Annotated in this window: 99 protein-coding genes and 1 riboswitch (1 of these 100 running past the window's edge); of the genes, 31 read left to right on the top strand and 68 right to left on the bottom strand. The window is 72.0% G+C overall.

Going from position 1 to position 115343, the window contains the following annotated elements:
• Positions 1–227: the 3' portion of a leucine efflux protein LeuE gene (gene leuE / locus KBX71_RS00495; RefSeq protein ID WP_210815872.1), read on the top strand. The gene continues 445 nt to the left of window position 1, outside the view; only the last 227 of its 672 coding nucleotides appear in the window; its start codon lies off the left edge, out of view; its stop codon occupies positions 225–227.
• A 137-nt stretch (positions 228–364) separates the two neighbouring features.
• Here leuE and KBX71_RS00490 read toward each other — a convergent pair whose 3' ends face one another.
• The 10 genes from KBX71_RS00490 to KBX71_RS00445 all read right to left on the bottom strand — a co-directional run bounded on the left by KBX71_RS00490 (position 365) and on the right by KBX71_RS00445 (position 10725).
• Complete coding sequence (locus KBX71_RS00490) at positions 365–1294, bottom strand: sporulation protein (protein WP_210815870.1); 930 nt, start codon at positions 1292–1294, stop codon at positions 365–367.
• Positions 1295–1502: 208 nt separating this feature from the next.
• Positions 1503–2567: a hemolysin family protein gene (locus tag KBX71_RS00485; RefSeq protein WP_210815868.1), complete on the bottom strand. Its 1065-nt coding sequence runs from the start codon at positions 2565–2567 to the stop codon at positions 1503–1505.
• A 52-nt stretch (positions 2568–2619) separates the two neighbouring features.
• Positions 2620–3975: a hemolysin family protein gene (locus tag KBX71_RS00480; protein WP_210815866.1), complete on the bottom strand. Its 1356-nt coding sequence runs from the start codon at positions 3973–3975 to the stop codon at positions 2620–2622.
• Positions 3976–4156: 181 nt separating this feature from the next.
• Complete coding sequence (mnhG, locus tag KBX71_RS00475; RefSeq protein ID WP_210816239.1) at positions 4157–4516, bottom strand: monovalent cation/H(+) antiporter subunit G; 360 nt, start codon at positions 4514–4516, stop codon at positions 4157–4159.
• Entirely contained in the window at positions 4516–4779 is a 264-nt protein-coding gene (locus KBX71_RS00470) for a monovalent cation/H+ antiporter complex subunit F (RefSeq protein ID WP_030489433.1), read from the bottom strand. Before KBX71_RS00470 ends, mnhG begins: the two co-directional genes overlap by 1 nt.
• Positions 4776–5387, bottom strand: coding sequence for a Na+/H+ antiporter subunit E (locus tag KBX71_RS00465; protein WP_307846898.1), 612 nt, complete (start codon positions 5385–5387; stop codon positions 4776–4778). The genes KBX71_RS00470 and KBX71_RS00465 overlap by 4 nt, the downstream gene beginning before the upstream one ends.
• The gene (locus KBX71_RS00460) at positions 5384–6889 is read right to left on the bottom strand and encodes a Na+/H+ antiporter subunit D (RefSeq protein ID WP_210815864.1); all 1506 of its coding nucleotides are present in this window, start codon (positions 6887–6889) and stop codon (positions 5384–5386) included. Before KBX71_RS00460 ends, KBX71_RS00465 begins: the two co-directional genes overlap by 4 nt.
• Positions 6889–7368 carry a Na(+)/H(+) antiporter subunit C gene (locus tag KBX71_RS00455; protein ID WP_210815862.1) on the bottom strand — a complete coding sequence of 160 codons (480 nt, stop codon included), beginning with the start codon at positions 7366–7368 and terminating at the stop codon, positions 6889–6891. The genes KBX71_RS00460 and KBX71_RS00455 overlap by 1 nt, the downstream gene beginning before the upstream one ends.
• Positions 7365–10199: a Na+/H+ antiporter subunit A gene (locus KBX71_RS00450; RefSeq protein WP_210815860.1), complete on the bottom strand. Its 2835-nt coding sequence runs from the start codon at positions 10197–10199 to the stop codon at positions 7365–7367. The genes KBX71_RS00455 and KBX71_RS00450 overlap by 4 nt, the downstream gene beginning before the upstream one ends.
• 139 nt (positions 10200–10338) lie before the next feature.
• On the bottom strand, positions 10339–10725 hold the full coding sequence (locus KBX71_RS00445) for a hypothetical protein (protein WP_210815856.1): 387 nt from the start codon (positions 10723–10725) through the stop codon (positions 10339–10341).
• Between the two features lie 178 nt (positions 10726–10903).
• Here KBX71_RS00445 and KBX71_RS00440 point away from each other — a divergent pair, with 178 nt between their 5' ends.
• Positions 10904–15553, top strand: coding sequence for an ATP-dependent helicase (locus KBX71_RS00440; protein ID WP_210815854.1), 4650 nt, complete (start codon positions 10904–10906; stop codon positions 15551–15553).
• A gap of 113 nt (positions 15554–15666) precedes the next feature.
• Here the strand turns inward: KBX71_RS00440 and KBX71_RS00435 are convergent, their stop codons facing one another.
• Positions 15667–16230: a hypothetical protein gene (locus KBX71_RS00435; protein ID WP_210815852.1), complete on the bottom strand. Its 564-nt coding sequence runs from the start codon at positions 16228–16230 to the stop codon at positions 15667–15669.
• Positions 16231–16415: 185 nt separating this feature from the next.
• Between KBX71_RS00435 and KBX71_RS34460 the strand changes: the two genes are divergently transcribed.
• Positions 16416–16658, top strand: a complete 243-nt coding sequence (locus tag KBX71_RS34460) for a CPCC family cysteine-rich protein (protein ID WP_030489441.1) — start codon at positions 16416–16418, stop codon at positions 16656–16658.
• A gap of 33 nt (positions 16659–16691) precedes the next feature.
• On the opposite strand, the gene KBX71_RS00425 is transcribed toward KBX71_RS34460, so the two are convergent.
• Positions 16692–17951, bottom strand: coding sequence for a hypothetical protein (locus KBX71_RS00425; protein ID WP_210815850.1), 1260 nt, complete (start codon positions 17949–17951; stop codon positions 16692–16694).
• 109 nt (positions 17952–18060) lie between these two features.
• Here KBX71_RS00425 and KBX71_RS00420 point away from each other — a divergent pair, with 109 nt between their 5' ends.
• Entirely contained in the window at positions 18061–18870 is an 810-nt protein-coding gene (locus KBX71_RS00420; protein WP_210815849.1) for an Fpg/Nei family DNA glycosylase, read from the top strand.
• A 164-nt stretch (positions 18871–19034) separates the two neighbouring features.
• Positions 19035–22652 carry a hypothetical protein gene (locus KBX71_RS00415; protein WP_210815846.1) on the top strand — a complete coding sequence of 1206 codons (3618 nt, stop codon included), beginning with the start codon at positions 19035–19037 and terminating at the stop codon, positions 22650–22652.
• Positions 22653–22713: 61 nt separating this feature from the next.
• On the opposite strand, the gene KBX71_RS00410 is transcribed toward KBX71_RS00415, so the two are convergent.
• The 7 genes from KBX71_RS00410 to KBX71_RS00380 all read right to left on the bottom strand — a co-directional run bounded on the left by KBX71_RS00410 (position 22714) and on the right by KBX71_RS00380 (position 29290).
• Positions 22714–23499 (bottom strand): hypothetical protein, encoded by a 786-nt coding sequence (locus KBX71_RS00410; RefSeq protein WP_210815845.1) that lies wholly within the window; start codon positions 23497–23499, stop codon positions 22714–22716.
• 22 nt (positions 23500–23521) lie between these two features.
• Positions 23522–24397: a PspA/IM30 family protein gene (locus KBX71_RS00405; protein WP_210815844.1), complete on the bottom strand. Its 876-nt coding sequence runs from the start codon at positions 24395–24397 to the stop codon at positions 23522–23524.
• Positions 24398–24595: 198 nt separating this feature from the next.
• Positions 24596–25030, bottom strand: coding sequence for a helix-turn-helix domain-containing protein (locus KBX71_RS00400; RefSeq protein ID WP_210815840.1), 435 nt, complete (start codon positions 25028–25030; stop codon positions 24596–24598).
• 296 nt (positions 25031–25326) lie between these two features.
• Entirely contained in the window at positions 25327–25836 is a 510-nt protein-coding gene (locus KBX71_RS00395; RefSeq protein WP_210815838.1) for a CinA family protein, read from the bottom strand.
• A 273-nt stretch (positions 25837–26109) separates the two neighbouring features.
• Positions 26110–26700, bottom strand: a complete 591-nt coding sequence (gene pgsA, locus KBX71_RS00390; RefSeq protein ID WP_124816781.1) for a CDP-diacylglycerol--glycerol-3-phosphate 3-phosphatidyltransferase — start codon at positions 26698–26700, stop codon at positions 26110–26112.
• Between the two features lie 77 nt (positions 26701–26777).
• The gene (gene rimO / locus KBX71_RS00385) at positions 26778–28286 is read right to left on the bottom strand and encodes a 30S ribosomal protein S12 methylthiotransferase RimO (RefSeq protein WP_210815836.1); all 1509 of its coding nucleotides are present in this window, start codon (positions 28284–28286) and stop codon (positions 26778–26780) included.
• Between the two features lie 80 nt (positions 28287–28366).
• Complete coding sequence (locus tag KBX71_RS00380; RefSeq protein ID WP_210815834.1) at positions 28367–29290, bottom strand: ornithine cyclodeaminase family protein; 924 nt, start codon at positions 29288–29290, stop codon at positions 28367–28369.
• A gap of 92 nt (positions 29291–29382) precedes the next feature.
• Positions 29383–29453: riboswitch (guanidine-III (ykkC-III) riboswitch) on the top strand.
• 61 nt (positions 29454–29514) lie between these two features.
• On the opposite strand from KBX71_RS00380, the gene KBX71_RS00375 reads away from it, so the two are divergent.
• Positions 29515–29829, top strand: a complete 315-nt coding sequence (locus KBX71_RS00375; RefSeq protein WP_210815833.1) for a multidrug efflux SMR transporter — start codon at positions 29515–29517, stop codon at positions 29827–29829.
• Between the two features lie 82 nt (positions 29830–29911).
• Entirely contained in the window at positions 29912–30157 is a 246-nt protein-coding gene (locus tag KBX71_RS00370; RefSeq protein ID WP_124816788.1) for a hypothetical protein, read from the top strand.
• A 66-nt stretch (positions 30158–30223) separates the two neighbouring features.
• Here KBX71_RS00370 and KBX71_RS00365 read toward each other — a convergent pair whose 3' ends face one another.
• The gene (locus KBX71_RS00365; protein WP_210815831.1) at positions 30224–32683 is read right to left on the bottom strand and encodes a DNA translocase FtsK; all 2460 of its coding nucleotides are present in this window, start codon (positions 32681–32683) and stop codon (positions 30224–30226) included.
• Positions 32684–32796: 113 nt separating this feature from the next.
• Between KBX71_RS00365 and KBX71_RS00360 the strand changes: the two genes are divergently transcribed.
• From KBX71_RS00360 to KBX71_RS00350, 3 genes are all read left to right on the top strand, one after another.
• Positions 32797–33276, top strand: a complete 480-nt coding sequence (locus KBX71_RS00360) for a YbjN domain-containing protein (protein WP_210815829.1) — start codon at positions 32797–32799, stop codon at positions 33274–33276.
• Positions 33277–33356: 80 nt separating this feature from the next.
• A complete protein-coding gene (locus tag KBX71_RS00355) occupies positions 33357–34916 on the top strand; it encodes a YbjN domain-containing protein (protein WP_247682744.1) in 1560 nt (519 codons plus the stop codon).
• Positions 34917–35039: 123 nt separating this feature from the next.
• Entirely contained in the window at positions 35040–36104 is a 1065-nt protein-coding gene (locus tag KBX71_RS00350) for an LPXTG cell wall anchor domain-containing protein (RefSeq protein WP_210815825.1), read from the top strand.
• A gap of 71 nt (positions 36105–36175) precedes the next feature.
• Here KBX71_RS00350 and KBX71_RS00345 read toward each other — a convergent pair whose 3' ends face one another.
• The 5 genes from KBX71_RS00345 to KBX71_RS00325 form a co-directional block, all read right to left on the bottom strand.
• Positions 36176–37864: a ribonuclease J gene (locus KBX71_RS00345; protein WP_124816796.1), complete on the bottom strand. Its 1689-nt coding sequence runs from the start codon at positions 37862–37864 to the stop codon at positions 36176–36178.
• Between the two features lie 52 nt (positions 37865–37916).
• Positions 37917–38843, bottom strand: coding sequence for a 4-hydroxy-tetrahydrodipicolinate synthase (dapA, locus tag KBX71_RS00340; protein WP_196927906.1), 927 nt, complete (start codon positions 38841–38843; stop codon positions 37917–37919).
• Positions 38844–38890: 47 nt separating this feature from the next.
• Positions 38891–39631 (bottom strand): FAD-dependent thymidylate synthase, encoded by a 741-nt coding sequence (thyX, locus tag KBX71_RS00335; RefSeq protein WP_210816237.1) that lies wholly within the window; start codon positions 39629–39631, stop codon positions 38891–38893.
• Positions 39632–40652: 1021 nt separating this feature from the next.
• A complete protein-coding gene (locus KBX71_RS00330) occupies positions 40653–41273 on the bottom strand; it encodes a DUF2752 domain-containing protein (RefSeq protein WP_307846897.1) in 621 nt (206 codons plus the stop codon).
• A 4-nt stretch (positions 41274–41277) separates the two neighbouring features.
• Positions 41278–42507, bottom strand: coding sequence for a winged helix-turn-helix domain-containing protein (locus tag KBX71_RS00325; RefSeq protein ID WP_210815822.1), 1230 nt, complete (start codon positions 42505–42507; stop codon positions 41278–41280).
• A gap of 79 nt (positions 42508–42586) precedes the next feature.
• Between KBX71_RS00325 and KBX71_RS00320 the strand changes: the two genes are divergently transcribed.
• Complete coding sequence (locus KBX71_RS00320; RefSeq protein WP_210815820.1) at positions 42587–43138, top strand: GNAT family N-acetyltransferase; 552 nt, start codon at positions 42587–42589, stop codon at positions 43136–43138.
• Here the strand turns inward: KBX71_RS00320 and KBX71_RS00315 are convergent.
• On the bottom strand, positions 43037–44311 hold the full coding sequence (locus tag KBX71_RS00315) for a glycosyltransferase 87 family protein (RefSeq protein ID WP_210815819.1): 1275 nt from the start codon (positions 44309–44311) through the stop codon (positions 43037–43039). The two genes, KBX71_RS00320 and KBX71_RS00315, sit on opposite strands and share 102 nt — an antisense overlap.
• Before the next feature lie 35 nt (positions 44312–44346).
• Between KBX71_RS00315 and KBX71_RS00310 the strand changes: the two genes are divergently transcribed.
• Positions 44347–44928, top strand: a complete 582-nt coding sequence (locus KBX71_RS00310) for a GNAT family N-acetyltransferase (RefSeq protein WP_210815818.1) — start codon at positions 44347–44349, stop codon at positions 44926–44928.
• A 25-nt stretch (positions 44929–44953) separates the two neighbouring features.
• Here the strand turns inward: KBX71_RS00310 and KBX71_RS00305 are convergent, their stop codons facing one another.
• From KBX71_RS00305 to truB, 7 genes are all read right to left on the bottom strand, one after another.
• Positions 44954–45217 (bottom strand): hypothetical protein, encoded by a 264-nt coding sequence (locus tag KBX71_RS00305; RefSeq protein ID WP_247682699.1) that lies wholly within the window; start codon positions 45215–45217, stop codon positions 44954–44956.
• A gap of 67 nt (positions 45218–45284) precedes the next feature.
• Positions 45285–46052, bottom strand: a complete 768-nt coding sequence (gene dapB, locus KBX71_RS00300) for a 4-hydroxy-tetrahydrodipicolinate reductase (protein ID WP_210815817.1) — start codon at positions 46050–46052, stop codon at positions 45285–45287.
• Between the two features lie 106 nt (positions 46053–46158).
• Entirely contained in the window at positions 46159–47556 is a 1398-nt protein-coding gene (locus KBX71_RS00295) for a pitrilysin family protein (RefSeq protein WP_210815816.1), read from the bottom strand.
• Between the two features lie 47 nt (positions 47557–47603).
• A complete protein-coding gene (locus KBX71_RS00290; protein WP_210815815.1) occupies positions 47604–50000 on the bottom strand; it encodes a polyribonucleotide nucleotidyltransferase in 2397 nt (798 codons plus the stop codon).
• A 227-nt stretch (positions 50001–50227) separates the two neighbouring features.
• Positions 50228–50497 (bottom strand): 30S ribosomal protein S15, encoded by a 270-nt coding sequence (rpsO, locus tag KBX71_RS00285; protein ID WP_030337594.1) that lies wholly within the window; start codon positions 50495–50497, stop codon positions 50228–50230.
• Positions 50498–50696: 199 nt separating this feature from the next.
• Positions 50697–51626, bottom strand: coding sequence for a bifunctional riboflavin kinase/FAD synthetase (locus KBX71_RS00280; protein WP_124816820.1), 930 nt, complete (start codon positions 51624–51626; stop codon positions 50697–50699).
• Positions 51627–51699: 73 nt separating this feature from the next.
• Positions 51700–52584, bottom strand: coding sequence for a tRNA pseudouridine(55) synthase TruB (gene truB, locus KBX71_RS00275; protein ID WP_210815812.1), 885 nt, complete (start codon positions 52582–52584; stop codon positions 51700–51702).
• 200 nt (positions 52585–52784) lie between these two features.
• Between truB and KBX71_RS00270 the strand changes: the two genes are divergently transcribed.
• Positions 52785–53087, top strand: coding sequence for a hypothetical protein (locus tag KBX71_RS00270; RefSeq protein WP_210815810.1), 303 nt, complete (start codon positions 52785–52787; stop codon positions 53085–53087).
• 10 nt (positions 53088–53097) lie between these two features.
• The gene (locus KBX71_RS00265; protein WP_210815807.1) at positions 53098–54090 is read left to right on the top strand and encodes a hypothetical protein; all 993 of its coding nucleotides are present in this window, start codon (positions 53098–53100) and stop codon (positions 54088–54090) included.
• A 20-nt stretch (positions 54091–54110) separates the two neighbouring features.
• Here KBX71_RS00265 and KBX71_RS00260 read toward each other — a convergent pair whose 3' ends face one another.
• The 10 genes from KBX71_RS00260 to rimP form a co-directional block, all read right to left on the bottom strand.
• On the bottom strand, positions 54111–55430 hold the full coding sequence (locus KBX71_RS00260; protein ID WP_210815805.1) for an MATE family efflux transporter: 1320 nt from the start codon (positions 55428–55430) through the stop codon (positions 54111–54113).
• A 485-nt stretch (positions 55431–55915) separates the two neighbouring features.
• Positions 55916–56125, bottom strand: a complete 210-nt coding sequence (locus KBX71_RS00255; RefSeq protein WP_205779927.1) for a DUF6186 family protein — start codon at positions 56123–56125, stop codon at positions 55916–55918.
• Positions 56125–56532, bottom strand: coding sequence for a hypothetical protein (locus KBX71_RS00250; protein WP_196927920.1), 408 nt, complete (start codon positions 56530–56532; stop codon positions 56125–56127). The genes KBX71_RS00255 and KBX71_RS00250 overlap by 1 nt, the downstream gene beginning before the upstream one ends.
• A 103-nt stretch (positions 56533–56635) precedes the next feature.
• Positions 56636–57685: a bifunctional oligoribonuclease/PAP phosphatase NrnA gene (locus tag KBX71_RS00245; protein WP_210815803.1), complete on the bottom strand. Its 1050-nt coding sequence runs from the start codon at positions 57683–57685 to the stop codon at positions 56636–56638.
• Positions 57682–58173 carry a 30S ribosome-binding factor RbfA gene (rbfA, locus tag KBX71_RS00240; protein ID WP_196927922.1) on the bottom strand — a complete coding sequence of 164 codons (492 nt, stop codon included), beginning with the start codon at positions 58171–58173 and terminating at the stop codon, positions 57682–57684. The genes KBX71_RS00245 and rbfA overlap by 4 nt, the downstream gene beginning before the upstream one ends.
• Positions 58174–58299: 126 nt before the next feature.
• Positions 58300–58596: a DUF503 domain-containing protein gene (locus KBX71_RS00235; RefSeq protein WP_030489481.1), complete on the bottom strand. Its 297-nt coding sequence runs from the start codon at positions 58594–58596 to the stop codon at positions 58300–58302.
• A 90-nt stretch (positions 58597–58686) separates the two neighbouring features.
• A complete protein-coding gene (infB, locus tag KBX71_RS00230) occupies positions 58687–61707 on the bottom strand; it encodes a translation initiation factor IF-2 (RefSeq protein WP_210815801.1) in 3021 nt (1006 codons plus the stop codon).
• A gap of 93 nt (positions 61708–61800) precedes the next feature.
• Positions 61801–62133, bottom strand: coding sequence for a YlxR family protein (locus KBX71_RS00225; RefSeq protein WP_210815799.1), 333 nt, complete (start codon positions 62131–62133; stop codon positions 61801–61803).
• A gap of 16 nt (positions 62134–62149) precedes the next feature.
• Positions 62150–63193, bottom strand: a complete 1044-nt coding sequence (nusA, locus tag KBX71_RS00220) for a transcription termination factor NusA (RefSeq protein ID WP_196927925.1) — start codon at positions 63191–63193, stop codon at positions 62150–62152.
• Positions 63190–63879, bottom strand: a complete 690-nt coding sequence (gene rimP, locus KBX71_RS00215) for a ribosome maturation factor RimP (protein WP_196927926.1) — start codon at positions 63877–63879, stop codon at positions 63190–63192. Before rimP ends, nusA begins: the two co-directional genes overlap by 4 nt.
• 154 nt (positions 63880–64033) lie before the next feature.
• On the opposite strand from rimP, the gene KBX71_RS00210 reads away from it, so the two are divergent.
• From KBX71_RS00210 to KBX71_RS00180, 7 genes are all read left to right on the top strand, one after another.
• Positions 64034–64561 carry a hypothetical protein gene (locus tag KBX71_RS00210; RefSeq protein WP_240639001.1) on the top strand — a complete coding sequence of 176 codons (528 nt, stop codon included), beginning with the start codon at positions 64034–64036 and terminating at the stop codon, positions 64559–64561.
• Positions 64558–64995, top strand: a complete 438-nt coding sequence (locus tag KBX71_RS00205) for a ferritin-like domain-containing protein (protein WP_210815797.1) — start codon at positions 64558–64560, stop codon at positions 64993–64995. The genes KBX71_RS00210 and KBX71_RS00205 overlap by 4 nt, the downstream gene beginning before the upstream one ends.
• Positions 64996–65047: 52 nt before the next feature.
• On the top strand, positions 65048–65653 hold the full coding sequence (locus KBX71_RS00200; RefSeq protein WP_210815796.1) for a PadR family transcriptional regulator: 606 nt from the start codon (positions 65048–65050) through the stop codon (positions 65651–65653).
• Positions 65650–66384: an ABC transporter ATP-binding protein gene (locus tag KBX71_RS00195; protein ID WP_374102561.1), complete on the top strand. Its 735-nt coding sequence runs from the start codon at positions 65650–65652 to the stop codon at positions 66382–66384. Before KBX71_RS00200 ends, KBX71_RS00195 begins: the two co-directional genes overlap by 4 nt.
• A 41-nt stretch (positions 66385–66425) precedes the next feature.
• Positions 66426–69149, top strand: coding sequence for an FtsX-like permease family protein (locus tag KBX71_RS00190; protein ID WP_210815791.1), 2724 nt, complete (start codon positions 66426–66428; stop codon positions 69147–69149).
• A gap of 74 nt (positions 69150–69223) precedes the next feature.
• Positions 69224–69724 carry a nitroreductase/quinone reductase family protein gene (locus KBX71_RS00185; RefSeq protein WP_210815788.1) on the top strand — a complete coding sequence of 167 codons (501 nt, stop codon included), beginning with the start codon at positions 69224–69226 and terminating at the stop codon, positions 69722–69724.
• A 49-nt stretch (positions 69725–69773) separates the two neighbouring features.
• Positions 69774–70502, top strand: a complete 729-nt coding sequence (locus tag KBX71_RS00180; protein ID WP_210815787.1) for a nucleotidyltransferase domain-containing protein — start codon at positions 69774–69776, stop codon at positions 70500–70502.
• A gap of 6 nt (positions 70503–70508) precedes the next feature.
• Here KBX71_RS00180 and KBX71_RS00175 read toward each other — a convergent pair whose 3' ends face one another.
• The gene (locus tag KBX71_RS00175; RefSeq protein WP_196927932.1) at positions 70509–71222 is read right to left on the bottom strand and encodes a VIT1/CCC1 transporter family protein; all 714 of its coding nucleotides are present in this window, start codon (positions 71220–71222) and stop codon (positions 70509–70511) included.
• A 114-nt stretch (positions 71223–71336) separates the two neighbouring features.
• Positions 71337–72194, bottom strand: coding sequence for a type I methionyl aminopeptidase (gene map / locus KBX71_RS00170; RefSeq protein WP_210815786.1), 858 nt, complete (start codon positions 72192–72194; stop codon positions 71337–71339).
• 95 nt (positions 72195–72289) lie between these two features.
• Between map and KBX71_RS00165 the strand changes: the two genes are divergently transcribed.
• Positions 72290–72604, top strand: coding sequence for an STAS domain-containing protein (locus KBX71_RS00165; protein WP_196927933.1), 315 nt, complete (start codon positions 72290–72292; stop codon positions 72602–72604).
• Between the two features lie 82 nt (positions 72605–72686).
• Here KBX71_RS00165 and KBX71_RS00160 read toward each other — a convergent pair whose 3' ends face one another.
• From KBX71_RS00160 to pcaF, 11 genes are all read right to left on the bottom strand, one after another.
• A complete protein-coding gene (locus KBX71_RS00160) occupies positions 72687–76346 on the bottom strand; it encodes a SpoIIE family protein phosphatase (protein WP_210815785.1) in 3660 nt (1219 codons plus the stop codon).
• A 193-nt stretch (positions 76347–76539) separates the two neighbouring features.
• Entirely contained in the window at positions 76540–77091 is a 552-nt protein-coding gene (locus tag KBX71_RS00155) for a pyridoxamine 5'-phosphate oxidase family protein (RefSeq protein ID WP_210815784.1), read from the bottom strand.
• A 47-nt stretch (positions 77092–77138) separates the two neighbouring features.
• Positions 77139–77834 carry a gamma-glutamyl-gamma-aminobutyrate hydrolase family protein gene (locus KBX71_RS00150; protein ID WP_210815783.1) on the bottom strand — a complete coding sequence of 232 codons (696 nt, stop codon included), beginning with the start codon at positions 77832–77834 and terminating at the stop codon, positions 77139–77141.
• 171 nt (positions 77835–78005) lie between these two features.
• Positions 78006–78773 (bottom strand): 3-oxoacyl-ACP reductase, encoded by a 768-nt coding sequence (locus tag KBX71_RS00145; RefSeq protein WP_124816863.1) that lies wholly within the window; start codon positions 78771–78773, stop codon positions 78006–78008.
• 5 nt (positions 78774–78778) lie between these two features.
• Positions 78779–80122: an aldehyde dehydrogenase family protein gene (locus KBX71_RS00140; protein WP_307846894.1), complete on the bottom strand. Its 1344-nt coding sequence runs from the start codon at positions 80120–80122 to the stop codon at positions 78779–78781.
• A gap of 36 nt (positions 80123–80158) precedes the next feature.
• A complete protein-coding gene (locus KBX71_RS00135; protein WP_210815778.1) occupies positions 80159–81523 on the bottom strand; it encodes a glutamine synthetase family protein in 1365 nt (454 codons plus the stop codon).
• 126 nt (positions 81524–81649) lie between these two features.
• Entirely contained in the window at positions 81650–83236 is a 1587-nt protein-coding gene (locus KBX71_RS00130; protein WP_210815777.1) for an amino acid permease, read from the bottom strand.
• A 281-nt stretch (positions 83237–83517) separates the two neighbouring features.
• Positions 83518–84018: a DUF456 domain-containing protein gene (locus KBX71_RS00125; RefSeq protein ID WP_210815776.1), complete on the bottom strand. Its 501-nt coding sequence runs from the start codon at positions 84016–84018 to the stop codon at positions 83518–83520.
• Between the two features lie 45 nt (positions 84019–84063).
• Entirely contained in the window at positions 84064–86256 is a 2193-nt protein-coding gene (locus tag KBX71_RS00120) for a bifunctional diguanylate cyclase/phosphodiesterase (protein WP_210815775.1), read from the bottom strand.
• Between the two features lie 4 nt (positions 86257–86260).
• Positions 86261–87073 carry an SAM-dependent methyltransferase gene (locus tag KBX71_RS00115; protein ID WP_210815774.1) on the bottom strand — a complete coding sequence of 271 codons (813 nt, stop codon included), beginning with the start codon at positions 87071–87073 and terminating at the stop codon, positions 86261–86263.
• 110 nt (positions 87074–87183) lie between these two features.
• Entirely contained in the window at positions 87184–88389 is a 1206-nt protein-coding gene (pcaF, locus tag KBX71_RS00110; protein WP_210815769.1) for a 3-oxoadipyl-CoA thiolase, read from the bottom strand.
• A gap of 105 nt (positions 88390–88494) precedes the next feature.
• On the opposite strand from pcaF, the gene KBX71_RS00105 reads away from it, so the two are divergent.
• The 4 genes from KBX71_RS00105 (at position 88495) to KBX71_RS00090 (ending at position 92782) form a co-directional block, all read left to right on the top strand.
• The gene (locus tag KBX71_RS00105) at positions 88495–89460 is read left to right on the top strand and encodes a glutathione S-transferase family protein (protein WP_210815768.1); all 966 of its coding nucleotides are present in this window, start codon (positions 88495–88497) and stop codon (positions 89458–89460) included.
• Positions 89453–90136, top strand: a complete 684-nt coding sequence (locus KBX71_RS00100; RefSeq protein WP_210815767.1) for a DUF998 domain-containing protein — start codon at positions 89453–89455, stop codon at positions 90134–90136. Before KBX71_RS00105 ends, KBX71_RS00100 begins: the two co-directional genes overlap by 8 nt.
• A 168-nt stretch (positions 90137–90304) precedes the next feature.
• The gene (locus KBX71_RS00095) at positions 90305–91597 is read left to right on the top strand and encodes a dicarboxylate/amino acid:cation symporter (RefSeq protein WP_210816236.1); all 1293 of its coding nucleotides are present in this window, start codon (positions 90305–90307) and stop codon (positions 91595–91597) included.
• Between the two features lie 69 nt (positions 91598–91666).
• Entirely contained in the window at positions 91667–92782 is a 1116-nt protein-coding gene (locus tag KBX71_RS00090) for an NADH:flavin oxidoreductase/NADH oxidase (protein ID WP_210815766.1), read from the top strand.
• Here KBX71_RS00090 and KBX71_RS00085 read toward each other — a convergent pair.
• Entirely contained in the window at positions 92731–96261 is a 3531-nt protein-coding gene (locus tag KBX71_RS00085) for an ABC transporter ATP-binding protein (RefSeq protein ID WP_210815764.1), read from the bottom strand. The genes KBX71_RS00090 and KBX71_RS00085 overlap by 52 nt on opposite strands.
• Positions 96262–97093: 832 nt before the next feature.
• Here KBX71_RS00085 and KBX71_RS00080 point away from each other — a divergent pair.
• Positions 97094–97648 carry a hypothetical protein gene (locus tag KBX71_RS00080; protein WP_210815762.1) on the top strand — a complete coding sequence of 185 codons (555 nt, stop codon included), beginning with the start codon at positions 97094–97096 and terminating at the stop codon, positions 97646–97648.
• A 417-nt stretch (positions 97649–98065) separates the two neighbouring features.
• On the opposite strand, the gene KBX71_RS00075 is transcribed toward KBX71_RS00080, so the two are convergent.
• Together KBX71_RS00075 and KBX71_RS00070 are read right to left on the bottom strand one after the other, a co-directional pair.
• Positions 98066–98905 carry a DUF4081 domain-containing GNAT family N-acetyltransferase gene (locus KBX71_RS00075; protein ID WP_210815761.1) on the bottom strand — a complete coding sequence of 280 codons (840 nt, stop codon included), beginning with the start codon at positions 98903–98905 and terminating at the stop codon, positions 98066–98068.
• Positions 98835–100175, bottom strand: a complete 1341-nt coding sequence (locus KBX71_RS00070) for an MFS transporter (RefSeq protein WP_210815760.1) — start codon at positions 100173–100175, stop codon at positions 98835–98837. Before KBX71_RS00070 ends, KBX71_RS00075 begins: the two co-directional genes overlap by 71 nt.
• Positions 100176–100287: 112 nt before the next feature.
• On the opposite strand from KBX71_RS00070, the gene KBX71_RS00065 reads away from it, so the two are divergent.
• Positions 100288–100881 carry a PadR family transcriptional regulator gene (locus KBX71_RS00065; RefSeq protein ID WP_124821820.1) on the top strand — a complete coding sequence of 198 codons (594 nt, stop codon included), beginning with the start codon at positions 100288–100290 and terminating at the stop codon, positions 100879–100881.
• A gap of 116 nt (positions 100882–100997) precedes the next feature.
• Here KBX71_RS00065 and ispG read toward each other — a convergent pair whose 3' ends face one another.
• From ispG to KBX71_RS00030, 7 genes are all read right to left on the bottom strand, one after another.
• Positions 100998–102170, bottom strand: coding sequence for a flavodoxin-dependent (E)-4-hydroxy-3-methylbut-2-enyl-diphosphate synthase (ispG, locus tag KBX71_RS00060; RefSeq protein ID WP_210815759.1), 1173 nt, complete (start codon positions 102168–102170; stop codon positions 100998–101000).
• 9 nt (positions 102171–102179) lie between these two features.
• Positions 102180–103430 (bottom strand): RIP metalloprotease, encoded by a 1251-nt coding sequence (locus KBX71_RS00055; RefSeq protein WP_210815758.1) that lies wholly within the window; start codon positions 103428–103430, stop codon positions 102180–102182.
• Entirely contained in the window at positions 103430–104641 is a 1212-nt protein-coding gene (gene dxr, locus KBX71_RS00050; RefSeq protein WP_210815757.1) for a 1-deoxy-D-xylulose-5-phosphate reductoisomerase, read from the bottom strand. The genes KBX71_RS00055 and dxr overlap by 1 nt, the downstream gene beginning before the upstream one ends.
• 43 nt (positions 104642–104684) lie before the next feature.
• A complete protein-coding gene (locus tag KBX71_RS00045; protein ID WP_210815754.1) occupies positions 104685–105332 on the bottom strand; it encodes a Uma2 family endonuclease in 648 nt (215 codons plus the stop codon).
• A gap of 228 nt (positions 105333–105560) precedes the next feature.
• On the bottom strand, positions 105561–107537 hold the full coding sequence (locus tag KBX71_RS00040) for a hypothetical protein (protein WP_210815752.1): 1977 nt from the start codon (positions 107535–107537) through the stop codon (positions 105561–105563).
• A gap of 123 nt (positions 107538–107660) precedes the next feature.
• Positions 107661–107858: a DUF397 domain-containing protein gene (locus KBX71_RS00035; RefSeq protein ID WP_210815750.1), complete on the bottom strand. Its 198-nt coding sequence runs from the start codon at positions 107856–107858 to the stop codon at positions 107661–107663.
• Positions 107848–108729, bottom strand: a complete 882-nt coding sequence (locus KBX71_RS00030; RefSeq protein ID WP_210815748.1) for a helix-turn-helix transcriptional regulator — start codon at positions 108727–108729, stop codon at positions 107848–107850. Before KBX71_RS00030 ends, KBX71_RS00035 begins: the two co-directional genes overlap by 11 nt.
• Positions 108730–108942: 213 nt before the next feature.
• Here KBX71_RS00030 and KBX71_RS00025 point away from each other — a divergent pair, with 213 nt between their 5' ends.
• Positions 108943–109182: a hypothetical protein gene (locus KBX71_RS00025; protein ID WP_210815746.1), complete on the top strand. Its 240-nt coding sequence runs from the start codon at positions 108943–108945 to the stop codon at positions 109180–109182.
• Entirely contained in the window at positions 109179–109496 is a 318-nt protein-coding gene (locus KBX71_RS00020) for a hypothetical protein (RefSeq protein ID WP_247682695.1), read from the top strand. The genes KBX71_RS00025 and KBX71_RS00020 overlap by 4 nt, the downstream gene beginning before the upstream one ends.
• Here the strand turns inward: KBX71_RS00020 and KBX71_RS00015 are convergent.
• Together KBX71_RS00015 and KBX71_RS00010 are read right to left on the bottom strand one after the other, a co-directional pair.
• Positions 109486–113451: a CARDB domain-containing protein gene (locus tag KBX71_RS00015; RefSeq protein WP_210815744.1), complete on the bottom strand. Its 3966-nt coding sequence runs from the start codon at positions 113449–113451 to the stop codon at positions 109486–109488. The two genes, KBX71_RS00020 and KBX71_RS00015, sit on opposite strands and share 11 nt — an antisense overlap.
• A gap of 448 nt (positions 113452–113899) precedes the next feature.
• On the bottom strand, positions 113900–114451 hold the full coding sequence (locus tag KBX71_RS00010; RefSeq protein ID WP_210815739.1) for a GNAT family N-acetyltransferase: 552 nt from the start codon (positions 114449–114451) through the stop codon (positions 113900–113902).
• Between the two features lie 51 nt (positions 114452–114502).
• On the opposite strand from KBX71_RS00010, the gene KBX71_RS00005 reads away from it, so the two are divergent.
• Positions 114503–115343: YhjD/YihY/BrkB family envelope integrity protein (locus KBX71_RS00005; protein ID WP_210815738.1), on the top strand; the 841-nt coding region annotated here is incomplete at its 3' end.

The following is a 115343-nucleotide window of genomic DNA, read 5'->3' as shown; positions in this document are numbered from 1 at the left end:
TCCAGTTCGTCGACCCCGGCTACGCCTGGCCGGCACTGTCGTTCCTGCTGCTCGGGCTGATCGCGCAGGTGACCAGCGCGCTCTACCTGACCGCGTTGATCTTCGCGGGCACCTTCCTGGCCGCCCAGTTCCGCCAACGCCGTCGCCTGGCGGCCGGCGGCACCACCGTGATAGCCGCCCTCTTCCTGGCCTTCAGCCTGAAGCTGGCCACCGCCAGCGCCGGCTAACCCCCGGCCCGGCCGCGGGCCTGGCGTCGCCGCGATCTTGCACTTTCGGTGGCCGGGACGCGTGCTTTGACCATATTTGTCTCCGCAGAAAGTGCAAGATCGCTGGGCTGGGCCCCGGGTAGGGCAGGCGGGGCTGGTCAGGTGCCGTCGCCGCCGGAGCCGCCGCCTCCCACGCCCGCGCCGCCGGCGGTGCCGCCGAGGCCGTAGCCAGGTCGGATCGGCTCATCGGGGTGGCGGCTGGTGTGGGCGGACCCCGCGATCTGCGCGGACCAGTCGGCGTGCGCGGCCGCAGCGGCGTGCCGGTTGATCGCCTGGCGGATCCAGCCGTCCACTGTGGCGACCCAGTCCCGCCGGTCGGCGTCCTCGTGCCAGATCCGGAACCGGCTGATGCTCTGGTGCGTGATGCCGGCCAGCGCCAGCCGGCGATCCATCCAGAGGATCACCTCAAGGCCCGCCGAGTTGGTCACGAAGATCACCTCCAGTTCGGTGATCGGGCCGGCGTAGAGCGGCCCCACCCAGTAGCCCCAACGCTGGTGCAACGGCAGGGTGTGCTCCACCCCCGGCAACCCGCCCTCCTGCAACCCGGACTGGCGGATCATGAAGCCCAGAGTGTCCAGCGCCGCCAGCACGTGCTGCTGGGTGGGGATCGGGTGCACGAAGACCGGCACCATGGCCCCCTGGTCAAGGTCGGGGTCGAGCGACACCTCGGTCCGCAGGCCCATCCGCAGACTCAGCAGTGGCACCCCGCCGAAAGTGGTCACCGGGGTCTCCCACGGCAGCGGGAACGCGAAGTCGACAGCCCGCCGCCGACCGGCCGGTACGACGAACCGGCCGGCGATCGGGAGCTGGTGGAACTGCATGAGACGGCGGGCCGCGGCCGGGTCATCCGGCTCGACAGTGGTGACGAGGCCGAGCCGGATGTGTCGCACCAGCACGTCGTCCGGGCCGGCCGCGAGGGTCACCCGCCCGGGTAGGCGCAGGCCCGGCCGGGTACTCGGGTTGGGGAGCGTGGTCTGCACGGAGAGCCCGGTCCGACCGGACTCCGGGGACACTCCCGTCAGCCGCACCGCGCCCTCCCGCCAGGCTGGGTGGCCTCGCCGTCGCGAGGCCACCTCAACTGTCGCGGATCCGGCGCAAGATCACCCCAGCTCTCGCGGATCCGGCGCGAGGTCACCGCAGCTCTCGCGGACCCAGCGCGAGGTCACCCCAACTCTCGCGGACCCAGCGCGAGGTCACCCCGACGTCCGCGAAGAGTGACCACCCCTCCGGTCAATTTCATCGCAAACGCCGCCCGCGCGGGACCGTGTCGGTCTCGTCGTCGAACTCCCCGATGACCTCCTCCAGGAGGTCCTCCAGGGCCACGAAGCCGATCGGACGGGCCGGGCCGCCGCCGTTGCGCACCAACGCGAGCTGTGACTGCCGGGCCCGCATCGCCGCCACCGCCTCGGTGACCGAGGACGTCGCGGGCAGGGTGAACGCGGGCGTCATCAGCTCCCCGGCGGTGGCGACCCGGCCGGTGGTGACCACCCGTACCGCCTCCCGGACGTGCACGAGGCCGCACACGTCGCCCGCCTCGTCGAGCACCGCGAGCCGGGAGCGGCCACTGTCCCGGCTGACGTCCTCGATCCGCCCGGCCGAGTCGTCCCGGCGGACGGTGACCATGGTGGCGAACGGTTCCATCACCTGCGCCACCGACGTGCCCTGCAACTCCAGCATGCTGGTCAGCAGCTGGTGCTGCTCGGCGCCGAGCAGGCCGTGCTCACGGGACTGCTCCAGCAGGATCCGCAGCTCGTCCGGCCCGTGCACCTGGGCGAGTTGGTCCTGCTGGTTGACGCCGAACAGCCGCAGGATCGCGTTGGCCAGGGCGTTCAGCGCGGAGAGCACCGGCCGGGAAACCCGGGCGAAGGCGCGGAACGGCAACGCGAGCAGCGTCGCCGAGCGCTCCGCGTCGGTGATCGCCCACGACTTCGGCGCCATCTCCCCCACCACCAGGTGCAGGAAGGTCACCACCCCGAGGGCGAAGACCAGGGCGATCAGGTGACTGGCCGCGTCCGGTAGGCCCACCGCGTGCAGCAGGGGGCTGAGCAGGTGCTCGATCGCCGGCTCGGCCAGCGCGCCGAGACCCAGGGTGCACAGCGTGATGCCGAGCTGCGCGCCGGCCAGCATCAGCGACAGCTCGCGGACGCCATCCAGCGCGGCGCGTGCCGCCCGACCACCGTTCGCCGCCGCCTGCTCCAGGCGGTAGCGCTTGCTGGCCACCAGGGCGAATTCGGCGGCCACGAAGAACCCGTTCAGCGCCAGCAGGATCACCGAACTGAACAGCGCGATCCCGGGGCTCATCGGTGCTTTCCTTCATTCGCGACTGCGGGGCTCGCGGGCTCACTTCTCGCGCTCATGCGGTCACCTCGGGTTTGGTCAGCTGCAACCGCACCGAGTCGGCCACGTGCCGGTCCACGGCCAGCACCTCGACAAGCGCCCGGGGTTCCATCTCGTTGTCCTCGCCGTCCGCTCCCTCGGGTTGCAGGCTGATCTCCAGCCGGTCACCGACCTCCGGCACCCGGCCCAGCTCCCGCATCACCAAACCGGACAGGGTGTCGTACTCGGGGGCCTCGGGCAGGGCGATACCGGTGCTGTCGGCGACCTCGTCGATCCGCCAGCGGGCCGGCACCACCCAGGACCCGTCGTCCTGCCGGGCCGGTGCCCGCTCCGGTGGGTCGTCCTCGTCGCGGATCGGGCCGACCAGCTCCTCGGCGATGTCCTCCAGCGTGATGACGCCGGCGAAGCCTCCGTACTCGTCGACCACGCACGCCATCTGCCGGTGCCCCGACCGCAGGCGGTCGAGCACCGTGGGCAGGGGCAACGTCTCCGGCACGAGCAGCGGCGGCCCGGCCACCGCGCTCACCGGGGTGGTGGCCCGCTCCCCCGGGGGTACGCCGAGCACGTCGGCGATGCCGACGATGCCGAGCAGGTCGTCGACGCCCTCCGCACCGCGGACGGGGAAGCGGGAGTGGCCGGTGTCCAGCAGTTCGACCACCCGGCTGACCGGTTCGTGCGCCCGTACGGTGTGCACGTCGACGCGGGGCACCATGGCCTCGCCGGCGGTCAGCTCGCGGAAGTCCAGACCTCGGTCGAGCAGCGTGGACATCTCGGCGTCGAGGCTGCCCTCCTCGCGGGACTCGGCGATGATCTGTTCCAGGTCCGCCGGGGTGGCGCCGCTGGGCAACTCCTCGATCGGTTCGATACCGATTCGGCGCAGCAGACGGACCGATGCCCGGTCGAAGAGCCGGATCAGGGGCCCGGCGACGGCCAGGTAGATCAGGGTGGATCGGCTCAGCGCCCGGGCCAGTTGCACGGCCCGTGCGATGGCCAGGTTCTTCGGGGCCAGCTCACCGAGGACCATCTGCACGATGGTGGCGATGACCAGGGCCAACGCCACCGACAGGGGCAGGCTGACCGCCTCGCTGACGCCGGCGACGCCGAGCAGGTCGGCGAGGCCGCCGCCCAGGTACGGCTCGGCGACGTAGCCGACCAGCAGCGCGGTGACGGTGATGCCGAGTTGGGCGCCGGAGAGCATGAAGGAGAGCCGGCTGGTGACGGTCAGGGCCCGGGCGGCGGCCTGATCGCCGTCATCGGCGAGCTGGCGCAGCTTGCCCCGGTCCACGGCGACGTAGCCGAACTCCTGTGCCACGAAGTAACCGGTGGCGGCAGTGAGAAGAATTATCAGAAGGAGACCAACGACGATCAACACGGGTCGCTCAGGGCTCCCGGGGTCGTCGGTACGGGGATATGCCGGGCACGACCCGGCTGGCTACTGCTGCCCTCCTGGGCAGAAGAGTCGATCATCCCCCTATTTTATCGGCGCTGGCTGGGACTCCGCTGGGGGTGGGCCGAAGGAGCGGATCGTCCGGTTCAGCGGGTGCCGTTGGGCGTCACGCCGGGCCCGCCGGCCCGCCGTCTGGTCCGCGTTCGGCCAGCTCATCGGCGTCGAGCAGACTCCGGTCGAGCCGCCCCGACCGGTACGCGGCCCGCCCGATCATCTGCGCCGCCACCGGCGCGGTCGCCAACTGGAAGACCGCCACCAGCAGGATCATGCCGAGGTCGGCCGGGGACCGCAGCCGCAACGCGATGCCCAGCAGCAACAGGAGCACCCCGAGCACCTGCGGCTTCGTGGCCGCGTGCATCCGGGACAGCGCGTCCGGGAAACGCAGGACGCCGATCCCGGCGGCCAGGGCGAGCAGCGCGCCGGCCACCAGACAACCGGCGCCGAGCCAGTCCGCGATCGTCGCGATCACTGCTGCTCCCGGACGGCGAAGCGGACCAGCGACACCGAGCCCACGAAGCCGAGCAGGGAGAGCACCACGAGCACGGGCAGCGTGGTGGCGTGTCGGTTGACCGCCGCCTCGGCGCCCACCGCGCCGACCATCGTGGCGAGCAGCATGTCCGCGGCGATCACCCGGTCCACCAGCGACGGGCCCCGGTAGAGGCGGGCCAGCGCGAGGAGCGCGGTGACCGACAGCAGTGCGGTGAGGACGACAGCCAGGAACGTGGTCATGGGCGGGTTCCCTTCTCGGGTGAGGCGACGTCGAGGCGGCGCAGTTCGCTGGTGGAGCCGACCGCGCGGATGATGCGCCGCTCGACGGCGAGCGTGCGGTCCCGGGCCACGTCGAGGTCCCCCGGGCCGTGGGTGTCCAGGAAGTGCAGGTAGAGCGTTCCGGAGTCCCGGTCCACCTCGAGGATCAGCGTGCCCGGCACCAACGAGACCGCCTCGGCGGTGAGCGCCAGGTTCAGGTCGGTGGGCACCCGCAACCGGACCGCGATGATCGCCCCGCGCGGTCGGTAGCCGGGCTGCACGGCGATCCGGGCGATGTGCAGGCTCGCGCTGACCAGCTCGACGGCGAACCGGCCCGCGAACACCAGCAGCGCCCACGGCCGTATCCGGCCACCGAAGCTGACCGCCGGCAGCGGGTAGAACATCAGCACGGCCGCACCCACCAGCAGGCCACCGATCAGGTTGGCCCAGTTGATGTCGCCCCAGAGCAGGTTCCAGACCAGCACCAGCCACCCGAGCGCCACCGCCTGGTCCCGCCAGCGCCCGAGCCGGCCCCGCCCCATCACTGCGGGCTCGGGGGTGTCGGGAGCCGGTTCCGGGGAGCCGGTCACGGCACACCGCCCGGTAGCACGGCACGGACGTACGGGGTGCGCAGCCGCAGGTCCTCGGCAGCGTCGGCGGTGACGTCGAAGAGCGGACCGGCCAGCACTGTCAACGCCAGCCCGATGGCGACCAGGGCCACTGTGGCGCCCACCATCAGCCTCGGCAACTGGACGACCGGTTCGCTGGTGGCCAGCCGGGGCGCACGCCAGAAGGCGATGTTCCACACCCGGGACGCCACGTACAGGGTGAGCAGGCTGGTCAGCGTGCCGGCCGCGACCAGCACCCCGGGCAGCGGCCCGCCGGCCGCCACCCCGGCCTGGAGCAGGCCGAGTTTGCCGAGGAAGCCGGAGAACGGTGGCACTCCGGCGAGATTCATGGCCGGGACGAAGAAGAGCACCCCGAGCAGCGGTGCCACCCGGGCCAGCCCGCCGATGCGACGCAGGTCCGTGCTCCCGGCGCGCTCCTCGACGAGCCCGGCGACGAGGAACAGCGTGGTCTGGATGGTGATGTGGTGCACCACGTAGAAGATCGCGCCGGAGAGCCCGGCGGCGGTGCTCAACGCCACCCCGAAGATCATGTAGCCGATGTGACTGACCAGTGTGAACGAGAAGAGTCGCTTCAGATCGGATTGGGCCACCGCGCCGAGGATGCCGATCACCATGGTCAACCCGGCGACGATCATGAGCAGCACGTGGGCGCGCCCACCGGGAAACAGCAACGTCTCGGTGCGGATGATCGCGTAGACACCCACCTTGGTGAGCAGTCCCGCGAAGACGGCAGTGACCGGGGCCGGCGCGGTGGGGTAGCTGTCCGGCAGCCAGGCCGACAGGGGGAAGACCGCCGCCTTGATCGCGAAGCCCAGCAGCAACATCAGCTCCAGGGCCAGTCGGACGCCGTCAGGCAGGTCGTCGAGGCGCTGGGCGAGCTGGGCGAGGTTGAGCGTGCCGGTGGCCGCGTACACCAGACCCACCGACGTCAGGAAGATCATCGAGGAGAGGATGCTGACCACCACGTACGTCGATCCGGTCCGGATCCGGGTCTCGGTGCCACCCAGGGTGATCAGCACGAAGCTGGCGGCCAGCAGGATCTCGAACCCGACGAAGAGGTTGAACAGGTCACCGGCCAGGAACGCGTTGGTGACACCTGCGGTGAGCACCAGGTACGTCGGGTGGAAGATCGACACCGGCGAGCTCTCGCTCGTGTCGCTGCGACCCTGGCCGATCGAGTACAGCAGCACGCAGAGGGTCACCGCCGAGGACACCACGAGCATCAGCGCGGCGAGCTGATCGGCCACCAGGACGATGCCGACCGGCGCCGGCCACGCACCGACCGCCACCACCACCGGCCCGTGCCGGTACGCCTGCACCAGCAGCAGCACCGACACCGTGAGCGTGCCACTCAGACACAGCACGCTGATCGCGCGCTGGAGTCGGGGCTTCCCGGCCAGCAGCAGGGTCAGCGCCGCACCGAGCAGCGGCACCACCACCGGCAGCGGCACCAAATTGCTCATCACGCGTCATCCCCGCGTCGTAGCCGTCGGCGGGCCGGCTCGGGATCGACCTGTTCCGGGTCACCGTTCGGGCCCTCCCCACCGAGGTCGACCGCGCCCACCTCGTTGCGCCTGGCCCGGCGGACGATCTGCCGGTCCTCCAGGTCGTCGGGCGCCTCGTCGTCGCCGGAGAGATACCAGCTCCGGTACGCCACGGCGAGCAGGAACGCGGTGAACCCGAAGGTGATCACGATGGAGGTCAACACCATCGCCTGCGGCAGCGGGTCACTCATCCGCTGCACCGGCGCGGTGCCGACGATCGGCGCCTCGCCCGCCCGCCCGCCCAACAGGATCAACAGGTTCACCCCGTTGCCGAGCATGACCACCCCGAGCAGGATCCGGGTCAGGCTGCGCTCCAACAACAGGATCACCCCGCACCCGACCAGCACCGCGACGGCCAGCACCAGCACCAACGTCGGCCCCGCGGCGCTCGCCGTCATGCCCGGTCTCCCTTGTCGACGGTCAGACCGCCGGTAACCGCTCCGGTGGCCTCGATGTGCCGGTCCACCTCGGCGCCGAGGCTGCGCAGGATGTCCAGCACCAACCCGATCACGACCAGGTACACGCCGATGTCGAAGAAGAGCGACGTGACCAGGTGGGTCTCGCCGATCAGTGGCAGCGGCCGGTCGACCTTGGCGCTCTCCAGCACCGACCCACCGACCAGTAGTGCCACCACGCCACTGCCCACCGACATGGCCAGCCCGGCGCCGAGGATCGCGCCGGCGCCGATCGGGGCCGCCTCGGTCAGCTCGTACCGGCCGCCGGCCAGATAGCGGACCACCAGGGCGAGACCCGCCACCAACCCACCGGCGAACCCGCCGCCCGGCGCGTTGTGCCCGGAGAAGAGTAGGAACAGTGAGAACAGCACAACGGTGTGGAAGATCAGCCGGGTGACGACCTCCAACACGATCGAGCGGCGCTCCTCGTAGAGGGTGGGGCCACCGCGCAGCCACACCGGCCGGCCGCGTCCACCCACCCGCTGGTCCGACTCGGGCCGGCGCGGCCGTGGGCCGGTGCGGGAGCGTTCGAAGATCAGGCTGGCCACCCCGGTCGCGGCCACCACCAGCACCGCCAGCTCGCCCATCGTGTCCCAGGCCCGGATGTCGACAAGGGTCACGTTGACTACGTTGCGGCCGTACCCGTGCGCCACCGCCAGATCCGGGAAGGCGGCGGAGATGTCCGGTGCCCGGCGGGCGCCGACGGCGGTGAGGGCCAGCCCGGCGGCCACCACACCCGCGGCCACCCCGATCACCCGACGGACCCAGCGGGTACGGCGCAGCGGGCGGGCCGAGAACCGCTCGGGCAGGCGACGCAGCACCAGCACGAAGACCGCGATCGTCGAGGTCTCCACCAGAAACTGGGTGAGCGCCAGGTCGGGCGCTCCGTGCAGCACGAACAGCATCGCCGTGCCGTAGCCGGTCATGCCCACCAGCAGCATCGCGGTCAACCGGCGACGGGCGCCGACCGCCAGCACCGCCGCCACCGTGATCACCAACACGACCACCGGTTGCAGCGGGCTGTCCCAGAGCGGTAGCCGGGCCCGCCAGGGGGCGGCGGAGAGCATCGCCGTACCGGGCACCAGCACCAGGGTGACCAGGATGATGCCCAGATACTGCGGCAGGGAGCCCCGCTGGGTCGCGCCGGTGACCTCGATGGCCAGCCGGTCGAACCGGCCGACGACCCACTCGTACCCCTGGTTGCCCCCCACCGGTGACCGGAGCCGGGCCAGCACCGGGGCGAGCGGCCCACGCACGGCGAAGAGCACGCCGCCGCCGACGAGCGCCAGCACGGACAGGCCGAGCGCCGGTGTCGGTCCGGCCCAGAGCGCCAGGTGCGCGTCGACCCCGCCGAGCAGATCGGCGTACGGCCGCAGCAGGTCGTCGAGCACGCTCGCGGCCGGACCGGCGAGCAGACCGGCACCGGCGAGCACCGCGGGCGGGACCAGTAGCGACGCGGCGATCGAACCCGGCGGGACCGGCTCCACGCCCGGCCGGTCGGCGAACGCGCCCCAGAGGAAGCGGGCGCTGTACGCGACGGTGAGCACCGTCCCGGCGACCAGGCCGGTGAGGAGCGCAGGTTGGTCGGTGAACGCCCCGAACACCGCCTCCTTGGCCACGAAGCCGACAAGTGGCGGCACCCCGGCCATCGACGCCGCGGCCAGCACGGCGACCACGAACAGCGTCCGGGACCAGTGCCGCAACCCGGACAGCTCGCGGAGGTCACGGGTGCCGGCTTCGTGATCGATGATGCCGACGACCAGGAACAGCGCCGCCTTGAACAGGGCGTGCGCCAGCAGCATCGCGGTGCCGGCCAGCGCGGCGTCCGGGGTGCCCGAGCCGGTCACCGCCACCAGCAGGCCGAGCTGACTGACCGTCCCGTACGCCAGCAGCAGCTTGAGGTCGGTCTGGCGCAGCGCGGCCCAACCGCCGAGCAGCATGGTCGCCACGCCGGCGACCTGCACCAGTGGCCGCCACGGGCCGACCGTGGCGAGTGCCGGCGCAAGCAGCCCCACCAGGTAGACGCCGGCCTTGACCATGGCGGCGGCGTGCAGGTAGGCGCTGACCGGTGTGGGCGCCGCCATCGCGACCGGCAGCCACGAGCTGAACGGCAGCACCGCCGACTTGGACAACGCGCCGGCCAGGATCAGCAGGACGGCACCCACCAGGTACCCGCCGCCGGGCAGCGGCCGCGCGCTGATCTCCGACCAGCGGTAGGTGCCGGTGTGCTCGCCCAGCATGATGAAGCCGACAAGCATGGCGAGGCCGCCCAGCGTGGTGACTGTCAACGCCTGCGCCGCCGCCCAACGGCTGGACCGCCGTTCGGTGCTGTGCCCGATCAGCAGGTACGAGAAGATCGTGGTCAGCTCCCAGCCGACGTAGAGAAGCAGCAGGTCGTCGGCGAAGACCAGGACGAGCATCGCGCCGGCGAAGGCGACCAGGACCGCGGCGAACTGCGCCAGACCGCTGGAGCCGGCGCTGAAGTAGCGGGCGCTGTAGACCAGCACCAGCGCGCCGACGCCGCCGATCAGCAGCGTCATCAGCCAGGACAGCGTGGTGAGCCGGAACGCGATGTCGAGGCCCAACTGCCGGATCCACGGGTACGTCTCGACCACCGCCCCGCCGTCCGCGACGGCCGGGGTGCGGGCCACCGCCCAGCAGAACGCGGCGGCCGGCGCGAGCGCCAATGGGTAGCACGCGCGCGGACCCCACCAGCGGACGAGCAGGGGCGCGGCGAGGGCCGCCACGAGGTGGAGGATGAGCAGTACCAGCACCTGCGCTCCCGATCGACATGGCCGACGCCCGTGGCAGCGGTGGCGCCTAGCAGCGATCAGACGCCAGTTCGTTCCCCGCCGGGCGGTTTTGCCGGAATTCGCTCGGTAGCCGCCGCGTGGTGCCTGTGCCGGGAGGTGGTCAGCGCAGCAGGGCGTTGTTGAGGGGCTGCGCCTCGTCGAGGGCGGGGTGGTCGCGGCGCGGCTCGGCCAGCAGGTCGGGGCGGCCGAGTTGGCGGGCGACCCGGTCGACCACCCGTTCGGCGGCGGTCAGCGACCGCACCGAGAGCAGGCGGCCGCGGCTCTCGCGACGCAGCACGAAGTAGTGGACGGCGACGCGGACCTGACCCCGATCGGCGGCGCTGGCCTGGGCGGTGCAGAGGACCAGCTCGCGCAGGCAGCGGGCGAGGCGTTCGGCGAGATCGAGCTCGGGGCCGTGCAGACCGGCGCGGAGCGTGGCGAGGTGGCTGTCGACCTTGCGAATCAGCACGTCGGTGCCGCGTGCGACGGTGCGCTGCTCGGCGGCCATCACATCCCCTCACCCCGGTTCGCGTTGGGGGTGAAGTTACTTTATGTTGCTCCTTAGAAGCAAGCAGTTAAGTGAGACTTAACGCATTAAGCGCACGTTCCACGCTTTTTGCCTTTCCCTCGCCCATTCCGTCGTGAGGTCGCTCGTGGATGTCGGACCTGCGGGGCACGATGGACCGGTGACCGGGGCAGACGCAGACGCCGGCGCGGTGCTCGGCGGGTTCGGCCCGGCCACCCGCGCCTGGTTCGACAACGCCTTCGCCGCCCCGACCGCCGCGCAGACCGGCGCCTGGCGGTCGGTCGCCGCCGGTCGCAACGCCCTCGTGGTGGCGCCCACCGGTTCGGGCAAGACGCTCGCGGCGTTCCTCTGGTCACTCGACCGACTCGCCCGCGAGCCGGTCCCGACCGAGGCCCGCCAGCGGTGCCGCGTGCTCTACGTCAGCCCGCTCAAGGCCCTCGCCGTCGACGTGGAGCGCAACCTGCGCGCCCCGCTCGCCGGCATCCGGCAGGCGGCCACCCGGCTGGGCGTCGCTCCACCCGACATCACCGTCGGCATGCGCACCGGCGACACGCCCGCCGACGAGCGACGAGCCTTCGCCCGCACCCCGCCCGACATCCTCATCACCACGCCCGAGTCGCTCTTCCTGCTGCTCACGTCCGCGGCTCGCGACTCGCTGCGCGGCATCCAGACGGTGATCGTCGACGAGGTGCACGCGGTGGCCGGCAGCAAACGCGGCGCCCACCTCGCCCTCTCCCTCGAACGCCTCGACGAGCTGCTGCCCGCCCCGGCGCAGCGCATCGGCCTCTCGGCCACCGTCCGGCCGATCGACGCCTGCGCGCAGTTCCTCGGCGGCGCCCGCCCGGTCGACGTGGTCCAGCCGGCCACCCCGAAGACCATCGAGGTCAGCGTGCAGGTCCCGGTGGAGGACATGACCCGCCTGGACGAGCAGGAACAGCCACCGGAGGACGACCTCGGCGGCCCCGGGCCACGTCGGGCGTCGATCTGGCCGGCCGTGGAGGAGCGTGTCTTCACCCTCATCGGGCAGCACCGCTCGACAATCGTCTTCACCAACTCCCGCCGCAGCGCCGAACGCCTCTGCGCCCGGCTCAATGAGCTGGCCGCCGAGGCGGTGGCCGCCGCGCCGGGCGAGGCCACGATCGGCGTACCGGAGGGGCTGCCAGCGGGCGACGACCCGGCGTCCGACGCGCAGCGCTGGGGTGGCCCCGCCGGTCCGGTGCGCAACCGGCCGCCGGCCGAGGTGATGGCCCAGTCCGGCGCGGCCACCGGCGCGGCGCCCGTGATCGCCCGCGCCCATCACGGCAGCGTCTCTCGGGAGGAGCGCAAGCACATCGAGGAGGCGCTCAAGTCCGGCCAGCTCCCGGCGGTGGTGGCCACCTCCAGCCTCGAGCTGGGCATCGACATGGGCGCTGTCGACCTGGTGGTGCAGATCGAGGCGCCGCCGAGCGTGGCCGCCGGGCTGCAACGGGTCGGCCGGGCCGGGCACCAGGTGGGCGCCGTCTCCCGTGGGGTGGTCTTCCCCAAGCACCGCGGCGATCTGCTCTCCTGCGCCGTGGTCGCCGAGCGGATGACCGCCGGTGCCATCGAGGAACTGCACTACCCGCGCAACCCACTGGACGTGCTGGCCCAGCAGATCGTCGCGATGGTGGCGTTGGAGCCGTGGTCGCTCGGTGACCTGGCCGTGCTGGTCCGCCGGGCCGCGCCCTTCGCCGAGCTGCCCGACTCGGCGTTGCACGCCGTGCTCGACATGCTCTCCGGCCGCTACCCGTCCACCGCCTTCGCCGAGCTGCGCCCCCGACTGGTCTGGGACCGGGCCACCGACCTGCTCACCGGCCGCCAGGGCGCGCAGCGACTCGCGGTGACCAGCGGCGGCACCATCCCCGACCGGGGCCTGTTCGGGGTGTTCCTGGCCGGCGCCGAGCGGGCCGCCCGGGTCGGCGAGCTGGACGAGGAGATGGTCTACGAGTCCCGGGTCGGCGACGTCTTCCTGCTCGGCTCCTCCTCCTGGCGCATCGAGGAGATCACTCCTGACCGGGTGCTGGTCTCGCCCGCCCCGGGGCAGGCAGCGCGCATGCCGTTCTGGAAGGGCGACCAGCTGGGTCGGCCGGTGGAGCTGGGTCGGGCCATCGGCGCCCGGGTGCGCACCCTGCTGCGCCAGACCGACGAGGCGGCGCTGGCCGCGTTGCGCGACGGCGGGCTGGACGACTGGGCCGCCGGCAACCTGATGGCCTACCTGCGCGAGCAACGGGAGGCCACCCGTTCGCTGCCCGACGACCGCACGGTCGTGGTCGAACGCTTCCGCGACGAGCTGGGTGACTGGCGGCTGGCCGTGCACAGCGTGCTCGGTGCCCGGGTCAACGGGCCGTGGGCCCTCGCGGTGGGCCGCCGGCTGGCCGAGCGCTACGGGGTGGACGCCCAGGTGATGCCCTCCGACGACGGCATCGTGGTGCGACTTCCGGACACCGCCGACGAGCCACCCGGCGCCGACGTGGTGATCTTCGAACCGGACGAGATCACCCAGCTCGTGGAGGAGTCGGTCGGCACCTCGGCCCTCTTCGCCGCCCGTTTCCGGGAGTGCGCCGCACGGTCACTGCTGCTGCCGCGCCGCGACCCGCGCCGCCGCCAACCGCTCTGGCAGCAACGGCAACGCGCCGCGCAACTGCTCGACGTCGCCCGCGAGTACGCGGACTTCCCGGTCACCCTGGAGGCCGCCCGAGAGTGCCTCCAGGACGTCTTCGACCAGCCGGCGCTGGCCGGGCTGATGCGTGACCTGGCCACCCGCAAGGTGCGGCTGGTCGAGGTGGAGACCAGCGCGCCGTCGCCGTTCGCGCGGTCGCTGCTCTTCGGCTACGTCGGCGCGTTCCTCTACGAGGGCGACGCCCCGCTCGCCGAGCGCCGCGCGGCCGCACTCGCCCTCGACTCCACACTCCTCGGCGAGCTGCTCGGCCGGGTCGACCTGCGGGAGTTGCTCGACCCGGCGGTGCTCACCGAGACCGACCGGCAGCTGCGGTGGTTGACCGAGCAGCGCCGCCCCCGCGACGCCGAGGACGTCGTCGAGCTGCTGCGGGTGCTCGGTGACCTGAGCGACGCCGAGTTGACCGAGCGGGGTGTGTCGGAGGCGTGGCTCGACGAGCTGGAGGCGACCCGCCGGGTGCTGCGGGTCCGAATCGCGGGCGAGCAGCGCTGGGTGGGCGTCGAGGACGCCGCCCGCCTGCGCGACGCCCTCGGCGTGGCACTGCCGATGGGGGTGGCCGAGGCGTACCTCGCCCCGGTGGCCGATCCGCTCGGTGACCTGGTGGCCCGCTACGCCCGCACCCACGGGCCGTTCGCCGCGGCCAGCTGCGCGGCCCGGTTCGGGCTCGGCGTGTTCGTCGTCGAGCAGGCGCTGCGCCGGCTCGGCGCGACCGGGCGGGTGGTCTCCGGGGAGTTCACCCCGGATTCGGCCGGCGCCCAGTGGTGCGACGCCGAGGTGCTGCGGATGCTGCGCCGCCGTTCACTCGCGGCGCTGCGCCGGGAGATCGAGCCGGTGCCGCCCAGGGCGCTGGCGACGTTCCTGCCCCGCTGGCAGCAGGTCGGCTCGTCCGCCCGAGGTGTGGAGGCGCTCGCCGCCACTGTGGAGCAGTTGCAGGGCGCTGCGGTGCCGGCGTCCGCCCTGGAGCGGTTGGTGCTGCCCGCACGGGTCGCGGACTACTCCCCCGCCCAGCTCGACGAGCTGTGCGCGAGCGGGGAGGTGCTCTGGGCGGGGTCGGGCGCGATCTCCGGGGGCGACGGCTGGGTCACCCTGGCGTACGCGGACGCCGCGCCGCTGCTGCTTCCGCCGCCCGACGAGGCGTTGACCCGCACTCCGCTGCACGACGCGGTGCTGGACGCGCTCGGCGACGGACAGGCCCTGTTCTTCCGCCCGCTGGCCGACCGGGTCGGCTCGACCGACGACGCCACGCTGACCGGGGTGATCTGGGACCTGGTTTGGGCGGGGCACCTCAGCAACGACACCCTCGCCCCGCTGCGCGCGGTGCTCGGCGCCGGCGGTGCCCACCGCTCCCGGCCGTCCGCGCCTCGCACCCGTTACCGGAGGCCCGGTCGGGTGGCGCTGCCGACCCGGGGTGGCCCGCCGACTGTCGCCGGCCGCTGGTCGCGTCTCCCGGACCGGGACCTAGACCCGACCCGACGGGCCGCCGCGCTGGCCGACCTGCTGCTCGAGCGGCACGGGGTGGTCACCCGGGGCGCCGTGATGGCCGAGCAGGTGGTCGGTGGGTTCTCGGCGGTCTACCCGGTGCTGTCGGCGCTGGAGGAGCGCGGCGCGGCCCGCCGGGGTTACTTCGTCGAGGGGCTCGGCGCGGCGCAGTTCGCCGTACCCGGTGCGGTGGACCGGCTGCGCGCGCTGGCCGAGCCGACCGATGGCGCCCGGGGCCGGGGCGCGGTGTCCACGGTGCTCGCCGCGACCGACCCGGCCAATCCGTACGGCGCGGCGCTGCCCTGGCCGGAACGGGTGGTCGACTCCGGCGACGGGGCCGCCCCGGCGACCGGGCACCGGGCCGGCCGCAAGGCGGGCGCGCTGGTGGTGCAGGTCGGCGGCGACCTCGTCCTCTATGTCGAACGCGGCGGCCGAACGCTGCTGTCCTTCAGCGACGACACCGACACGCTCGCCGCGGCCGGCAAGGCGCTCGCCGACGCCGTCCACTCCGGGGCGTTGGGCGCGTTGTCGGTGGAGCGGGCCGACGGCGAGACGGTGCACTCCTCGCCGTTGCGGGACGCGCTGACCACCGCAGGCTTCCGGGCCACCCCCCGCGGTCTACGCCTGCGCGGCTGACGCCAGGGCCCCGCCGAGGGCAATCCCGGACAGAGCCTGATGTCTGTGAGTCATCACGATGACTCACGGACATCACAGTCACGAGAACGACATGCTTCGGCTGTGCCGGCGTCTCAGCGTAGGCCGTTGAGCACCTTCTCGTAGCGCGGGCGGTCGGCGGCCGGGGTCTTCGCCTCCAGGTAGTTCAGCACCACCGCGCCACGCTGGTACGACTGGCCGGCCCAGGTCTCGGCGATGTCGCTGGCGCTGGTCTCGTCCGGGAAGACGTAGACCGTGACGGCGTCGGTGGCCATCAGCTCGGAGCAGCCCAGGCCGAGGCCGTCCGGCCCGCAGTCGACCGCACGGTCCTTCGGGTGCGACACCTTCAGGCCGGCGGCCCGGAACGCCTCGACGATCTGCTTCGCCCCGGGCGCAGTGGCCGGACGCTTGGGCAGCACCACCGGCGGCGGGCTGGCCGGACGCCGCTGTGTCGTGCCCTGTGCGGCGGCGGGCGGCGAGGTGGCGGCGTCGACACCGGGCGAGGGCGAGGCCGGGGGCGTCGGCAGGTCGGTCGGGGCCGCCTCGGACGAGACGGACGGGGTCGCGTTCGGGCTGCGGTCGTCGTCACTGCCACAACCGGCCGTCAGGACGACGGCGACCAGCAGGATTCCGAGCGCGGGGAGGTTCCGAGTTGTCACCAGGGCAGTCTGCCCAACGCCATCCGGCGGCGGGAGGGGCCGGTCGGCCACTGCGCTGTCCCGTATCCGCCAGTACACCGCGTTCCACTGGCCTGCGGGCATGTCGGTCGCGGACCTCCTCGCGGCGGCCCCGGGGGACCTCCTGCGGGTATCGGGCTAATGTTCGACTGTGGAATGCTTCTCCGGTGGGTGAGCATGTGGTTCCTGTGGGCTGTCCCTGTTGTGCGTCACGGACCGGCGGGGGGACCTGCCCCGTCTGTTTCTGGACCGACGACGGCCAGACCGACGCCGACGCGGACGCCGTCCGGGGTGGCCCCAACGGCGACCTGAGCCTCTCGCACGCCCGTCTCAACTACGCCGTCTACGGTGCCAGCCACCCGCGCTACCAGGACATGGTGCGCACGGCTCGCCCCGACGAGCGCCCCTGACTCCGAGGCGACGCCCGACGGGGCGAGCGTGGCTCAGCAGACCGGCACGCTGCCGCCGTACACGCCGGAGATGTACGCGTGGCTGACGTACTGGCCGCTGGCCAGGCGGTTCCAGCGGGTGGTGGTGCGGTAGGGGCCGACGACCGACTGGCCGGCGACGTAGCACTGGATCGGCACGTGGGCCAGCCGGGCGGCCAGGCCACGGCTGGCGTACGCCGTGCTGGCCCCGGTGCGGATGTTGAGCGGCCCGTCGCCGACCACGCCGCGCGGCCCGCCGCCGGTCCACAGATAGGCGACGTCCACCCAGGCGTTGGTGGTCAGCCGCAGCCCGTCCCAGAACGTGCCGTCGGCCAGGTCGATGCCGGCCGGGTTGAGCACGGTCCGCCCGAACTGGTCCCGGCCGCCGTTGTAGCCGGACTGGTAGGCGGCCTGCGCCTCGGGCCGGCCCTGTGGCAGGTTCTTCCAGTTCTCCCGGACCGATGAGGGGTTCCAGTAGTCGTCACGGGTGTTCCACGGCCCGACGTCCCAGACCGGGGCGTACTCGCAGCGGGAGCCGCTCGTGGTGCAGACCCGCACGGTGTAGTCGCCGGTGTTGAGTGGGGAGAGACCCCGCCGCGACGGCAGCGCCGCGAAGTGGTCCCGGGGTTGCACGGTACGGCCGTTGGCGGTCAGCTCACCGACCAGTCCGATGCGGGTGGCGTACACCCGGTAGGTGCGGCCGGGTGTGGCTGCGGACACGGCGGCGTTCGCGTCGGCGGTGAGCTGCACGCCGCGTACCGTCGCCGTGGCGCCGCCTTCGGGAGCGGTGAGCACCACCCGGGTCTGCACCCGGGTGACGGGCCGGTCGAAGACCGCGCCGGTGGTGGCCGCCCGCCACTCCGTCCAACCGGCGGCCCGCCAACCGCGGACCTGCGCCTCCACTGTCGCCCCGGTCGGGACGGCGGCGCTGATCTCGGCGCGGACCCGGGTGGCCGGCCGGGCGAGGGTGCGGGGAGCGGTCAGCAGCATTCCCTCGGCGACCGCGCTGTGCGGGCTGCGGGCGCCGCGCCCGGGAGGCCGGGCCTCCCGCAGTCGTAGGCCGGCGGCGGTGCGCCGGACGTTGACGTCGTCGCGATCGACGATGCTGAGGTCGGCGCTCCACCGTTCGTCGCCGGGTGCGGCGGCCACGAGGGTGATCGGGGCACCGGTGGGTGCGGCCGGGACGGTACCGGCGGGCAGGAGCGCCGCGGTGAGCAGAAGGGTGAGGGTGGCGATGAGGGCGACGGATGGGATACGACAACGCGGTCGCGTCATGGGCATTCTCCTCAGAACCCCCTGACCTTCGCATGTCGGGAGATCATGAGGAACCTCAGTACAAATAGCGACACATGCGAATCTTGCTCGAAAGAGGGAGGATGGCAGGGTGCCCGAAGGCGACACCGTCTGGAACACCGCGCGCGTGCTGCACCGCGCGCTGGCCGGCGCGCGGATCACCGGCAGCGACTTCCGGGTGCCGCAGCTGGCGACCACGGACCTCACCGACTGGACCGTCCGCGAGTCGGGCAGCCGGGGCAAACACCTGCTGCTGCGGCTCACCGCTCCCACCGAGGAACACTGGACCCTGCACTCCCACCTGCGGATGGACGGCGCCTGGCGGGCGTACGCCCCGGGGGAACGCTGGACCGGCCGACCCGCGCACCTGATCCGGGTGGTCCTGCGCACTCCCGGCGCGGTGGCGGTCGGCTACCACCTGCACGACCTGACCCTGGTGCCGACCGCCGAGGAGGACCAACTGGTCGGCCACCTCGGCCCCGACCTGCTCGGCCCGGACTGGGACCCGGCCGAGGCGGTCCGGCGGCTCGCCGACCACAGCGAGCAGGCCATCGGCGAGGCGCTGCTCGACCAACGCAACCTGGCCGGTGTGGGCAACCTCTACAAATGTGAGGTGCTGTTCCTGCGCGGCGTGTCACCGTGGACCCCGGTCGGCGGGGTGCCCGACCTGCCGGGCCTGGTGGCCCTCGCACAGCGGCTGCTCGCCGCCAACCGCGGTCGGTGGACGCAGAGCAGCACCGGCTCGCTGCACCGGGGGCAGACCAGCTACGTGTACGGCCGCCGCGCCCAGCCCTGCCGCCGCTGCGGCACCGCAATCCGCAAGGAGGAGCTGGGCGAGCGGGTCACCTACTGGTGCCCGGTCTGCCAGCCCGAGCGTCCGGTTCCGCCGTCATCCGGCTGACCAGGCCCGCGCCAAACGAGACCCATCGCAGAAACGGACGATTGGGTAATTCCTAACCGGCCGCCGGAGTCGCATGCTGCGGTTGAGCGCTCACCGACCGTCAGCAGAGTGCCGAGGTCCCCACGCCGGGGTGGCGGACCTCGCGCCCCGAACCGGGGAGAGTCATGGCGATGTTCCGCAGACTCCGCTCCACCTTCTTCGAGCGGACCACCCGCGACACCGACGCCCGCGCCAACGGGCGGACGGCGTCCGTGCCGGCCGCGCGTGCCGCCGAGGAGGCAGGTGCGACGCCGAGCCTGGACCCGGCCGTCGTACCCCGCTACTTCGGCCCCGTGCCGAACTTCGCCCACAGTCCTCGCCCGAGGCGAGACCGCGACGGGCAGGTGGCAGCCGGGACCGGTCTGCGCAAGTTCGTCGACCCGCTGCCCCTCCCCGGCCAACAGGGCCACGGCGATCTCGGCAGCCACCTGCCGGTGGCAGCACCGGACACCATCAGCTACCCGGGCTGCGACTACTACGAGATCGGCCTCCAGGAGTACGCCCAGCGGCTGCACCGGGACCTGCCGGCCACCCGCCTGCGCGGCTACCGGCAGCTCAACCTGGGCACCGACCCGGCCGGACACAACACTGTGGCGCCTCCGGAGCGACAGTGGCACCTCGGGCCGATGATCCTCGCCCGTCGGGGTCGACCGGTCCGGGTGAAGTTCATCAACCAGCTCCCCACCGGTCGGGCCGGTGAGCTGTTCCTGCCTGTCGACGACACGATCGAGGGCGCAGCCCTCGGCCCACTGGACGGGCCGGCGCCCTACCCGCAGAACCGGGCAGTGCTGCACCTGGCCGGGGCGCAGACCGGCTGGACCAGCGCGGGCAACCCGGGGCAGTGGATCACCCCGGCCGGGGAGATCACCCCGTACCCCACCGGGCCCGGCCTGGCCCACGTGCCGGACATGCCGGCACCCGGCGCCGGGGCCACCACGCTCTACTTCCCGAACGAGCAGAGCGGCCGGCTGCTGTGGTTGCACGACAACACCCTCGGCCTCGCCCGGCTCACCGTCTACGGTGGACAGCTCGCGCTCTACCTGCTCACCGACCCGGCCGAGGACCAGCTCGTCGCCGACACGGTGCTGCCGGCCGACCAGGTGCCCCTGGTGATCGAGGACAAGACGTTCGTCCCGGACGACACCCAACTCGCCGCCGAGGACCCGACCTGGGACCGGGAACGCTGGGGCGCCCGGGGAAGCCTCTGGCACCCGCACGTCTACCAACCCCGGCAGAACCCGCACCGGTCCGGCGGACGCAACCCGACCGGCCGGTGGGACTACGGCCCCTGGTCCCGCAACTCCGCACCCGACGACGCCCGCGCCGACGGTTGGGTGCCGAACCCGTACCACGACCCGGTCGACGCACCGGACGAGCCGCCGCTCAACCCCGGCGTACCGCACCCGTCGGCGGTCCCCGAGGCGTACGGCGACACCCCGCTCGTCAACGGCGTCGCCTATCCGTACCTGGAGGTGCGACCACGCGCGTACCGGTTCCGGATCCTCAACGCCTGCCTGGACCGCAGCCTCAACCTCCAGCTCTACCGCGCCCGCTCCGACGCGCCGATGTGGACGGCCGACGGCGCGCTCGCCGACGCCGACGCCGGTGAGGTGCCGATGGTGCCCGCCGCGCGGGCGGCGGACCGTCCGGCGGTGTGGCCGATCGACGGACGCGACGGCGGTGTGCCGGACCCGCGCGCCGCCGGCCCGGAGTTCATCCAGATCGGCAACGAGGCCGGCCTCCTGCCGGCGCCGGTGGTGCTGCCGAACCGACCGATCGGCTACCGCTACGACCGGCTCGACCCGACAGTGCTGAACGTCGACGGACACACAGTGCTGCTCGCCCCGGGCGAGCGGGCCGACGTGCTCGTCGACTTCTCCGCCGTGCCACCGGGCAGCACGCTGATCCTGTACAACGACGCCCCGGCCCCACTGCCCGGCTTCGACCCTCGCTACGACCAGCACACCGACGCCCCGGACCGCGGCGCCGAGGGTGGCCCGCCCCGGACCGAACCGGGGTACGGCCCGAACACCCGCACCCTGCTCCAGTTCCGGGTCACCGGGACGCCCGCGCCGCCGTACGACCTGAGCCGGCTACGCGAACGGCTACCCCTGGCGTACGCGGCCAGCCAGCGCCCGCCGATCGTCCCGCAGCCGGCGTACGACCCGGCGTTCGGGACCCGGACCGCGGCGCAGACGACGGTGCCGGTGCACGCCACCACTGTGACGTTCACGCCGACGGCCGGCACCGGCCCGGTGACAGTGCCGATCGCGGTCAAGGCCGCACAGCAGATCTTCGAACCGGAGCACGGCCGACTGGCGGGCCGGCTCGGCGTCGGGCACCCGCACGCCGGGCCGCTGAACCCGTCGACGCTGCCGCTCGGTGCGACCGACCCGGTCACCGAGGTGCTCTTCGCCACCGACCCCGCCGTACCGGTGGGCGCACCCAGCGACGGCACCCAGCTCTGGAGGATCAGCGGCAACGTCCGGCAGACCGAGCCGTTGCACATCGGCGGCTGCGACGCGCAGGTGATCAACCGGGTTGGTTGGGACGGCACCCTGCGACCCCCGCACGGCACGGAGCTGGGCTGGAAGGGGATCATCCGGGTCAACCCCCGGGAGGACGTGGTGGTGGCGTTGCGCCCGGTCGCGCCGGCGCTGCCGTTCAAGCTGGGTGACAGCGTCCGGCTGCTCGACCCGTGTCGCCCGGGCGGAGCACGAACCGGATCGACGCCGGTCAGCCCGGCCGACGGGCGACCCGCCACAGTGGTCAACCAACTGGTCAACCTGGGCTGGGAGTACCGCTGGCACAGCCAGCTCGCCGGCCACCGCGACGGCGGGATGACCCGACCGCTGGTGCTGCGGGTGACGCCGAAGGCGCCGACCGGGCTGACCGCCACACCGGTGCCCGGCTCGGCCACCGCGCTACCCGCGATCGCGCTGGCGTGGACCAGCAACGGCGGGCGACCGCCCGCCACCAGCCACCTGCTGCAACGGGCCACCGACGCGACCTTCGGCGGCGACGTCACCACGATCACCGTCGCGGCCGCCGCCACCCGCTACACCGACGCGACAGTCACCCCCGGGGTGACCTACCACTACCGGATCCGGGCGGAGAACGCGGTCAGCTACTCGTCCTGGTCGAACGGCGCGCCCGCCTCGGTGCATCTGGCCGCGCCGAGCGGACTGGTCGCGACGCTCCCGCCGGCCGCCCCGCTGCGCGTGGCGTTGCGCTGGACGAACCGTTCGTTCGCCACCGGCATCGACGTGCAACGGGCCACCAACCCGACGTTCACCAGTGGCCCGGGCACCACGGCGATCCGGGTCGGCGACAACCACCTGGACCCGACCGTCGCACCGGACACCACGTACTACTACCGGGTGCGGACCACCTACCTGGGCGCCGCGTCGGCGTGGTCGACGGTCGCCACGGTGACCTCGCCACCCGCGCCGGGCACCCCCAGCACGGTGAGCGCCAACGCCAGCGCACCGGGGCCGGACACCGCGACGGTGATCCTGGCCTGGGCGGCGAGCACACCCGGCGGCCCGGGTTCCGGATTCACTGTGCAGCGGGCCCTCGACCCGGCCTTCGACCAGGAACTGGCCACCTTCACGGTGACCGGCCGCGGCTTCACCAACAGCGGGCTGGCCCGGGGCGTGACCTACCACTACCGGATCCGGTCGTTCAACGTCGTGGGCACCTCGCCGTACACCGGGCCGGTCCTGGTGACGACACCACCGTGACCGGCCGCGCGGTCTCCGCGCGGATGGGCTGTCGGCGCGTGGCTTCGGCGCGGGACCGCCGTCAGCGGGTCGGCGCGCGCAGCGGGGTGCCGACGGCCCGCAGCTCGGCGAGGGCCCCGGCGACCCCGTGCAGCAGGTCGGTCGCCTCGGTGAGCCGGTCGGCGGCGGGGTGGGCGGTCTCCGGTCGAGCGTCCTCGGCCAGGTAGCCGGCAGCGGCGACCACCAACCGTTCGTACGCCGCCACCCCGCCCTCCAGCTGGGCGGTCAGCGCGGCATGCGCCTCGGCCAGCGGCGGCCGAGCGTCGGCCGGGGCCAGCCGCAGCGCGCGTTCGACGCTGGCCACCCGTGCGGCCAGGTCGCGCAGCGAGCGGTCGGCGGCAGCGGCCTCCAGCACCGCCGGCTCGGCCAGCCCGGTGAGTCGGGGGGCCATCCCGGCCAGGGTGAGCGCCGCCCGGTCCAGTCGGGCCCACTGCTCCCCGGCGCTGGTGCCACGCAGCGCGATCCGGGAACGGACCCGGCGCACCTCGGCCAGCACGCCCGGGCCGACCGGCAGCCGCTCGACGGCGGCGATCAACCGGGCCCGCGACCGGGCCGCCGCCTCGGCCGGGTCGAGCGCGGGAGGCGCCGGCTGGGCGGCCAGGGCACGCACGTCGATCCACCGCCAGGCGGCGAGCGCCACCGCACTGCCCGCGGCGCCGGCCCAGGCCGCGTCGGGCAGACCAAGGCCGGCGTACGGAGTCAGCACCGCCGCCGCGCCGCAGAGCCCACCGGCCAGCACACTCCACCGTCGGGCCGACCGCCGAAGCCGACCCAGCCTCCGGAAGTACCGTGTCCGCTCGTCTGCCACAGTGACTCCTCGGTCCGGTCGTTCAGCCGGCGGCGGTCGGGTCGCCGGTGCCCCGCTCGCGAGCCATGCTGGCGCGCAGCTCGTCCAGTCGGGCGGCGGCCGTCGGGTCGTTGGCCGGGCCGGTCTTCTCGGCCTGCGGCACGGCCGGACGCTGGGCAGCACCGCCGCCGAGCTGCTCCCCCGCCATGCTGGACCGGATCTGCTCCAACCGGGCAGAGCCGGCCGAGTCGATAGTGGCCTTCTGAATTTCCAACATACGGCCCTCGACGGAGTTGCCGGCCAGTTCGGCGCGACCCATCGCGTTGGCGTACCGCCGCTCGATGCGGTCGCGCACCTCGTCCAACGACGGGGTGTTGGTGGGCGCGGTCAGCGACGACATCGACTCCAGCGAGCGGGCCACCGTCTCCTGCATCTTGGCCTGCTCCAGCTGGCTGAGCAGCTTGGTGCGCTCGGCGAGCTTCTGTTGGAGGATCATCGAGTTGTTCTCGACCGCTCGGCGGGCCTGGGCGGCGGCACCCAACGCCTGGTCGTGCAGGGTCTTCAGGTCCTCGGTGGCCTGCTCGGCGGAGACGAGCTGGCTGGCCAGCGTCTGCGCGGACTGCTCGAACCGCGCCGCCTCGGCCTCGTCGCCCTTGGCCCGGGCCTGATCGGACAGCACCAGGGCCTGCCGGGCGTTGCCCTGCAACCGCTCGACCTCGGACATCTGCCGGGACAGCTTCATCTCCAGCTGACGCTGGTTGCCGATCACCGCGGCCGCCTGCTGAACCAGCGCCTGGTGCTGCCGCTGGGCATCCTCGATGGCCTGCTGGATCTGCACCTTGGGATCGGCATGCTCGTCGATCTTCGCACCGAAGAGCGCCATCAGGTAGTTCCAACCCTTGACGAACGGGTTCGCCATCTCCGTGGTATCCCCTCAGTAGCGTCGCTCCACCACGGCCGGGCCGGCTGAACCGACCGACCGTGACCGGCCGGCCTCCATCGTCCCAGCCGAACGCCAACGAGGCATCCGTACCGGGCGGTCGACAGCACCGGCGGCTCCTGCGAGCAACCCTACGCGGCCGGGGCCAGCCCGCCCATGGTCAACCCGACGGGCGACTCAGGCGGCGCAGACCACGTCCCGGTCGCGCTCGGTCGGGCGGACGCGGGTGCTGCGCAGCGTGGCCTTGAACGGCGAGTCCTGACGGACCGACACGGCGACCTTGCCGTCGGAGGTGACCTGACGGACACCCCGGTTGGTGCTCTTGGCTGCGGCGTCGGCCGGCTCGTCCTGCATCGAGACGAGCACCCCGGGCATCTGCTCAGCGAGCGCCACGGTGTCGCTCACCTCTAGCAGCAACTCGGACAGGCGGGCCCCGAGGGCGTCACAGATCGCGGCGAGCAGCTCGCTCGACGGCTCCTTGTGCCCCCGCTCGATCTCGGAGAGGTAGCCGAGGCTGACGTTGGCGGCGGTGGAGACCTCACGCAGCGTGCGCTGCTGCCCCTGCCGGCGCGCTCGCAGTGCGTCACCGATCACCCGGCGTAGCAGGATCATCGCACCTCCCCCTGAGGGATACCTCGCGCCCGGCGCCGGGCAGCCGGTCGCGGCGGGCCGCGCCGACCCCGAACGTCGGAGCCTTCCCGCAACCGTACCCGTTGCGAGCCCGGGCGACATCCCGCCCCGCCCGTCGGTTCGTCGGGACGGGCCTCCCGGGCGCGCCGCCGCCCGTTTCCGCCCCGTTCCGGACGGCCCCGGCCACACTTCCGGCCTCGGGTCCCGGCCGCCACCCCCGGCCCCTTCCCTGGTCCCGGCCACCGTAGTCCCGGCCTGCGTGCTTCTGGCCTTGGCGTTCACGGTGTCGCGGCAACCAGTCGCTCGGCGAGCAGCCGCAGCGCCTCGACCACCGCCGCCGCGCGGACGTGGTCACGCCCGCCGCCCAGGTCGAGCTGGCGGACCTCACCGCCGTTCGGTCCGGCGACCGCGACGTAGACCAGGCCCACGGGCTTCCCGTCCTGCGGCTCGGGGCCGGCGACCCCGGTGGTGGCCAGCCCCCAGTCCGCGCCGCACCGCTGCCGGCCACCCTCGGCGAGCGCCGCTGCCACCTCCGGGTCCACCGGCCCCCGCTCGGACAGCAGATCAGCGGGTACGCCAGCCAGGGTCGCCTTCAACTCGGTGGCGTAGACCACGAGGCCACCCCGGTAGATGCCGCTGACCCCGGCGATGTTCACGATCGAAGCGGCCAGCGACCCGCCGGTGAGCGATTCGACAGTGGCCAGGGTCTCGTGTCGCTCGGCCAGCCGGTGCACGACCCCCGCCGCCGCACTGCCCACCTCAGCACCGTCCACCTCACCACCACTCACGCCAGCACCACCCACCTGTGCGCCATCCACCCCGGCACCGTCCACCCCGTCCACCGCCACCCCGTCCCTCGCCCCTCGCCCTCGCCCCAGCCGCACAAACCAGCCCTTCCCCACCCACCAATCCCCAACCCAACTGCACCCAACCCCCGACCCAATCGCGTTGATCATGAAGTTAGCGTCACGACACGCCGCCCCGGAGGGCAATAACTTCATGATCAACGGGGGCACGGGCCAGGCCGGGAGGCCCGGGAGGGGGTGTGTGGGGGTGGGGAGTTAGCGGGGGCGGCGGAGGCGTAGGGCTTGGGCTATGTAGTCGAAGCCGGTGGCGACCGTGACCAGGACGGCGGCGGCCATGATCCAGGGGCCGACGGTGGCGAGCGCGGCCGGCATCGGCCAGAGGTACCAGGCGATGGCCAGGATCTGGAGCGCCGTCTTGACCTTGCCGCCTCGGCTGGCGGCGATCACGCCGTGCCGGATCACCCAGAACCGCAGCCCGGTGATGCCCAGCTCGCGGACGAGGATCAGCGCGGTCACCCACCAGGGCAGTTGGTCGTACCAGGAGAGCAGCACCAGCGCCGCGCCGGTGAGCGCCTTGTCGGCGATCGGGTCGGCCACCTTGCCGACCGACGTGACCAGCCCGAACCGACGGGCGATCCAGCCATCCACCAGGTCGGTCGCGGAGGCCACCGCGAAGATCAGGCAGGCCGCCATCCGCCAACCGGCGTGGGTCATCCCCGACACGATCACCGAGGCGCCGAAGACCGGAACCAGCACCAGCCGCAGGGCGGTCAGCGCGTTGGCCGCGTTGACGACGGGCACCACGGCCACCACCCGGCCCGGCGTCGACTCCGTCGCCCCGGTCACCGCAGCACTCCGCTCGGGCCGCCGTGGCGTTCCCGGCACCGCACCACCTGGGTCCCCCGCTCCGCTCGGGCCCGCCGTCACCGTGCCGCGCCGGGCGCCGCCGAGATCATCTCATCCGGCACAGCGAGCAGGTCCACCCCTTCGGTGCCGGTCACCGTTGCGCGTACCAGATCACCCGGGCGCAGCGCGGCCAGGTCGACGCCGCCCTCGACCGGGGCGACGAGGGTGGTGGAGCCGTCCACCTCGGGCGCCTGGTGCGCTGCCCGCCCCTCCACCACACCGTCCTCGATCGAGTCGACAAGCACCTCGACGGTCGAGCCGAGCCGGTCCTCGGCCCGCTGGGAGCAGAGCTCGTCGGCGAGGGCGCTGAGCCGGTCGTAGCGCCGCTTGATCGTCGCGGCGGAGACCTTGCCGGGCAGGCCGGCGGCCTCGGTGCCGTCCTCGTCGCTGTAGTCGAACATGCCGATCGCGTCGAGCCGGGCCTCGGTCAGGAACCGGACCAGCTCGTCGACGTCGGCGCGGGTCTCGCCGGGGAAACCGACGATGAAGTTGCTCCGGGCGCCCGCCTCCGGGGCCAGGGCGCGGGCACTGGCCAGCAGCTCCAGGAACCGGTCGGTGGAGCCGAAACGCCGCATCCGGCGCAGCACCGGCTCGCTGGAGTGCTGGAACGACAGGTCGAAGTACGGGGCCACGCCCGGGGTGGTGGCGATCGCCTCGACCAGCCCGGGCCGGGTCTCGGCCGGCTGCAGGTAGCTCGCCCGCACCCGGACGATGCCGGTCACCGCGGCGAGCTGCGGCAGCAGCTTCTCGAGGGCGCGCGGGTCACCCAGGTCCTTGCCGTACGAGGTGGAGTTCTCGCTGACCAGCACCAGCTCGCGTACGCCGGTCTTGGCCAACCACTCCGCCTCGGCGAGCAGCTCGTCCGGCGTACGCGAGACGAAGGCCCCCCGGAAGGCCGGGATGGCGCAGAACGCGCAGCGGCGGTCGCAGCCGCTGGCCAGCTTCAGCGAGGCCACCGGGCCGGTGTCGAGCCGCCGGCGCAGCACCTGGCGCAGGTGTGCCGGGGTGTGCTCGTCGGTGTCGACGACGGTGCGGGTCACGGTGCCGTGGCCGGGCAGCGACACAGTGCTGTCGCGGCGCTGCACCGGGGTCAGCGGCAGCAGCTCGCGCCGGTCACGTGGGGTGTGCGCGGTGATCTGCTCGCCGGCGACGACGGCGTTCAGCCGGGCGGCGATGTCGGGGTAGTCGTCGAAGCTCAGCACCGCCTGGGCCTCGGGGAGGCTGTCGGCCAGCTCCCGGCCGTACCGCTCGGCCATGCAGCCGGCGGCGACCACCTTGGCGCCCGTTCCGGCGGCGGCGAGCAGGGTCTGGATCGAGTCCTGCTTGGCCTTCTCCACGAAACCGCAGGTGTTGACGACCACCACGTCGGCGCCCTCGCCGTCGGTGGTCACCTGCCAGCCGTCGGCGTGCAGGCGGGCGGCCAGCTCCTCCGAGTCGACCTCGTTGCGGGCACAGCCCAGGGTCAGCAGGGCGACGCGACGGCCCTCGGCGTGGTCAGCGGGAGAAGGAGAGGTGGCAGACACCATCCGAGGGTACCGGGCCGGCCGGGTAAGCCCACGCACGCGGGCTGCGGAGACTGTCGACACGGAGGCGAACGTCATTCCGATCAGCGCACCTCGGCGCCAACCCGGGTCAGCGCGTCGAGCAGGAACACCTCGGTGCCGGCCAGGCCGGTGGAGCAGAAGACGGAGATCTGGTCCGCGGTGGTCCGGCCGGGGACCGCGCCGGCCAGGATGCCGCCCAGGTCGCGCAACCCGCCGGCGTACGGGGGTGTGGCCGCGAGCATCGGTGGCTGGTAGTCCGCCGCCTGGGCCGGCGAGTCGGTGACCAGCAGGTCGGCGGTGTCCAGCAGGTCGGTGCCGAACTCGCTGCGGTCGCGCTGCTTGAAGCCGACCGCGTTGACGTGCGTGCCGGGGCTGAGGTCGGCGGCGCGGAGCACCGGGGTGGGGCTGGTGGTCGCCAGCACTACCAGGTCCCGCCCGGCGACGGCCAAGGCCGGGTCGGCCACCGCGCGGGCCGGCACGCCCAGTTCGCCACGGACCCGGGCGGCGAGCGCCTCCCGGCGAGCGGCGGACCGACTGTGCACCACCACCTCGCGCAACGGGCGGACCGCGGCGGCGGCCCAGACCTGGGTCCACGCCTGCCGGCCGGAGCCGATCACCCCGAGGGTGGCGGCGTCGGGACGGGCCAGCGCGTCGACCGCGAGGCCCCCCAACCCTCCGGTACGACGGGAGCCCAGCTCCTCGCCGACGGCGACCGCCCGGACCGCCCCGGTCCGGGCGTCGTGCAGCACCACCAACTGCTCTCCCTGCGGGTGACCGAAGGTGTCGTAGGAGCGGAAGCCGTACCACTCACCGACCAGGTGCCCGGCGGTGAGGACCATCCGCCCGCCGCTCAGCGGAGCGGCTGCCCGGGGCGGCGCGATCAGGCGTCCCTCGTACGCGGCCAGGACCGCGGCGCGCATGGCGTCGACCGTGGTGGCGGCGTCCAGCGCGGCGGCGACCTCGGGGTCGGCGTAGAGCATGGTCATAGTGGCGATACTGCAAGTTGAAGTCAGGTAGAGGTCAACCAGTCGTGGCGATGGTCACCGCCGCGCCGCCGGGGTCGGTGCTAGCGTCGGCACCGGTGGCCGGTTACACGTGGCCGCTCCGGACGAGTGGTGGGCGTACCCGGTCAGGCCAAGACGCCCCGCGTGACGTGCAGACTCGACTCGTCCCGGCGCGGCAGCCCCGGGCGCTTCCGGTGAGGTGAACGATGGCCTGGCTCGTACTCGTGATCTCAGGACTGCTGGAGACGGCCTGGGCGATCGCCCTGGACCGCAGCGCCGGTTTCAGCCGGCTGATCCCGTCCGTGGTGTTCGCGGTGACCCTGCTGCTGAGCATGGCCGGGCTGTCGTACGCGCTGCGGGACATCCCCGTCGGCACCGGCTACGCGGTCTGGGTCGGCATCGGCGCGGTCGGCACCGCACTGGTCGGGATGCTGGCGCTCGGCGAGTCGGCGAGCCTGCCCCGAGTCCTCTGCCTCCTGCTGGTGGTCGCGGGCGTGATCGGGTTGAAGATCTTCCACTGAGGTGCCCCGCCGGCAGGCGTGGCCAGCGCCCACAGTGGGTAGTGATCGATTCGTCACGACAGGCTCTCACCCGGAGGAAGACATGGCCGACATGCCGAGCACCGCCCGTCCCCGCAGCAACGCCGCCCGCATCCTCACCATCGTGGGCTTCGTCTTCGCTGTCCTGGCCCTGCTGCTCAACCCGATCATCTTCGGCGTGCTCGGCGTCATCGCCGGCGTCGTCGGCGCGGTGCTCGGCGACAAGCCGCTGGGCTGGTACGCCGCCGCGGCCAGCGTCGTCGCCGCGATCATCGGTGTGGTGGTCATCGCCGCGCTGATGAACAACTGACCGCTCCGCCGTCGCGGGCCCGCCGGATTCCGGCGGGCCCGTCGTGCGTCCGGGGTCGGCCGCGGGTCAGTCCCCGTCGCCGCGCAGGCCCGCCAGGACGTCTTCCAGCTCGTCCGGCTTGACCAGCACGTCGCGCGCCTTCGACCCCTCGGACGGCCCGACCACGCCCCGGGTCTCCATCAGGTCCATCAGACGGCCCGCCTTGGCGAAACCGACCCGCAGCTTGCGTTGGAGCATCGAGGTCGAGCCGAACTGCGAGGTGACCACCAGCTCCACCGCCTGCACCAACAGGTCCAGGTCGTCGCCGATGTCCTCGTCGGGCTTCTTCTTGGTCTCCTGCGCCGGGGCCAGCACGTCCTTACGGAACTCCGGCTCGCGCTGGTCCTTGCAGAACTTCACCACGTCGGCGATCTCGCGCTCGGTCACCCAGGCGCCCTGGATGCGGACCGGCTTGGAGGCGCCCATCGGCAGGAAGAGCCCGTCACCACGGCCGAGCAGCTTCTCCGCGCCCGGCTGGTCGAGGATGACCCGGGAGTCCGCGAGGGAGGACGTGGCGAACGCCAGCCGGGACGGCACGTTCGCCTTGATCAGACCAGTCACCACGTCGACCGAGGGGCGCTGAGTGGCCAGCACCAGGTGAATGCCGGCGGCCCGGGCCAGCTGGGTGATCCGGACGACCGAGTCCTCCACGTCGCGCGGCGCGACCATCATCAGGTCGGCCAGCTCGTCCACGATCACCAACAGGTACGGGTACGGCCGCATCTCGCGTTCGCTGCCCGGCGGGGCCTTGATCTCGCCGTTGCGAACCTTGCGGTTGAAGTCGTCGATGTGCCGGACGCCGTTGGCGGCGAGGTCGTCGTAGCGCATGTCCATCTCGCGGACCACCCAGTCCAGCGAGTCGGCCGCCTTCTTCGCGTTGGTCACGATCGGGGTGACCAGGTGCGGGATGCCCTCGTAGCCGGTCATCTCGACCCGCTTCGGGTCGATCAGCAGCAGCCGCACCTCGTCCGGGGTGGCACGGGTCAAAACGGAAACAAGAAGAGTGTTCAGGCACGAACTCTTGCCGGCCCCAGTGGCCCCGGCAATGAGAATGTGGGGCATCTTCGCGAGGTTGGCCACCACGTAGCCGCCCTCGATGTCCTTGCCGAGCGCCACGACCATCGGGTGGTGATCGCTGGTCGCCGCCCGCGAACGCAGCACGTCGCCGAGGGCGACGTTCTCCGGGTCGGTGTTCGGGATCTCCACGCCGACGGCGCTCTTGCCCGGGATCGGACTGAGGATCCGCACGTCCGGCGACTTCACCGCGTACGCGATGTTGCGGGACAGCTGGGTGATCCGCTCGACCTTGACGCCGTGCCCCAGCTCCACCTCGTAACGGGTGACGGTCGGGCCACGGGTGAAGCCGGTGACCGCCGCGTCCACATCGAACTGGTCGAACACGCCGGTCAGTGCGGCGATCACCTCGTCGTTGGCCTTGCTGCGAGTCTTCGCGGCGGCCCCGGCACTCAGCATGTTGGCCGGCGGCAGGGTGTAGTCCCCGGACAGCCCGGTCAACGCGAGTTGCTCGGCCCGGGTCGGGGCGGGCGAGTGCTCCGGCGGCTCGGCCTGCGGCTTGCGGCTGGCCGGCACCTTCGCCGGCGACTTGCGCGGCAGCACCATGGTCTCCTGGAGGTCCGCGCCGTCCAGGTCCTCGAAGTCGTCCGGGTCCAGTGGCGCGGGCATCCGCTTCGCCGGTCGCTTGCGCGCCGGCTTGGCGGCCACCTCGTCCGCCTCCTCGTCCGTCTCCGGTGCGCCGACCAGTCCACCTGCGAGCAGGCCCAGCCGCTCCGGGATCTTGTTGATCGGCGTCGCGGTCACCACGAGCAGGCCGAAGAGCAGCAGCAGGATGAGCAGCGGCACCGCCACCCAGGCGGTCACCGCCCGCTCCAGCAGCCCGCCGACGCCCGCGCCGACCAGACCGCCAGCGAAGTCACGCTCCAATGGGTCGGCCGGGTCCTGGCCGATCTGGAGCAGCGCGGCGGTCGACACCAGCAGCGAACCCCAGCCGATCAACCCACGGCCCCGGTGCTCCGGATCCGCCGGCTGACGCATCAGCCGCCACGCCCCGATCATCAACAACACCGGTACGACAACCGAGATCGCGCCCAGGAACAGCCGGATCGTGTCGGCCAGTCGAGCGCCCACCGGCCCCGCTCCGGACAGCCAGAGCGCCACGGCGGAGAGTAGGGCGAGCCCGAACATGAGCAGCCCGGCACCGTCGCGGCGGTGCTCCGGGTCGAGGTCACGGGCCGAGGCGGCCTGCCGGCCGGCAGCGCGCACGGCCCAGCCCATCCCGTGCGCCAGCCCCATCCACAGTGCCCCGACCGCGCGGCCCACGTAGACCGCCGGGCCGGGCCGCGGCGGCGTCGTGCGACGTCGGACCGGCGCCCGGGTGGCCTTCTTCGCCGGTTGACGGGCACGACTGTTGGTGCCACCGCGCGGCGACGCGCCGCGTCGCCGGCTCGCCTGAGAGGTACGGCCCGCCATAGAGTCACGGTAACGGTGGGGCCGGGCAGATCCCCGCTTTTCCGGGTCGTGTCCGCGCGTCGTAACACGAACCCCACCGCCGGTCGTGATATCCGCCTCAGAAGGGATGCCCCATGGCGTCGCCGGAAATCGAGGGCGATCCGGACGATCCGCTGGCCGGGCACCCTGGCGCACTGCGTCCGCTGACCGGCGAACTGGTCGCCGCGGTGCTCGCTGCCCGCGGCCGGTCCGTCGGCCTGACCCTGGACCGCGAGCTGGTGGGCCACTTCGACGACAACATGATCTGGTTCCTCCGCGTCGGCGGCGACGGGGAGCTGCTCCAGATCCGCACCATGGTCGATCCGACCTTCGGCATCGAACGGGTGCCCGACCTGTACGCGTTCTGCAACTCCTGGAACCACGACCGGCTCTGGCCGAAGGCGTTCGTGCACGTCGACGACGACGGTCGGGCCCGGGTGTACGGCGAGGTGATCACCGACCTGGAACGCGGCGTGACCCCACACCAGCTCGACCAACTGCTCGACTGTGGCATCTCCACCGGCTGCCAGCTGGCCGTGGCGGTCCGTCGACTGCCCGGGGCGGTCCCGTCGTGACCGGCCGGGACGAGTTCACCGGCAGCCGCACCGGCACGCCGCCCACCGGCCCCGGTGACCGCCTCGCGCGCGTACCGGCGCTGGAGACCGCGCTCGCCGACGCGCGGGACCTCCCCGACGGCCCGGCCCGGCAGGTGGCCCTGGAGCGGCTCGCCGAGCGCGCCGACGCGGCCGGCGACGTCCGGTCCGGGATGGACGCGCGGTTCGCACTGATCGAGGCGTACCTGCTGCACGGGGAACGGTGGCGCCTGGTCGAGCCGGTCCGGCGCTGCCGCGCCGCCGCCGACCACCGGCCCGACCTGCTCACCGACACGGAAACCGGGCTGCTGCTGCGCTACCAGCGGTACGCGGTGGAGGCGCTGCTCGGCACCCCCCGGGTCGGGCTGGACCAGACCCGGTCCCTGCTGCACGACCTGGCCCACCGGGTCGGCGCGGATGGCCCGGACACACCGACCGTCGCGGAGCTGCACTGCCGGATCGCCGATCACCTGGGCGACGAGCCCACCGCGCGGCACTGGTACGAGCGGTGGTCCGGAAAACGACCCGGCCCGGCCGGCGGCTGCCCGGGCTGCGCCTCGGCGCGGCGCGCCGAACTGCTGGCCGGCTGGGGCGAGTGGGCCGCCGCGCTCACCGAGCTCACGGAATCCGACGGCGACCCGCAGTCCTGCACCGACCAACCCGAGCGGGACCTGGTCGCCGGCCTGCTGCCCGCACTCCGCACCGGCGAGCCGACGCGGGCGGCGGCGGCCCACGTGCGGGCGTACCGCCGGCACGGGCGCGAGCGCGCGGCATTCCCCCACCTCGCCGCGCACCTGCGGTTCTGCGCGCTGGGCGGGCACCTGGAACGCGGGCTGACCATTCTGGCCGAGCAGCTACCCCGGTTGGACCGGCCGACCGACGATCTCGCCGCCATGGAGTTCGCCGCCGCCGGGGCACTGGTCTGCGGGTTGGCCGCCGACGCCGGGCTGGGCGGGCGGACGATGCCCCGCCCGGCGTACGGCGAGCGGACGGCCACCGAGTTGAACGTCGCCACGCTCGGGGCGCTGCTGCTCGGGGTGGCCAACGAGTTGGCCGGCAGCTTCGACGCGCGCAACGGCACCGGGCACCACTCCGGACGGATGGCCGCCTGGTTGGCCGAGCGCCCACTCGCGGCGCCGGTTGCGCTGCCCACCGACGACGGGCCCGACGAGCCCGACACCGGCAGCTCCGACGCTGAGAACGAGCTGGGTGAGCGCGAGTTGTCCGCGCTCTCCCTCGGCATGATCACCGCGATCCTGGACGGGCGCGGCGACCGGTACCTGGTGGACGAGGGCGGGGCCGTGGTCGGCCACTGGGAGGGGGCGGTGATCCAGTTCCGGCGGGCCGGTGAGCGCGGTGAGGTGCTGCACGCCCGCGCCATGGCCAACCGCCGGCTGCCGGCGGCCCGCCGCGCCGAGGTGTACGCCTTCTGCAACGCGTGGAACCACGACCGGCTGCTGCCCAAGGCGTACGCGCACGACCTCGGCGACGAGTTGGTGCTGGCCGGCGACATGGCCACCGACCTGGCGCACGGGGTCGCCCCGGCGCAGCTGCGGATCCTCATGGACGCCGCCATCGCCACCGGCGTCGCGTACGCCGAGGCGGTCGCCGCGCTGCCCTGATTCGCCAGGGGCGCAAAAGGTTGCGGTTGCCGCGCGACTGCAGGACATCCGACAGCACGCAACCGGGAGTACGGCACGGCTGTGATATCGCCGTCAGCCCACCGCTACCCCTCGGGAGTCGTCATGAACCGCCCGCTCCGGTCCGGCATTCTCGGTGCCGCCGTGCTCGCCCTGTCCGCCCTCGCCGCCCCGACCGTTGCCGGTGCCGCCGCCGCGAACCCGACCGTCTCGCCGAGCACGACGGCCGGGAACCCCGCGCCGACGATTCTGGCCCGGGCCGACATCGTCTTCCTCGGCGGTGACCCGTGGCACCCGTCGGGTCCGCTGGAGGTCAAGGTCGTCAACGAGGGTGGGACGGCGGCGAAGGGCTTCTTCGTTCTCCGCCTGCCACAGGATGCCGGCCTGACCGCACGCGGCGACTGCCGGGCCGTCGACGGTGCGCCGAGGAGCTGGGTCTGCGGCGGCGCGGAACTGCCCGCCGGGGGCGATCGGACGTACCGCCTGACGGTGACCTCATCGGCTGCGCAGCCGGTCTTCGGGGTGACCGAGTGGGGTTCCGTCGCCGGGCAGGACGCCACCGGCCGCACCGACCGACCCACCGACTTCCGGCTCAACTGGCCGGACCGCACGACGCTGCGACTACGGGCCACCGCAGGCCCGGTCGTGGACAGTGCCGCGACCATCCGGGTACGGGTCACGAACACCGGCACGTTCGACATCGGCGGGTACTTGTTGAACGTCGCCACCCCGGACGGGGTGCGGGTGACCGCACCGGGGTGCTCCGACAGCGGCCGGACGAACGGTGTGGGCTGCGAGATCCTGCGCGGTCGCCCCCTCGCGGACGGCGCCACGGACAGCTTCGACGTACGGGTGGCGGCCACTGGCGGCACGACGAGCGTTCGGCTCTGGCTCGGGCCCACCAACCGGTACACCAACCGAGACACCTCGGTGACGGTCCGCCTGACCGGCGGCGGATCCGGAGGCGGCGGGGTCGCCACCACAGCACCGGCCGGCCCGACCACAGCACCGGCCGACCCGACCACGCCACCGGCCACGCCCGCCCCGGCGGCAGCGGAACTGCCGCGCACCGGCACGAGCACCCTCGCGTACGGCCTGATCGGCGTGTCACTGCTGACCCTCGGCGGCGGACTGGTGCTGCTGCTGCGACGCCGGCTCCAGCGCGGCTGACCCGGGGAACATTTCGGAACGGCGATGCCCGCCCGCACACGAGGTGCGGGCGGGCATCGTGACGCGTGCGGTCAGACCTCGACGACGGTGGGCACGATCATCGGACGACGACGGTACTTGTCGTTGACCCACCGCCCAACGGTCCGCCGGACGATCTGCTGGAGCTGGTGCGGGTCGGTGATGCCGTCCGCCGCGGCCCGGTTGAGCGCCTCGGTGACCAGCGGGACCACCGGGTTGAACGCCTCCGGGTCCTCGGAGAAGCCCTTCGCGGACAGCGTCGGGCCGGCGACCACCTTGCCGGTGACCGAGTCCACGACCACTGTGGTGGCGATGAAACCGCCGTCACCGAGGATCCGCCGTTCGGTGAGCAGCGACTCGCTGACGTCACCCACGGCGAGGCCGTCCACGTAGACGTACCGGCTCTTCACGTGCCCGACCAGTGTGGCGCGGCCCTCGACCAGGTCGACCACGTCGCCGTCCTCGCAGATCACCACCCGGTCGGCGGCGACCCCGGACTCGATGCCGAGCCGGGCGTGGGCGCGCAGGTGACGCCACTCGCCGTGCACGGGCATCAGGTTGCTGGGCCGAACCACGTTGAGCAGGTAGAGCAGCTCCCCGGCGGGGGCGTGCCCGGAGACGTGCACCTTCGCGACGTCCTTGTGCACGACGACCGCGCCGGCCCGGGCAAGCCGGTTGATCACCCGGTAGACCGAGGTCTCGTTGCCGGGCACCAGCGAGGAGGCCAGCACGACGGTGTCGCCGGGGGCGATGGTGATGTGCCGGTGGTCGCCGCTGGCCATCCGGCCCAGCGCGCTCATCGGCTCACCCTGGGAACCGGTGGACATCAGCACGATCTCGTCCGGCGGCAGAGTGGTCGCCTCGTCGATGCTGATGACCAGGCCGGCCGGGATGTTCAGCAGGCCGAGGTCCCGGGCGATGCCCATGTTGCGGACCATGGACCGGCCGATCAGCGCGACCTTACGGCCGTGCTCGGCGGCGGAGTCGAAGACCTGCTGCACGCGGTGCACGTGCGAGGCGAACGACGCCACGATGATGCGACCCTTGGCCTTCGCGAAGATCGAGTCGAGCACCGGCCCGATCTCCCGCTCCGGGGTGACGAAACCCGGGATCTCCGCGTTTGTGGAGTCGGACAGCAGCAGGTCGACACCTTCGGCGCCGAGCCGGGCGAAGCCGGCCAGGTCGGTGATCCGACCGTCCAGCGGGAGCTGGTCCATCTTGAAGTCGCCGGTGTGCAGCACCAGGCCGGCGGGGGTGCGGATGGCCACCGCGAGGGCGTCCGGGATCGAGTGGTTGACCGCGAAGAACTCACACTCGAACGGGCCGAGCCGCTCACGGCCGCCCTCCCGCACGGTCAGCGTGTACGGCTGGATCCGCCGCTCGGCCAACTTGGCCTCGACCAGGGCGAGGGTGAACTGTGAGCCGACCAGCGGGATGTCGGGCTTGTGGGCGAGCAGGTACGGCACCGCGCCGATGTGGTCCTCGTGACCGTGCGTCAGCACGATCGCCTGGACGTCGGCCAGCCGGTCCAGGATCGGGCCGAAGTCGGGCAGGATCAGGTCCACACCCGGCTGCTCGACGTCGGGGAACAGAACCCCGCAGTCGACGATCAGCAACTTGCCGTCGTACTCGAAGACGGTCATGTTCCGACCGATGGCGCCGAGCCCGCCGAGCGGGATGATCCGCAGGCCGCCTTCCGGCAGCGGCGGGGGTAGTTCCGCCTCGATGTGCGCCTCGGTCACGCGTCCACCTCATTCTGCGACGCCGTTACTCGACGTCCATCGTGTCGTTCGTTCATTCGGGCAGCTCCAGGCCCGCTGCCGCGAAGTCCGCGCGCAGCTGGGCGATCTCGTCGTCGGTGGCGTCCACGAGCGGGGGTCGCACCGGGCCGGCCGGCAGGCCCAGCGACGCCAGGCCCGCCTTCACCAGGATGGTGCCCTGGGTACGGAAGATGCCGGTGAACAGCGGCAGCAGCCGCCGGTGCAGGGCCAGCGCGGTCGGCATGTCCCCCGCGTCGAACGCCTCGATCATCTGTGCGGTCAGCGCCCCGGTGAAGTGCGTCGAGGTGCCGACCACGCCCACGGAACCGACGGCCAGCGCCGGCAGGGTGAGGGCGTCCTCGCCGCAGTAGAAGGCGAGGGTGGTCCGGCTGGTGACCCAGCTGGTGGCGGTCAGGTCGGTCTTGGCGTCCTTGACCGCGACGATCCGGCCGTGTTCGGCGAGCCGGACCAACGTCTCGGTGTCGATCGGCACGCCGGAGCGGTGCGGAATGTCGTACAGCATCACCGGCAGGCCGGTGGCGTCGGCCACCGCGGTGAAGTGTCGCAGCAAGCCGCTCTGCGGCGGCTTGCTGTAGTACGGGGTGACCACCAACAGGCCGTGCGCGCCTGCCTTCTCGGCGGCGGCGGCCAGCTCGATGGTGTGCCGTGTGTCGTTGGTGCCGACGCCCGCGACCACCTTGGCGCGGTCACCGACGGCCTCCACCACGGCCCGGATCAGCTGTTCCTTCTCCGCGTCGGTGGTGGTCGGCGACTCGCCGGTGGTGCCGTTGACCACCAACGCGTCGTTGCCCTGCTCGTCAACCAGGTGGCTCGCCAGCCGGGCGGCGCCGTCGAGATCGAGGGAACCGTCGGGGGCGAACGGGGTCGCCATGGCTGTGAGCAGCCGGCCGAAGGGGCGGGACGCCGGTCGGGCCGCGGCGTCGAGGTGGTCGTGCGTCATACCCTCCAACCTAGCGGACGACCAGCCGGGGCCCGCCGGGGAAGGGCTCAGGACGCCTCGTGCGGGCTGGCCGCCACTTCGGTGCCGTCCGGCAGCGTGGAGATCACGAAGTCGGCGAACACGTTCGGAGCGACGCCCTGGAGCTGGCGAAGGCACTCCACGGCCAGCTCACGGATCTCCACGTCGGCGTGCTCGGTGGCCCGCATGGCGACGAAGTGCCGCCAGGCCCGGTAGTTGCCGGAGACCACGATCCGGGTCTCGGTGGCGTTGGGCAGCACCGCCCGGGCCGCCTGCCGGGCCTGCTTGCGGCGCAGCGTCGGGTTCGACTCGTCCGAAAAACGCTGCTCGAGGCCCTCCAGCAACTCGGTGTACGCCCGAACGCTCGCCTCGGCGGCTTCTACGAACTTCTTGTGCAGCTCCGGGTCGTCGGCGATGACGGCCGGCTCGACCATGGCCGCGTCACGCTCCGGGACGTAGCGCTGGGACAGCTGGGAGTACGAGAAGTGTCGGTGCCGGATCAACTCGTGGGTGAAGGAACGGGACACCCCGGTGAAGTAGAAGGTGACCGACCCGTGCTCCAGCACGCTCAGGTGGCCCACTTCGAGGATGTGCGCCAGGTAGCCGGCGTTGGTGGCGGTCGCCGGGTTCGGCTTCTTCCACGACTGGTAGCAGGCCCGACCGGCGAATTCGGCGAGCGCCTGGCCACCCTCCGCGTCGGTCGACCACGGCACGTCGTCCGGGGCCGCGAATTGGGTCCACGCGATCAACTTGACCTGGGGCTGCACCATGTCCGGCATTCCTGGGACTTTAGTGGTGGGGTGCCGCCCGGCCCAACTCAGGCACGCCCCGTGCAATGTCGATCACTCAGCCAGCTGCGGAGCCGAGGACGCCCGGGCGCGGGCGGGTCCGGCCGCGCCACGCGGGTCCGCGCCACGCGGGTCCGCGCCACGCCGGGATCCAGGGTCCAGGCATCATCGTCGAGGCCGGGGACGGACAGTTCCATCAGCGTCCTCTGGAGCTGAATCGTTGACGACATCAGCCCCGGCAGATGGTCGCCAAGGCCGACGACCGAGGCCCGAGCGCCGCTCAGGCGACCCGGACGAGCCGAGCGATCCGGCAGCCGCTTCCGTCCGCAAGATCGCGCAACACCAGGGATGTCAACACCGTTGCGTTAGGCGGAGTGGCTGTTCGTCAACCCCGCGCTGTTCCGTCGATCATGGACTTGTGGTGGGTGGCAAAGTGCCCGAATCGAGCCAAACCAGGCACCGTAACTCCATGATCGACGAGGGTGGGGTGCCCCTCTTCCGCGATCTTGCGTTTACTGTCGCGACACAAGAGGGCATTCGGCGCATATCGGCGACCGAAACTGCAAGATCGGCGCGGGCGGGGCGTTTCTGGAGTGGCGGACCTGGGCTCACCGCGCCCTTGCACCCAGCAACCGCTCGCTAACGCAATTATGTTGCCAGGGATGTAGTGGCATCCGCCGCGTCCGACGCCACTACATCCAGGATCGAGCACGATGTTGGGCCGAGCTGCGTCGGCCGCTGTGCGGCGGACGCGGTGTGCCGCTGCCCAGCAGGGTGATCGACTCGGGTTCCTGAAAGTCGGGGCATCCGGGTCGGGTGGATGGACCGGTTTCCTGGATACCCGAGTTGATCATGCGTGGTGGCACCGGAGGAGGCCCGTGATGTCGTAAACGAATCAGCTCCAAAGGACGCCCGAACAGTGCATCCCGGCCGAGCCCCGTATCCGCGCACCGGCGCTTCGGGCACCGGCGCGGCCGACGACGGCAGATCGAGCCGCGGCAGGTCAGACGTAGAGCGAGGTGAACGGCGCCCACGGCAGGTTGCGGAGCACCGAGAAGGCCAGCCACGCGGCCAGGAAACCGCCGATGGCCTTCGAGCTGATCCGCATCTCGGGCATTCGCCAACCGAACGCCTGGCTTCCCGCCCAGGCCACGAAGAGGTACGCGAGGAACGGCAGCGCGAAGATGAACAGGAAGTGGTGCCGGGCGGCGGCCGGCAGGTCGCCGTGCAGCACGTACCAGAGTGCGCGTGTGCCGCCACAGCCCGGGCAGTCCAGCCCGGTGGTCAACTTGAGCAGACAGGTGGGCGCGGCATCCGGGTCGGCGTGGGTCGGGTTGCTGAGCATCGCGTAGCTCATGCCGATGCCGACGCAGCCGAGCGCTGCCAGCGGCACCGCCCAGCGCGGGGAACGTTCGTAGAGTCGCAGCACGAACCGGGTCAGCCGATCCGGCTCAGGCGCCGAGTAGCTGCCAGGCGGGGTCGTCGGCCAACCCTCCGGACCCGAGCCGCCGGGACCGGAACCGCGGGGATCGAACCCACCGGGACCGAACCCGTCGGGCGGCGCCGTGTGGACCGCGCCGGGGGCGGGCTGCGGCTGGTTGACCGGTCCGGGAACGCTCGTCACACGCTCACGGTACACCGGACACGCCGGCCAATGCGGCCCTGAGTGGACCGGCCAGGTCGCCAACTGTCGGCGGTACGACCGCGTCCAGGCCGAGCCAGCCGGCGAGCCGGTACAGCTCGGCGGCGAGGGCCACCGCGGTCTCCCCCGGGTCCGCGCCGGGTTCGAGCCAGGCTGCCGGTACCAGCAGCACCCCGGCCTTGCGATCGGCCTTCAGATCGACCCGGGCGGTGAACCGGTCGCCCTGCAGGAACGGCAACACGTAGTAGCCGTAGACCCGTTGTGGCGCCGGGACGTAGATCTCGATCCGGTAGCTGAAGTCGAACAGCCGCTCGGTGCGGGCACGTTCCCAGATCAGCGGGTCGAAGGGGCTGACCAGTGTGTTGCCCCGCACCCAGCGGGGCAGCCGGGCGGACGTGTGCAGCCAGGCCGGCTGTCGCCAGCCCGCCACGGTGACCGGCACCAGCTCACCGGCCTCGGCCAGCTCCGCGACGGCCTGCCGGGCGCCGGCCAGCGGCAACCGGAAGTAGTCGCGCAGCTCCGGCTCGGCGGCCACCCCGAGCGAGCGCGCGGCGAGGGCCACCAGCGTGCGGTACGCCTCGGCGTCGCTCGGGGTGGGCGCGGCCAGCACCGCCGGGGGCAGCACCCGCTCGGGCAGGTCGTAGCGGCGGGCGAAGGAGGTGCTGCGCTCGGCGGCGGTCACCTCCCCGGCCCAGAACAGGAACTCCAACGCCCGCTTGACCGCCGACCAGTTCCACCCCCAGTTGCCGGTCTCTCGGGGCGCGTCGTGCTCGATCTCGGCGGCGGTCAGCGGGCCTCGGGCGGCCACCTCGTCCCGAACCCAGGCGACCAACTCCGGCTGCTCCTGGGCGATCCGTCGCATGCCGCCCCAGGATTCGCTGTGCGCGCGGGCCATCCGCCAGCGCAGCATCGGATGCAGCTCCACCGGCACCAGCGACGCCTCGTGGCCCCAGTATTCGAACAGCTCGCGTGGGCGTCGGTAGGCGGCCTGGTCGAGCAGTGTGGTCGGGTAGGGCCCGAGCCGGCTGTAGAGCGGCAGGTAGTGCGCGCGTTGCAGCACGTTGACCGAGTCCATCTGGATCAGCCCGACCCGGCCCAGCACCCGACGCAGGTGCCGGCGGGTGGGCACGCCCGTCGGCGCCGGGTCGGCGAAGCCCTGGGCGGTCAGCGCCACGCGGCGGGCCTGGGCGAGCGAGAGTGATTCCGGTGCGCTCATCGTCGGCGACCTTAATTCATTGGTACGACGCCGGTGCGGGAAGCTGGACGTGACGACCAACGGGGCATAGAACGGTGCAATGCTGACCATCCGTCGGGAGGAGCCGGACGACGCCGAGGCGGTCGCCCGGGTACACGTGCACGGCTGGCAGGCGGGCTATACCGGCTTCATGCCGGACGAGGTGCTCGGGCGGCTCAACGTGGTGGCCTGGGCGCAGCGTCGTCGCGACGTCGGCACCGCCGATCCGGAGCACCCGTTCACCACTCTGCTCGGCGAGGTGGACGGGTCGGTCGTGGGCTTCACCACCTTCGGGCCGTACCGCCGCAACCAGGACCGGGACGACCTGGACCCGACGGTCGGCGAGGTGGTGGCGCTCTACGTGGATCCGGCCCGCTGGGGTGACGGGACCGCGGCCGCGCTGCTGGACGCCGCCCGGAGCGGGCTCACCGAGCGGGGCTGGGGCGGGTACCGGGCGTGGGTGCTGGCGGACAATCGGCGGGCTCGCCGGTTCTGCGAGAGCGCCGGCCTGTCACCGGACGGTGAGCGGTCGACCTACCAGGTGCCGCTGGCCGGCGGGGGCCCGCCGGTCGGGCTCGTCGAGTTGCGGTACGCCGGACGCCTCGACCGCTGACCCGTCCGGGGTCGGCCACCGGCGGATCGGCAGGAAGGCCAGCAACGCCAGACTGATCCACACGTAGGCGTTGCTGCCCAGGAAGCCGTCGACGCCTGTGAAGTCCTTCTCCCAGAACCAGACGGTCCGGCTGATCAGCAGCGCGTACCCGATGGTCGCGGCGACCAGCAGGAACCGCCGTCGGCGGCCGGCCGGCGCGGCCATCGCGTTGTCGACCAGCAGGATCAACGCGGGCAGCAGCCAGACCAGGTGGTGCACCCAGGTGACCGGGCTGACCAGGCACATCACGGCACCGGTCAGCGCCAGGCCGGTCGCCTCGTCGCCGGCCGCGACGGCAGCCCGGGACCGCCAGGCCCAGAGCGCCAGGGTGCCGAGCACCAGCAGCAGCCACAGCAGGGTGCTCGGGTGCTCCGGGTCGAGCCGGGCGACCACCCCGCGTAGCGACTGGTTGGAGACGAAGGCCAACTCGCCGACCCGGCCGGTGTTCCACAACGCCTCGGTCCAGAACTCCCGGGACGCGTCCGGGAAGAGCGCGGCGGCCAGCAGCGACACCCCGGCGGCCGTACCGCTGGCGGTGAGCGCCGCCCGCCAGCGCCCGGTCACCAACAGGTAGACGATGAACACGCCCGGGGTCAGCTTGATCGCCGTGGCGAGGCCGATGCCCACCCCGGTCCACCGGTTGCCGGCCGGCAGCAACCGCAGCAGGTCCACCGCCACCAGGAAGAGCAGCAGCGTGTTGACCTGGCCGAAGTTGACCGTCTCCCGCATCGGCTCGAACGCGGCGACCAGGCACAGCGCCACGGCGAGGGCGAACCACCGGGTCCAGCCGGCGCGCCGGGCTATCGGGTCGACCAGCCACCAGATCAGCACCGCGGTGGTGGCCACGCTGGCGAGCACGCTCACCACGATCGCGGCCGACCACGGCAGGTACGCCATCGGCAGCATCACCAGCGCGGCGAACGGCGGGTAGGTGAAGCCGTACTGGGTGCCCGGTTTGAGGTAGTCGTAGATCTCCCCGCCGTCGTGCACCCACCAGGTCAGCGCGCCGTAGTAGACCTTCAGGTCGAAGAAACCGTGCCGGACGGCTGCGACGGCGAGGAACCCGGTGACCGCCGCGGCGAGCACCACCACCCCGACGACCTGCGTGGTCGTCCTGTTGGCACCCTGCGCCACCGTCGTCTCCCTCGCCCTGCGTAGGCTTCCGTCCCATGGCTCTCGGGTACGTCCGCCCGGCGCGTCCCGAGGACGCCGGCGAGATCGCACGCATCCAGCTCGCGACCTGGCGGGTCGCGTACCGCCGGATCCTGCCTCGGCATGTGCTCGACAACCTGGACGAGGCGTTCCTCGCCCGGCGGTGGAGCGCCGCGGTGCTGGAGCCGCCCTCGGGCGCGCACCGGGTGCTGGTCGCCGTCGAACAGGCCGAGCAATCGTATCTGGTGGGGTTCGCCGCCTCCGGTCCGGCCGACGGCGAGGCGTTGGCCCCGGGCGAGCCGGCCGACGCGCTCGGCCCGGACGTGGCGGCGGTGACCGACCTGCTGGTGGAGCCGCGGTGGGGCCGGCGGGGGCACGGCAGTCGACTGCTCGCCGCCGCCGTCGACCTGTGGCGGGAGGACGGGATGAGTCGGGCGGTGGCCTGGGCGTTCGATGGTGACGAGGCGACCCGCAAGTTCCTGACCAGCACCGGGTGGGAGCTCGACGGCGCGGCGCGCGCGCTGGACGTCGACGACATGTTGGTGCCGCAGGTGCGCCTGCACGTGGGCGTGCCGACCGAGAAGGTGCCGGTCGAGTGAATGACGTGGGCCGGGCCGGACGGGCTCAGGGGGTTCGTTCGGCGATCAGCTCGTCGTCGTCCACGCCCCACATGACGTGGCCGACGACTGTGTCGTCGGCGTACACCGCGAGCGAGTTCCACACCTCGGAGCGCATGCTGAGCAGCAGGTAGCGAGCGCCCAGCGCGGCCACGAACCGGCGCTGGTCGTCGCGCGGGGCAACGTCGGCCACCGCACGCCAGTTGTCGTCGTCGACCGGCCGCAGCGTGACTCGCCGCCCGGCCCGGTCGACGTGTCCACCATCGATCATCGGGGCAGCCTAGGGGCGGCCGGACCCGCGCCGCGACCGGATTTCGCCCCGGAAGGACGCGGCCCGGTCAGTCGAGCAGGGCGTCCAGGCCGACGGTGAGGCCGGGGCGGTCACGCACCGCGCGGACGGCCAGCAGCACACCCGGCATGAACGACACCCGGTCGTACGAGTCGTGCCGGATCGTCAGCGTCTCGCCGGTGCCACCGAAGAGCACCTCCTGGTGGGCGACCAGGCCGGTGGCGCGCACCGCGTGGACGCGTACCCCGTCGATCTCGGCGCCGCGCGCACCCGGCACCTCGTCCTTGGTGGCGTCCGGCACCGGGCCGAGACCGGCCTCGGCGCGCGCCCGGGCGATCTGTCGGGCGGTGTGGGTGGCGGTGCCGCTCGGAGCGTCCAGCTTGCGCGGGTGGTGCTGCTCGATGATCTCGACGGACTCGAAGTGCCGGGCGGCGCGCGCGGCGAACTGCATCATCAGCACCGCGCCGATGCCGAAGTTCGGAGCGACGACCACGCCCACCCCGGGCCGGTCGGTCAGCCAGCCGCGCACCTGCTCCAGCCGCTGCTCGGTGAAGCCGGTCGTGCCGACCACCGCGCTGATGCCCTGCTCGACGCACCACTGGAGGTTGTCCATGACGACGTCCGGCGTGGTGAAGTCGACGACCACCTCGGCACCGGAGACGGCGGAGCGGTCGTCGCCCTGGTCGATCGCCGCGGTCAGGGCGAGATCGTCGGCGGCGTCTACCGCCTTGCAGACCTCGATGCCCATCCGGCCGCGCGCACCAAACACGCCGACCCGCAGCTGCTGGGCCGGGGTCTTTCCCCGCTCGTCAGTCACGGGGCACAACCTATCCCAATCGGGACGGGCCCTTCCGGCCGGATCCGCTGTGCTCCACCGGCCGGTACGCCCGACCGGGACGCCTCGACCGGCCGGACGGCAGACCTCAGACCGCGAAGTCTCCAGCGCCGAACGGGCCCACCACGGCCAGCGACATCGGGCGGCTGAGCACCTCGGCGGCGAGGACGTTCACGTCCTCCACGGTGACCTCGTCGACCCGGCGGAGCAACTCGTCGACAGGCATCAGGTCGCCGTAGAGCAGCTCACCCTTGGCAAGCCGGCTCATCCGGGAACCGGTGTCCTCCAGGCCGAGCACGAAGGAGCCCTTGCTCATCCCCTTGCCCCGGGCCACCTCGGCCTCGGTCAACCCGTCGGCGGCCACCCTGGCCAGCTCCGCGCGGGTCAGGGCCAACACCTCGTCCACCTTGCCCGGCGCGCAGCCGGCGTAGACGGCGAACAGGCCGCTGTCGGCGTACTGGCTGGCGTAGGAGTAGACCGAGTATGCGAGGCCGCGCTGCTCGCGGATCTCCTGGAACAGGCGGCTGGACATGCCGCCGCCGAGCACGTTGTTGAGCACCCCGAGGGCGAACCGCCGATCATCGAGCCGGTCGATGCCGGGGCAGCCGATGATGACGTGTGCCTGCTCGGTCTCCTTCGGCTCCACCACTGTGGTCGCCGGCTTGGTGCGTACCGCAGGGGTCGCCGCGCGGTGCGGCGCCGGGCTGGCCGGGTCGCTGTCCAGCGGGGTGCCGCGCACGGCCTGACGGACCATCTTGACCACTGCGGCGTGGTCGAGGTTGCCGGCGGCGGCGATGACGATCTGCGGCGCTGTGTAGCGGCCCCGGTAGAAGCTCTGGATCTGCCGCCGGGTCATCGGGGTGACGGTCTCCGCGGTGCCGGAGATCAGCCGACCGAGCGGGTGATCTCCGTAGACGGCCTGGACGAAGAGGTCGTGCACCTCGTCACCCGGCTCGTCGTCGTGCATGGCGATCTCCTCCAGGATCACGCCGCGCTCGGTCTCGACGTCGGCCGGCTCCAACAGCGAGTCGGCGACCAGGTCGCACATCACGTCGACCGCCAGCGGCAGGTCCTCGTCCAGCACGCGGGCGTAGTAGCAGGTGTATTCCTTCGTGGTGAAGGCGTTGGTCTCACCGCCCACCGCCTCGATCTGCGAGGAGATCTCCAGTGCGGTGCGCTTGTGGGTGCCCTTGAAGAGCAGGTGCTCGAGGAAGTGCGCGGCACCTGCCTGCGGCCCGGTCTCGTCACGCGAGCCGACCGCCACCCAGATGCCGAACGAGACGCTGCGCATCGCCGGAATCGCCTCGGTGAGGACGCGCAGGCCGCTGGGCAGCACGGTACGTCGTACCGTGCCGCCCAGCGGGTCGTCGCTGAGTGTCCGGGTCACCGCGCGGGCGGTGCCGCCGGAGCGGCCCGCCCCGGTGTCCCGCGACGGGGCCACCCCCCGTCGATCCGGTGGAAACGGCGCGCTGATGGCCCGACTCACGTCTTGCTCCCGGTTCGACGAGGGGTGGGTGATGCGTGGTACGACGATCAGCTGTGCCGGGTCCGGCGGCGCGGACGCTCGCCGCCCTCGCCACCCTCGCCGCCGCCACCGTTGCCGTTGCCGCCCTCGCCGCCGCGCTCCGGGCCACGCCCGCCACGGTCGCCGCCACGCTCACGGTCGCCACGGTCACGCGGAGCCCGGTCGCCCCGGTCCCGACCAGCCGGCCGGTCACCGGAGGCGGCCTCACCGGCGGCCGGAGCCTCGGTGCCCTCCGGGCGGACCTTGTCCAGGTAGATCTTGCCGCGGGCGTCGATGTCCGCGATCTCGACCTCGACCCGGTCGCCGACGTTGAGGAAGTCCTCGACGCGCTCGACCCGCTTGCCGTCGCCCACCTTGGAGATGTGCAGCAGGCCGTCACGACCCGGCAGGAGCGAGATGAACGCGCCGAACGCGGCGGTCTTGACGACAGTGCCGAGGAACCGCTCGCCCTGCTTCGGCAGCGTCGGGTTGGCGATCCCGTTGATCCGGTCGACGGCCGCCTGGGCCGACGGCCCGTTGGTGGCGCCGACGTAGATCGTGCCGTCGTCCTCGATGGAGATCTCGGCGCCGGTCTCGTCCTGGATCGCGTTGATGGTCTGCCCCTTCGGGCCGATCACCATGCCGATCTTGTCCACCGGGATCTTGACGGTGGTGACTCGCGGCGCGTAGTCCGACATCTCGGCCGGAGCCTCGATCGCCGCCTTCATGACGCCGAGGATGATCTGCCGGGCCTCGTTCGCCTGCTGGAGCGCGGCGGCCAGCACATCCGACGGGATGCCGTTGAGCTTGGTGTCGAGCTGGAGCGCGGTGACGAACTCCGGGGTGCCGGCGACCTTGAAGTCCATGTCACCGAACGCGTCCTCGGCACCGAGGATGTCGGTGAGCGTCACGTACTGGGTCTTGCCGTCCACCTCGTCGGAGATGAGCCCCATCGCGATGCCTGCGACCGGCGCCTTCAGCGGAACACCCGCGGAGAGCAGGCCCAGCGTCGAGGCGCAGACCGAACCCATCGAGGTGGAGCCGTTGGAGCCGAGCGCCTCCGACACCTGCCGGATGGCGTACGGGAACTCCTCGCGCGACGGCAGCACCGGGATCAGCGCACGCTCGGCGAGAGCGCCGTGGCCGATCTCGCGACGCTTCGGCGAGCCGACCCGACCGGTCTCGCCGGTCGAGTACGGCGGGAAGTTGTAGTTGTGCATGTAGCGCTTGCGGTTCTCGGGGGACAGCGTGTCCACCATCTGCTCCATGCGGAGCATGTTCAGCGTCGTGACGCCCAGGATCTGGGTCTCGCCCCGCTCGAACAGCGCCGAACCGTGCACCCGGGGCAGCACGCCGACCTCGGCGGTCAGCGAACGGATGTCCCGCGGGCCACGCCCGTCCATGCGGACCTGCTCACGCAGCACGCGGTTGCGCACCTCGGACTTGGTCAGCGACCGGAAGGCAGCGCTGAGCTCCTTCTCCCGACCCTCGAACCGAGCGCCCAACTCCTCGGCGACCCGGGCCTTGACCCGGTCCAGGGCCTCCTCGCGGTCGGCCTTGCCGGCGATGGTGATCGCCTCGGCGACGTCGGCGCGGGCCAGCTCGGAGACGGCGTCGTACACGTCGTCCTGGTAGTCCAGGAAGACCGGGAACTCGGTGACCGGCTTGGCGGCGACCTCGGCCAGCTCGCTCTGCGCGCGGCACAGCTCACGGATCGCCGGCTTGGCGGCCTCCAGGCCGCTGGCGACGACCTCCTCGGTCGGGGCGGTGGCGCCGGCCGAGATGAGGGCGACGGCGTTCGGGGTGGCCTCGGCCTCGACCATCATGATCGCGACGTCGCCGTCTTCGAGCGTGCGGCCGGCCACGACCATGTCGAAGGTGGCGCGAGCCAGCTCCTCCAGGGTCGGGAAGGCGACCCACTGGCCGTCGATGTGGGCGACGCGGGTCGCACCGATCGGGCCGGAGAACGGCAGGCCGGAGAGCTTGGTCGACATCGAGGCGGCGTTGATCGCCACGACGTCGTACGGGTGCTGCGGGTCGAGCGCGAGGATGGTCTCGACGACCTGGACCTCGTTGCGCAGGCCCTTGACGAAGGACGGGCGCAACGGCCGGTCGATCAGCCGGCAGGTGAGGATCGCGTCCTCGCTGGGCCGACCCTCGCGGCGGAAGAACGAGCCGGGGATGCGGCCCGCGGCGTACATCCGCTCCTCGACGTCGACGGTCAGCGGGAAGAAGTCGAACTGCTCCTTCGGGTGCTTACCGGCGGTCGTGGCGGAGAGAACGACCGTCTCGCCCAGCTGGGCGATGACGGAACCGGCGGCCTGGCGAGCCAGCCGACCGGTGGAGAAGGTGATCTCGCGGGTGCCGAAGGACCCGTTGTCGATCACGGCGGTGCGGGATTCGGTGCCGAGTTTGGTCTCGGTCATGTGCTGTGGTGCTCCTTCGCGTCGTGGGCCCACGACATCGGGGAGCTGCTCAGACGGCCGGTCTTCGATCGAAGCGCCCGGGTGGCCGGCATGATGCCGGGGTTCCCGGGGGCCACTACCGGAGACCGGTACGCTGACCGGCTCCCTCTCGGGTGGTCGCGCGGCCCGTGTTTCTTCAGGTGGGACGCGGTACGGGGGAGCGGCCGTCCGGCCACTCCCCCGTCACGTCACCGGCGCAGACCGAGCCGCTCGATGAGCGACCGGTAGCGGGCAATGTCCTTCTTCTGGACGTAGTTGAGCAACCGACGGCGCCGGCCGACCAGCAGCAGCAGCCCACGGCGGCTGTGGTGGTCGTGCTTGTGCACCTTCAGGTGCTCGGTCAGCTCGGCGATCCGCTTGGTGAGGACCGCGACCTGGACCTCCGGCGAACCGGTGTCGCCCTCGGCGGTCGCGTACTCCGCGCGGATGCTGGCCTTGGCTTCCTGATCGAGCGCCATGTTCTCCCTGTTTCGATGGGTTGATCAAGTGGGTGTCCGTCGTCCCGATGAACCGGGAACGGACCGGTACCTCGCACCCGCGGCGTCGAGCAGGCACGCGAGGCCCCACGCCGGTCACCCGACGTCCCGGCAAGACTACCAGCACTCGCCGGTAACACCCGGCGAAGGGCCTCGGTGGCGGCCCGCCACTCCCCGACGATCAGGCCAGAACGCGCCGGGTGCGCTCGACATCCTGATTCATCTGGGCGATCAACGGCTCGATCGAGTCGTACCGGATCTGACCGCGCAGGTGCGCCACGAAGTCGAGGGCCAGCCGCTCGCCGTACAGGTCGCCGCTGAAGTCCAGCGCGTACGCCTCCACCCGCCGCTCCCGGCCGGAGAAGGTCGGGTTGGTGCCCACGGACACCGCCGCCAGCAGCGGCTCGTGCTGGCCGCGACGGATCAGCCGGGCCGCGTACACCCCGTCGGCGGGCACCGCCGCGTACCTGTGGCAGAGCAGGTTCGCGGTGGGGAAGCCCAGCTCCCGGCCCCGCTGGTCGCCGCGGACCACGACGCCCTCCACCCGGTGTGGGCGGCCCAGCGCGGCGGCCGCCGCGCCCACGTCGCCCGCGTCGACGCAGGAACGGATGTACGTGGAGGAGAAGACGGTGCCGGACTCGGCGACCAGCGGGTTGCCCTCCACGCCGAAGCCGAACGTCTGACCCAGCCGTTCCAGCAACGCCACGTCGCCGGCGGCCCGGTGCCCGAAGCGGAAGTTGTTGCCGACCACCACCAACGCCGCGTGCAGGTGCTCGACCAGGACGTCGTGCACGAACTGTTCGGCCGGTACCCGGGAGAACTCGGGGGTGAACGGCACCACGCAGAGCACGTCCACGCCGAGCGCCTCGATCAGCTCGGCCTTACGCGCCGGCTCGGTGAGCACCGCCGGGTGCGAACCGGGGCGGACCACCTCGGCCGGGTGCGGGTCGAAGGTGACCACCACCGACTGCACGCCCAACTCGCGGGCCCGGGCCACGGTGTGCCCGATCGTCGCCTGATGCCCCTTGTGCACGCCGTCGAAGACGCCGATGGTGACCACCGAGCGTCCCCATCCGCCGGGCGCCGCGTCGTAGCCCCGCCACCGCTGCATGCCGTTCCTCTCTGCTGTCCCGCCGATCGGCGGGTAGACACCGCCGGCTGCGGCCGGCGGACCTGCCCCGCCGTCAGGCCGGGGCGAGCACGATCTCCGCCCGAGCCCGCCCGTCCCGCTCGCTGACGATAGCGATCAGGCCGCCGGCTGGCCCGAAGACGGCGTACGGCCCGGTGAGGCCGGCCGGGTCCAGTGGACCGCCGTGGGCGAGCACCCGGGCCTCGTCGGGCGTGGCCTCCCGGCGTGCGAAGAACCGGTCTGCCGCCGCGTCAAGTGGCAGGTTCACCACGTCCGGGGCGCGCTGTTCCAACTCGTCGAGGGTCGCCGCCTCGGCGAGGGTGAAGCCACCCACAGCGGTGCGCCGCAGCGCCGTGAGGTGCCCGCCGACGCCGAGCGCCAGGCCGGCGTCCCGGGCGATGGCCCGGATGTACGTGCCGGAGGAGCAGGTCACGTCCACGTCCACGTCCACCACGTCCGGCTCGGTGCGGCGGATCGCCAACACCTCCAACCGGGAGATGGTGACCCGCCGCGCCGGCAGTTCGACGCTCTCCCCGTCGCGGACCCGCTTGTACGCCCGCTGCCCGTCGATCTTGATGGCGCTGACCGCGCTCGGCACCTGGTCGACCTCGCCGCTCAGCCCGGCCAGCGCCGACCGGATCGCGTCGTCGGTGACCTGCCCGGCCGGCACGGTGGCGGTCACGTCGCCCTCGGCGTCGTCGGTGACTGTGGTCTGGCCGAGCCGGATGGTGCCGGCGTAACTCTTGCCGGCGCCGATCACGTAGGTCAGCAGCCGGGTGGCCCGGCCGACACCGATCACCAGCACGCCGGTCGCCATCGGGTCGAGGGTGCCGCCGTGCCCGACCCGTCGGGTCTTCGCCAGTCGGCGGATCCGCGCCACCACGTCGTGCGACGTCATGCCGCCGGGCTTGTCGACCACGATCAGACCATCGGTGCTCACGTCGGCCAAGCCTGCCAGATGGCCACCACCCCGCACTGCGTGGGCACGCCCGGCGTGACCCCAGCCTCCGCCCGGGGGCTGAGCCGGCTTTGTCGGGCCGGGGCGTCCATTCGGCGTTTTGTCGGATGGGGACAGCCAGCCGTCTGCCCGGATGCGAAGATCATCCGCCCGTTGCCATCACCGTGAGATCAGGACTGCCGATGACCACCGACCGACCCCCGGGCCACGAGCACCGCGCTCGGGTCGACCTTCCGGACTGGATGCGGCATCCGACGCCGCAGCGGCGGACGCCGGCACGCCATGTCGACGACCTGATCGAGGGTTGGCCGGCGCTTCGGGCCGCCCGTCGGGCGGTGTGGCACTGGCGCGGCCGGCGCAGATGGAGCGAGTCGCATCCGCACCTCGTCGCCGTGCTGTCGTTCGTCGTGGCCGCCGCCCTCGGGACCGCGTTGGTGACCGGCACCTACTACCTGCTCGCGCTGGCCACCAGCGGCGACTACTGACGGAGAGAACATGGAACGCACGTCGCCGGAGCCGGTCGACCCGCCACCGCCGCCCGCCGCGGTAGCGGAGGTCAACCCGGTGCAGCTACCGGACTGGCTGCGGGCACCGCAGACCGAGCACCAGCCCACCGGATGGGACCGGGTCCGCTTCTTCTCGGCCCGGCACAACGGGGCCCTGCTGCTCGGCTTCGGCCTGGCGCTGACCCTGCTGATGGTCGTCGGCGGGGTGGTGTTGGTCGGTCGGGTCGCCGACGGCATCCAGGCGTCCCCCTCGGCGAGCCCCACGCCAAGCCCGACCCTGCCGGTGAGCAGGGTCGGCGAGCCACGGGACCTGTTCGCCGGGTCACCGGCGGCCTCCTTCGCGCCGGGTGAGCAGGCCGTGCGCATGCCGGCGGCCAAGGCCACCGGGCCGTTCACCACGGCCCAGGTGCGGATCGCGCTGGAGTCGGTGCGCAAGGCGTTGATCAAGAGCCGGCTCGACACCTCGATGTTCATGGGTGATCCCGAGCCGTTCCTGGCGCTGCTCGCCCCGGACGCCCGCGAGCGGCTCCGGCCGGACTTCACCAGCAACACCTTCCTTCGGTACGCGACCCGAATGGCGTCGCCGTCGGAGTGGGAGCCTGGCGCCCGCGCCGACGGCCGGGTCAGTTACCGGGCCACCGAGGAGAACGGCATCCGGGTGCTGGAGGTGTCCAGCGAGTTCGTGTGGGCGTACCCGTTCGACGTGGACCTGCGTGCGCCCGCCGGCGCCAGCGTGGTGGCACTTCGCGACCGCGTGGTCTGGCAGGTGCCGCACCCGGACGACGTGCAGGCATCCTCGAAGGGCCTGTGGCTCGGTTCAGCGGAGGCCATCACCTGGAACGCGGACTGCGCTCAACTGCGGGACGGCTGGGTCCGCGAGCAGTACTGGTTGGCAGACCTGCACGGGAAGCGGATACCCGCAGGTGACCCGGGCACCATCTTCGACCTTGGCGCGCCCGCGCCGACCACCATGCGCTGCTGACCGGCGGGCCCGGCGGGCGGTCAGCGGATGGCCCCGGTCACCGCCCAGCCGCCGTCGCGCAGTCGCAGCAGCAGGGCGACCAGCCGGATCACCACGAACAGGGTCAGCCCGGCCCAGATGCCGCCCAGCCCGAGGTCGAGCGCGTACGCCAGCCAGATGGCCGGCAGGAAGCCGCCGAGCGCCGCCACGATGGTGAGGTTGCGCAGGTAACGCACGTCGCCGGCGCCGATCAGCACGCCGTCGAGGGCGAACACCACCCCGGCCAGGGGCAGCATGACAACGAACCACGGCCAGGCCACCGTGGCCTGCTCGCGTACCCCCGGATCGGAGCTGAACCACGACGGCACGACGCCGGCGCCGGCGGCGATGAGCAGCGCGAAGCCCACGCCGCAGACGCCGCCGAGCAACCCGACCCGGCGGGCGAGCGCCCGCGCACCCTCGTCGTCGCCGGCGCCGAGCGCGGCACCGACCAGGGACTGTGCGGCGATGGCCAGAGCGTCGAGCACCAGCGCGGTGAAGAACCAGAGTTGCAGGGCGATCTGGTGGGCGCCGACGGCGGCGGCCCCGAAGCGGGCGGCGACGGCGGTCGCGGACAGGAAGCTGGCCTGGAACGCCAGCCCACGGATCAGCAGGTCCCGGCTGAGCACCAGTTGCTGGCGGATCACGCGGGGCCGGGGCCGCAGCGACACCCGCTCGCCGACCAGGGCGGCGGCGAAGAGCACGCCGCACAGCGTCTGCGCGACGACGTTCGCCACCGCCGAGCCGACCAGGCCCAGCCCGCCGGGGTAGACCAGCAGCGGGCAGAGCAACGCGGAGAGCAGGTTGGGGCCGAGCACGAAGAACAACGGGCGGCGAGTGTCCTGCACACCGCGCAGCCAGCCGTTGCCGGCGGCGGCGAGCAACAGGCCAGGAGCGCCAAGGGCCGCGATCCGCAACCACTGCGCGGCGGCGTCCGCCACCTCGCCACCACCACCCGCGAGGGTACGCGCGAGCGCGCCGCCGCCGACCTGCATGCCGATCGCGATCAGCAGACCGACGCCGAACGCCAGCCAGGACGACTGGACGCCCTCGGCGACCGCGGCTGCCCGGTCGCCCGCTCCGAAGCGGCGGGCCGCGCGCCCGGTGGTGCCGTAGGCGACCACGGTGCCCACCCACGCGGTGAGCGTCATGACCGTGCCACCGACGGCGAGCGCGGCGAGCGGCACCCGGCCGAGGTGACCGACCACTGCGGTGTCGACAAGCACGTAGAGCGGCTCGGCGGCGAGCACCACGAGGGCCGGCAGAGCGAGCGCGGCGATCCGGCGCGGCGAGGCGGATCGGGTGGCGGAGGTCTGGCTCATCGCGCCGATCCTGGCACGGCTGCGGTAAGGATCGCAATCCCGCCGACTACTTACCCTCGTTGGCGGGTGGCGCGCGGACTCGCCGCAGCCCGGGCAGTGCCTACCGTCGGACGGTTCGAATCACTGCCGGGTGTCCATCGACGTCTGCAGCGCGCGGCGAGCCTGCTCGCGGGCGTCGTCGGTGGTGGTCTCGGGCTTGGGCTTGTTCGGCATGGTGGCGCTCCTCTTCCCAGGGCGCGAGCCGCCGACACGCGGCGGCCCTCACGGGCGGTCGTGCTGAGCGCCCCACGGCGGTCCGGGGTTACCGGAGCAGCCGACTGGGCAGCGTGAGCCCGGGTCGATCCGACCCTGGAGGGAGGCGGCACGGGGTGTGGCACCACCGCCCATGACCTGCACCGCCAGGCGGCACCGGCCTTCTCCCAAGTTATCGTTCAGGTCCACATACTGCTTACGGTTCCCGCCATCTGGACAGTCGACAACCCGGTTCAGCGGGCCAGGAAGTGCCAGCCCAGCCACCACCAGAACCCGAACAGACCGATCCGGCCCACCGGCACCGGGCCGACCTCGTAGCGCATCACGTAGGCGCAGACCTCGCCCAGGGTGGGGATCCGGGAACCCTCCCGCCGGGCCATCCACTCGACCACCGCGAAGAGGACCAGCGCGGTGACGAACCCACCGATCGCGAGTGCTCGCATCATCGCCGCACCAACCCCCAGAAAGCGGCCAGCCAGGCGAACCAGACCGCCGACCGGGTCAGGTGATCCTCCAGGAGAGGGTCGGCCAGCCGGGAGAAGGTGGGGAAGTCATCGCCGACAGCCAGCACGAAGGTCACGCCCTCGAAGACCCCGAAGACCACCACCGGCACCGCCCACCAGGCCGCCCCCGCGCCCAGCCGGCGCGGCGCCGGCCGGCGGGGCACCCGGTTGCTCAGACCGAGCCAGATCAGCACGCCACCGGTGCCGAGGGTGAAAAGATTCGCCTCCGTGGAGAAGGACGCGAACCGGCCACCGACGAGCGACAGGCAGACGAGGACGGGAACGGAGACGGCGGGCCGGTCCCAGGCGCGGGGGGCCTCCACGGTGAGGTCGTGCGGCTGCTCCATCCCGCGATTCTTCCCGCTATCACGGAGCGCCGGAAGACCAACACTCCCCGGAGCTGACCCTGATCTTCCGGACCACGCGAGCCACGGCAGCCGTCGGAGGGCCTCAGCCGATCAGCGCCGCGTCCAGCTGACCGCGGATCGACTCGACCACCTGCTCGGCGGTGCCCCGACCGGTGAACCCGGCCGCGAACGTGTGACCACCACCGCCCAGCGCGACCGCGACCCGACTGACGTCCACCGCGCCCTTGCTGCGCATCGACACCGCCCACTCGGCGGGCCTGGTCTGCTTCACCACACAGGCCACATCCGCCTCGGCGGTGCAGCGCACCGAGTCGATCAGCGCCTCCAGCACGTACGGCCGCTGGTCGTGCCGGGCCAGGTCGTCCAGCGTGGCGAAGGTCCAGACCAGCCCCCGCCCACCGGCGGCGGCCGGCTCGAGCCGGGCCCGACCGAGCACCTCACCGAAGAGGCGGACCGCGCCGAAGGGCCGGGTGTCGAAGACCCGCCGGGAGATGTCACCGGGCGAGATGCCGGTCGCCAGCAACCGGGCGGCCATCTGATGCACCGCCGGAGTCGTCGCCTCGAACCGGAACGAGCCAGTGTCAGTCGTCAGCGCCACGTAGAGGCACTCGGCGATGGCCCTATCCACCACCACCCCGAGGCGGGCCAGCAACTGCTCGGCCACGACCGACGTGGCCGCCGCACCCGGGTCGACCAGGTTGACAGTGCCGAAGCCAGGGTTGGAGGCATGGTGGTCGAGCACCAGCGCCGCACCCGCCGACGACAACCGCCCGGCCAACTCGCCGAGGCGCGACTCGCTCGCCGCGTCGAAAGAGATCACCAGATCGGGCGCCGGGTCGGCGGCGTCCGCCGGAACCAGCAGATCCAGCCCGGGGAGCCCACGGAACGGCTCCGGCACCTCCGGTGGCCCGGGGAAGGTCGCCTGCACGTCGCGTACGCCGAACTGCCGCAGGCCCAGACCAAAGCCCAGCATGCTGCCCAGCGCGTCGCCGTCCGGGTTGATGTGGCAGATCAGCAGCACCCGGCCGGTCGACGGGAGAGCCCGCACCAACGCCTCGGCCGCGGCCCACGCCGCCTCGGCGGGACCGAGCCCGGATGCCCCGGTGAGCGGGGCGCTGGCGGTGCTGGTCACCGCGTTTCCCCACCCCGCGGGGTGTCCTTGACGTCGGTGGCCTCGTCGGCTTCGTCCGTCTCGTCGTCCTCGTCATCCACCCGGTACGGCTGGGCCTCGCCCGCGTACTTCGCCTGGGCGGCGAGCCGCTGCACCTCGGCGTCGGCGTTGCGGGCGGCGGCGAGCAGGTCGTCGATGTGCTTGACCTGGTCCTGCACGTCGTCGAGGACGAACGTGAGGGTCGGCGAGTGGCGCAGCCCGAGCGCCTTGCCGACCGTGCTGCGCAGCAGCCCCTTGGCGCTCTCCAGCGCCGCCGCGGTGTCCGCCTGGGCCACCGAGTCACCGAGCACCGTGTAGAAGACCGTCGCGTCACGCAGGTCAGCGGTAATCCGGGCGTCGGTGATGGTGATCATCCCGAGCCGCGGGTCCTTGATCTGGCTCCGCACCACCGACGCGACCAGCTCACGCACCCGTTCCGCGTGCCGGCGTACCTTGGCCGGATCAGACATTTCGCCACCTCCACGGCGTCCTGCTCCCGGTCGACCCGACGGCCCGTAGGCCGCCGGCCGACCGGCCAACATCTCGAACATTACCTTCGCGGCCGCCCCGGTCGCCCGGCGCGGCCGGCACCATGGTCAGTCGTCGTCCACGCCGTAGAGCCGGCGCCGGACCGACAGCAACTCGACCTCGGGGCGACCGGCCACCAGGCGCTCACAGGAGTCGAGCACCTCGCGGACGTGCGCCGTCTCGGCGGCCACCACGGCCACCGCGAGCTGCGCTCGACCATGCAGGTCGAGCGCACCCACCTCGGCGGCCGACACCTCGAAGCGGCGCAGCGCCGCCACGATCGGCCGTACATATGATCTCTTGGCTTTGAGCGACCGGGAGTCGCCCGGCAGCAGCAGGTCGAAGACCGCGGTTCCGGTGAACATCGCCCCGGACGATACCGCCAACCCGCCCCGCATGATCAAGGGGTTTACGCCGTACGGCGTAAACCCCTTGATCAGCGTGTCACTGCCGGATCAGGCGCGAACCTTCTCCCGCATCTCGAAGGTTTCGATGATGTCGCCGACCTGGACGTTGTTGTAACCACCCAGGGTCAGACCACACTCGAAGCCCTCGCGGACCTCGGTGGCGTCGTCCTTGAACCGCTTCAACGAGCTGATCGTGAGGTTGTCCGCCACGACCGCCCCGTCTCGCAGCAGGCGAGCCTTGGCGTTGCGCCGAAGGACACCCGACCGGACGATGCAACCGGAGATGTTGCCGATCTTGGACGAGCGGAAGACATCGCGGATCTCCGCGGTGCCCAGCTCGGCCTCCTCGTACTCCGGCTTGAGCAGGCCCTTGAGCGCTGCCTCGATCTCCTCGATGGCCTGGTAGATGACGGTGTAGTACCGGATCTCCACGCCCTCGCGGTCGGCCATCTCACGGACCTTGTTCGAGGCCCGCACGTTGAAGCCGATGATCGTGACCGGCTCGGACGAAGCGCTCGCGAGCATGACGTTGCTCTCGGTGATCGCGCCGACGCCCCGGTCGAGGACCTTGAGCTGGACCTCCTCGGGGATGTCGAGGTTGAACAGCGCGTCCTCCAGGGCCTCCACCGAACCGGAGACATCGCCCTTGAGGATGAGGTTGAGCGAGGTCTTCTCGCCCTCCTTGAGCTGCTCCATGAGCGTCTCGAGGGTGGCCCGACCACGGGAGTTGGCGAAGGACGCCGCCCGCCGCCGTGCCTGCCGCTGCTCGGCGATCTGCCGCACCGTGCGGTCGTCCGCCGCGGCGAGGAAGGTGTCGCCCGCGCCGGGCGGCGCGGTCAGACCCAGCACCATGACCGGACGGGCCGGCCCAGCCTCGGTGAGCTGGTTGCCGTTCTCGTCGAGCATGGCCCGAACCCGGCCGTGCGCTCCACCGGCGACGATCGAGTCGCCCGCCCGCAGGGTGCCCTTCTGCACCAGCACCGTCGCCACCGCACCGCGGCCCTTGTCCAGGTGTGCCTCAATGGCCACACCCTGCGCCGGCCCGTCGATCGGAGCGGTCAGCTCCAGCGACGCGTCGGCGGTCAGCAGGACAGCCTCGAGGAGCTCCTCGATGCCGATGCCCGGCTTGGCTGCCACGTTGACGAACATGGTCTCGCCGCCGTACTCCTCGGCGACCAGGCCGTACTCGGTCAGCTGCTGGCGGACCTTGTCCGGGTTGGCGTCCGGCTTGTCGACCTTGTTGACCGCGACCACGATCGGCACGTCGGCCGCCTTGGCGTGGTTCAACGCCTCGATGGTCTGCGGCATCACACCGTCGTCGGCCGCGACGACCAGGATCACGATGTCCGTGACCTGAGCACCACGAGCACGCATGGCGGTGAACGCCTCGTGACCCGGGGTGTCGATGAAGGTGACCGCCCGGTCCTCGCCCTCGTGCGGGACGTGGACCTGGTAGGCACCGATGTGCTGGGTGATGCCACCCGCTTCACCGGCCACGACGTTCGCCTTGCGGATCGCGTCGAGCAGCTTGGTCTTACCGTGGTCGACGTGACCCATGACGGTCACCACCGGCGCACGGCTGACCAGACGCTCCTCGGCCACCTCCGCGTCGAGGTCGATGTTGAACTGCGCGAGCAGCTCGCGGTCCTCGTCCTCCGGGCTGACGATCTGGATGTCGAAGCCCAGGTGCTCACCCAGCAGGTGCAGGGTGTCGTCAGAACAGGACTGGGTCGCGGTGACCATCTCGCCCAGGTTGAACATCTCCTGGACCAGCGAACCCGGGTTGGCGTTGATCTTGTCCGCGAAGTCGGACAGCGAGGCGCCACGGGAGAGCCTGACGATCTGACCCTGACCCCGGGGAGCACCCGAGCTCATGGTCGGAGCCGACAGGTTGTCGAACTCCTGTCTGCGCTGCTTCTTGGACTTGCGACCACGCGTCGGCCGGCCACCCGGACGCCCGAAGGCACCCGCGGCGCCGCCGCCACGGCCACGACCACCCGCACCCGGGCGACCGCCACCACCGGACGGAGCGCCCGGACGGAAACCGCCACCGGGAGCACCGCCACCGCCGCCGGGACCGCCACGGTAGCCACCGCCACCGCCGGCACCCGCGCCGCCACCAGGGCCGCCTCGGTAACCGCCACCGCCACCGGCGCCACCGCCGGGACCGCCACGGAAACCACCGCCACCGCCACCGGGACGACCAGCGCCACCGCCACCGGGGCGACCAGCGCCACCGGGACCGGGGCGACCGGCAGCCGGACGCTGACTCGGCATGGACGCCGGGCTGGGCCGCGGCGGCATCGAGTTCGGGCTCGGCCGCGGCGGCATGCCCGCCGGGCTGTTGGGACGGGGGCCACCCGCACCCGCGGCCGGGGGCCGCTGCTGCTGGCCACCCTGGATGCCGAACGGGTTGTTACCGGCGCCACGCGCCGGCGGGCGACCACCAGGTCGGGCACCCGGACCCGGAGCCGGCGTGCTCGGACGAGCTGCCGGTGAACCGGGACGAGGGGGCATCGCGGCCGGACCCGGCCGAGGGCCGGGGCGGTTGCCGCCGTCTGCCGGGGGCTCCCGGCGAACGGGGTTGTCCCGCTGCTGCTGGCGGGCGGCCTGTGCGGCCTTGACCGCGGCCTCCTGCTCAGCCTTCAACGCGGCGGCACGCGCCTCCGCGGCCGCCACCTCGATGTCGTGCGCACTCGCCGGCTTGGCGACCGGAGCCGCGGGCTGCGGCGCACCAGGCACCGGACCCTTCGGCTTCGGGCCGGGAGCCGGCGCGGCCGGCCGCCGAGGCGGCATCGGCCTGGCCGAGACCCGGGGCGCGCCCGGGGTCGGGGACGTCGTCGGGGTCGGTGTCGAAGCCTGCGTCGACGCGGGCGCCGACGGGGCGGCCGGAGCCGGAGCTCCGGCGGACGCGACGAATGCGTTACGCAGCCGTCGGGCGACGGGCGCCTCGACGGTGCTGGACGCGGACTTCACGAACTCGCCCATTTCCTTCAGCTTGGCGAGAACGGTCTTACTCTCGACCCCGAGCTCTTTTGCAAGCTCGTGTACGCGGGCCTTGCCTGCCACTGCACTCCTCACTCCGAGGTCGTGCGGGCAGCACCCGCAGCGACCTCACTCGTGCACTTGAAGCCTGGTCATTTCAGGGACTTCATCGTGTGCTCATGTCGGTCGTCCTACCCTGCTAGCGACCCTCGCCCGGTCGGGCTGACCGGACGTAGTGGTTGGCGCATCGACGTGCTCCGCCAGCACACCGTGGTCGAGGACCTCGGTGCTGCGCAGCGCACGCCCGAAGGCGCGGCGCCGCACCGCCAGCGCGAAGCAGGCCGGATCCGGGTGCATGTTCGCTCCCCGACCCGGCAGCCTGCGGAGCGGATCAGGCCGGAGGCTGTGACCAGCCTCGTCCCTGACCGCGACAACCCGCAGCAATTCGCTGGCCGGCGCACGTTTCCGGCAACCCACACAGGTGCGCTCCGGTTGAGTGCGTCGTACCACTGGAGGAAGTCTACCCCTAGCTGCCCGAGATCGCGCCGCCCGGCTCCCGCACGTGATCAGCCGCCCCCCGCGCGGCAGGCGCGGTCTGCTCCGCATCGGACCGAATGTCGATCCGCCAACCGGTCAAACGGGCCGCGAGTCGGGCATTCTGCCCCTCCCGACCGATCGCGAGCGACAGCTGGAAGTCGGGAACGGTCACGCGAGCGGCCCGGTTGGCCAGATCGACCACCTCGACCCGCAACGCCTTGGCCGGCGACAACGCGTTGCCGACGAAGGTGGCCGGGTCGTCCGACCAGTCGATGATGTCGATCTTCTCACCGTGCAGCTCGCTCATCACGGCACGCACCCGCTGACCCATCGGGCCGATGCAGGCGCCCTTGGCGTTCACCCCGGGGGTGGTGGAGCGGACAGCGATCTTCGTACGATGGCCCGCCTCACGGGCGATCGCGCCGATCTCCACGGTGCCGTCGGCGATCTCCGGCACCTCCAGGGCGAACAGCTTCTTGACCAGAGCCGGGTGCGACCGGGACAGGGTGATCTGCGGCCCGCGCATGCCCTTGGCCACGTGCACCACCACACAGCGGACCCGCTCGCCGTGCGCGTACCGCTCACCGGGCACCTGCTCGGACTGCGGCAGCACGCCCTCCAGCTTGCCCAGGTCGACGCTGACGATGCCCTTCTCGGTACGCGTCTCGTGCGCCTGCACCACGCCGGTGACCAGGTCACCCTCGCGGCCCACGTACTCACCGAAGTGCACCTCGTCGGTGGCCTCCCGCAACCGCTGGAGGATCACCTGCTTGGCGGTCATGGCGGCGATCCGGCCGAAGTCGTGCGGGGTGTCGTCCCACTCCCGCACCAGGCTGCCGTCGGCGTCCATCTCCTGCGCGTACACCAGGGCGGCGCCCGACCTTCGGTCGATCTCCACCCGGGCGTGCGGTTCGGCTCCGTCGGTGTGCCGGTAGGCGGTCAGCAACGCGGTCTCGATCGCCGCGAGAATCGTGTCGAACGGGATCTCCCGCTCGCGCTCGAGTGCGCGCAGCGCCGCGAGGTCGATGTTCACCTCTCCTCGTCCTCCACATCATCTTCGTCGTCGATGTCGTCTGAATCGTCGATCTCGTCGGAATCATCCGCGTCGTCGAACTCGTCGTCCGGCTCACCGAGCTCGGCGAGCCGGGTGAACTCGACCTGCACGCGGCCGGGGCCCAGCTGGGCGTACGCCCAGGCGGCACGGCCGTCGTCGGTCTCCAGGTGCACGCCCTCGTCGTCGGCCGCGACCACCCGACCGGTCAGCTGACGGTCACCGGCGGGCTGCTCGCCACGCTGGCCCGGCAGCGCGGCCGCGCCCCGGACGGTGACCTTGACCAGTCGGCCCACGTTGCGCCGCCAGTGGCGGGGCAGGGTGAGCGGCCGGTCGACGCCGGGTGAGCTGACCTCCAGCTGGTACTCGCCGGCGACGATGTCGCCACCGGCCTCCTCCGCGGCGTCGAGCGCGGCCGAGACCGCGCGGGAGACGTCCGCCACGGCGTCCAGGTCGATCCCGCCGTCGGTGTCCACCATCACGCGCACCACGTGTCGGCGGCCGGCCCGGGAAACCGACAGGTCCTCCAGGTCGTAGCCGGCGTCGTTGACCACCGGCTCGATCACGGCCCGCAGTCGGGCTCGCCGCGCGGCAAGGTCACCGCCGCGGGGACCCGCGGCGTCGCGGGGTCGACCCGTCGGCCTGGTGGCACGGCCACGCTGCGTCATCTCCGCACCCTCTCCCTGGTCGACGGCGCCGGTCGTCCCGCCATGCCGGCACGCCACCGGAGTGGACACGCCGGTGGTTGCGCAGAGCGTAACGCGCCTGCCCGGCGGTGGACCGGGCGGCGCACCGACGCCGGTGACCCCCGGACCGGCGCGCATGGTGTTGACTTGGCCGGTGGGGAACGGCAGAACGACGCAGCGCGACCAAGCATCCGGACATAGCCGGCGAAAGCTCCTGAGTGCCGGCGCGCTGCTGGTGCTCGGTGGCGCCGTGACGCCGCTGACCGGCTGTGATCTTTTCGACCGCGACGATCAACCAACCCCACCGCCCGACCCGCTGCGGCCGATGGTCGACGAGTCGCTCGCGCTGGCCGCCGCGTACCGGGCGAGCGCGACCGCGCATCCCGAACTCGCCGACCGGCTCAACCCGATCGCCGAGACGCACACCACGCACGCCACCGAGTTGGCCCGGGTGATCGGCGTGACAGTGCCGTCGGCGGCTTCCGCTGCCCCGACCAGCGCCCCGGCGGCCGATCCGAACGGGGCGCGCGCCGCCCTACGGGCGTTGGAGAAGACCGCCCAGCAGTCCGCCACCGCCGCCTGCGCCGCGGCGCCCGCGGAACGGGCGGCGCTACTCGGGTCGATCGTCGCCGCCCGGGCCACCCACCAGGAGGCACTGAAGTGAGGCAGCCGTCCGCCGAGGAGGCGCTCGCCTCCGCTCTGTCCGCCGAGTACGCGGCCATCTACGCCTACGGACGGATCGGCGTCCGGCTCGGCGGAGCGGCCCGGGACGCGGCACGCCAGGCGGAGGCCGGACATCGACGCCGGCGCGACGCGCTGGTGGTGCAGCTCACCACGGCCGGCGGCGTCGTCCCGCCCGACCGCGCCGGGTACGCGCTGCCGTTCCCGGTCACCGACCGGGCGAGTGCCCTGCGGCTCGCCGCCGAGGTGGAGGAGCGCACGGCCGCGCACTGGCGGGCCGCCCTGGCGTCCACCACCGGCGCCGACCGGGACCAGGCGCTGGCCGCCCTGGTCGAGTACGCCGTGCGGGCCACCCGGTGGCGGAAGACGGCCGGGGCGACCCCTCTGACCGTCGCTTTTCCCGGTCGACCGACCTGAACCGGCCCACTCCGGTTGCGGTACGCATACCAGGTATGCATACTCCGTTGCCATGTCCATCCGTCACGGGTTGCTCGCCCTGCTCGAACGCGGTCAGATGTACGGCTACCAGCTGCGCGCCGCGTTCGAGGAGTCGACCGGCTCGACCTGGCCGCTCAACATCGGGCAGGTCTACACCACGCTGTCCCGGCTGGAACGGGACGGTCTGGTGCGCCCGCTGCCGGAGAGCGAGGCCGGGCAGCGCCCGTACGAGATCACCGACGCCGGCCGGGCGGACCTGGCGCTGTGGTTCGCCACCCCGATCAGCCGTACCGACCGACCCCGCGACGAGCTGGCGATCAAGCTGGCGCTGGCGTTGACCACCCCCGGGGTCGACGTCCGGTCGGTGGTGCAGGCCCAGCGCAGCGCGACCATGCGGGCCCTGCAGGAGCTGACCCGGTTGAAGTACGGCAGCGAACGGCCGGAGGACCTCCCCTGGCGTCTCGTACTGGACTCGATGGTGTTCCAGGCCGAGGCCGAGGTGCGCTGGCTGGACCACTGCGAGACCAGTCTGGTGCGGCACCGGCCCAGCGGTCCGGCGCCTCCCCCGCCGCCCCGACCGGGTGACGCCGACGCGCGGGACGCGGCTCGATGGGCCGGCGACGAGGCACGACGGTGAGCGGGTCGGACGACGCGGTGCTGGAGCTACGCGCCGTCCACCGCACCCACGGCGTCGGGCCGGCGGCGGTGCACGCGCTGCGCGGTGTCAGCCTGGTCGTCCGGCCGGGAGAGTTGGTCGCCGTGATGGGGCCGTCCGGCTCCGGTAAATCGACACTGCTGGCTCTCGCCGGCGGCTTGGATCGCCCGACTGGCGGCGAGGTTCGGGTCGAGGGACAACCGCTGGGTGCCCTGGACCGCCGCGGGCTGGCCCAGCTGCGCCGCCGCCGGATCGGCTACATTTTCCAGCAACTCAACCTGCTGGGCAGTCTGAGCGCACTGGAGAACGTGGCGCTCCCGTTGGAACTCGACGGGACCAGCGGACGTCGGGCCCGCGCACTGGCCATGGCCGCGCTCACCGAGGTGGGCCTGCCCGCGTTGGGTGACCGCTTCCCGGACCAGCTCTCCGGCGGGCAGCAGCAGCGGGTGGCCATCGCCCGAGCGCTGGTGGGCGAACGCCGGCTGGTGCTCGCCGACGAGCCCACCGGGGCGTTGGACTCCCAGACCGGTGAGGCGGTGCTGCACCTGTTGCGCCGCCGGATCGACGCGGGCGCCGCCGGAGTGCTGGTCACCCACGAGGCACGGCACGCCGGCTGGGCCGATCGGGTGGTGTTCCTCCGCGACGGCGTCCTGGTCGACACGACGGCGCCGCTGGGCAGTGTCGAGCAGTTGTTGTCCGGCAGCGACCGGTGAAAGTCCGCCGGCCGACGCGGACCCCCGGTCGGGCCGATACCGTGACGCCGCAGCCGGTCGCCCCGGTCGGCCGACGGCGGTTCGCCGAGCTGAGAGGCTCCTGGCGGGCGGCGCTGCGGATCGCCCGGCGGGAGTCGGGCCGGTCGCGGCGGCGGACCGTCCTGGTGCTCGCGATGATCGCCATGCCGGTGGCAGCGCTGGCCTTCCTGGCGGCGAGCTACGACATGGCCGAGCTGACCCCACAGGAACGCGTCGACCGTCGGCTCGGCGTGGCCGACGCGCAACTGCAGTGGATCGCCAACGCCCCGGTGGGGCAGGACGAGTGGGGTGAGGGCTGGTACACCCGCGAGGGCGAGCTTCCCGCGAAGGTCACCGCGGCCCAGGTGAGCGCACTGCTCGGGCCGGGCAGCCGGGTCACCGAGGTGCGTCCGAACGTCCCGCTGACACTGCGCGGCCCGCACCGCGACGAGGTCGTGAACGCTCGGGTGCTGGACCTCACCGACCCGCTGGCCCGCGGGCTGGTGCGGTTCCGGGCCGGCCGGGCGCCGCAGCAGCCCGGCGAGGTCGCGGTCAGTCCGACGGCGCTGCGTCGCCTGGGTCTGCGCCTCGGCCACGCCGTGGCCGCCGCCGACGGGAGCAGGGCGTACACAGTGGTGGCGGTGGTCGAGTTCCCCGACGACCTCGGGCCGGTCGTGGCGCTGCACCCCGGAGCCGCGCCGGCGGCCGGTCCGGAGCCGGACAGTGTCTGGCTGGCGGACGTGCCGGGCACCGTCGACGCGGCGCTGGTGTCCCGACTCAACGACCATGGGGTGGTGGTCGCCGCCCGACAACCGATCGGCCCGGCGACCACAACGGACCGGACGTGGTTCGGGTCGGTCAGGCAGAGCAGCCCCGACGACCTGAGCACCAGCATCCTGATCGCCGGCCTCGGGCTGCTGGAGGTCGTCCTGCTGGTCGGGCCGGCCTTCGCCGTCGGCGTCCGTCGCCGCCGACGGGATCTGGCGCTGGTCGCGGTGGCGGGCGGGGACGCCGCCCAGCTTCGCCGGGTCGTCCTGGCCGACGGTGTGGTGCTGGGCGTGCTGGGGGCCGCCGCCGGCCTGCTCGTCGGCGTCGGCGCGGCGTTCGCCGGTCGCCCGCTGATGGAGCAGTACGTCTTCAGCGCCCGTTTCGGCGGCTACCGCTGCTGGCCGACGGCGCTGGTGCTGCTCGGCGGCGTCGCGGTGCTGGCCGGGGTGCTCGCCGCGCTGGCACCGGCCTGGACCGCCGCCCGGCAGGACGTCAGCGCCGGGCTCGCGGGGCGACGCACCCCGGCGAAAGCCCCGGGCCGCTGGTTGGCTCTCGGACTGGCGCTGGTGGTCGGCGGGGCGGGGCTGGCGGCGTTCGGGGCCACCCGAACTTCCCCGGCGGTGATCCTCACCGGGCTGATCCTCGGCGAGTTGGGCCTGGTCTGCTGCACGCCCACGCTGCTCGGGACGCTCGCCCGCCTTGGCCGGGTGTTGCCGCTGGCACCACGGATCGCGCTCCGCGACGCCAGCCGCAACCGGGCCGCCGCGGCACCGGCCATCTGCGCCGTGATGGCCGCCGTCGCCAGCAGCGTCGCCCTCGGCGGATACCTGGCCAGCGACGGCGTCCGCGAAGCGCGGGCCTACCGGCCGGCGCTGCCGACCGGCCACGTGCTGGTCAACTCGATCGGCTCGGCCGGGCAGCCCACACTGGCCCAGGTCACCGACGCGGCCCGGACCCAGTTCGGGGTCGACGCGGTCGCCCCGGTGCAGACAGCGAGTTGCGGGGCGGGGAGCAACGGCTACTGCGACATCGCACCAGTGCTCCCACTGACACGTGCCTGTCCCTGGCAGCCCGGCGTCCAACTCTCCACGGCCCAGCGCCAGCAGGCCCGCGCCGACCCCCGCTGCCAGATCCGCGAGGCGGACTATCCGGGCGACTACGTGGAGACCGGGGTCGACGACGGGACCGCACTCCCCCTGCTCACCGGTGTGGACCCTGCGACGACCGCCACCGCCACGGCCGTGCTGCGCGCCGGCGGCGTGGTGGTGACCGACCCGCGCTACCTGCACGACGGCCTGGTGACCGTCCGGGTCAGCGAGGTGGAGGCCGGTCCGGACCGGCCGACCGCGGTCCGCGACCTTCCGGGGTACGCGCTGCCGCGGGCAACCGGCCAGTCCCGCCTGCTGCTGTCCACCGCCGCGGCCCGGCAACTCGGCGTGAGCTGGTCCCCGACCAGCTGGGTGATCGGCACCACGGCCCCGCCCGACGACGATCAACAGGCGCGGTTCACCGCAGCCCTGCGGCCCTTCGGGACGCTCTCGCTGAACGTGGAGTACGGCGGCCCCCCGCGCGACGTCTCACCGCTGCTGCTGCTGCTCGCGGCGGCGGCCGGGCTGATCACGGTGGGGGCGGCCGGGGTCGCCACCGCGCTCGCGGCCGCCGAGGGACGCGCCGAGCTGACCACCCTCGCGGCCGTCGGCGCGGCCCCAGCGGTACGCCGGCTGCTGGCGATCTGCCAGGCCGGGGTCATCGCCGGTCTCGGTTCGGTGCTCGGCATCGTGGCTGGCCTCGGCACCGCCGCGATCGTGCTGGTCTCGGTGAACCGGCAGTACGCCAGCCACTGGCCGGTGCCCGATCCGTACCCCTTTCTGGTGCCGTGGCCCGCGCTCGGGGTCCTGGTGCTGGTGCCGGTGGTGGCGATGCTCGGGGCGGGCCTGTTCACCCGGGCCCGGCTGCCGATCGAACGACGGCTGGACTGACTGATCTGCCGGGCAACGGAAACGGGACCGCCCAGGGGTGCCGCCGGGGCCGGGCAGCCGGCAGACTGACCGGCGTGTCAGTGCTGGGAAGAGTCACCCGTCGGCTCGGTCATCATCGTTGGTTCGGCGCGACCGCACGTCTGTTGGTCCCCGCCGATCGGGTGGTCGGTCGCCTCACCCGAGGCCGGGTGGTCGCGCTCGGCCTGATCCCGTCGCTGGTGATCACCACGACCGGCCGCCGCTCCGGCAAGCCCCGCAGCAATCCGGTGGTCTACGTGCCCGACGGCGACGCGTACGTGGTGATCGGCTCCAACTGGGGGCAGACCCACCACCCCGCCTGGGCGCTGAACCTGCTCGCCGATCCCGCCGCCCAGGTGGACGTGAAGGGCCGGCGGCTCACGGTGCGGGCCGAGCGCGCGTCCGGCCCCGAACGGGAGCGGTTGTGGCAGTTGCTGGTCACCGAGTGGCCCGCGTACCGCTCGTACGTGCAGCGCTCCGGCGGCCGGGAGATCCACATCTTCCGGCTGGCCCCGACCGGGCGCGGCGCGCCCGACGGTCCACCGTCGGCTGGCTAGGCTGACGCCCGGTAGCCCGAGCCCCGCAGCCGCGAACAGAGGTGGTCCCGTGGGTGAGCAGGCCGGTGTCGACAGGGGCCTCGACGATCGACGGTGGACGGTCGCGGAGCGGGTCGCCGAGGCGGTCCGGCGGCGGTTCCCGGCCGATGCGCTCGCGATCGCTGTGCACGGGCCCCTGGCGCACGGTGACGACGACGGCGGCGGGGACCGCGAGGCGGGAATGCTGGTGGTCACCTATCGGCCCCGGACCGGGCCGCCGCCGGCGACCCGGCGGGTGGACGGGGTGCTGGTCGATCTGACCGTGGCCGCCGCCGAGGACTACCTGGCCCAGGCGCGGGTGCTCTCGCCGCTCTGGCCGCTGACCGCCGACCGGTACGTCACCACGCAGGCGTTGCACGACCCGACGGGCTGGTTGCGGACGCTGCGCGACGAGCACCTCGGTCGGCTGGCTCGGGCCCGGCCGGCGGAGTTCAGCACCGCGGCCCGGCAGGCGTGGTACAGGGGCAGCGCGGCGCATTCCCGGGCTGCCCGGCTCGCCGAGTGGTACGAAACCGATCAGGCTCTGCTGATGCTCGGTGAGGCCCGGCTGGCGGCGGCCACGGTGACCGGCCTGCTGAGTCGCACCTACTTCCGTGACCCGGGGGACGCGGTGCGGCGCACCGGTTTGGCCGGCGCGGACATGACCGAGGTGGGTGTGGTGCTGGCCCGGCAGGCCGAGGAGTTGGCCGCCCGTGGTCGTGCGGTCGACGGCACTGTCGACGAGTTGCTCACCACCTGAGGCGTGTCACAGCCCGCCCGGCACCCCGATCAGCGAGCCGATCAGGTAGGTGGCGCCGGCCGCCGCGGCACCCAGCAGCAGCTGGCGCAGCCCACCAGTCCACCAGGGACGGTTGGTGAAGCGGGCCACCACGGCACCGGCGACGAACAGTCCGAGCCCGCCGACGGCGAGCGCCAGCCACAGTTCGGTGGCGCCGAGCAGGTACGGCAGGAGCGGGACCAGCGCGCCCACCGAGAAGAACAGGAACGACGAGATCGCCGCGGCCCACGGGCTGGGCTGGTCGTCGGGGTCGACGCCCAACTCCTCCCGGACGTGCACCCGCAGCGCCTCCTCCGGGTCGCGCCGCACCGCCTCGGCGACCTGGGTGGCGAGGTCTCGGGGCAGGCCCCTGGCCACCCACGCGTCGGCCAACTCCCGGGCCTCCGCCTCGGGGTGCCGTTCCAGTTCCCGTCGCTCCTTGGCCACCTCGGCGGCGACCTGTTCGTTGGCGGAGCGCACGCTCGTGTACTCGCCGAGCCCCATCGAGATCGCACCGGCCACGAGGCCGGCGCTGCCGGTGAGCACGATGTTGCGGGGCGACACTCCGCCGCCGCCGACGCCTGCGATCAGGGCGATGTTGGTGACCAGGCCGTCCATCGCGCCGAAGACGGCCGGGCGTAGCCAGCCGCCGGAGACGTCCGCGTGGTGCGCCTCGCGCAGCGCCGCTGGGGTGTCGGTCACGGCGCCTGCCCTTCGCTCGCGACTGCGGGACTCCGCTCCGCTGCGTTCCTCGCGCTCACGATGCCTGCCCTTCGTTCGCGACTGCGGGACTCCGCTTCGCTGCGTTCCTCGCGCTCACGGAAGGGTCAGGATTTCGTGGCCACCGTCGGTCACCACGATGGTGTGCTCGAACTGCGCCGTCCACTTCCGGTCCTTGGTGACCACTGTCCACCCGTCGTCCCACATGTCGTACTGGTAGGTGCCGAGGGTGATCATCGGCTCGATGGTGAACGTCATGCCCGGCTCCATGATGTCCGTGGGGCGCGGGCTGTCGTAGTGCGGCACGTAGAGGCCGCTGTGGAATGCCTCGCCGATGCCGTGGCCGGTGAAGTCGCGGACCACGCCGTAGCCGAACCGCTTGGCGTACGACTCGATGACGCGGCCGACGACGTTGATCTGGCGACCGGGGGCGACCGCGCGGATGCCGCGCATCATGGCCTCGTGGGTCCGCTCGACCAGCAGCCGGGCCTCTTCGCTGACCTCGCCGACGCAGAAGGTGGCATCGGTGTCACCGTGCACCCCACCGATGTACGCGGTGACGTCGACGTTGATGATGTCGCCGTCGGTCAGGACCGTGGTGTCCGGGATGCCGTGGCAGATGACCTCGTTGAGGCTGGTGCAGCAGGACTTCGGGAAGCCCTTGTAGCCCAGCGTCGACGGGTACGCCCCGTGGTCGCAGAGGAACTCGTGCACCACCTTGTCGATCTCGTCGGTGGTCACGCCGGGCTTGCAGTGCTCGCCGGCGAGCTGGGTCGCCTGGGCGGCGAGCCGGCTGGCGATCCGCATCTTCTCGATGGTCTCCGGCGTCTGCACGTGCGAGCCACGCCACTCCTGCGGGCGCTTCTTGCCCACGTACTCCGGTCGGGCGATCTGGGATGGCACCGGTCGCATCGGGGAGAGCGTGCCTGGTGTCAGCGGCGGACGGACGGTCATGCCGCAAGCCTATCGCCGGGCCCGCTGGTGACCCGCGCCACGGCCGCCCGGTGGGGGTTGTTGCCCAGCCAGGGCCGCTGTGCCATGGTGTCAGCGTGGATCAAGGGGGAGCACCGCCCGTCTTCTCCGCCAGCGCCGAGATCGACGGTGACCACCTCCACGTGGTGGTGGCCGGTGAGGTCGACATGGCGACCGCGGACACGATGCTCCAGACGGCGCTGCGCGAGCCCGCCGGGAAGATCACTCTCGACCTGAGCGCTGTCACCTTCTTCGACTCGGCCGCCATCCACGCCCTGGTCCGGCTCGCCCAGCAGTTCTCGGGAAAGCTCACAGTTCGCCCGTCCCGGCAGGTCCGCCGCGTGCTGGAGATCTCCGGCCTCGGCGAGCAGAGCTGGCTCGACCCGGCCTAGAGTCCCTCGACCCGGCCCAGGGTCCTCGGTCGAGCCGGGCCGGAGGCCAGGCCCGAAAGGCACCCGGCCGCCGGGCGCGTGGTCAGTCCTGCAGCTGCCGGCGCAGCGTCACCTCGGTGCCCTCATCGGTACGTCGTACCGACAGGTCTCCCAGCGCTCTGATCAGGGCCAGGCCGCGGCCCCGGAAGCCGGAGCCGGTCGACTCCCGCCACTGCCCGCTGTCGCGCACAATGGCCGTCACCGTCCGACCCTCGATGGCCACCTCCACGCTGATCATGGCCTCGGCGGGGTGGACCGGGTGCTCGATGGCGTTGGCGGCGGCCTCGGAGACGGCGACGGTCAGGTCGAACAGGTCGGTCTCGCCGACGGAGTGCGCGACCAGGAAGTCCTCCAGGCGCTTTCGCAGCACGCTGAGCCGGGTCGGGTCCGCCGGTAGCCGTAGGGCGAAGCGGTTCAGCTCGGCAGCCTCCAGGGCGAGGACCGCCACGTCGTCGCGGCGCGGCCGGCCGGTGACCCGCTCGACCACCGCGTCGATCAGATCGGCCACGTGCTCACTCGGGGTGGCCGCGTCGATGCGAAGCTGGGCCAGTGCGGCATCGATGCCGAGCTGACGGTCCTCGATCAGCCCGTCGGTGTAGAGCAGCAGTCGACTGCCGGCCGGCAACTCGGCCTCGACCGACTCGTACGTCGCGTCGGGGAGTGCGCCGACCGGTGGACCGAGCGCCCGATCGTGCAGGAACGCCACGTCGCCTCCGGTGATCAACAGTGGGGACGGGTGACCGGCGCTCGCGTACCGCAGTCGACCGGTGCGGGGGTTGAACAGCAGGCAGACCACTGTCGCGAAGGACCGGCCCTCGGTGGAGCCGACCAGCCGGTTGAGCCGGGTCAGCGACCCACCCGGATCGAAGCCCTCCAGCACGTACGCCCGCAGCGCGTTGCGCAGTTGCCCCATCGCCGCGGCGGCCCGGACGCCCTTACCGACCACGTCCCCGATGACCAGCACCAGTTCGTCGCCGTTCAGCGCTATCGCGTCGTACCAGTCGCCACCGACCTCGACGTCGGCGCTGCCGGGCAGGTACCGGCTGGCCACCACCGCGCCGGGCAGTTGGGGCAGCGACCGGGGCAGCAGGCTGTGCTGCAGGGTGGTGGCGATGCGGTGTTCGGCTTCGTAGAGCTGCGCGTTCTCCAGCCGCACCCCGACGAGCCGGGCCAGCTGGGTCAGCGCCGCGTCGTCGGTCTGCGCCTCGTCGCCGTCCGCCCGCCAGACCTGCAGCTCGCCGAGCTGCTTGCCGGTGGTGCCGGTCAGCTCGGCCACGAAGGACGGGGCGGCGGCGGTGGTGCCGCCGCCGTCCGCCTCGAAGCGCGCCTCGTTCGCGGTGACCACCACCCGGGCCGCCTCGGCGAGGCTCAACGCGTGCCGCGCGGCGACCTGGAGCACATCGGCTGTGGATCGGGCGGTGTTCACCGCCACCGCCGCGTCGGCCAGCGCCCGGAGCCGGCGGATGATCTGCCCGCGCAGCTGGCCCAGCTCCACGTTGGCCCGCACCCGGGCGACCAGTTCCTGGGCGGAGAACGGCTTGGTGAGGTAGTCGTCGGCCCCGACGGCGAGACCGGCGACGGCCTCCGCGGAGCCGGCGCGGGCGGAGAGCAGCACGATCGGCACATGCCGGGTACGCGGGTCGGCGCGCAGCGCGCTCACCAGCCCGAACCCGTCCAACCGGGGCATCATCACGTCGGTGAGCACCAGGTCGAACCCGCCGTCGCGAGCCAACGGCAGGGCGTCGAGCCCGTCGTTCGCGGTGACCACGTCCCAGGTTCCGGAGAGCAGCCGACTGACGTGCTCCTGCAGGTCGGCGTTGTCGTCGACGACCAGGATCCGGCCAGCCGGCGTGCCCTTCGCGGCCTGACGGTCGGCCTGGGGTGTCGGTGCGACACCGGCCCACAGCGCGGTCTCCGCCACGAAGAGCCGGGCCTGCTCGGGCTCGCCCACGGGCAACGGGTCGAACGCCGCCACCCGGTCCGCCGGAAGGTGCGTCGAGCCGAACGGAACTGTCACCGTGAAGGTGCTGCCCCCGTCGACCTGACTGGTCAACCCGACCGCACCGCCGTGCATCTCGACCAGCTCCCGGACCAGCGCGAGGCCGATGCCGGTGCCTTCGTGGGTGCGTGCCCGCACCCCCGGCACCCGGTGGAACCGTTCGAAGACGTGCGGCAGCTCGTCCGGCACGATGCCGACGCCGGTGTCCGTCACCTCCAGCCGGGCCGCGCCCTCGACGACCCGGATCCGCACCCTGATCTCGCCGTCGAAGGTGAACTTGACCGCGTTCGACACCAGGTTGAGGACGATCTTCTCCCACATGTCCCGGTCGACGAAGACCGGCGTCGACAGCGGCGGACAGTCCACCACCAGTCGCAACCCGGCCCGCTCGGTGGCCGAGCGGAAGGTGCTGGCCAGCCGGGCGGTGTAACCGGCGAGGTCGGTGGGCTGGTAGCGGGCGGCGAGCCGACCGGACTCCAGCCGGGAGAAGTCCAGCACGGTGTTGACCAGCTTGAGCAGGCGCAGCGCGTTGCGGTGCATCATCGTGAGCCGGTCGGTTTCGGTGGCGGGCAGCTCCGGGTCGGCCAGCATGTCCTCCAGCGGGCCGAGCACCAGGGTCAGTGGGGTGCGGAACTCGTGACTGACGTTGGCGAAGAAGTTGGTCTTCGCCCGGTCCAGCGCGGCCAGCTCGGCGGTGCGGGCCCGTTCCTGCTCGTACGCCCGCTGGGTGCCGACCGCCCGGGAGATCTGGGCGGCGACCAGGTCGAGGAAGTCGCGGTAGTCGTCGCCGAGCGGCAACTGACGGGCCACGCCGACGACAAGCGCGCCGACCGTCTGGTTGGTAGCCGTGAGCGGCAGCACGAGGGCCTGGTCGGCGGCGTCGACAGGCAACACGTCGAGCAGAACGGCCACCTCGACAGTGGCGGGCACGCCATCGGCGGTCAAACGGGCCAGCAGCTGCGACGCGACATCGACGGCGGGTGGGGTGGTGCCGGCGCAACCGGCCAGGGTGAGCTGGTCGCTGTCGTCCGCCAGATAGATCAGGGCGAACGGCACGTCCGCCCGGTGCCGGCCGAGCACCCCGGCGGCGGTCCGACCCAGTTCCGCGGCGCTGCCGATGTCGTTCAGCTCGGCACCCAACTCGGACAGCGCTCGCAGCCGGCGCTCGCCGAGCACCCGCCCGGTGGTCTCGCTGACGATGCAGTAGACGCCACTGACCGAGCCGTCGTCACCCCGGATCGGGTCGTACGAGACGTTGAAGTAGGTCTGCTCGACAAAGCCGTGCCGGTTCAGCAGGAAGGGGTGGTCCTCGCCACGGTAGGAGCGTCCGGTGCTCCGGACGCTGTCGAGCAGCGGACCGAGCACCTCCCAGGTCTCCGACCAGTACGGGCGGGCCGGCTGGCCGATCACGTCCGGGTGTTTGTCACCAATGGTCGGGCGGTAGGCGTCGTTGTAGAAGGCCAACTGCTCGTCGCCCCAGAACATGACGATCGGCGCGCTGGAGGCGAGCATCATCCCGACCGCGCTGGCGAGTGCCGGGGGCCACTGACCGGGCTCACCCAGCGGGCCCGAGGACCAGTCGAAGGAGGCCAGCCGCCCGCCCATCTCGCCGCCGGCCGCGAACGCGGCCGTCAGCATCGGAGGAGTCTCGCGGCCGGACAGGGCGGGGTGCCCGATGTCCGCGCCCCCCTGGGCCGAGCTCATGCAGCCTCCCGCTCCGGCCGTACCCCTCGACCGTTGATCTTCACCCGCCGTGCTCCGACTTGTACCCCAGCGGACCAGCAACGTAACGCATCACGACAGATGGACGCTGTTTACGTACGCCTCGGTCGTCGGGCACCGGACAGTGCGGGTGGACAACGGCGTCGAACCGCGGTGGTCGGAACGCCCTGACGAGTCAGAAGACCGGCAGCCCGTCGATGCTTGCCGCGTTCTTGGTGGCCCGGTAATCGACCAGATCCTCTGAGCTGCGGCGGGAGTGTGAGGTGAGTAACAGATCGCGTTCGGCCCGGAAGTCCATCAGAGGCACCGCGTATCCGCAGGAGTCACTGACCCGCTCCACCTCGACCGTGACGACCGCCCGGACGGCGTGCACGTCCGGCGGTGCGGGAAAGTCGGCGAGCCGATCGGCGAAGGCGTCCTCGGTCACCGCGACTGTGGTGCCCCGACCGTGCAACCGGACGATCTTCGGCGGGCCGTCGAAGGCACAGAACATCAGCGTGATCCGGCCGTTGTCCCGCAGGTGGGCGATGGTCTCCGCCCCACTGCCGTGATAGTCGAGGTAGGCCACCCGGCGCGGCCCAAGAATCACGAACGTGCCCCGCATGCCCTTCGGTGACACGTTGACGTGCCCCTCGGCACCGGACGGGGCGGTCGCCACGAAGAAGAGCGGCTGGGCCCCGATGAAGTCACGCAGTCGAGAGTCGATCTCCGGATAAACCTTGCCCATGGGCCGATCCTCCCACCGGCGACATCGACGGGCGGGGGCGATCTCAGTCACACCCGCTGGCCAGCGGCCCGCACCAGCGCCGTGATCGGGCGGGGATCCGACTCGTTCTCCGGATGCCACTGCACCCCGAGCACGAACGGCAGGGCCGGGTCCTCCACCGCCTCGACCACGCCGTCCCCCGCCCAACCGGTCACCGTGAGCCGGCCCGGGTCGGCGACCGCCTGGTGGTGGTACGAGTTGACCTGGTCGACCCCCGCCAACACCGAGGCGGCCAGGCTCCCCGGCGCGAACCGCACCGGGTGGGTCCCGTACACGCTGGGCGCCGGGCGGTGCGCGTCGTGACCCACCACGTCGGGCAGGTGCTGGTGCAGGGCGCCGCCGTACGCGACGGCGAGCAACTGCATCCCCCGACACACGCCCAGCACCGGCACCTCGGCGGCGAGCGCGGCGGCCAACACTGTCAGCTCGCCGGCATCCCGGTCCGGCCGATCCTCGGTACGCGGGTCGGCCGGCTGGCCGTACCGCCCCGGACCGACGTCCGCGCCACCGGCCAACAGCAACCCGTCCAGGACAGCCACCACGTCCGCGTCGACGTCGTCCGGCGGCAGGACCACCGCCCGGCCGCCCGCGGACGTCACCGCCCGCGTGTACGCCTCCGGCACCAGCACCGCCCGCACACCCCGCCAGACAGCCCAGTCGGCGGGTTCGACGTACGCGCTGACCCCGATCAGCGGCCTCCTCACAGGTGGCACGGTTCGCGACTGCGGGGCTCGCAAACCCGGCTCACTCCTCGCGCTCACAGGGCCGGCACGGTTCGCGACTGCGGGGCTCGCAAACCCGGCTCACTCCTCGCGCTCACAGGGCCGGCACGGTTCGCGACTGCGGGGCTCGCAAACCCGGCTCACTCCTCGCGCTCACAGGGGAGTGACGTAGGCGCCCGTGATGCCGCCGTCGACCACGAACTGCGCGGCGGTCATGAACGAGGCGTCGTCGCTGGCCAGGAACGCCACCGCGGCGGCGATCTCCTCCGGCTGCCCGAAGCGACCCATCGGCACGTGCACCAGCCGACGGGCGGCCCGCTCCGGGTCGGCGGCGAAGAGTTCCAGCAGCAACGGAGTGGCCACCGGACCGGGACAGAGCGCGTTGACCCGGATGCCCTCGCGGGCGAACTGCACACCCAACTCCCGGGTCATCGCCAGCACCCCGCCCTTACTCGCTGTGTACGCGATCTGCGACGTCGCCGCACCCATCAACGCCACGAACGAGGCCGTGTTGATGATCGACCCCTTGCCCTGCCGACGCATGTGCGGAATGGCGTACTTGCAGCACAGGTAGACGCTCGTGGTGTTGACCCGCAACACCCGCTCCCACGCGTCCAGGCCGGTGTCCAGGATGGAGTCGTCGTCCGGCGGTGAGATGCCGGCGTTGTTGAACGCGATGTCCACCCGGCCGTGCCGGTCGGCCACCCCGTCGAACAGGTCGCGTACCGCCGACTCGTCGGCCACGTCGGTGGCCACGAACTCGCCGCCGCACTCCTCGGCGGCCCTCGTACCGGCCTCCGCGTCGATGTCCACGCAGACCACCCGGGCCCCCTCGGCGGCGAACCGCCGCACGGTGGCCAACCCGATGCCGCTGCCCGCTCCGGTGACCACTGCCACCCGGTCCCGCAACCGACCCTGCACTGGCGTCACTCCTCTGTCGAGATGAACACGTTCTTGACGTCGGTGAAGGAGTGCAGCGCGTCCGGGCCCAGCTCACGGCCGAGCCCGGACCGCTTCATCCCGCCGAACGGGGTCCAGTAGCGCACCGAGGAGTGCGAGTTGACGCTGAGGTTGCCCGAGTCGACGGCGCGGGCCAGGCGCAGGGCCCGCCCCACGTCCCGGGTCCAGATCGATCCGGAGAGGCCGTACTCGGTGTCGTTGGCGAGCCGGACCGCCTCCGCCTCGTCGTCGAACGGGAGCACCGAGACCACCGGGCCGAAGATCTCCTCCCGCCAGTGCCTGTCGGCCGGCGAGTCGGCCAGCAGCACAGTGGGCGCGTGCCAGAACCCGGGGCCGTCGGGGCAGGAGCCGGTGAAGGCGATCTTCGCCCCGGCGAGGTAACCGCCGACCCGGTCCCGTTGGGCGGCGGAGATCAGCGGGCCCATCTCGGCGGTGTCGCGGGACGGGTCCTCGACGCGTACCGCGCGTACCGCCGGTTCGAGCAGTTCCAGGAACCTGTCGTACACCGAACGCTGGACCAGGATCCGCGACCGTGCGCAGCAGTCCTGGCCGGCGTTGTCGAAGACCGCGCCCGGCGCGGTCGCGGCGGCGCGTTCCAGGTCGGCGTCGGCGAACACGATGTTCGCGCTCTTGCCGCCCAACTCCAGGGTGAGTCGCTTCACCTGGGCGGCGCAGCCGGCCATGATCCGGGTGCCGACCTCGGTGGAGCCGGTGAAGCAGATCTTGCGGACCGCCGGGTGGCTCACGAACCGCTCCCCCACCACCGAGCCCTCGCCCGGGATGACGGTGAGGACGCCGTCGGGCAGGCCCGCCTCACGGGCCAGCTCGGCCAGGCGCAGCGCGGTGAGCGGGGTCAGTTCGGCGGGCTTGAGCACCACAGTGTTGCCGGCGGCGAGCGCCGGGGCGAACCCCCAGGCGGCGATCGGCATCGGGAAGTTCCAGGGCACGATCACGCCGACCACACCGAGTGGCTCGTGGAAGGTGACGTCCAACCCGCCGGGCACCGGGATCTGCCGCCCGGTCAGCCGCTCGGGCGCGCCGGCGTAGTAGTCCAGGACGTCGCGGACGTTGCCCGCCTCCCACCGGGCGTTGCCGATGGTGTGCCCCGAGTTGCGCACCTCCAGCAGTGCCAGCTCCTCAAGGTGCGCGTCCACGACGGCGGCAAACCGCCGCAGCAGCCGAGCCCGATCCCCCGCGCTGACCTGACGCCAGCTTTCAAATGCGGCAGCCGCCCGCGAGATGACCGCGTCAACCTCGTCCCGAGAGGCAGCCGCAACCTCCCGAAACCCCACCCCCCAAGAGGGGTCCACGAGAACCGTCACACCCTTACCCCCATCCTCACGTGGTCAGAGGCGTTCGAAGCCACGGGTCAGCTCCCAGTCCGTCACCGCGGCGTCGAAGGCGGCCAGCTCCACCTTCGCCTGGTTGGCGTAGTGGGCCACCACCTCGGGGCCGAACGCCTCCCGGGCTGCCGTGGACTCCTCCCAGAGGGCCAGGGCGTCGCGCAGGGTGCCGGGAACGCGCTCGGCCTCCGGGTCGTCGTACGCGTTGCCGGCGCACTCCTCGCCCAACTCCAGCTCACCGTCGATGCCGTGCAGCGCCCCGGCGACCAGCCCGGCGATCGCCAGGTACGGGTTGACGTCGGCCCCGGGCACCCGGTTCTCCACCCGCATGCCCTGCCCGTGCCCGACCACCCGCAGCGCGCAGGTGCGGTTGTCGACACCCCAACGCAACGCCGTCGGGGCGAACGATCCCGGCTGGTACCGCTTGTAGGAGTTGATGTTCGGAGCGAACAGCAGGCTGAACTCCCGCATGGTGGCCAGCAGCCCGGCGAGCACCCGCTGCCCGGTCTGCGACAGGTGCGCCGGCCCGTCGCCGAGCATCGCCGAGTCACCGTTGCTGTCCCGCAACGAGAAGTGGATGTGGCAGGAGTTGCCCTCCCGCTCGTTCGGCTTGGCCATGAAGGTGATCGCCATCCCCTCCTGGGCGGCGATCTCCTTGGCGCCGTTCTTGTAGATCACGTGGTGGTCCGCGCAGGCCACCGCCTCGTCGTACCGGAAGGCGATCTCGTGCTGGCCGAGGTTGCACTCGCCCTTGGCGCTCTCCGGGGTGAGCCCGGCGCCGGCCATCTCCACGCGGATGCGACGCAGCAGCGGCTCCACCCGGGCGGTGCCGAGCAGCGAGTAGTCGACGTTGTACTGATTCGCCGGGGTGAGATCGCGGTAGCCGCGCTGCCAGGCGTCCTCGTACGAGTCACGGAACAGCACGAACTCCAACTCGGTGCCGGCGTACGCGGTCAGCCCGTGCTCGGCCAGCCGGTCCAACTGCTGGCGCAGGATCTGCCGGGGCGAGGCGACCACGTCACCCGAGCCGTCGAGCCAGGTCAGGTCGGCCAGCAGCAGGGCGGAGCCGGGCTGCCAGGGCATCCGGCGCAACGTGGCGAAGTCCGGCACCATCGCGAAGTCGCCGTAGCCGCGTTCCCAACTCGACATCGCGTACCCGTCGACGGTGTTCATGTCGACGTCCACGGCGAGCAGGTAGTTGCAGCCCTCGCTGCCGTTGGCCACCACCTGGTCGAGGAAGAAGGGCGCGTGGAACCGCTTGCCCTGCAACCGGCCCTGCATGTCGACGAGGGCCAGCACCACGGTGTCGATCTCACCGTCGTCGACGGCGACCCGCAGTTGTTCCAGCGTGAGCGGAGCTTTCCTCATTCGCGGGCCTCCATCACCAAGGTCTACTGGCAAACCGGATCACCGTCAATGCCCCCGGCGGCACGGCCGGCAAACCCGACGATCGGCCGGCGGGACGGCAGCACCGCCCGTCCCGCCGGGTGCCGATCAGACCGGGCCGTCGACCGGCGCCGGGTCGGCCGCCGCCGCGGGTTCCTCGACGGTACGAACCGGGCCGGCGAACCACTTGCGGGCGGAGGCGTACCACCAGACGGCGACCACCAGCAGCACCCCGCCGACGGCGAGTGGCGCGTAGTTCACCGCCGACCAGGTGAACCCGTCGTTGCCGGGCACCCCGGCGGGCACGATCGGCAGCACGAAGTAGACGGCGATGATCACGATCTCGATCACCGCGATCCAGCCGAACAGCTTGTACTTGCGGCCGAGCGTCCACGGCCCGGGGACGAACCGGTCGCCCATCCGTAGTCGGAGCGCGATCGGGATGAGGAACGACAGGTACAGCCCGAGCACCGCGACGGAGACGACCGCGTAGAAGGCGATCGGGATACCCGCGGAGCTCTCGTAGAGCGCCGGCAGGGTCAGCACCAGGCCGGCCACTGTGGCACCGATGATCGCGTTGACCGGGGTGCCGTTGCGGTCGACAGTCGACCACAACCGCCATCCGGGTACGGCCCGGTCGCGGCTGAACGCGTACGCCATGCGGCTCATCGAGGTCACGCAGCTCATGCCGCAGAAGAACTGCCCGATGGTGGAGATGATGATGACGATCTTGAAGAAGACCGGGGTCAGCGCCGACTCGAAGATCGCGCCGGAGAAGCCGCCCGCGGCGTTCACCGCCTCGACGTCGGTGGCCGCGAAGAGGAACGCCAGCAGCAGGATCCAGCCGCCGACCGCCGAGTAGAAGATCGACTGCCAGAGGCCGCGGGCCGCTGCCTGCGAGGCGCCCCGGGTCTCCTCGGAGACGTGCGCGCAGGCGTCGAAGCCGGTGATCGTGTACTGGGTCAGCAGGAAACCCAGCGGCAGCACGTAGAACCAGAACGTCAGCCCGCCGATGTCGCCGTCACCGAAGCCGGAGTTGTTGAACCGCTCGGTGAACACGAACTGGAAGCTCTGGTGGTTGTCGGGCACGAACACCAGAATGGCCACCACGACGGCCGCGCCGGCCACGTGCCACCAGACCGAGACGTTCTGGAGTACGTCGATGATCCGGTGCCCGAAGATGTTGATCAGCCCGTGCAGCACCAGGATGATCACGAAGAGGACGAACGCCTGCCGCAGCGTCCCGGCCCAGCCGTCGAAGAGCGCCGACAGGGTGAGGTTGAGGAACGTCGCGCAGCCGTAGTCGACCGAGGCGGTGACCGCCACCAGGCCGATCAGGTTCAGCCAGCCGGTGAACCAGCCGTGCACCGGGCGGCCCATGGTGGCCGCCCACCAGTAGATCCCGCCCGCGGTGGGGTACGCCGACACCAGCTCCGCCATGCAGAAACCGATGATCAGGATGAACAGCGAGATCAGCGGCCAGCCCCAGGCGATGGCGACCGGCCCGCCGTTGTTCCACGCCTGGCCGAACGTGGTGAAGCAGCCGGCCAGGATCGAGATGATCGAGAAGGAGATGGCGAAGTTGGAGAAGCCACTCCACTTGCGGCGTAGCTCCTGTTTGTAGCCGAGTTCTGCGAGCCGTCGGGCGTCCTCGTCCATCGGTTGCTCGGCGGTCGGCACGGGCGTCGTGGCCACTGCACACCTCCCTGAGGTGGTTCCGCGTGCGAGTGCGCAAAGTGTCGACCCGGCCGATCAAGGCGGTCAATACGTAGTCGTTGGGAATCTCACCGCCGTCGGGCTAATTGCGTTGCCGTCCGGCCGCTCCGGCCCGCATCCTGGACCAGTGACCAGGCCCGATCAGGGCCCACCCCGGGCGCTCGGACCGCCCGACCAGTGTGGCGCGGGGCACGCCTCTCTCTCACGTACGGCGCTCCGCCGTACCCAAAAGTGCCCCGCGCCCCGCCCCCGGGCGTGGGTCAGGTCAGGAGGAGGCCGGTTACCCAGAGGGCTGCGACCAGGAGGCCGGCCAGGAACTCCACGAGCATCGACAGGCCGGCGGCCTTCAGGGCCTGCACGGTGGAGGGCCAGGCGAGCTGGTTGCTGCCCAGGCGTAGCCGTTCCGCCGCCCACACCCCGGCCACGAAGCCGAGCACCAGCCCGACGACCGGCACCACGAAGAACCCGATGATGCCGAGCACCCCGCCGGCGAGCAGCGTGGACGTCGGCACACCTGTGCGCTTCAGGTTCCGGCCCGGCCACGCGTACTTGATCACGGTGCCACCCGCGGCGACCAGGGTGGCGGCGGCGAACACCGCCCAGCCACCCGGACCGGCCCCGCCGAAGATCGCCCAGACCAGCACGCCGCCCCAGCACAGAGGCAGCGCCGGCAGACCGGGCACCACCACACCGGCCAAGCCGGCCAGGATGGCCAAGCCGGCCACCACTGTCACCACCGTCTGCGAGTCCGTCAGATCCACGTCGTCACCTTCCGTCGCCACCTGCCGGACCGGAATGGTCCCCGCTCACGCCGCCACCCCGTCCCCGCGTAGCCGGGCGGTGATCGCGTCGGCCGGGGCCGGCGCGCCGAAGTACCGGCCCTGGCCGGTGTCGCAGCGCAACGCCCGCAGCCGTTCCGCCTGCACGTCGGTCTCCACCGCCTCGGCCGTGACCCACAGCTCCAACGCGTGCGCCAACCGGACCAACGCGTCGACGATCCGTTCGTCGCGGTGGTCCGCCGCCACGTCGGCGCCGTCCGCGCGGATGCCCTCGACGAACGGCCCGGCGAGCTTCAGGCAGTGGATCGGCAACCGGCGCAGGTACGCCAGGTTGGAGTACCCGGTGCCGAAGTCGTCCACGGCCAGCCGGACGCCGAGCGCGGCGAGCCGGTGCAGGCTGCGTAGGGGCTCACCGGCGCTGCCCATCACGGCGCTCTCGGTCAACTCCAGTTGGAGCAGCCCCGCGGGCAGCCCGCTGGTCTGCAGCGCGTCGGCGACCGTGTCCACGATGGCCGGTTCGTCGGCCTGCCGCGCGGCCAGGTTGACGCTGACCACGAGCCGGGCTTCCGGGAACTCCCGCCGCCACCGTTCGGCGTCCGCGCAGGCCCGCCGCAGCACCCACTCGCCGAGCCGGACGATCAGGCCGGTCTCCTCGGCCAAGCCGATGAACCGGTCCGGCCCGATCAGACCCAGTTCCGGGTGTTCCCAGCGGACCAGCGCCTCCACCGCGAGCATGGTGCCCTCCAGCAGCGACACGATCGGCTGGTAGTGCAGCACGAACTCGCCCCGGTCCAGTGCGGCGGGCAGCCCGGCGACCAGCGCCGAACGGGCGATGTCCCGGGCGCCCCGCTCGGGGTCGTAGACCGCCCACCGGCCCCGGCCGGCCGCCTTGGCCCAGTAGAGCGTGGTGTCCGCCGCCTTCATCAGCTCGGACGCACTGGTCTCCGAGGCGGGGCACTGCACGATGCCCACACTGGCCGAGACGGCCAACTGGTGCTCACCGACGTGGACCGGGGCCGCGACGGCAGCCAGCGCTGCCTCCGCGACGGCGACAGCGTCGTCGGTGTCGTTCCCTCCGTCGACGAGGATCACGAACTCGTCGCCCCCCATCCGGGCGACCAGGTGGCCGTGGTCGGCCACGCACGCGGCCAGCCTCCGGCCGATCATCACCAGCAGCCGGTCACCGAGGTCGTGGCCGAGACTGTCGTTGATCGCCTTGAAGCCGTCCAGGTCGAGGAAGCACACCCCGACCCGCTGCCCGACGCCCGCGGTGTCGAGCACCCGTCCCAACGTCTCGAAGAACAGCGTGCGGTTGGGCAGCCCGGTCAGCGGGTCGTGCAGCGCCTGGAAGCGCAGCCGCTGCTGGAGTTCGTACCGCTCGGTGATGTCCTCGATCATCGCGACGGTGAATCGGGGCCGGCCCTCCTGTCGGATCAGCGTGACGGCCAGATCCGTCCAGACCACGGTGCCGTCCTTGCGGTAGTAGCGCTTCTCCACCCGGGCCGCGTCGTGTTTGCCCTCGATCAGCTCCTGGTAGAGCTCCCACATTCCGGCGACGTCGTCGGCGTGGAACAGCGCCGCCACGTTGATCTCGCGCAACTCCTCGATCGAGTAGCCGAGCATCTCGGCGAACGCCTGGTTGACGTCGATGATCCGACCGTCCACGCCGGCGATCCCGATCCCGATCGCGGCGCCGGTGAACACCGCCCGGAATCGTGCCTCGCTCTCGCGCAGCGCCTGCTCGACCTCGTCGCGCGCCTGCCAGGCCGACCGGGCGATCCGTTCCTGCTGGCTGAAGGTGCGGTCGCGCAGCGCGCGGGCGAACCCGGCGGCCAGGCCGCCCTGCACCGCGGCGATCCGGTCGGCGAGGTCGGCCGGCCGGTCACCGCCGCCCAGAACCCGCCGCCCGAAGGTCGCACCGAGCGCCTGCAGCGTCCACTCCAGGGCCTGCGGCTCGGTGAGGTGCGCCTCCACCATGGCCCGCCCGACCTCTTCGGCCGGGCGGGCGCTGAACGGCTCCGCCCGTACCGCCTGGGCCAGCCGGATCGTGTGCACCAGCAGCAGTCGCTCGGTCTCGGCTGCGCTGAGCGGCACGAAACCGAGGCGGCGCACCGCGCGGGCCCAGTCGGCGGCGTACCCCTGAGCGTCGGTCCGGCCGGCATCGACCCCGGCGGGGTCCCGGCCGACATCGACCCCGGCGGGGTCCGGGACGGCGGCCACGGGATCAGCCGGCGGGCTGGTCGTACCGGGCGACGCCCCCGAAGGCGCCGAACCGCTCCGGGTGCTCGTCCACGTCGGACGGTGAGTCCGGGCGCCAGAGCGGCATGTGCACCACGCCTGGTTCCAGGACGGTCCAGTCGCCGAAGAAGCCGGTGACCTGTGCGCGGGAGCGCAGGGTGATCTCGGTGGCGGTGCGGGCGGAGAGGCGCTGGGCGTCCAGCATCTCCTGCGGTTGGTCCTCGAAGGTGGAGTGTGAGATGACCAGGAAGCTGCCCGGCGCGGCGACGTCCCGCAGGGTGGCCAGGGTCGCCTCGGGTCGGTCGGCGTCCGGGACGAAGTGCACCACCCCGGCCAGCAGGATGCCCATCGGCCGACTGAAGTCGATCAGCCCGAGCTGTCGGGTCTCGGCGAGAATCCGCTCCGGCTCACGCAGGTCGGCGTGGATGACCCCGGTCAGCTCGTTGCCGGCGAGCAGCTCCCGGCTGTGCGCGACGGCCACCGGGTCGATGTCGACGTACACCACGCGGGCCTTGGGGTTCACCCCCTGAGCCACCTCGTGCACGTTGCCCACGGTGGGAATTCCGGAGCCGATGTCGAGGAACTGGTCGATGCCGGCGTCGAGCAGCACCCGGACGGCCCGGCGCAGGAACTCGCGGCCCGAACGCATGGTGGCGGCGAGATTCGGGGTCATGCTGGCGATCTGCTCGGCCAGCTGCCTGTCGATCTCGAAGTTGTGCGCCCCACCCAGAAAGTAGTCGTACACCCGGGCCGCGCTCGGCCTGGTCAGATCGATCTCGGTCGGCAGTCCGTCCGGCATCAGTGCGCTCCCCAGTTTCTCGCCGCAGCGCGGGACGGCACCGGCGTATGGGCGTGCCACGGGCAGGCGCGAGCACCGGTCGACCCGCGGGTCGTGTGGTGTGGACCACTCTAGGCGGCTGACTCCAGCAACAGCGAGATGCCTTGACCGACGCCGATGCACATGGTGGCCAGAGCCCGGCGGCCGCCACGACGGCGCAGCTCCAGGGCCGCGGTCAGCGCGAGCCGCGCGCCGCTGGCGCCGAGCGGGTGCCCCAGCGCGATGGCCCCACCGTTCGGGTTGACGTGGTCGGCGTCCACGGGCAGCCCCAGCTCACGCAGCACCGCCACGGACTGCGCGGCGAACGCCTCGTTCAGCTCCACCACGTCCACCGCGCCCAACTCGACGCCGAGGCGGTCGAGCAGCTTGCGGGTGGCCGGCACCGGGCCGATCCCCATGATCCGGGGCGGCACACCGGCCGCCGCCGCACCGACGATCCGGGCCAGCGGGGTGAGGCCGTACCGGGCAACCGCCGCCTCGCTGGCCACCAGCAGCGCGACAGCGCCGTCGTTGACGCCCGAGGAGTTGCCGGCGGTCACCGTGCCGCCGTCGCGGAACGGGGTGGGCAGCGCGGCCAGCTTCGCGAGCGTGGTCTCCCGGGGGTGCTCGTCGACCTCGACCAGCCTGGTCTCCCGACGACCGGCCGGCACTGACACCGCCACGATCTCCTCGGCGAACCGGCCGTCGGCCTGCGCCTTGGCCGCACGCTGCTGCGAGCGGTACGCGAAGGCGTCCTGCTCGGCCCGGCTGACGCCGTACTCGGCGGCCACGTTCTCCGCCGTCTCCGGCATCGAGTCGACCCCCCACCCGTCGCGCATCAACGGGTTCACCAACCGCCAGCCCAGCGTGGTGTCGTACACCTCGGCCGAGCGGGAGTACGCCGACGTCGCCTTCGGCATGACGAACGGCGCCCGGCTCATGCTCTCCACCCCGCCGGCGATCACCAGCTCCGCGTCCCCGGCGACGATGGATCGGGCGGCGGTGGCGAGCGCGTCCAGGCCCGAGCCGCAGAGCCGGTTGACAGTGCTGCCCGGCACCTCCTCGGGGAGGCCGGCGAGCAGCGCCGCCATTCGGGCCACGTTGCGGTTGTCCTCGCCGGCCTGGTTCGCGCAGCCGAGCACGACATCGTCGACCCGCGCCCAGTCCACCGACGGGTGGCGGGCGACCAGCTCACGGATCACGTGGGCGGCCAGGTCGTCGGGGCGGACGCCGGCCAGCGCGCCCGCGTACCGGCCGATCGGGGTGCGGACACCGGCCACCAGGTATGCCACGGTCATCGCGAGTCCTTAGGGGTGCAGACGGCGGGGGTGGGGCACGCCCACCGGGTCGCGAGGGCTGCCGGCCGCCAGGATATCCGCGCCGGCAGCGGATAGGTTGACGGCATGGCCCGGGCCCAGTTCAGCGCAGAGACCAGCGGCGGCGGCGCGTTCGTCCGCCAGCCGAACCGGTTCACCGGTCGGGTCACCGCCGACTCGACCTCCCCGCCCGGCGGCGGCCCGGACGACCAGGACCGCTGGCCGCTGGAGGCCGGCCGCTACCGGCTGATCTGGTGCCGCGCCTGCCCGTGGGCGCACCGGGCGAGGATCGTGCGCGGCCTGCTCGGGCTGGAGGAGGCGATCTCGCTGGGCACCGTCGACCCGATCCGGGACGAGCGGGGTTGGGCGTTCGCCCTCGACCCGGACGGCTTCGATCCGGTCCTCGGCGTGAGCTTCCTCTCCGAGGCGTACCTGGCCACCGACACCGACTACACCGGCCGGGTGACAGTCCCGGCGCTCGTCGACACCCGGACCGGTCGGGTGGTCACCAACGACTACCCGCAGCTCACCCTCGACTTCTCCACCGAGTGGCGGCGGTTGCACGCGCCCGACGCGCCGGATCTGTACCCGGTTGAGCTGCGCCCGGAGATGGACGCACTGATGGCCGAGATCCACACCGACGTGAACAACGGCGTCTACCGGTGCGGGTTCGCCACCTCCCAGGAGGCGTACGACGAGGCGTTCCGGGCGCTCTTCGCCCGGCTGGACGTGCTCTCGGAGCGGTTGGCCGGGCAGCGCTACCTGATGGGTGACGCGATCACCGAGGCCGACGTGCGGCTGTTCACGACGTTGGTCCGCTTCGACGCCGCGTACCACGGGCACTTCAAGTGCAACCGCAACAAGCTGACCGAGATGCCGGTGCTCTGGGCGTACGCCCGGGACCTGTTCCAGACGCCGGGTTTCGGCGAGACGGTGGACTTCGACCACATCAAGCGGCACTACTACGGCACGCACCGGGAGATCAATCCCAGCGGCATCGTGCCACTCGGGCCGGACGAGTCCGGCTGGCGCACGCCGCACGGACGTGGCTGAGCCGGGTCGGTCCGCCGCCCCGACCGTGCCGAGGGCCCGCGGCGACGTCGCCCGCCGGGCAGCCGGGTCCGCCGCGGCCGGCTGCACCCTGGCCGGCGCGGTGGCGGTGACGCTCGCCGTGGTCGCCGGTCCCGGTCCAGGGCTCACCGGGTACGTCAGTGAGGCGGGCATCGCCGGCAGCGCCCACGCGGCGGCGTACCGGATCGGGATCCTGGCCCTTGCCGGCGCGTTGCTGCTGATCGGCGCGGCGCTGCCCCCGGGGGTGTGGTCAGCGGCCCCGGCGCTGCTCGCCACCGGGGCCGTGTTCACCGCCGTGTCCGGGGCGGTGACCTGCTCCGACGGCTGCCCGCTGCCGCCGTTCGAGCGCGCGACGGCGGCGGACCTGGTGCACGGCGGCGCGAGCATCGCGGCGACCGCGGCGGTGGTCTTCGCCATGATCACGCTTGCCGTCTCCGGGCCGGCCGGCCGGACGGTGCGTCGGCTGGCCGGCGTCGCCGCAGCGCTGGCCCTGCCGCTCTGCGCCACGGTGGGGCTGGCGATGCTCGTGGTCGGCCGGGGCCCGGTGGTGGGTGTGCTGGAACGGCTGATCCTCGCCCTCGCGGTGCTGTGGGGCGTGAGCACCGCCACCGCACTCGCCCTTTGTAAGGAGCCTCACGCCGCCTGGTCCTTGCGATGAGCGGGAATCGGCGTAGCGTCGCCCAACGATGACCAATCTCTGGGGCCTCACTGTCCGCCTGTATGTCGATCTCCGACTGCAGGCCAGTGGCATCTGTCCGGGCTAGCCGCGTTTCAACGCCTGCCCCGATCGGACCGGACAATTGGATACATCCTCATGCCCTTCAGCCTGCGCAAAATCCCCTTCTCCGTGCAGATCCTGCTCGGCCTCGTGCTCGGCGTCGCGCTGGGCTTCCTGGCCCGCACCAACGACCTGAGCTGGCTGACCAGCACCCTGCACACCGTCGGCAGCCTCTTCATCCAGCTGCTCAAGCTGGCCGTGCCGCCACTGGTCTTCACCGCCATCGTGGTCAGCGTGGTCAGCCTGCGCGGCGTCGCCAACGCCGCCCGGCTCGCCGTCAAGACCCTGCTGTGGTTCGGCATCACCGCGCTGATCGCGGTGAGCATCGGCATCGGCCTCGGCCTGCTCACCAACCCGGGTAGGGGCGTGACCCTCGACCTGGGCGGCGCCGCACCGCCGAAGAACACCGGCTCGTGGACCGACTTCCTCACCGGCATCGTGCCCACCAACCCGGTCGGCGCGTTCGTCGAGGGCAACGTCCTCCAGATCGTCTTCCTCGCCGTCGTCATCGGTGCCGCGGCCCTGCTGGTCGGCGAGGCCGCCGAACCGTTCGTAGCACTGAACCGATCCCTGCTGGAGATCGTCCAGAAGGCGCTCTGGTGGGTCATCCGGCTCGCCCCGATCGGCACCCTCGGCCTCATCGGCAACGCCGTCGCCTCGTACGGCTGGGACCTGCTGGCCCCCCTCGCGAAGTTCACCACAGCCGTCTACGTCGGCTGCGCCATCGTGCTGTTCGTGGTCTACCCGCTGGTGCTGATCCTCGCCGGCCGCCTCAACCCGCTGCGCTTCTTCGCCGGCGCCTGGCCGGCGATCGAGCTGGCCTTCGTGTCCCGCTCCTCGGTCGGCACCATGCCGGTGACCCAGCGCTCCGTCGAGCGACTCGGCGTGCCCCGCGAGTACGCCTCGTTCGCGGTGCCCTTCGGCGCGACCACGAAGATGGACGGTTGCGCCGCCATCTACCCGGCGCTCGCCGCGATCTTCGTGGCCCAGGTGTTCGGTGTGCACCTCGGCATCGGCGACTACCTGCTGATCGCCTTCGTCTCGGTGGTCGGCTCGGCGGCCACCGCCGGCCTGACCGGCGCGATCGTGATGCTCACCCTGACCCTCAGCACGCTGGGCCTGCCGCTGGCCGGCGCCGGCCTGCTGCTGGCCATCGACCCGATCCTGGACATGATCCGCACCGCCACCAACGTCGCGGGTCAGGCGCTGGTGCCGACAGTGGTCGCCGCCCGCGAGGGCACCCTCGACCGCGCCGCGTACGAGTCCGCCGGCCGGCGTGACCTGACCGAGCCGGAGCCGGTCGCTGACACCCGGCCCGAACTGACCCCCGTTCCTGCCTGATCGGTTCACAAGTACGGCGACGGGCCCCTCTCCCCGGGGGCCCGTCGCCGCGTCGGAGAGGATGACCCCATGAGTTCCCTGTTCACTCCCCTGGCCCTGCGCGCGGTCACAGTGCCCAACCGGATCGCGATGGCACCGATGTGCCAGTACTCTGCCGGCCCCGACGGTCTGCCCACCGACTGGCACCTGATCCACCTCGGCAGTCGCGCCGTCGGCGGCGCCGGCCTGGTGCTGACCGAGGCGACCGCCGTACTCCCCGAGGGCCGCATCAGCCCACAGGACACCGGGCTCTGGTCCGGTGCGCACGTCGACGCCTGGCGGCCGGTGACCGCGTTCGTCGCCGCCCACGGCGCGGTGCCGGCCGTGCAGCTCGCGCACGCCGGCTTCAAGGCATCCACCTACCGGCCGTGGGCGCCGGAGCGCGGTGGCGTGCCGGACGCCGAGGGCGGCTGGACGCCCGTCGCCCCCGGCTCGGAGCCGTTCACCGCCAACTACCGCACGCCGACCAGCCTCGACGAGGCCGGCATCGCCGGTGTGGTCGAGGCGTTCGCGGCCGGCGCCGTACGCGCGCTGGACGCCGGCTTCGCCGCCGTGGAGATCCACGCCGCCCACGGCTACCTGCTCAACGAGTTCCTCTCGCCGTTGACCAACCACCGCACCGACTCGTACGGCGGTGACCGGGCCGCCCGGATGCGACTCACCCTGGAGGTGGCCCGCGCGGTGCGTGCCGCGGTCGGCGAGGACGTCCCGGTGCTGACCCGGATCTCCGCCACCGACTGGGTCGAGGGCGGCTGGACGATCGAGGACAGCGTGGTGCTCGCCGGCGAGCTGGCCGGTGTCGGCGTCGACCTGGTCGACGCGTCCTCCGGTGGGGTGAGCACCGACCAGCGCATCCCCCTCGGCCCCGGCTACCAGGTGCCGCTGGCCGCCCAGATCCGCCGCGAGGCCGGCGTGCCGACCGGCGCGGTGGGCCTGATCGTCGAGCCCGAGCACGCCGAGCAGATCATCGCCGGCGGCGAGGCCGACCTGGTGCTGCTGGGCCGGGAGTTGCTGCGTGACCCGTACTGGCCGCGCCGGGCCGCCGCGAAGCTCGGCGTCGCGTACTCCGGGCCCGCCCAGTACGCCCGCGCCGGTCAACCGGCCAGGTGCGACCAGTCGCCCTCCAGGTCCTGCCAGGTGCCCTGAGCCGCCACCGTGCCACCGAGCAGCACCACCACGTGGTCGGCCCGGACCAACGCGGCGCGCTTCGCGGTCGAGCCGACAACCGTCACCCCGTGGCCGCGCAACGCCTGCCACAGCGCCAGCTCGGTCGTGACGTCCAGCGCCGACGACACGTCGTCGGCGACAAGCAGTTCGGTACGCGGGGCCAGCGCCCGGGCCAGCGCCAACCGCTGCAACTGCCCGCCGGAGAGCCGGGTGCCCTTGTGCCCGATGAGCAGGCCCAACCCACCACCGGCGGCGGCCAGGTCATGGTCGAGCTGGGCGGTGCTGACCGCCCCGGCCGCGTCCACCTGGTGCCCGAGGGCGATGTTGTCGGCCACCGTGCCGGAAAGCACCCGGGGCAACTGACCGACGTAGCCGACCTGGTTGGGACGCATGAACAGCTCCGGCTCGGTGACCGGGTCACCGTTCCAGGACAGCTCGCCGGTGTGGTGCACGATCCCGGCCAACGCCCGCAGCAACGAGGACTTGCCCGACCCCACCGGCCCGACGATGAGCACCAACTGCCCCCGCTGCACGGTCAGGTCCACGTCCCGGACGGCCACCGTGCCGTCGGAGTGCACCACCCCGAAGCCGCGCAGCTCCAGCCGGCGCAGCGGATGCCGGGGCGGCATGGTGGGCGCGGGCGCCGTCCCGGCGGTCAGGTCGACCTCCGGCACCCCGGCCGAGTACGCGCTCACCCCGGTCATCGCCGCCGTGCGCCGGGTCCAGACCCGCGCCGAGGGCAACTGCGAGATCAACGACGCCGTCGTCCAGGCGAACCAGCGGGCCGCACCCAGGGTGGAGACGGCCACCAGCACCGCCCCGGCGGAGAGCGAACCGTTCAGGTACAGCGCCCAGGCACCGATCGGCAACAGTCCACTGGCCATCGACGGCGTGGAGCGCGCCCACACCTGCACCGAGATCTCCCGCCGCTGCCGGTCGCTGCGCAGCACATCCAGGCCCGCCAGGTGGCGCAGCACCGCAGCGGTCGCGCCGGCGAGCTTCACCGTCCGCGCCGCGGAGAGCGCGGAGACCAGCGCCGTGGCGAAGGAAGCCCGCGCCGCCACCGTCGCCCGGGCCGCGCGCTCCAGCTTCGGCCCGAACAACGTCGCGGCCAGCCCGGAGACGACCATTGTGCCGAGGAAGAACAGCCCCGGTACGACGCTGCCGGTGACCGCCGTCATGGCGACCACGAGCACCAGCGCGACGGTCTGGTCCAGCACGTTGTCGGCGAGCTGGACCACCCGCTCGGTGTCCCCACCCTGCGCCACCACCTCGGCGGGGGTGTGTGAGCTGACCCGGCGCGGCCCGGTCTGGCCGTGCACCAGGCGAAGGCCGATCCGCAGCATCTGCCGCACCCACCACTGCGGGAACCAGACGTGGGTGTAGAACGGCAGCGGCAGGGTGATCAGCAGCCCGGCGACGATCCCCACCGCCGGCAGGTACGGGTTGCCGGTCCCGTCGACCAGGTCCGCCCAGAGCCAGGGCAGCACCGGCCCGTCCAGCCCGAGCAGGCTGAGACCGAGGAACAGCACGATCGCCGCCGCCCCGTACCGGGGATCGTTGGTGCAGAGTCGGAAGATCTCCCGCAGCGTCCGGGCCGGCGGCTCCGGCGGCAGTGGCGGCGGGTCGGCCCGGGTCGGCCCGACCGGCACGACCGGGCTGGCCTGCTCGGTCGGCGCGACCGGTTCGACAGGTGCGGGCGGTGGCTCGCTCGGCCAGGCGTCGGCCGGGCCGGGGCCGACCAGCAGGTCGGTGCCGACGCCGGTGCGACCGGCCGGCGTCACCGTGGCGTACGCGGCGGCGTGGCTGGTCGCCAACAGTTCGGCGAAGCGCGTCGACGTCTCCAGCGGACCAGCCTCGACCACCGCGCCGTCGGCCAGGACGACCACCTCGTCACAGCGGCGTACCGAGGACAGTCGGTGCGCGATGACGATGCCGATCCGGTCGCGCAGCAATCGTTCGGTGGCCCGCTGCACCCGCGCCTCGGTGACCGGGTCCAGGCGCGCGGTGGCCTCGTCGAGGATCACCACGTGCGGCTCCCGGACCAGAATCCGGGCGAACGCCACCAACTGCTCCTGACCGGCGGAGAGCACATGCCCGCCCTCCCCCAGCCGCGTCGTCAACCCGTCCGGCAGCTCGGCGATCCACCCGGCCAGGCCCAGCTCGTCCAACGCCCGCGCCGCCGCGTCGAGCAACTCCGGGTCGAAGAGCGCGACGTTCTCGGCGAGCGTGCCGGCCAGGATCTCGGTGCGCTGCGGCACCAGCGCCACCCAACGGCGCAGCTGCTCGACGTCGAGGTCGCACAGGTCGGTTCCGCCGAGGAAGACAGTGCCCGGCGGCACGTCCACCGCCCGGGTGAGCACCTTCGCCAACGTCGACTTGCCCGAACCGGTCCGCCCGATCAGCGCGTACGAACGACCGCGGGTGAAGGTGAGGCTGAGGCCGCTCAGCGCGGCCCCCCGGTCACCTTCCCCGTACCCGAATGTCAGATCCCGAATGCGCAGGTCACCCTCACTGGGGCTGGCCCCGCCGACCGGCTCCTGCCGGGCCTTGTAGAGCAACTGCACCCGAGCCCACGCGCCGAGAGCCTCCTGGATCTCCGGCACCATCCGGCTGACGTGTTCCGCGGTCGCCCCGAAGGCCAGGGCGAGCAGCCAGATGGCGGTGAGCCGGGCGGCGTCGATCCGATCGGTGGCCAACGCCCAGGCCCCGCCGAGCACCACCGCGCCGATCCCAGCCCGGATCGTCGCGGTCGCCACCGTCGCCACCCGGGCGGACAACACCCAGACCAGGCCACCCCGGGACAGCACGGCGGCGGCCCGCCGTGCGTACAGCCGCAGCACGTACGGGCGGGCCAGGCTGGTCCGTACGTCGTCCTGGCCGTGCACCGCCTCCTCCATCACGGCGGCCAGGTCGGACCACGCCTCCTCCTCAGCCATCCGGGCCGGGGCGATCCGCGCCGTGGGCCGGCGCAGACTGACTGCGAGCACCACAGTGAGCAGCAGCATTGCGACACCGGCCGGCCACCACACGACCAACGCCACGACCATCGACAACAGGCCGACGCAGAGCCCCTGGGCGAGCCGGGTGCCCTGGTTACGAATCGCCGACGCCACCTGATAGACGTCCCCGTCGATCCGGTCCAGCAGCTCACCCACCGGGGTGGTCTCCAGGGTCGGCAGGTCCTGCCCGAACGCGACCCGGCAGAGCCGGCGGCGTACGTCGGCGGACCAGTCGGCGGTCAGGCCGGCCATCAGCAGGCTCACCGCGAGGTCACTGAGCACCACGGCGACCAGCGCTGCGGCCAGCACGGCGAAGAAGCCAGCCGAACGATGCACCAACACCGCGCCGGCCAGCGCCGACGCGCCCGCCTGCCCCGCAGCGCCCAACACGATCAAAACCGCCACGATCGTCATACGACGGGTCGAAGTACCCCACAGATCACGGAGCAGGCGCATGGAAAGTCCTCCGGGACGTGGGTGGCGGAGACCTCAGCCTGCCGGCACCAACCCGTCAACTCAACCGATTTTCCGGCCCTGAGCAGGGCATCCGTCAGCCGACGCGGGGACGCCGCCGGGGACGACCGTCGGGCGTTTTGTCCGATCGGCGGGGTTCTACGACGTCGCGCCGCTATCCGACGTCTTGATCGACTCGGGTTTCATGAAGTCGGGGTGTCCGGGTGTCCGGGACACCGCGACTTCGGTGAACCCGAGTAGATCATGCGGGAGTGGGGCGATTCGCGGCGCCGCGCAGGTCCGGTGTGGGTGGGTGTTTTGTTCGGTGGTGGGTGTTTGTGGGGAGTGACCGGTCGCACCCGTTGGGTCGGAATCATGGCCGGGCCGGGGTCGTTACATACCCTGACGATCGCAGCACCACCGACCCGCCGCCCGATCCCTGAGGGTGAGTCGCGCAGGCTGGAATGCCAGCCTCCACCCGGCCGTTACAGTCCCCGCGTACGGCCGCAGGCACCGCCTTCACGAGGGTGCCGGCAGGTGGGCCCCTCCGGAACGACCTCAGGCCCCCGGTCGTTGCGGTCCCCACGAACGAGCACCGGGCGCCGCCGCGATGCGGGTGCCAACGGATGGGCCAACCCCCGGAATGACCCCCGGCCCCCGGTCGTTACACCTGAACCCGGCGCCACGAGCCCCCCGCCCGTAGGCCGCCGACCCCGACGCCCCGTAGGCGTCACCCCCCAAAGACTTTTTGTGCAGCGCCGGACGAGGTGCTCACACCCTGCCGCCGCCCCCCTTTGGCGGTCGGGGTGTCCTACCCCCGAAGGAGCTACCCCTCATGAACACGATCTTCCGTAAGAGCATGCTGTCCGTTGCCGGTCTCGCGTTCGCCGGCGGTGTCTTCGCCGGCCCGATCGCCGCCCACGCCAACCCCGTGGACACCAAGCCCGCCGCCGTAGCCGTCCAGGCGCCGAAGCCGCAGGGCGACCAGTCCCACATCACCCTCAACGACGAGCAGACCACCAACGTCAAGGCCATCATCGCCGCCACGAAGAAGGCCGGCCTGCCCGAGCGGGCCGCGGTCATCTCCATCGCCACCAGCCTGCAGGAGTCGAAGCTGGAGAACCTGGGCCACCTCGGCGACATCAACGACCACGACTCGCTGGGCCTGTTCCAGCAGCGCCCGTCCAGCGGCTGGGGCACCCCGGAGCAGATCACCGACCCCGCCTACTCGACGACCGCGTTCCTGAAGGGCCTCAAGCAGGTCGACGGCTGGCAGGACATGCCCCTGACCCAGGCCGCGCAGACCGTCCAGGTCTCCGCCTACCCGGACGCCTACGCCCAGTGGGAGCAGCAGGCCACCGACCTCGTCACCCAGCACTGGAACAGCTGACCCGCGAACCCGCACCCCAGCACCCCAGCACCACAGCACCCCAGCACCACAGCACGCCAGCACCACCGCACGCCAGCACGCCAGCACCACCGCACCACCGCACCACCGCACCACCCGCACGACCGCACGACACCGACCGCTGGCCGGCACCCGCAACCCGGGGGTGCCGGCCAGCGGCCTTCTGCTGTCGCCGGCCACCATCCACCGGCCGCCGTTCACCGGCCCCCCGCCCGCCGGCCACCCCCCGCCCGCCGGACCCCGCCAGCCGGCGGCCGCCGGCCGCCGGCGGAGGCGGATGATGTCGACCGGCCGGATTCGCCCGCAGATCTTGGACACTTTCCGTTCTGCGCGAACGGAAAGTGTCCAAGATCTGCGGGGATACACCAGCCAGCCACGGGCCGTCCCGCAGCCAACCCGTCAGAAGAGGACAGTGGCCAGGGTGCCGATCGGCTGGAAGCCGCAGCGTTCGTAGACGCGGCGGGCCGGGAGGTTGAAGTCGTTGACGTACAGGCTGACGGTGGGGGCGACCCGCAGCAGCGCGTCGCGGACCACGGCTGCCATGGCGGCGGTGGCGATCCCTCGGCCTCGCCACTCCGGTGCCACCCAGACGCCCTGGATCTGTGCGGTCCGTTTGGTCACCACGGCCAGTTCGGCCTTGAACACGACCTTGCCGTCGACGATGCGGGCGTACGCGCGACCGGTCCGAACCAGGTCGTTGACTCGCCGGCGGTAGCTGCGGCCGCCGTCCTCGGCGAGCGGGGAGACGCCGACCTCTTCGGTGTACATGGCGACCGCCGCCGGGAAGAGCCGGTCGACCTCGCCGGAGCGGACCTGGCGTACTTCCGGGTCGGCGGGTACGGGTGGCAGCGTGTCGGTGACGAGCAGTGGCTGATTGGGGCGGACGTCTCGCGCTGGCCCCCACGTGTCGGAGAGTCGGTCCCACAGCCCGAGGACGGCATCGGCCCGGCCGACGATGGAGGAGCAGAGCCGTTCCTCGCCCGCGAGCAGGTCGGCGAAGGCGGCCACCGCTGCATCGCTGGCCAGCACCGGGGTCAGGTTGCCGCCGAGCCAGCAGAGTGATTCGAGGTTGCGGCGGGCCCCGTACCCCAGGATTCTGCCCTCGGCCCGCCACCAGGAGAGCCCGCGCGCGGCGATCCGCTCGGCGACCTGCGCGCCCGCGAACGGGTCATGGTCGAGCAGTCGCTCGACCGCGCGGCGCTCCGATTCCCCCAGTTGGCGTACCGGCACCGTCAGCACGACTATCAGCCTGCCAGATCGACCCCCCGCTCCGCCGGTCGAGTGCCGAGGCCGGCCCTGGTTCTGCGGGTCCACTGATCGGCCGGGTCCGCACGGCCCACCGGACGACCGGGGGCACCATGGCCCCGAGCAGGAGAAACAGGGCGCCGAGCACAAGCCAGCCCGGTACGCCCCAGCCGAGCGCGAGGGTGGTCACCACCACTGGTGCGAGCATCTTGCCCAGTTCGTAGCCCATGCCGTACGCCCCCTGGTACTGCCCCTGGGCGTCCGCCGGTGCCAGCCCGAAGGAGATCCCCCAGCCGGCGGCGGAGTGCCACAGCTCCCCGGTGACGTGCGCTACCGCCCCGAGGCCGAGCAGGCCCACCGCGCCGGCGGTGGGCAGGGCGCCGCTGGCGGCGAAGAGTACGCAGGCGAGCGCGATTGCCACGCCCGCTCGACGGGCGGCGCGGGCGGCTCCCGGCACTGTGGCGGCGGTACGCGCGGCGCGTACCTGAAGGAGCACCACCAGCACGGTGTTGACGAGCGTCAACGCGGAGATCATCCAGACTGGCGCTCGGGTGTGGCCGGCGATCCACAGCGGCAGGGCGATGGTGAGCAGGCTGAAGTGCATCGACATCAGCCCGTCGACCAGTGTGAAGGCGAGGAACGGGCGGTCCCGCAGGGCGACCAGCCGAGGGCCGCGCGGCGGGGCGGCGACCGGAGCGATCCTGGGCAGTCGGAGGAAGATGACCGCCGCGGCCAGTGACGTCGCCGCCGAGGCCAGGATCAGCGCGACGTACCCGGTTCGGGTGTCGGCGGCGATGGCGAAGCCGCCGAGGACGGCGCCGAGGGAGATCCCGACGTTGGTGGTGGCTCGCAGGTAGGCGCGGGTGCGGACCCGTTCGTCGGCCGGGATCGCGCCGGCGATCAGCGCGCCGCGGGCGCCGCGCTCGACCGCGTCGGCGAGTGCGGTGACCGCTCCGACCAGGACGAACGTGGGGAAAGACCGGACGGCGATCAGGCCGATGGTCAGGGTGCCGGCGGCGAACAGCGCGCCGACCTGCACGCCGCGTGGACCGACGCGGTCGGCCAGGTAGCCGCTCGGTGTGCTGGCCAGGACGCCGACCAGAGCCGAGATGGTCAGCCCGATGCCCACCTGGGTTGCCGACAGGCCGACCGACCGGGTGAGGAAGAGCGCGCTGGCGACGAGCCAGAGGCCCCGCCCGACGGTCTTGACCAGGGTGCCGAGGGTGAGGACCCGGGACGGACCCGGTGGAGGAAGCAGGCGCATGACCGACACCCTAGCAAGACGTACGTACGGTTTGGGAAACTGAGGGTTGTCGCCGATGCATTGCCGATATATCGTTGATGCATCAGCGATAGTCCTAAGAGAGGAAGAACCCATGAGGTTCCACCGACAGCACCACCCGATGCACGAGGGCCGGATGCGGGGGTTCGGCTTCCCGCCGGTCCCGCCCGGTCCGCACGGTCATGGCCACGAGCACGGACACGGCGGCCCCTGGGGCGGCCGAGGCCGTGGACGGGGTCGGGGCCGACGCCCCAACGTCCGAGCCTCCGTGTTGGCCCTGCTCACCGAGCGGCCGATGCACGGCTACGAGATGATCCAGGAGATCGACTCCCGCACCGGCGGTGCGTGGCGGCCGAGCCCCGGCTCGATCTACCCGACCCTTCAGCTACTGGAGGACGAGGGCGTGATCGTCGCCAGCACCGAGGAGTCCGGTGGCGGGCGGAAGCGGTTCACGGTCACCGAGGCCGGTCAGGCGGAGGCCACCGAGGCCGCGCAGACCCCGCCGTGGGCGGACGTCGCCCAGGGCACGGTGAGCAGCTGGCACGACATCCGCGACTCCGGCGCGCAGGCGATGAACGCTCTCCGGCAGGTGATGATGAACGGCACCGACGACCAGCGCGAGCGGGCCGCCCAGGTGCTCGACGAGACCCGACGCAAGCTGTACGCGATCCTCGCCGAATCCGAGTGACACCAGCCCGCACCACCAGCGCCACAGCGCCACCAGCGCCACAGGGCGAAGAAAGACCAGAAACGCACAGCGGCCGTTCCCCGCACGGGGAACGGCCGCTGTCTTCACATGGAAAATCAGTGCACGGTGACGGTCGGGCCGGTGACCAGCCCGCGCAGCTCCTCGGGCAGCTCGGCGCCCATCTCGTCGGCGATCCGCAGCGCCTCCTCGATCAGCGTCTCGACGATCTGCGCCTCGGGCACCGTCTTGACGACCTTGCCCTTGACGAAGATCTGGCCCTTGCCGTTGCCGGAGGCGACACCGAGGTCGGCTTCCCGGGCCTCGCCCGGACCGTTGACCACGCAGCCCATGACGGCGACGCGCAGCGGCACCGGCAGCCCTTCCAGACCGGCGGTGACCTCCTCGGCGAGCTTGTAGACGTCCACCTGGGCCCGCCCACAGGACGGGCACGAGACGATCTCCAGGCCCCGCTCGCGCAGGCCGAGGGACTCCAGGATCTGGTTGCCGACCTTGATCTCCTCGACCGGCGGGGCGGACAGCGACACCCGGATCGTGTCGCCGATCCCCTCTGCCAGCAGCGCACCGAAGGCGACCGCGGACTTGATGGTGCCCTGGAACGCCGGCCCGGCCTCGGTGACGCCGAGGTGCAGCGGGTAGTCGCACTGCTCGGCGAGCTGCCGGTACGCCCGGATCATCACGACCGGGTCGTTGTGCTTGACGGAGATCTTGATGTCGCGGAAGCCGTGCTCCTCGAACAGCGAGCACTCCCACAGCGCCGACTCGACAAGCGCTTCGGCGGTGGCCTTGCCGTACTTGCTCAGCAGGCGCTTGTCCAGTGACCCGGCGTTGACGCCGATCCGGATCGGCGTTCCCGCCGCCCCCGCGGCACGGGCGATCTCCTTGACCTTGTCGTCGAACTGCCGGATGTTGCCCGGGTTGACCCGGACCGCCGCGCAGCCGGCGTCGATCGCGGCGAAGACGTACTTGGGCTGGAAGTGGATGTCGGCGATCACCGGGATCTGCGACTTCTTGGCGATCGCGGGCAGTGCCTCGACGTCGTCCTGGGACGGCACGGCAACCCGGACGATCTGGCAGCCGGACGCGGTCAGCTCGGCGATCTGCTGGAGGGTCGCGTTGATGTCGGAGGTGAGGGTCGTGGTCATCGACTGCACGGACACCGGCGCACCGCCACCGACCGGGACCGAGCCGACCATGATCTGGCGGCTGGCCCGACGGGGGGCGAGCGGCGGGGGCGGCATGGCGGGGATACCGAGACTGATAGCTGTCACTTCAGGCACTCACCTTGAGATAAGCGTGATGGGGTTGACGACATCCGCGGCGATGGTCAGCAGCGTGAACGCGCCACCGATGAGGATCACCGCGTACGTGAAGGGCATCAGTTTGAGGTAGTCCACCCGGCCGGGGTCGGCCCGGCCGATCCGCGCGTAGACCCAGGAACGGGCCCGTTCGAACCAGGCGATGGCGATGTGACCGCCGTCCACCGGGAGCAGCGGCAGCAGGTTGAACACGCCGATGAAGAAGTTCAGCGACACGAAGAGCAGGAAGAAGACCAGCCAGGCGTTGTTCTCCACCGCCTCGCCGCCGAGTCGGCTGGCGCCGACCACGCTGATCGGGGTGTCGATGTCCCGTTCGCCGCCGGTGAGGGCGGTCCACAGGGCGGGCACCTTTTGTGGGAGGCGCTGGAGCGCCTGGGCGGTGCCGACGGCCAGTTGACCGGTGAAGTCGGCGGTGGCGCCGAAGGCGCCGATCGGGCCGTACGTCACGCGGGTGGGCGTGCTGGGGACGAGCCCGACGCCGAGTGCGGCGACCGGCGCGGCGGCGCCCTTGGGGTCGTCCAGCGGCGGACGCTGGGTCTGCGCGAGCACCGTGCTGGTGGTGCCCGGCTGGCCGTCGCGGACGTACGCGATCTGCGCGGTGTCGCCCGGCTTGAGCCCGCGCAGCGTGGTGAGCAGGTCGCCGTAGGAGTTGATCGTGGTGCCGTTGACCGAGGTGATCCGGTCACCGTTCTGCAGTTGCCCCTCGGCGGCCGGGCTGGCCGCGTCGGCGGGGGTGCACGCCCGCACCGCGTTCTCCGGAACCACGCACTGGCTGAGCTGGATGACGGCGGGCTCCTGGCGGGCCTGCGCGTCGGTGGTCGGGAAGTCGGGGTTGGGCAGGCCGGCGGAGACGGCGAGGATCCAGATCGTGACCAGGGCGAGCGCGAAGTGCGTGATCGACCCGGCGGCCATCACGATCGTCCGCTTCCAGACCGGGTAGCGCCACATCACGCGCGACTCGTCGCCCGGCTCGACGTCGTCGTCCTGCGGCGTCATCCCGACGATCTTGCAGAAGCCGCCGAGGGGGATGCCCTTGAGGCCGTACTCCGTCTCACCCCGGCGGAACGACCAGATGGTGGGGCCGAAACCGACGAAGTACTTCGTGACTTTCATCCCGAACGCCTTGGCGGTCAACAGGTGACCCGCCTCGTGCAGGCTCACCGAGATGAGAATGGCCAGGGCGAAGAGGACCACCCCGAGCAGGTACGACATCAAGCTCCTTCCACCGAACCCGCGATGATCTCCTGCGCGTGCGCGCGTGCCCACGACTCGGCCGCGAGCACGTCCTCGACGGTACCTGGTTCGTCGAAGTCCGGAGCCTCCTCCAACACCCGTTCGAGGGTGTCGACGATGCCGAGGAACGGCAGCCGGCCCGCCACGAACGCGGCCACGCACTCCTCGTTCGCCGCGTTGTAGATCGCCGGCCGGCAGCGCCCGGTCTTCCCGGCGGCCTTGGCCAGGGCGACGGCCGGGAACGCCTCGTCGTCGAGCGGCGCGAACTCCCAGGTGTGCGCGGCCGTCCAGTCGACGGCGGTGGCGGCCTCGGGCACCCGGTCCGGCCAGCCGATGCCGAGCGCGATCGGCAGCCGCATGTCTGGTGGGCTGGCCTGGGCGATCGTCGACCCGTCGACGAACTCGACCATCGAGTGGATCACCGACTGCGGATGCACCATCACTGTGATGTCGGCGTAGGGCACGTCGAACAGCTCGTGCGCCTCGATCACCTCCAGGGCCTTGTTGACCATGGTGGCGGAGTTGATCGTGACGACCGGCCCCATGTTCCAGGTCGGGTGCGCGAGGGCCTGCTCGGGTGTGACCTGCGTCAACGCGTCGCGCCGCCGACCCCGGAACGGGCCGCCGCTGGCCGTGACGATCAGCCGCCGCACCTCGCCGCGCGTCCCGGAGCGCAGGCACTGCGCCAGCGCCGAGTGCTCCGAGTCGACCGGGACGATCTGCCCCGGCCGCGTCACCGCGGCCTTCACCAGCGGGCCGCCGGCCACGAGCGACTCCTTGTTGGCCAACGCGAGGGTACGACCACCGCGCAGCGCGGCCAGCGTAGGAGCGAGGCCCAGCGAGCCGACCACCCCGTTGAGCACGATGTCGCACGGCCACTGGGCCAGCTCGGTCATGGCGTCCGGGCCGGCCACGATCTTGGGAAGCTTGAAGTCGCCGGTGGCCCAACCGCGCCGGCTCGCCTCGGCGTAGAACGCGAGTTGCAGGTCCTGCGCGGCGGACGCCTTGGCCACCCCGACCGCCTCGACGCCCAGTTCGAGGGCCTGCGCGGCGAGCAGCTCGACGTTGCCGCCGCCGGCGCCCACGGCGACCACCCGGAACCGGTCCGGGTTGCGCCGGACGATGTCGATGGCCTGGGTGCCGATCGAGCCGGTGGACCCGAGCAGTACAAGGTCGCGGGGGGAAGTCACCCCGCCATTCTTCCCCACCCCCGCTGCACGCCCGCTGGGAGCCTCAGCCGTCGCCCTCCGGCGACGCTTCGGGCAGCGCCTCCTCGCCCAGCAGGTCGGCCGGATCGATGGAGAACTCGAACGGCTCCCGCATGACGAAGCGCGTCCCGGCCGCAGCGGCAGCCACCGGCCGGTACTCCCCCTCGGTCAGCTCGTACAACGCGATGGTGGGCACCCGATTGCGCAGGTCAACCCGGAGGAAGAAGGGCACGCGGGCGGCGGCGTACTCACGCGGGCGATCGATGATGTCCGTGCGCCGGTTTCCGGGCGAGACGATCTCCCCGAGAAGCACTGCGTGCCTGATGTCCATCGTCGTTCGACCGCCGCCGGGAGCGTCGAGAATGACAATGTCCGGGATAAAGAGATCCTGGCCCGAGACGATGTTCGTCTCAAGGTAGAGCCACAGCTTCGCCCGACGGGCTGCCTGCTTGAGGAGATAGGCGAGGCCCAGCTCCGCGTCCTGATGGTCGTACCCGGCATGTGGTGTCACGATCACGCTTCCGCTCAGGACCTCAACCTTGGGGCCGTTGGTCTCCGGCAACAGGTCGAGGGCGAGCTGCGCGGTCCAGGGCTCGTCGTGCCACCGCAGCACGTCGAACGACGGCTCGGTGTGCTGCGGTGCCGGCTCCGGCGCGAACGCTGCCTGGGTCATCCGGGCTCACCCCCTCAGCGGACCATCCTGGTCAGCTGAGCCTAGTCGCGCAGCCCAGACAACAGGCACATCGCACGCGGTGTCCGCCAACAGGCATGCGGAATTCACACTCCACCGACCCGACCCGACCCGACCCGACGACGTGGATAGGCCCGCGCATCGACGGAGATCTTGGACACTTTCCGTTCGGCGCGGACGGAAAGTGTCCAAGATCTGCGCGCCCGTCCCTCAGGTGGACGGAATCATGGGACCTGGGCCGACCGCAATCAGATGGCCCTCGGTGAGGACGACGATCTGGTCGGCAGCGACCGAGACGATCCGGCTGACCGGTTGGGGCAGGGCGACGGACCAGATCGTGTGACCGGTCCCGATCTCCCAGACCCGAAGAGTCCGGTCGGCGCAGCTGGTGGCGACCACCGGAACACCATCGAGGACCGTTGGCCGTATCGCCAAGACCTCGTTCGGATGGGTCAGGGCCGGTCCGGACGGCTCCCCGGTGGCGATGTCGGCGCAGGTGACGGTGTTGTCGACGGCCACGAGCACGACGGAGCCGGACACGTCCAATCCGGTGACGGCCTCGGGTCCGGGCCAGTCCCAGTGCCTCACGGCGGTGCGGTCGGGGCGCTCGGCGAATCGGCCTGGTGGGGTGATCTCGGTCAGGTCGGCGCTCTCGAACCAACGAATCCCGCCGCCTTGGGTGCCGGCTAAGACGACGGTGCGGCCGTGCAGGTCAGCGAGCGCAAGTGAGATCGTCCCGTATGCCTCGGCCAGTTGGAGCGAAGCGTGCAGCGTCAGGGTGGCCGCGTCCCAGACAGCGAGTACACCTTTGTCGTTTGTCGCCGCTATGAGGCCGTTGCGGGTAGCGATCAAACTCGGTCCTGCTGGGCTCAGAGACGACTCGGGCGCGGTGTGGGTATCGCCAGTGTCCGGGTCGACGGTTGTCGGGCCATACTCCGACATGACGACAAGGAGGTCCCGCTCGCCTACGGTGACAACTCCTGGTCGGGGGTACCAGACTGCGGTCCGAAGTGTGATGCTCCGTTCGCCGGCCGGCTCGCCGAACCTCCGCCCATCGGCCGCGTCGATGACCTCGAACGAGCCGCCCTCTTCCACCGCGATGATCGCGGGCCGCCCGTCGATCGTGGCAGGGACGGCGTCTCGGAAGTACGGCCGGTCCTTGTCGTCCTGCGTGAAGGGATCGGTCAACTCAAGGAGGTTGGTCCGCCCGCTCTGCGCCGCGAAGACGAACGTGCTGTGCACCGCGACCATGTCGATGGGATGGGTGAAGTCAGTCCGGATCGTCCCGCGCACCGTGCCGTCCCGCAGGTCCATGATGCGCAGCGCAGCGCCCTCGCCGAGCACCACACAGGCCCCGTCAGCAATGAAGACCAGCGCCTCACGTATGCGTGCCGCGGTGGGAAACCGTGCCACCGGTGCCACCGCGACGGGATCCCAGACGGTCAGTAGGCCATCTTCGGCGACGGTCACCGCCCGCCGCTGACCGTCCAGCACCGCCCAGCCGCCGCCACCCGCCTGCTCGGGCACAGCCACCTCGCCGGTGCGGCACAACCCGTCGAGGTCATGGAAACACAGCGTCTCCGTGAACCTGTCCTCGCCACCGAGGCTCAACACGATCGGAGCGCTGTCGGTGCTGATCGCCACGCGGTTGACATCACCGCTGTGGGCGGCGGTCCTGCCCAGCAGCCGGCCGTCGGCCAGATCCCACTTCAGCAGATATCCGCCCGCGGTGCCGGTGACCGCCACTCCGGCACCGACCCCGAGGCTCCGCAGGGGCCCCGCGCGGAGGGGAATGTCATCCGGATCGGTCGCCAGTAGCAGCCTCCCCGTCACGAGGTCCCACACGAGCAGCCGCTCGTCCTCCAGTGCGACGACTGTCGCACCGTCGAACACGGCTTCCCAGTAGAAGGACTCGCGGCTGCCCTCCAGGCGCAGCCGTTGCGCCTCGCCGCCGGCAAGGGGCATCCGAAAGATGCTGCCGTCGGCCATCGCCCAGGCGTACGTGTCGTCCACGCAAACTGCCCTGATCGAGCTTTCGAGCTGATGCACCTGCCGCAACACCGGGCTCAACGGCTCGCCGGCAGTCCACCGGGGCAGCAGCGCCCCGGGCGCCTCGGCCCGTAGCTGATCGGCACGGGCCGTCTGTCCGCTGCGTAACAGTGCCACCATGCGTTCGAGCCGGTCCACTCCGTACCCTCCGCAGAAATCGCGGGGAGGCTAACCCGGGCCTGCGACAGATCTTGGAGGGAAATGGCCCCTCCCGGGGCCGAATTCTTCCAAGATCTCGGTGAACGAGGTGGCGCGAGCGGCTCAGCGGCGGTTGTTCGACTGCCTTGCGCAGGTTGACGCGATGAAGGCGGTCCAGACCGAGGGGGGGAAGGTCAGCGTCGGCCCCTGCCGGTCTTTGCTGTCGCGTACGCCGACCGCCTCGGCGAACCCCGCCACCTCGACGCAGTTGCCGTCGCCACCGGACCGGGTCGACTTGCGCCAGACTCCGTCACGCACCATCGGTCATCTCCTTCGCTATCGCCACGATCAGCTCACGGGACTCGATCGGGGTCAGCGCCCGCTCCCCAAGTGAACGCCACACATTCTCGTAAACCTCGATCTCGTGGGCCTTGTCAAGGTAGACCGCGCCACAGGGACCGTCCATGTAGATCGTGGTTGGCTCCGGCTCCCGCACGTCAGTCGGGAAGTCGAGCATGGTGAAGGTGCCAGCCGATGCCCAACGGAACAGCCCAGCGGCCAGTGGTAGCACTCGCAGGATGGTGTTGTGCCGCTCGCTCGTCACCACGAGGGCGTCCAGTTGCCGGGTCATCGCCGCTCGGTCGCGCAGCGGCCGACGCAGCACGGATTCGTTCAGGATCACGTCGAGATGCGGGGCACGGGGCACCGCCCGCGCCAGCAATCGCTGCCGACGCAGCCGGATGTCCACCCGAGCCTTGCGCTCTGCCTCACCGAGCTGCGGGTGGTCGGTGGCGATCACCTCGGTCATGTACTCGACCGTCTGCAACAGGCCGGGGACGAGGTTCGCCTCGTAGTGGCGGATGCGGGTGGCGGCGGCTTCCAGGCCGACGTACAGCTTGAACCAGTCCTTGATCGCCTCGCCGTAGCTGTGCCACCAGCCGTGCGCCTTGGTCTCGCGTGCCAGCGCCCGCATCGTCTCGATCGTCTCCGGGGACGCGCCGTAAACCCGGCACATCGCCGCCACGTCGTTCGGGTGCATGGGGACCTGACCGGTCTCGTAGCGCCAGATGCGGGGTGCCGACCATTCCAGTTCCTTGGCCGCCGCAGTAACCGTCACATAGGCATTTTCGGGAAGCTCTCTCAGATATCTGCCGAGTTGCCTCCGTGGGACCGTGCTGCCGGAGTCGTCCACGTCGTCTCCCTGGCTGCCGCTGCGTAAGGGCTCTCGTCCCTTGGTCCGCATTCTGCCGCGAAAGATTGCGTTGGGCCAGCAGTGAAACGACCATCGTGGAAAGTCGGACAACTACTCGGAGCGGTCACTGTCGCGAGCGGTATACCTCAAAGTCATATTTATACCTGTGGGGTATACCGCTCATCGAGAGGTCGCCGCCCAGACGGGAGGACCATGGGCCCTATCGATGATCTACCACTGCCGCCCTACCTGACCGCGGAGGACGTCGTGTTCGCGCTGAGGGCGGTCACCGTGCACGTCCCCGAGCGGCCCGACGGTGAGCGTTGCCGCAAGGACGAGGCAGCACACCCGTGTCGGCTGCACCGCTGGGGTCGTCGCGTCCTGGAGCGGCGCGGCCTGACCGATGAGCAGGTGCAGACGTTGGTGGCTGGAGGAACGGTGGCGTTGCGATGAGCGCGCCACGGTGGATCATCCACCTACCGACCATGCTGACCAGCCTCGACGAGGTCACGGCCCTGGCCGTGGCGCTACGCGACTCGCTCGGCCATCTCAGCGTCATCGACTTCGGCGAGACCACGCTCAGCGAGGAGGACGCGCAGTTTCTGCGTACCCGAGTGTTTTGTGACGCCAACCTCGGCGATGCCGGCCGCTGCCGGCGACCCGACGCCCACGACGGACCCTGCGCGGCGGTGCCCAACACGGAAGTCGGGGTGTCCGCGACATCCGGACACCCCGACTTCACTCACACCGTGTCGGTCAGGGAGTGATGACGAACTGTGAGCCCGGCTGGATGACGATGTTGCCGTCGGCCGAGTTGGTGATTGTCACGTTGGTCAGGTTGGCGTTGCCGCGCGCGCCGCTCATCGCGAGGATGCCGGCACCGTTGTTGGACTTGTCGATCCGCACGTTGGTGATCGCGAGGTTCGGTATGTTGCCACCACCGTTCTTGAACTGAATTCCGTCGTACGTGGAGTCGATGATGTCGGTGTCCCGGATCGTGACCCCGACGATGTCCCTGGTGGCCGGGAAGATCGTGATGGCACCGAACTCCTGGTCCTCGTTCCAGAATGCGCCACCGGTGCGGTAGAGCCCGTTGTTGGCGATCAGCGTCGTGCCGGAGAACGGCAGCGGGTCGTGGTCGGTCGCCAGCATGATGCCCGGGTAGTTGGCGGTGTCGTAGATCAGGTTGTTCTCGATCGAGTTGTCGTAGCCGCCGTAGATGGCGATGCCGTTGGCCCGCCAGGGCAGCTGGATGGTGTTGTTGACGAAGTGGTTGTCGTGCGCGATGTCGACGCTGCGGTCCTTGACGTACGGGTTGGCCCAGACGGCGAGCGCGTCGTCACCTGTGGTGCGGAAGGACGAGTTGAACACCCGCGAGTTACGCGTGCCGTTGCTGAAGTTGATGCCGTCGGCGTACGTGTTGCGGATCCGCATGCCGCTGAAGTCCAGCCCGTCGGCCGGCCCCCACAGGTCGGGGATGTTGTCGTAGTCGCGGCCCACCCAGACGCCCACGTTGGCGTGCTCGATCCAGACGTTGCTGATCTTCGTGCCGGTGCCGAAGCGCCCGTTCAGGCCGACGCCGCCCTCGCCGTTGCCGTCACCGCCGCGAATCCGGCCCGAGCCGAAGATCGCGATGTCGGAGATCTGGGTGTTCTTGTCGATGTCGAAGCCGAAGTTGCCCTCGTGCGGGTGGTTGATGCCGCCCACCACGTTCTGCGGCTCGGTCAGCGTGTAGAGCTGCGAGTGCCACATGCCGGCGCCCCGGATCGTGACGTTGCTGATGCCCACCTGGTTGTGCGTACCCCGGTTCAGCGGGTCGTCGGTCAGGATCTTCTGCTCCTGCCGCCACTGCCCGGCGGGAATCCAGACGCAGCTGATGACGCCGTTCTGGTCGTCGGTCACCGCCCGCTGGATGGCTGCGGTGTCGTCGAGCCCGTCGTTCGGGACCGCACCGTACGACGTGATGGAGGTGCAGCCGGCCGGCTGGCTCGCCGCCGGCGCCACCTGCTCCAGATCGATAGTGTCGATGACGTAGAAGGAGGCGGTGTCACCCGAGTCGCGCTGCAACTTGAACCGGGTGCCGGCCGGGTACGACTGCGCCAGCAGCGCGTTCGACTCGTCGAAGAGCCGTCGGGCGTCGGCCTGCGGGGTGTTGGTCAGCGCCTCCGGCCCGTCGGTGTTGCCGTAGAGCCAGCTGTGCTTCGACGACAGGGTCAACTTCCGGGAGAAGACGTCGTTGACGTAGAGGCTGATGGTCGCCTCGATGCCGCCACCACCCGCTGCGTCCGGGATGGAGTTGCGCACCACTATGGAGTTGGCCTGGTTGGCCGAGGTGAACTCGACGAACTGGCCGGTGCTGGTGAGCCGTACCGACTTGCGACCCGAGGACTCGCTGGCGAAGTTGGTGTGCCCGAAGGTGCGCAGCGGGTCGGCCTCCAGCAGCGTGCCCTGGTAACGACCGGCCTCGGCCTCGTAGGAGACGTACGGGACGGCGGCCCCCCGGCCGACCACTATCGACTGGCTGAACGCGTTGTTCGTCTCGTTGGTCTCGGTGACGACGTTTGTGGCGTCGGCGGTCGCCGTGATGGTGGCGCCGCCGCTGGTGGCGGTCCAGCTGCCGCTGACGGCTACGGTGACCGTCGCGCCGGCGGCGATCGAGGCGGTGTTGGTGTTGAGCGTGGTGCTGCCCGCCACCAGCCGGGTGACGGTGGTCGCGCCGGTCGCGGCGGTGCCCCGGTTGCGAACCGCCACGGTGAAGGTGACGGACGCCCCGACGGCCGGGTTCGGCGGGTTCGAGGCGATGCTGAGCACCTGGAGGTCGGGGCCCGGCGCCTGCGCCACCACCAGCGGCGACGCCGCCGTGACGCTGTTGTTGCCGTTGTTCTGCTCGACGATCGTGTTCGCCGGATCGACCACCGCCGAGACGGCGTAGCTGCCCATCGGCCGCGTACCAGCGTTGAACGACACGGTGGTCGACGCGCCCGCGGCGAGCGCGCCCACCGAGGCGCTGCCGGCGACCGCGCCGGCCAGGCTGAAGTTGACGGTGGTGGCACCGGCGGACGCCGAGCCGATGTTCTGCACCACGGCCGAGAGCGTGACCGGCGAGACCTCGCTGGGCGACGTGGGCGACCAGCTCACCGAGCTGACCACCAGGTCCGGGTTGGGCGCCGGGGTGCCGCACACCTCGAACTCGGCGACCTGGCCGGACGGGGCACCGGTGTTACCGGTGAACCGCAACTGCACGTCCGCGGTGGTCGCGCTGACCGGGATGGTCACCACGTTGGTGCCCTGGGTGAACTGGTAGGCCGCCGCCGACACCAGACTGGTGTACGAGGACGACGCCTGGTCGCGACCGAGGACCTGGATGGTCTGGGTCCGGGTGCCCCACGACGAATCCGGGTTGAGCTTCACTGTGACACCGGAGATGGAGTGGTTCGCGCCCAGCGCCACTGTCAGGTTCTGCGGGTAGCTCGCCGCACCCTCCCAGTAGCTGCTGAGCTGCCCGTCGTTCGCCTTGTCCGGGGTGAAGCTGAAGGTGGAGCCGCTCGCCGTCATGCTCTTGCCCTGGGCCACGTTGGTGCAGGCGGGCGGGTTGCTGCCGGTCCGGGTGACGGTGTTGCTGTTGCCGGACAGGTTGCCGGCGCCGTCGCGGGCGCGGACGTAGTACGACACGGTCGCCGTCGCCGCCTGGGTGTCCTGATAGGTGAGGACGGTGCCCAGCGTCGCGATGAGGCTGCCGCCCCGGTAGACGTTGTAGCCGGCCAGCCCGCTGCCGCCGGAGTCGGTGGAGGCTCCCCAGGTGAGCGTGACCGTGCTGCCCGAGGTGCTGTGCGACAGCGTCCCCGGGGTGCTCGGCGCGGTGGTGTCACCACTGCCGGTACGGGTGACCGTGTTGCTGTTGCCGGAGAGGTTGCCGGCGGCGTCGCGGGCCCGGACGTAGTAGGACACGGTCGCCGTGGCCGGCTGCGTGTCGTTGAACGTGGTCACGTTGCCGACGGACTGGAGGAACGCGCCGTTGCGGTAGACGTCGTAGCCGGCGACGCCGCTGCCGCCCGCGTTGTCGGTCGACGCGACCCAGTTGAGGCTGATGGTGGTGCCCGACTGGGTGTACGAGAGGTTGCCCGGAACGCTCGGCGCCGTGGTGTCGGGGGTGGTGCCGCCGCTGCCGTACACCTCAAGCTCGGAGAGCTGCCCGGCCGGCCAGCCGCTGTTGGCGGTGATGGTGATCCGGACGTAGCGGGTGGAGGTGGCGCTGAAGTTGATCGTGGCGGTGCTGCCGCTCGCCGGGTTGAAGGTGTACGTCTGTGACCCGACCAGATCGGTGAAGGACGAACCGTTGGTGCTGCCCCGCACGCTCAATGTCTGCGTCCGGGTCCCCCAACCGGAGGTCGGCAGCTTCAGCACGACCTGGTTGACGCTCTGCGACGAGCCGAGATCGACCTGCACCCACTGCGGGAACGAGTTGTTGACGCTCTCCCAGTAGCTGCCCGCGTTGCCGTCGACGACCTTCGACGAGTCGTAGACGTCGGCGTGGCCGCTCTCCTGGGTGGGGCGGCCCTGCGCGAGGTTGGTGGCCGCCGCAGCGAAGTCGGCGGCCGGTGCGGCTGCCGCGTCGGCGGGACGGGCGGCGGCCGGGTTCGCGACGGCGGTCGCCCCGGCCGTGGCGATCAGCGCGGCGGCGGCCGTGGCCGCCACCATCCTGAACAGATTCGTTCGTCTCATCACTGTCCTTGTCGTCGGGGGACGGTTGCCGCGGTGGCGTGACCACGGGGTGGGGGTGCGGCGGTGCAGCGCCGGCCGATGCGGGAGGGCCGGTGTGGCGCGAGACGGGGTGGCGCGGGCGGCGCGGGGGCACCGCTCGTCCTGGAAACACCTGATGGGTACGACCATCAACGGACCTCCCCAGGAGGCCCGTTGAATCTTCCGGGAGCATGCACAGAACCGTGCACACGTTTGTCAAAATCTTGCGTTACTTTGGCCAAAGGTTACTGACGTGCTAAGAGAGCGTCAACACTTCGACCACCGTGACTATTGACGGACTTGTCTGCCCTGACGGCTGCCACAGCTGCTGAGCTGCCCACAACTTCGGGGAAGGTGCGGCATCCCGACGACCGGAGGCCACACCTTCCCCGAAGTTGCGCGGATCTTGCGTCAGTTCGTACGGGAACGATCAAGCATCTGGTGCCGTCAGCGCGAAGGTCTCCAGCAACTCCCCGCCGTACCAGTCGGTGCGCTGACCGACATGGGTCATGCCCAGCCTCCGGGCGACCGCCATCGACGGCTCGTTGCTCGGCGAGACGACCGCGTAGATCTTCCGGGTACCGGCGGCGAACTCCCGGGCTACCGCCGCGCGGGCCGCCTCGGTGGCGTAGCCGTGACCCCACGCGTCCGGGTGCAGGTGCCAGCCCACCTCGATGTCGTCGGTCCGGCGCGACTCGTCGCGCCCCGGCAGCGGCTTGAGCAACAGAGTGCCCACCACCTGACCAGTCTCGCGTACCTCTATCGCCCAGGTTCCGTACCGACCGCCGTCGGCGGCGTGCCGCTCCTGCCAGATCCCCAGCCGCTCGACGGCCTGGGCCGGGTCGGTCATCGGCAGACCCGACGCCACGCCCAGATATCGGCTGATCTCGGGACGCGAGTAGATGTCGTAGATCCGGACCAGATCGGCCGGATCATCGGTCCAATCGCGCAGGATCAGGCGTTCGGTGGTGAGAACAGTCATGACCGGCGATCTTAAGGAGTGACGGCGCCGACGACAGGGAAGGAGGACCCGATGGGCAACGGATGGCAGCGCGCGAAACGGATCACCAGCGCCGCGTTCCGTCCGGTGCGCGGACGAGACCTGTCGCTGCACGCCGCCGCTATCACCTTCTACGGGGCGATCGCCGTGGTGCCGGTCGCGCTGCTGGCGATCTGGCTCACCGCACTGGTGGCCGGGGCCGACCGGGTACGCCGGCTCACCTCGTACGCCGTCGAGGCCCTGCCCACCGCCATCGGCGCGCCCCGGGCGGTGGACGCGCTCGTCGACGCCGGGGTGGAGTTGACCCCGCTGCTGGCGCTGGCCTCCCTGCTGCCCGCCTCCCTGTACGGCGAGGGCCTGCGCCGGGCGTTCGTCTCGGTGGCCGCGCCCCGCACCGACGAGCACCTGGTCGGCTGGCGGGGGCGGCTCCTGCTGCTGCCACTGCTCGCGCCGGCCCCCGCACTGCTGCTGTCGATCCTGCTGGCGCTCCCGCTCACCACCCGCCTCGTACGCCAGGGTGGTTGGCTCGGTGTGCTCGGCGTGGTGCTGTCGTTCCTCGCGGTCTGGCTGGTGCTCACGCCGGTGCTGGTGTGGGTGTTCCGGGTCGTCGGGCCGGCCTCACCGGACTGGCTCTCCACCCTCGGGGTCGGGTCGTTCACCGCGGCGAACCTCTCCGGGTTCCTGCACGGCTTCGTGCTCTTCGCCTCGCTCCCGCTGGACCTGGGAGTGCCCTTCGGCGGCTTCGACGAGATCGGCGCCGGCGTGGCCGTACTCCTCTGGCTCTACCTGTTCCACGTGATCGTGCTGGCCGGCTACTCCGCCACCCTGGCCCTCTCCCGCTGGCGCACCACCCGCCGCACCCCCACCCCCATCC

It is taken from the genome of Micromonospora sp. D93 (genome assembly GCF_018070365.1).
Taxonomy (GTDB): Bacteria; Actinomycetota; Actinomycetes; order Mycobacteriales; family Micromonosporaceae; genus Micromonospora; species Micromonospora ureilytica.
The sequence above is the reverse complement of the archived record's forward strand: the minus strand, read 5'-3'. Positions and strand labels throughout refer to the sequence as shown.

What these genes read in the sequence shown, in the direction of transcription:
- rimP (WP_196927926.1), bottom strand. Translation starts at nt 63,879, where the DNA reads ATGACGCAGCGTGGCCGTGCCACCAGGCCGACGGGTCGACCCCGCGAC.
- KBX71_RS00290 (WP_210815815.1), bottom strand. Translation starts at nt 50,000, where the DNA reads ATGACCGAGACCAAACTCGGCACCGAATCCCGCACCGCCGTGATCGAC.
- KBX71_RS00155 (WP_210815784.1), bottom strand. Translation starts at nt 77,091, where the DNA reads ATGGGCAAGGTTTATCCGGAGATCGACTCTCGACTGCGTGACTTCATC.
- KBX71_RS00015 (WP_210815744.1), bottom strand. Translation starts at nt 113,451, where the DNA reads ATGAGACGAACGAATCTGTTCAGGATGGTGGCGGCCACGGCCGCCGCC.
- KBX71_RS00455 (WP_210815862.1), bottom strand. Translation starts at nt 7,368, where the DNA reads ATGACGGCGAGCGCCGCGGGGCCGACGTTGGTGCTGGTGCTGGCCGTC.
- KBX71_RS00400 (WP_210815840.1), bottom strand. Translation starts at nt 25,030, where the DNA reads ATGATCCTGCTACGCCGGGTGATCGGTGACGCACTGCGAGCGCGCCGG.
- KBX71_RS00160 (WP_210815785.1), bottom strand. Translation starts at nt 76,346, where the DNA reads ATGAGCTCGGCCCAGGGGGGCGCGGACATCGGGCACCCCGCCCTGTCC.
- KBX71_RS00090 (WP_210815766.1), top strand. Translation starts at nt 91,667, where the DNA reads ATGAGTTCCCTGTTCACTCCCCTGGCCCTGCGCGCGGTCACAGTGCCC.
- KBX71_RS00280 (WP_124816820.1), bottom strand. Translation starts at nt 51,626, where the DNA reads ATGCAGCGGTGGCGGGGCTACGACGCGGCGCCCGGCGGATGGGGACGC.
- KBX71_RS00310 (WP_210815818.1), top strand. Translation starts at nt 44,347, where the DNA reads ATGGCTCTCGGGTACGTCCGCCCGGCGCGTCCCGAGGACGCCGGCGAG.
- KBX71_RS00405 (WP_210815844.1), bottom strand. Translation starts at nt 24,397, where the DNA reads ATGGCGAACCCGTTCGTCAAGGGTTGGAACTACCTGATGGCGCTCTTC.
- KBX71_RS00065 (WP_124821820.1), top strand. Translation starts at nt 100,288, where the DNA reads ATGAGGTTCCACCGACAGCACCACCCGATGCACGAGGGCCGGATGCGG.
- thyX (WP_210816237.1), bottom strand. Translation starts at nt 39,631, where the DNA reads ATGGTGCAGCCCCAGGTCAAGTTGATCGCGTGGACCCAATTCGCGGCC.
- rpsO (WP_030337594.1), bottom strand. Translation starts at nt 50,497, where the DNA reads ATGGCGCTCGATCAGGAAGCCAAGGCCAGCATCCGCGCGGAGTACGCG.
- KBX71_RS00375 (WP_210815833.1), top strand. Translation starts at nt 29,515, where the DNA reads ATGGCCTGGCTCGTACTCGTGATCTCAGGACTGCTGGAGACGGCCTGG.
- KBX71_RS00370 (WP_124816788.1), top strand. Translation starts at nt 29,912, where the DNA reads ATGGCCGACATGCCGAGCACCGCCCGTCCCCGCAGCAACGCCGCCCGC.
- KBX71_RS00085 (WP_210815764.1), bottom strand. Translation starts at nt 96,261, where the DNA reads ATGCGCCTGCTCCGTGATCTGTGGGGTACTTCGACCCGTCGTATGACG.
- KBX71_RS00045 (WP_210815754.1), bottom strand. Translation starts at nt 105,332, where the DNA reads ATGACCCAGGCAGCGTTCGCGCCGGAGCCGGCACCGCAGCACACCGAG.
- KBX71_RS00055 (WP_210815758.1), bottom strand. Translation starts at nt 103,430, where the DNA reads ATGTCGTACCTGCTCGGGGTGGTCCTCTTCGCCCTGGCCATTCTCATC.
- KBX71_RS00485 (WP_210815868.1), bottom strand. Translation starts at nt 2,567, where the DNA reads ATGAGCCCCGGGATCGCGCTGTTCAGTTCGGTGATCCTGCTGGCGCTG.
- KBX71_RS00470 (WP_030489433.1), bottom strand. Translation starts at nt 4,779, where the DNA reads ATGACCACGTTCCTGGCTGTCGTCCTCACCGCACTGCTGTCGGTCACC.
- pcaF (WP_210815769.1), bottom strand. Translation starts at nt 88,389, where the DNA reads ATGACCGTGGCATACCTGGTGGCCGGTGTCCGCACCCCGATCGGCCGG.
- KBX71_RS00210 (WP_240639001.1), top strand. Translation starts at nt 64,034, where the DNA reads ATGGTGTTGACTTGGCCGGTGGGGAACGGCAGAACGACGCAGCGCGAC.
- KBX71_RS00035 (WP_210815750.1), bottom strand. Translation starts at nt 107,858, where the DNA reads ATGGTGCGTGACGGAGTCTGGCGCAAGTCGACCCGGTCCGGTGGCGAC.
- KBX71_RS00255 (WP_205779927.1), bottom strand. Translation starts at nt 56,125, where the DNA reads ATGCGAGCACTCGCGATCGGTGGGTTCGTCACCGCGCTGGTCCTCTTC.
- KBX71_RS00025 (WP_210815746.1), top strand. Translation starts at nt 108,943, where the DNA reads ATGGGCCCTATCGATGATCTACCACTGCCGCCCTACCTGACCGCGGAG.
- KBX71_RS00325 (WP_210815822.1), bottom strand. Translation starts at nt 42,507, where the DNA reads ATGAGCGCACCGGAATCACTCTCGCTCGCCCAGGCCCGCCGCGTGGCG.
- rimO (WP_210815836.1), bottom strand. Translation starts at nt 28,286, where the DNA reads ATGGTGTCTGCCACCTCTCCTTCTCCCGCTGACCACGCCGAGGGCCGT.
- KBX71_RS00080 (WP_210815762.1), top strand. Translation starts at nt 97,094, where the DNA reads ATGAACACGATCTTCCGTAAGAGCATGCTGTCCGTTGCCGGTCTCGCG.
- KBX71_RS00460 (WP_210815864.1), bottom strand. Translation starts at nt 6,889, where the DNA reads ATGAGCAATTTGGTGCCGCTGCCGGTGGTGGTGCCGCTGCTCGGTGCG.
- KBX71_RS00415 (WP_210815846.1), top strand. Translation starts at nt 19,035, where the DNA reads ATGGCGATGTTCCGCAGACTCCGCTCCACCTTCTTCGAGCGGACCACC.
- KBX71_RS00380 (WP_210815834.1), bottom strand. Translation starts at nt 29,290, where the DNA reads ATGACCATGCTCTACGCCGACCCCGAGGTCGCCGCCGCGCTGGACGCC.
- KBX71_RS00445 (WP_210815856.1), bottom strand. Translation starts at nt 10,725, where the DNA reads ATGGCCGCCGAGCAGCGCACCGTCGCACGCGGCACCGACGTGCTGATT.
- KBX71_RS00135 (WP_210815778.1), bottom strand. Translation starts at nt 81,523, where the DNA reads ATGAGGAAAGCTCCGCTCACGCTGGAACAACTGCGGGTCGCCGTCGAC.
- KBX71_RS00270 (WP_210815810.1), top strand. Translation starts at nt 52,785, where the DNA reads ATGACCACCGACCGACCCCCGGGCCACGAGCACCGCGCTCGGGTCGAC.
- KBX71_RS00010 (WP_210815739.1), bottom strand. Translation starts at nt 114,451, where the DNA reads ATGACTGTTCTCACCACCGAACGCCTGATCCTGCGCGATTGGACCGAT.
- KBX71_RS00200 (WP_210815796.1), top strand. Translation starts at nt 65,048, where the DNA reads ATGTCCATCCGTCACGGGTTGCTCGCCCTGCTCGAACGCGGTCAGATG.
- KBX71_RS00350 (WP_210815825.1), top strand. Translation starts at nt 35,040, where the DNA reads ATGAACCGCCCGCTCCGGTCCGGCATTCTCGGTGCCGCCGTGCTCGCC.
- KBX71_RS00070 (WP_210815760.1), bottom strand. Translation starts at nt 100,175, where the DNA reads ATGCGCCTGCTTCCTCCACCGGGTCCGTCCCGGGTCCTCACCCTCGGC.
- dapA (WP_196927906.1), bottom strand. Translation starts at nt 38,843, where the DNA reads ATGACGCACGACCACCTCGACGCCGCGGCCCGACCGGCGTCCCGCCCC.
- KBX71_RS00260 (WP_210815805.1), bottom strand. Translation starts at nt 55,430, where the DNA reads ATGAGCCAGACCTCCGCCACCCGATCCGCCTCGCCGCGCCGGATCGCC.
- KBX71_RS00235 (WP_030489481.1), bottom strand. Translation starts at nt 58,596, where the DNA reads ATGTTCACCGGAACCGCGGTCTTCGACCTGCTGCTGCCGGGCGACTCC.
- KBX71_RS00425 (WP_210815850.1), bottom strand. Translation starts at nt 17,951, where the DNA reads ATGACGCGACCGCGTTGTCGTATCCCATCCGTCGCCCTCATCGCCACC.
- KBX71_RS00360 (WP_210815829.1), top strand. Translation starts at nt 32,797, where the DNA reads ATGGCGTCGCCGGAAATCGAGGGCGATCCGGACGATCCGCTGGCCGGG.
- KBX71_RS00020 (WP_247682695.1), top strand. Translation starts at nt 109,179, where the DNA reads ATGAGCGCGCCACGGTGGATCATCCACCTACCGACCATGCTGACCAGC.
- map (WP_210815786.1), bottom strand. Translation starts at nt 72,194, where the DNA reads ATGACCGTCCGTCCGCCGCTGACACCAGGCACGCTCTCCCCGATGCGA.
- KBX71_RS00105 (WP_210815768.1), top strand. Translation starts at nt 88,495, where the DNA reads ATGGCCCGGGCCCAGTTCAGCGCAGAGACCAGCGGCGGCGGCGCGTTC.
- KBX71_RS00265 (WP_210815807.1), top strand. Translation starts at nt 53,098, where the DNA reads ATGGAACGCACGTCGCCGGAGCCGGTCGACCCGCCACCGCCGCCCGCC.
- KBX71_RS00305 (WP_247682699.1), bottom strand. Translation starts at nt 45,217, where the DNA reads ATGATCGATGGTGGACACGTCGACCGGGCCGGGCGGCGAGTCACGCTG.
- KBX71_RS00320 (WP_210815820.1), top strand. Translation starts at nt 42,587, where the DNA reads ATGCTGACCATCCGTCGGGAGGAGCCGGACGACGCCGAGGCGGTCGCC.
- rbfA (WP_196927922.1), bottom strand. Translation starts at nt 58,173, where the DNA reads ATGTCTGATCCGGCCAAGGTACGCCGGCACGCGGAACGGGTGCGTGAG.
- KBX71_RS00115 (WP_210815774.1), bottom strand. Translation starts at nt 87,073, where the DNA reads ATGCCGGACGGACTGCCGACCGAGATCGATCTGACCAGGCCGAGCGCG.
- KBX71_RS00365 (WP_210815831.1), bottom strand. Translation starts at nt 32,683, where the DNA reads ATGGCGGGCCGTACCTCTCAGGCGAGCCGGCGACGCGGCGCGTCGCCG.
- KBX71_RS00250 (WP_196927920.1), bottom strand. Translation starts at nt 56,532, where the DNA reads ATGGAGCAGCCGCACGACCTCACCGTGGAGGCCCCCCGCGCCTGGGAC.